At 60.4% G+C, this 86,524-nt stretch carries 94 protein-coding genes and 1 riboswitch; of the genes, 90 read left to right on the top strand and 4 right to left on the bottom strand.

What is annotated here, in order from left to right:
* Positions 1 to 185: 185 nt before the first annotated feature.
* The 30 genes from SDD30_RS01315 (at position 186) to SDD30_RS01170 (ending at position 25,310) form a co-directional block, all read left to right on the top strand.
* Positions 186 to 380: an AbrB/MazE/SpoVT family DNA-binding domain-containing protein gene (locus tag SDD30_RS01315; protein ID WP_434073114.1), complete on the top strand. Its 195-nt coding sequence runs from the start codon at positions 186 to 188 to the stop codon at positions 378 to 380.
* Positions 381 to 554: 174 nt separating this feature from the next.
* Positions 555 to 702, top strand: a riboswitch (cyclic di-GMP riboswitch).
* 163 nt (positions 703 to 865) lie between these two features.
* Positions 866 to 1,258, top strand: a complete 393-nt coding sequence (flgB, locus tag SDD30_RS01310; RefSeq protein ID WP_434073130.1) for a flagellar basal body rod protein FlgB — start codon at positions 866 to 868, stop codon at positions 1,256 to 1,258.
* A 124-nt stretch (positions 1,259 to 1,382) separates the two neighbouring features.
* Entirely contained in the window at positions 1,383 to 1,838 is a 456-nt protein-coding gene (gene flgC, locus SDD30_RS01305) for a flagellar basal body rod protein FlgC (protein WP_434073113.1), read from the top strand.
* Positions 1,839 to 1,879: 41 nt separating this feature from the next.
* Complete coding sequence (fliE, locus tag SDD30_RS01300) at positions 1,880 to 2,191, top strand: flagellar hook-basal body complex protein FliE (protein WP_434073112.1); 312 nt, start codon at positions 1,880 to 1,882, stop codon at positions 2,189 to 2,191.
* A gap of 40 nt (positions 2,192 to 2,231) precedes the next feature.
* A complete protein-coding gene (fliF, locus tag SDD30_RS01295) occupies positions 2,232 to 3,821 on the top strand; it encodes a flagellar basal-body MS-ring/collar protein FliF (protein WP_434073111.1) in 1,590 nt (529 codons plus the stop codon).
* Positions 3,822 to 3,832: 11 nt separating this feature from the next.
* Positions 3,833 to 4,843: a flagellar motor switch protein FliG gene (fliG, locus tag SDD30_RS01290; protein ID WP_434073110.1), complete on the top strand. Its 1,011-nt coding sequence runs from the start codon at positions 3,833 to 3,835 to the stop codon at positions 4,841 to 4,843.
* Positions 4,833 to 5,675, top strand: coding sequence for a FliH/SctL family protein (locus tag SDD30_RS01285; RefSeq protein ID WP_434073109.1), 843 nt, complete (start codon positions 4,833 to 4,835; stop codon positions 5,673 to 5,675). Before fliG ends, SDD30_RS01285 begins: the two co-directional genes overlap by 11 nt.
* Positions 5,672 to 6,982, top strand: coding sequence for a flagellar protein export ATPase FliI (gene fliI / locus SDD30_RS01280; RefSeq protein ID WP_434073108.1), 1,311 nt, complete (start codon positions 5,672 to 5,674; stop codon positions 6,980 to 6,982). The genes SDD30_RS01285 and fliI overlap by 4 nt, the downstream gene beginning before the upstream one ends.
* A 95-nt stretch (positions 6,983 to 7,077) precedes the next feature.
* Positions 7,078 to 7,512, top strand: coding sequence for a flagellar export protein FliJ (fliJ, locus tag SDD30_RS01275; RefSeq protein WP_434073107.1), 435 nt, complete (start codon positions 7,078 to 7,080; stop codon positions 7,510 to 7,512).
* Between the two features lie 35 nt (positions 7,513 to 7,547).
* Positions 7,548 to 9,326: a flagellar hook-length control protein FliK gene (locus SDD30_RS01270; RefSeq protein ID WP_434073106.1), complete on the top strand. Its 1,779-nt coding sequence runs from the start codon at positions 7,548 to 7,550 to the stop codon at positions 9,324 to 9,326.
* Positions 9,327 to 9,372: 46 nt separating this feature from the next.
* Entirely contained in the window at positions 9,373 to 9,807 is a 435-nt protein-coding gene (locus SDD30_RS01265) for a flagellar hook capping FlgD N-terminal domain-containing protein (protein ID WP_434073105.1), read from the top strand.
* Between the two features lie 7 nt (positions 9,808 to 9,814).
* Positions 9,815 to 10,210: a TIGR02530 family flagellar biosynthesis protein gene (locus tag SDD30_RS01260; RefSeq protein WP_434073104.1), complete on the top strand. Its 396-nt coding sequence runs from the start codon at positions 9,815 to 9,817 to the stop codon at positions 10,208 to 10,210.
* A gap of 240 nt (positions 10,211 to 10,450) precedes the next feature.
* Positions 10,451 to 11,239 (top strand): flagellar hook-basal body complex protein, encoded by a 789-nt coding sequence (locus SDD30_RS01255; RefSeq protein WP_434073103.1) that lies wholly within the window; start codon positions 10,451 to 10,453, stop codon positions 11,237 to 11,239.
* Between the two features lie 219 nt (positions 11,240 to 11,458).
* Positions 11,459 to 11,659 carry a flagellar FlbD family protein gene (locus tag SDD30_RS01250; protein WP_434073102.1) on the top strand — a complete coding sequence of 67 codons (201 nt, stop codon included), beginning with the start codon at positions 11,459 to 11,461 and terminating at the stop codon, positions 11,657 to 11,659.
* Positions 11,660 to 11,791: 132 nt separating this feature from the next.
* Positions 11,792 to 12,277, top strand: coding sequence for a flagellar basal body-associated FliL family protein (locus SDD30_RS01245; protein ID WP_434073101.1), 486 nt, complete (start codon positions 11,792 to 11,794; stop codon positions 12,275 to 12,277).
* Positions 12,278 to 12,331: 54 nt separating this feature from the next.
* Positions 12,332 to 12,718 carry a flagellar motor switch protein FliN gene (fliN, locus tag SDD30_RS01240; protein ID WP_434073100.1) on the top strand — a complete coding sequence of 129 codons (387 nt, stop codon included), beginning with the start codon at positions 12,332 to 12,334 and terminating at the stop codon, positions 12,716 to 12,718.
* A complete protein-coding gene (locus SDD30_RS01235) occupies positions 12,708 to 13,115 on the top strand; it encodes a flagellar biosynthetic protein FliO (protein WP_434073099.1) in 408 nt (135 codons plus the stop codon). The genes fliN and SDD30_RS01235 overlap by 11 nt, the downstream gene beginning before the upstream one ends.
* A gap of 226 nt (positions 13,116 to 13,341) precedes the next feature.
* Positions 13,342 to 14,052, top strand: a complete 711-nt coding sequence (gene fliP / locus SDD30_RS01230; RefSeq protein WP_434073129.1) for a flagellar type III secretion system pore protein FliP — start codon at positions 13,342 to 13,344, stop codon at positions 14,050 to 14,052.
* Positions 14,053 to 14,068: 16 nt separating this feature from the next.
* Positions 14,069 to 14,338 (top strand): flagellar biosynthesis protein FliQ, encoded by a 270-nt coding sequence (gene fliQ / locus SDD30_RS01225; protein WP_109206668.1) that lies wholly within the window; start codon positions 14,069 to 14,071, stop codon positions 14,336 to 14,338.
* 93 nt (positions 14,339 to 14,431) lie between these two features.
* Complete coding sequence (gene fliR, locus SDD30_RS01220; protein WP_434073098.1) at positions 14,432 to 15,199, top strand: flagellar biosynthetic protein FliR; 768 nt, start codon at positions 14,432 to 14,434, stop codon at positions 15,197 to 15,199.
* Positions 15,199 to 16,446 (top strand): flagellar biosynthesis protein FlhB, encoded by a 1,248-nt coding sequence (gene flhB, locus SDD30_RS01215; protein WP_434073097.1) that lies wholly within the window; start codon positions 15,199 to 15,201, stop codon positions 16,444 to 16,446. The genes fliR and flhB overlap by 1 nt, the downstream gene beginning before the upstream one ends.
* A 294-nt stretch (positions 16,447 to 16,740) precedes the next feature.
* The gene (gene flhA / locus SDD30_RS01210) at positions 16,741 to 18,810 is read left to right on the top strand and encodes a flagellar biosynthesis protein FlhA (protein ID WP_434073096.1); all 2,070 of its coding nucleotides are present in this window, start codon (positions 16,741 to 16,743) and stop codon (positions 18,808 to 18,810) included.
* Positions 18,807 to 20,018: a flagellar biosynthesis GTPase FlhF gene (gene flhF, locus SDD30_RS01205; protein WP_434073095.1), complete on the top strand. Its 1,212-nt coding sequence runs from the start codon at positions 18,807 to 18,809 to the stop codon at positions 20,016 to 20,018. The genes flhA and flhF overlap by 4 nt, the downstream gene beginning before the upstream one ends.
* On the top strand, positions 19,993 to 20,835 hold the full coding sequence (locus SDD30_RS01200; protein ID WP_434073094.1) for a MinD/ParA family protein: 843 nt from the start codon (positions 19,993 to 19,995) through the stop codon (positions 20,833 to 20,835). The genes flhF and SDD30_RS01200 overlap by 26 nt, the downstream gene beginning before the upstream one ends.
* Positions 20,836 to 20,995: 160 nt before the next feature.
* On the top strand, positions 20,996 to 21,655 hold the full coding sequence (locus SDD30_RS01195) for a flagellar brake protein (RefSeq protein ID WP_434073093.1): 660 nt from the start codon (positions 20,996 to 20,998) through the stop codon (positions 21,653 to 21,655).
* 5 nt (positions 21,656 to 21,660) lie between these two features.
* Positions 21,661 to 22,428, top strand: coding sequence for a FliA/WhiG family RNA polymerase sigma factor (locus tag SDD30_RS01190; protein ID WP_434073092.1), 768 nt, complete (start codon positions 21,661 to 21,663; stop codon positions 22,426 to 22,428).
* Between the two features lie 5 nt (positions 22,429 to 22,433).
* Positions 22,434 to 22,994 (top strand): hypothetical protein, encoded by a 561-nt coding sequence (locus tag SDD30_RS01185; RefSeq protein WP_434073091.1) that lies wholly within the window; start codon positions 22,434 to 22,436, stop codon positions 22,992 to 22,994.
* 32 nt (positions 22,995 to 23,026) lie between these two features.
* Positions 23,027 to 23,566 carry a hypothetical protein gene (locus SDD30_RS01180; protein ID WP_434073090.1) on the top strand — a complete coding sequence of 180 codons (540 nt, stop codon included), beginning with the start codon at positions 23,027 to 23,029 and terminating at the stop codon, positions 23,564 to 23,566.
* Between the two features lie 41 nt (positions 23,567 to 23,607).
* The gene (flgF, locus tag SDD30_RS01175; protein WP_434073089.1) at positions 23,608 to 24,432 is read left to right on the top strand and encodes a flagellar basal-body rod protein FlgF; all 825 of its coding nucleotides are present in this window, start codon (positions 23,608 to 23,610) and stop codon (positions 24,430 to 24,432) included.
* A 38-nt stretch (positions 24,433 to 24,470) separates the two neighbouring features.
* Positions 24,471 to 25,310 (top strand): flagellar hook-basal body protein, encoded by an 840-nt coding sequence (locus SDD30_RS01170; protein WP_434073088.1) that lies wholly within the window; start codon positions 24,471 to 24,473, stop codon positions 25,308 to 25,310.
* Between the two features lie 375 nt (positions 25,311 to 25,685).
* Here the strand turns inward: SDD30_RS01170 and SDD30_RS01165 are convergent, their stop codons facing one another.
* A complete protein-coding gene (locus SDD30_RS01165; protein WP_434073087.1) occupies positions 25,686 to 26,276 on the bottom strand; it encodes a zinc ribbon domain-containing protein in 591 nt (196 codons plus the stop codon).
* A 189-nt stretch (positions 26,277 to 26,465) separates the two neighbouring features.
* On the opposite strand from SDD30_RS01165, the gene SDD30_RS01160 reads away from it, so the two are divergent.
* From SDD30_RS01160 to fliY, 6 genes are all read left to right on the top strand, one after another.
* The gene (locus SDD30_RS01160) at positions 26,466 to 26,969 is read left to right on the top strand and encodes a chemotaxis protein CheD (protein WP_434073086.1); all 504 of its coding nucleotides are present in this window, start codon (positions 26,466 to 26,468) and stop codon (positions 26,967 to 26,969) included.
* 143 nt (positions 26,970 to 27,112) lie between these two features.
* Entirely contained in the window at positions 27,113 to 27,883 is a 771-nt protein-coding gene (locus tag SDD30_RS01155) for a CheR family methyltransferase (RefSeq protein ID WP_434073085.1), read from the top strand.
* Between the two features lie 22 nt (positions 27,884 to 27,905).
* Positions 27,906 to 28,526, top strand: a complete 621-nt coding sequence (locus SDD30_RS01150) for a chemotaxis protein CheC (protein WP_434073084.1) — start codon at positions 27,906 to 27,908, stop codon at positions 28,524 to 28,526.
* Positions 28,527 to 28,548: 22 nt separating this feature from the next.
* On the top strand, positions 28,549 to 28,911 hold the full coding sequence (locus SDD30_RS01145) for a response regulator (protein WP_109206653.1): 363 nt from the start codon (positions 28,549 to 28,551) through the stop codon (positions 28,909 to 28,911).
* Between the two features lie 15 nt (positions 28,912 to 28,926).
* Positions 28,927 to 29,898 carry a flagellar motor switch protein FliM gene (fliM, locus tag SDD30_RS01140; protein WP_434073083.1) on the top strand — a complete coding sequence of 324 codons (972 nt, stop codon included), beginning with the start codon at positions 28,927 to 28,929 and terminating at the stop codon, positions 29,896 to 29,898.
* On the top strand, positions 29,899 to 31,173 hold the full coding sequence (fliY, locus tag SDD30_RS01135) for a flagellar motor switch phosphatase FliY (protein ID WP_434073082.1): 1,275 nt from the start codon (positions 29,899 to 29,901) through the stop codon (positions 31,171 to 31,173).
* Positions 31,174 to 31,355: 182 nt separating this feature from the next.
* On the opposite strand, the gene SDD30_RS01130 is transcribed toward fliY, so the two are convergent.
* A complete protein-coding gene (locus SDD30_RS01130) occupies positions 31,356 to 31,532 on the bottom strand; it encodes a small, acid-soluble spore protein, alpha/beta type (RefSeq protein WP_434073081.1) in 177 nt (58 codons plus the stop codon).
* 212 nt (positions 31,533 to 31,744) lie between these two features.
* Positions 31,745 to 32,239: a hypothetical protein gene (locus tag SDD30_RS01125; RefSeq protein WP_434073080.1), complete on the bottom strand. Its 495-nt coding sequence runs from the start codon at positions 32,237 to 32,239 to the stop codon at positions 31,745 to 31,747.
* A 184-nt stretch (positions 32,240 to 32,423) separates the two neighbouring features.
* On the opposite strand from SDD30_RS01125, the gene SDD30_RS01120 reads away from it, so the two are divergent.
* The 21 genes from SDD30_RS01120 (at position 32,424) to SDD30_RS01020 (ending at position 53,195) form a co-directional block, all read left to right on the top strand.
* On the top strand, positions 32,424 to 33,557 hold the full coding sequence (locus SDD30_RS01120; protein WP_434073079.1) for a geranylgeranyl reductase family protein: 1,134 nt from the start codon (positions 32,424 to 32,426) through the stop codon (positions 33,555 to 33,557).
* 628 nt (positions 33,558 to 34,185) lie between these two features.
* Positions 34,186 to 34,758: a 4Fe-4S dicluster domain-containing protein gene (locus SDD30_RS01115; RefSeq protein ID WP_434073078.1), complete on the top strand. Its 573-nt coding sequence runs from the start codon at positions 34,186 to 34,188 to the stop codon at positions 34,756 to 34,758.
* Positions 34,755 to 35,654: a CoB--CoM heterodisulfide reductase iron-sulfur subunit B family protein gene (locus SDD30_RS01110; protein WP_434073077.1), complete on the top strand. Its 900-nt coding sequence runs from the start codon at positions 34,755 to 34,757 to the stop codon at positions 35,652 to 35,654. Before SDD30_RS01115 ends, SDD30_RS01110 begins: the two co-directional genes overlap by 4 nt.
* Positions 35,651 to 37,633, top strand: coding sequence for a 4Fe-4S dicluster domain-containing protein (locus SDD30_RS01105; RefSeq protein WP_434073076.1), 1,983 nt, complete (start codon positions 35,651 to 35,653; stop codon positions 37,631 to 37,633). The genes SDD30_RS01110 and SDD30_RS01105 overlap by 4 nt, the downstream gene beginning before the upstream one ends.
* Positions 37,624 to 38,058 (top strand): hydrogenase iron-sulfur subunit, encoded by a 435-nt coding sequence (locus tag SDD30_RS01100; protein ID WP_434073075.1) that lies wholly within the window; start codon positions 37,624 to 37,626, stop codon positions 38,056 to 38,058. Before SDD30_RS01105 ends, SDD30_RS01100 begins: the two co-directional genes overlap by 10 nt.
* Positions 38,055 to 38,966, top strand: coding sequence for a 4Fe-4S dicluster domain-containing protein (locus SDD30_RS01095; RefSeq protein ID WP_434073074.1), 912 nt, complete (start codon positions 38,055 to 38,057; stop codon positions 38,964 to 38,966). Before SDD30_RS01100 ends, SDD30_RS01095 begins: the two co-directional genes overlap by 4 nt.
* A gap of 15 nt (positions 38,967 to 38,981) precedes the next feature.
* Entirely contained in the window at positions 38,982 to 39,983 is a 1,002-nt protein-coding gene (locus tag SDD30_RS01090; protein ID WP_434073073.1) for a 4Fe-4S dicluster domain-containing protein, read from the top strand.
* Positions 39,983 to 40,813 (top strand): FAD/NAD(P)-binding protein, encoded by an 831-nt coding sequence (locus SDD30_RS01085; protein WP_434073072.1) that lies wholly within the window; start codon positions 39,983 to 39,985, stop codon positions 40,811 to 40,813. Before SDD30_RS01090 ends, SDD30_RS01085 begins: the two co-directional genes overlap by 1 nt.
* 298 nt (positions 40,814 to 41,111) lie before the next feature.
* Positions 41,112 to 41,867, top strand: a complete 756-nt coding sequence (locus SDD30_RS01080) for a histidinol-phosphatase HisJ family protein (protein WP_434073071.1) — start codon at positions 41,112 to 41,114, stop codon at positions 41,865 to 41,867.
* Between the two features lie 377 nt (positions 41,868 to 42,244).
* Positions 42,245 to 43,249, top strand: a complete 1,005-nt coding sequence (locus SDD30_RS01075; protein WP_434073070.1) for a sodium:calcium antiporter — start codon at positions 42,245 to 42,247, stop codon at positions 43,247 to 43,249.
* A 159-nt stretch (positions 43,250 to 43,408) separates the two neighbouring features.
* Positions 43,409 to 44,695 (top strand): FAD-dependent oxidoreductase, encoded by a 1,287-nt coding sequence (locus SDD30_RS01070; protein ID WP_434073069.1) that lies wholly within the window; start codon positions 43,409 to 43,411, stop codon positions 44,693 to 44,695.
* A gap of 51 nt (positions 44,696 to 44,746) precedes the next feature.
* Positions 44,747 to 45,409 (top strand): LysE family transporter, encoded by a 663-nt coding sequence (locus tag SDD30_RS01065; RefSeq protein WP_434073068.1) that lies wholly within the window; start codon positions 44,747 to 44,749, stop codon positions 45,407 to 45,409.
* Positions 45,410 to 45,429: 20 nt separating this feature from the next.
* A complete protein-coding gene (locus SDD30_RS01060) occupies positions 45,430 to 45,792 on the top strand; it encodes a YlbF/YmcA family competence regulator (RefSeq protein ID WP_434073067.1) in 363 nt (120 codons plus the stop codon).
* Positions 45,793 to 45,847: 55 nt separating this feature from the next.
* Entirely contained in the window at positions 45,848 to 46,252 is a 405-nt protein-coding gene (locus SDD30_RS01055; protein ID WP_434073066.1) for a Fur family transcriptional regulator, read from the top strand.
* Between the two features lie 159 nt (positions 46,253 to 46,411).
* A complete protein-coding gene (locus tag SDD30_RS01050) occupies positions 46,412 to 48,553 on the top strand; it encodes a flagellar assembly protein A (protein WP_434073065.1) in 2,142 nt (713 codons plus the stop codon).
* Between the two features lie 21 nt (positions 48,554 to 48,574).
* The gene (locus SDD30_RS01045) at positions 48,575 to 49,252 is read left to right on the top strand and encodes a Crp/Fnr family transcriptional regulator (protein ID WP_434073064.1); all 678 of its coding nucleotides are present in this window, start codon (positions 48,575 to 48,577) and stop codon (positions 49,250 to 49,252) included.
* Between the two features lie 246 nt (positions 49,253 to 49,498).
* Positions 49,499 to 49,627 carry a hypothetical protein gene (locus tag SDD30_RS01040; RefSeq protein ID WP_434073063.1) on the top strand — a complete coding sequence of 43 codons (129 nt, stop codon included), beginning with the start codon at positions 49,499 to 49,501 and terminating at the stop codon, positions 49,625 to 49,627.
* A 104-nt stretch (positions 49,628 to 49,731) separates the two neighbouring features.
* Positions 49,732 to 50,625, top strand: a complete 894-nt coding sequence (locus SDD30_RS01035; RefSeq protein WP_434073062.1) for an AAA family ATPase — start codon at positions 49,732 to 49,734, stop codon at positions 50,623 to 50,625.
* On the top strand, positions 50,598 to 51,941 hold the full coding sequence (locus tag SDD30_RS01030) for a vWA domain-containing protein (protein ID WP_434073061.1): 1,344 nt from the start codon (positions 50,598 to 50,600) through the stop codon (positions 51,939 to 51,941). The genes SDD30_RS01035 and SDD30_RS01030 overlap by 28 nt, the downstream gene beginning before the upstream one ends.
* Positions 51,942 to 52,046: 105 nt before the next feature.
* Positions 52,047 to 52,244 (top strand): FmdB family zinc ribbon protein, encoded by a 198-nt coding sequence (locus SDD30_RS01025; RefSeq protein ID WP_434073060.1) that lies wholly within the window; start codon positions 52,047 to 52,049, stop codon positions 52,242 to 52,244.
* A 78-nt stretch (positions 52,245 to 52,322) separates the two neighbouring features.
* Positions 52,323 to 53,195: a tetratricopeptide repeat protein gene (locus SDD30_RS01020; RefSeq protein ID WP_434073059.1), complete on the top strand. Its 873-nt coding sequence runs from the start codon at positions 52,323 to 52,325 to the stop codon at positions 53,193 to 53,195.
* Between the two features lie 89 nt (positions 53,196 to 53,284).
* Here the strand turns inward: SDD30_RS01020 and SDD30_RS01015 are convergent, their stop codons facing one another.
* The gene (locus tag SDD30_RS01015; RefSeq protein WP_434073058.1) at positions 53,285 to 54,619 is read right to left on the bottom strand and encodes a B12-binding domain-containing radical SAM protein; all 1,335 of its coding nucleotides are present in this window, start codon (positions 54,617 to 54,619) and stop codon (positions 53,285 to 53,287) included.
* A 117-nt stretch (positions 54,620 to 54,736) separates the two neighbouring features.
* On the opposite strand from SDD30_RS01015, the gene SDD30_RS01010 reads away from it, so the two are divergent.
* From SDD30_RS01010 to SDD30_RS00850, 33 genes are all read left to right on the top strand, one after another.
* The gene (locus SDD30_RS01010) at positions 54,737 to 55,690 is read left to right on the top strand and encodes an ROK family protein (RefSeq protein WP_434073057.1); all 954 of its coding nucleotides are present in this window, start codon (positions 54,737 to 54,739) and stop codon (positions 55,688 to 55,690) included.
* Positions 55,687 to 55,809 carry a hypothetical protein gene (locus SDD30_RS01005; RefSeq protein WP_434073056.1) on the top strand — a complete coding sequence of 41 codons (123 nt, stop codon included), beginning with the start codon at positions 55,687 to 55,689 and terminating at the stop codon, positions 55,807 to 55,809. The genes SDD30_RS01010 and SDD30_RS01005 overlap by 4 nt, the downstream gene beginning before the upstream one ends.
* A gap of 102 nt (positions 55,810 to 55,911) precedes the next feature.
* Positions 55,912 to 57,171 carry a nickel-dependent malate racemase, LarAH5 family gene (larAH5, locus tag SDD30_RS01000; RefSeq protein WP_434073055.1) on the top strand — a complete coding sequence of 420 codons (1,260 nt, stop codon included), beginning with the start codon at positions 55,912 to 55,914 and terminating at the stop codon, positions 57,169 to 57,171.
* A 101-nt stretch (positions 57,172 to 57,272) separates the two neighbouring features.
* Positions 57,273 to 57,473, top strand: coding sequence for a sulfur carrier protein ThiS (gene thiS / locus SDD30_RS00995; protein WP_434073054.1), 201 nt, complete (start codon positions 57,273 to 57,275; stop codon positions 57,471 to 57,473).
* Positions 57,474 to 57,535: 62 nt separating this feature from the next.
* Complete coding sequence (locus SDD30_RS00990) at positions 57,536 to 58,615, top strand: uroporphyrinogen decarboxylase/cobalamine-independent methonine synthase family protein (protein WP_434073053.1); 1,080 nt, start codon at positions 57,536 to 57,538, stop codon at positions 58,613 to 58,615.
* A gap of 309 nt (positions 58,616 to 58,924) precedes the next feature.
* On the top strand, positions 58,925 to 59,356 hold the full coding sequence (gene mraZ, locus SDD30_RS00985) for a division/cell wall cluster transcriptional repressor MraZ (protein ID WP_434073052.1): 432 nt from the start codon (positions 58,925 to 58,927) through the stop codon (positions 59,354 to 59,356).
* Between the two features lie 241 nt (positions 59,357 to 59,597).
* Positions 59,598 to 60,560, top strand: coding sequence for a 16S rRNA (cytosine(1402)-N(4))-methyltransferase RsmH (gene rsmH, locus SDD30_RS00980; protein ID WP_434073051.1), 963 nt, complete (start codon positions 59,598 to 59,600; stop codon positions 60,558 to 60,560).
* Between the two features lie 3 nt (positions 60,561 to 60,563).
* Entirely contained in the window at positions 60,564 to 61,100 is a 537-nt protein-coding gene (locus SDD30_RS00975) for a cell division protein FtsL (protein WP_434073050.1), read from the top strand.
* 48 nt (positions 61,101 to 61,148) lie between these two features.
* Entirely contained in the window at positions 61,149 to 63,287 is a 2,139-nt protein-coding gene (locus tag SDD30_RS00970) for a stage V sporulation protein D (RefSeq protein WP_434073049.1), read from the top strand.
* A 116-nt stretch (positions 63,288 to 63,403) separates the two neighbouring features.
* On the top strand, positions 63,404 to 64,936 hold the full coding sequence (locus SDD30_RS00965) for a UDP-N-acetylmuramoyl-L-alanyl-D-glutamate--2,6-diaminopimelate ligase (protein WP_434073048.1): 1,533 nt from the start codon (positions 63,404 to 63,406) through the stop codon (positions 64,934 to 64,936).
* The gene (locus SDD30_RS00960) at positions 64,930 to 66,375 is read left to right on the top strand and encodes a UDP-N-acetylmuramoyl-tripeptide--D-alanyl-D-alanine ligase (protein WP_434073047.1); all 1,446 of its coding nucleotides are present in this window, start codon (positions 64,930 to 64,932) and stop codon (positions 66,373 to 66,375) included. The genes SDD30_RS00965 and SDD30_RS00960 overlap by 7 nt, the downstream gene beginning before the upstream one ends.
* A complete protein-coding gene (gene mraY, locus SDD30_RS00955; protein ID WP_434073046.1) occupies positions 66,356 to 67,324 on the top strand; it encodes a phospho-N-acetylmuramoyl-pentapeptide-transferase in 969 nt (322 codons plus the stop codon). Before SDD30_RS00960 ends, mraY begins: the two co-directional genes overlap by 20 nt.
* Positions 67,325 to 67,451: 127 nt before the next feature.
* Positions 67,452 to 68,819, top strand: coding sequence for a UDP-N-acetylmuramoyl-L-alanine--D-glutamate ligase (gene murD, locus SDD30_RS00950; protein WP_434073045.1), 1,368 nt, complete (start codon positions 67,452 to 67,454; stop codon positions 68,817 to 68,819).
* A gap of 17 nt (positions 68,820 to 68,836) precedes the next feature.
* The gene (ftsW, locus tag SDD30_RS00945; protein ID WP_434073044.1) at positions 68,837 to 69,931 is read left to right on the top strand and encodes a putative lipid II flippase FtsW; all 1,095 of its coding nucleotides are present in this window, start codon (positions 68,837 to 68,839) and stop codon (positions 69,929 to 69,931) included.
* Positions 69,932 to 69,943: 12 nt separating this feature from the next.
* Positions 69,944 to 71,071: an undecaprenyldiphospho-muramoylpentapeptide beta-N-acetylglucosaminyltransferase gene (gene murG / locus SDD30_RS00940; RefSeq protein ID WP_434073043.1), complete on the top strand. Its 1,128-nt coding sequence runs from the start codon at positions 69,944 to 69,946 to the stop codon at positions 71,069 to 71,071.
* A gap of 116 nt (positions 71,072 to 71,187) precedes the next feature.
* Positions 71,188 to 72,597 carry a UDP-N-acetylmuramate--L-alanine ligase gene (gene murC / locus SDD30_RS00935; RefSeq protein ID WP_434073042.1) on the top strand — a complete coding sequence of 470 codons (1,410 nt, stop codon included), beginning with the start codon at positions 71,188 to 71,190 and terminating at the stop codon, positions 72,595 to 72,597.
* 2 nt (positions 72,598 to 72,599) lie between these two features.
* Positions 72,600 to 73,511 carry a UDP-N-acetylmuramate dehydrogenase gene (murB, locus tag SDD30_RS00930; RefSeq protein ID WP_434073041.1) on the top strand — a complete coding sequence of 304 codons (912 nt, stop codon included), beginning with the start codon at positions 72,600 to 72,602 and terminating at the stop codon, positions 73,509 to 73,511.
* A gap of 17 nt (positions 73,512 to 73,528) precedes the next feature.
* A complete protein-coding gene (gene murA, locus SDD30_RS00925; RefSeq protein ID WP_434073040.1) occupies positions 73,529 to 74,785 on the top strand; it encodes a UDP-N-acetylglucosamine 1-carboxyvinyltransferase in 1,257 nt (418 codons plus the stop codon).
* Between the two features lie 71 nt (positions 74,786 to 74,856).
* Entirely contained in the window at positions 74,857 to 75,648 is a 792-nt protein-coding gene (locus SDD30_RS00920) for a cell division protein FtsQ/DivIB (RefSeq protein WP_434073039.1), read from the top strand.
* Positions 75,648 to 75,977 (top strand): small basic family protein, encoded by a 330-nt coding sequence (locus SDD30_RS00915; RefSeq protein WP_434073038.1) that lies wholly within the window; start codon positions 75,648 to 75,650, stop codon positions 75,975 to 75,977. Before SDD30_RS00920 ends, SDD30_RS00915 begins: the two co-directional genes overlap by 1 nt.
* Positions 75,978 to 76,081: 104 nt before the next feature.
* A complete protein-coding gene (ftsA, locus tag SDD30_RS00910; protein ID WP_434073037.1) occupies positions 76,082 to 77,314 on the top strand; it encodes a cell division protein FtsA in 1,233 nt (410 codons plus the stop codon).
* Between the two features lie 22 nt (positions 77,315 to 77,336).
* Entirely contained in the window at positions 77,337 to 78,401 is a 1,065-nt protein-coding gene (gene ftsZ, locus SDD30_RS00905; protein ID WP_434073036.1) for a cell division protein FtsZ, read from the top strand.
* 160 nt (positions 78,402 to 78,561) lie between these two features.
* The gene (spoIIGA, locus tag SDD30_RS00900; RefSeq protein ID WP_434073035.1) at positions 78,562 to 79,482 is read left to right on the top strand and encodes a sigma-E processing peptidase SpoIIGA; all 921 of its coding nucleotides are present in this window, start codon (positions 78,562 to 78,564) and stop codon (positions 79,480 to 79,482) included.
* Between the two features lie 43 nt (positions 79,483 to 79,525).
* The gene (gene sigE / locus SDD30_RS00895; protein ID WP_434073128.1) at positions 79,526 to 80,227 is read left to right on the top strand and encodes an RNA polymerase sporulation sigma factor SigE; all 702 of its coding nucleotides are present in this window, start codon (positions 79,526 to 79,528) and stop codon (positions 80,225 to 80,227) included.
* A 336-nt stretch (positions 80,228 to 80,563) separates the two neighbouring features.
* On the top strand, positions 80,564 to 81,334 hold the full coding sequence (gene sigG, locus SDD30_RS00890) for an RNA polymerase sporulation sigma factor SigG (RefSeq protein WP_434073034.1): 771 nt from the start codon (positions 80,564 to 80,566) through the stop codon (positions 81,332 to 81,334).
* 20 nt (positions 81,335 to 81,354) lie between these two features.
* Complete coding sequence (gene spoIIR, locus SDD30_RS00885) at positions 81,355 to 82,017, top strand: stage II sporulation protein R (protein WP_434073033.1); 663 nt, start codon at positions 81,355 to 81,357, stop codon at positions 82,015 to 82,017.
* Positions 82,018 to 82,102: 85 nt separating this feature from the next.
* Positions 82,103 to 82,372: a PRC-barrel domain-containing protein gene (locus SDD30_RS00880; RefSeq protein ID WP_434073032.1), complete on the top strand. Its 270-nt coding sequence runs from the start codon at positions 82,103 to 82,105 to the stop codon at positions 82,370 to 82,372.
* Between the two features lie 35 nt (positions 82,373 to 82,407).
* Complete coding sequence (gene pgeF / locus SDD30_RS00875; protein ID WP_434073031.1) at positions 82,408 to 83,238, top strand: peptidoglycan editing factor PgeF; 831 nt, start codon at positions 82,408 to 82,410, stop codon at positions 83,236 to 83,238.
* Between the two features lie 2 nt (positions 83,239 to 83,240).
* Entirely contained in the window at positions 83,241 to 84,209 is a 969-nt protein-coding gene (locus SDD30_RS00870; RefSeq protein WP_434073030.1) for a biotin/lipoyl attachment domain-containing protein, read from the top strand.
* A 65-nt stretch (positions 84,210 to 84,274) separates the two neighbouring features.
* On the top strand, positions 84,275 to 84,985 hold the full coding sequence (locus tag SDD30_RS00865; protein WP_434073029.1) for a YggS family pyridoxal phosphate-dependent enzyme: 711 nt from the start codon (positions 84,275 to 84,277) through the stop codon (positions 84,983 to 84,985).
* A 1-nt stretch (position 84,986) separates the two neighbouring features.
* Positions 84,987 to 85,427, top strand: coding sequence for a cell division protein SepF (locus tag SDD30_RS00860; protein WP_434073028.1), 441 nt, complete (start codon positions 84,987 to 84,989; stop codon positions 85,425 to 85,427).
* A 14-nt stretch (positions 85,428 to 85,441) separates the two neighbouring features.
* Complete coding sequence (proC, locus tag SDD30_RS00855; protein ID WP_434073027.1) at positions 85,442 to 86,236, top strand: pyrroline-5-carboxylate reductase; 795 nt, start codon at positions 85,442 to 85,444, stop codon at positions 86,234 to 86,236.
* 12 nt (positions 86,237 to 86,248) lie between these two features.
* Positions 86,249 to 86,515: a YggT family protein gene (locus tag SDD30_RS00850; RefSeq protein ID WP_434073026.1), complete on the top strand. Its 267-nt coding sequence runs from the start codon at positions 86,249 to 86,251 to the stop codon at positions 86,513 to 86,515.
* The last annotated feature ends 9 nt before the right edge of the window (positions 86,516 to 86,524 follow it).

Below are 86,524 nucleotides of genomic sequence, written 5' to 3'. Positions count from 1 at the left end.
AATGCCATTTTTGATGTCAAAGAGCGATTGCGTACCTGGCATGAGTTAGTTATTTTGGGGTTCTTGCACCAGAATCATAGCATGGAAAACAAGTACGGAAATTATGGTAGATGGGAATCTCCGCAGCCTTTTTGGTGCTGCTGGCGCATTGAACAGAAAACGGGGCGGGGAGAGGAAAATTTTTCATGGGCAGGCAAGTCGAGATTACTAAATTGTCCAGCCGGGGGCAGGTGGTGATCCCCAAGGATATCCGGCGGCAGCTGGGCTGGGAGACCGGCGACCATATGGCCGTGGAGGTGCGGGGGGATACGGTTGTCTTGCGGCGCCTGCTGCTGGAGGAGTATCCGGAGGAACCGGCCAGGGTTAGCCTGGTGAAATAGCGCCCTTTTATTTTACTTTGCTTATGACTCAGTACTTGATTAACTTGTCGGAACCAGGGCCGTCCCTATGAACGGCTCTTTATTTTTTTGGTTAAATTTCTCTCTTCGTGCAGGAATTTGGCAAAATGTGTTGAATAAATACCGCAAGTAGCCAAGGTAAAACTTTCTTACCAGGAGCGTCAAGGGCAAGCTCCCTGAAAGGGGACGCGCGCAAAGCCATGGGTCTAAGGTCCGCAACGCCAGGCAGAGGGCACCTTCGGTTAAACCGGGGGTCCCTGCGGTAGTTGCCGGGCGGGCGGACTAAGATTGCCAGGCTGCCGTTACCGGTTTTATATTGCCCGGGAACGGGCATTTTTTATAGGACCTTAGTCCTAGGAAAATTTGGGCCTTTAGTCTGATACCAAAATTCCCATGGAAATGCTAAAGTGTTAACTGTTGGAGAATCAGCTCGATTTTTCCGGAAAAAGGGGGTAATTTAGGTGTTCATGACGCCGGCCATGTACGTCCTGGAAAAATCTTTGGACGCGGCCACCCTGCGCCAGCGGACCATTGCCCATAATATCGCCAACGTTAATACCCCCGGCTTTAAACGTTATGAGGTGTCCTTTGAGGGACAGCTCCGCCAGGCCCTGGGACTGGAACCGGATTTACCCCTCTACCGGACCAACCCCTATCACCTGCCGGTGGGAGGCGGGGACCTCAATCCTCAAGTTATCCAAGACAACACCACTACCATGCGCGAGGACGGTAATAACGTCGACATCGACCGGGAGATGGTGGATCTGGCTCAGAACAGCCTGAATTTCAACTTTGCCGCCCAGCAGCTCAATACCCGCCTGGCCATGCTGCGTTATGTGATTAACGAGGGCCGCCGTTAGGAAAGGCAAACCTTTAATCAATGGGGATCCCGCAAGGGCGCTAACGTAACCCCTTGCTGTTATGAACAGTTGGGACCGTTAGCCTGTGTCTTCGTTAGGCGATAAACCTCGGGAGGGAGAAAGATTGGAGTTACTGCCTGCCTTAGCCATCAGTTCCTCCGGCCTCACGGCGGAGCGATTGCGCCTGGATCTCATCGCCAACAACCTGGCCAACATTAATACCACCCGCACGCCCCGGGGCGGCCCTTACCGGCGGCAGGTGCCAATTTTCGCCGAGAAGCTGCGGGAAGCTATGGGGTCAGGTCCAGGAACCGGGCCGGTGGCCGGATCGCCGCCCGACCAAGCTCCCGGCCGAGGCGTGGAAGTGGCGGTCATCGCCGAGGATAACTCCCCGCCGCGCCTGGTCTACGACCCGTCCCACCCGGACGCCGATGCCAATGGCTATGTTCATTTGCCCAATATCAACATCGTCAACGAAATGGTGGACATGATCACCGCCAGCCGGGCCTACGAGGCTAACGTGACAGCTTTAAACGCCGCCAAGGCCATGACCTTGAAGGCCCTCGAGATCGGTCGCTAGATTGTCATCCCATCCTACTTTCAGTCGGAGGTAATATTCCTATGCTCGTTAACCCCGTATCCCTATTGATGCCGGCGCCCCTCCAGGAGACCCGGCAGGCGGCGCCATCCCCCGGCGGTACTGAGGCCGTGGCCCGTTCCTTCAGCGATCTCCTGCGGCAGAAGCTGGGCGAACTGAACAGCCTGCAGCAGCAGGCCGACGCCCTGACCCAGGAGTATCTGGCCGGCCAGGTCCAGGACGTCCATCAGGTCATGCTGGCTCTGGAGCAGGCCAATCTCTCCCTGCAACTGGCCATGCAAGTACGTAACAAGGCGGTCGAGGCTTACCAGGAGATCTCCCGTATGCAGGTTTAAACCATAACTAAATACAATATATAACCGCAGGGAGCCCAGCATGAAGATTGCCGACATCCGCGACAAGTTAAAAACCTTCTGGCAGGATCTCACCCCGGCGAAACGTTCGGCCCTGCTGGCGGTGGTGATCGCCGCCCTGGCGGCCGCCGTCTTTTTGGTGCAGTGGCTGGCCAGGCCCCAGTACGCGCCCCTTTTCGCCAACATGCAGCAACAGGACGCCGCGGCCGTCACGGCCAAATTGAAAGAAATGAAGGTGCCCTACCGCCTGACGGGTGACGGTACCACCATTGAGGTGCCCAAAGACCAGCTTTACCAGCTGCGTTTGGATCTGGCCAGCGCCGGGGTCCTGAACAGCGGTCAGGGTTTTGAACTATTTGATCAGAATAAACTGGGGATGACGGACTTTGAGCGCAACCTGGACTACCAGCGGGCGCTACAGGAGGAACTGCGGCGCACTATTATAACCTTGAATGAAGTCGAAGACGCCCGGGTACACCTGGTCATCCCCCAGCCCAGCGTTTTCCTCAAGGAACAGCAGCCCCCCTCAGCGGCCGTCGTCCTGAAGCTGAAGCCCCTGGCCCGGCTGAAGCCGGAGCAAGTGAAGGGTATCATGGAGTTGATCGCCGCCAGCGTGGCCGGCTTGAAACTGGAAAACATCCGCGTCATTGATATGTACGGTAATGTCTTGAGCGACGGCCTCGCCGACAGCCAGACCGCCCCCATCGGCCAGAAGCAGCAGACCCAAATGGAGCTGAAGCGACAGTACGAAAAGGACCTGGAGCAGCGGCTGCAGTCCATGCTTACCCAGATCCTGGGGCCAGGGAAGGCCGTGGCCATGGTGACGGCCGACCTGAACTTCGACCAGCAGGAAATCAACCAGACTACCTGGGGCAAGCAGGGGGCCCTCCGGAGCGAGCAGATTAAAACCAGCCAGGGGACTACCGGCGGTGGCGCCGCCGGCGCTGCGGGGACGCCGGCCAACAACCAGCCCCCCGTCTACCAGGCCGTCAACCCCGCCACCGGCAACTATAACACGAGTGATACCGTCCACAACTACGAGCTGGATAAAACCGACACCCATACCGTCGTCGCCCCCGGGCAGGTGCGGCGCCTATCCACCTCCGTGGCCGTCAACGGCCCGGTGACCCCGGCTGTGAATGCCCAGATCCAGCAGATCGTCAGCGCCGCCGTGGGGTACCAGCCGACCCGGGGTGACCAGATTAACGTTACCAGCTTGCCCTTTGACAACTCCCTGCAGCAGCAGATGGCCGCCGACCAGGCTGCTCTGCAGCAGCGCCAGCAGATGCTGCGCCGGTACCTCCTCTGGGGTACGGTAGGGCTGGTGGCCCTGGCCCTGCTGTTGACCCTTATCGTTCTCTTGGTGCGGCGCCGGCGCCAAGTGGCTGCGGCAGAGCCCCTGTTGGCTACCGAGCCCCTGCCGGCCGGCGTACCGGTAGAACCCCTGGAGGTGGAACCCCTGCAACCTGTGGAGCCGGTATCACCGGAGGACCCGGAAAAGCAGCGCCAGGAAGCCCAGCGCAAGGCCAAACAAGAGCGGCTGCAAGAGATCATTCGCCAGCGGCCGGAGGATGTGGCTTTATTACTCCGGGCCTGGCTGGCCGAGGATTAGAGGTGGCTTGATTGGCGAAGCAAAAGGCCCTGACCGGGCTGGAGAAGGCAGCTATTTTCCTAATTACCGTCGGCCCGGAGCTGTCATCTCTGATCCTAAAACAGATGGGCCAGGAAGACATCGAGCGCATTACCTACCAAATAGCCAACACGACTTCCGTTGACCCGACGACCAAGCAGCAGATAATCGACGAGTTTCTGGAGCTCAACGACGCCCAGCAGTTTATGCTCCAGGGGGGCATCAAGTACGCCCGGGAGGTCTTGGAGAAAGCCGTCGGCCCGGCCCGGGCGGCGGAGATTATCAAAAAGCTCCTGGCCACCTCCAAGATTCGCCCCTTTAATATGATTCGCAAGGCCGACCCCAAGCAGCTGGTCAACTTCATCTATAACGAGCACCCCCAGACCATCGCCCTTATCCTGGCCTATCTGGAACCGGAGCAGGCCTCGGTGGTCCTGGGCGCCCTCCCCGACCAGCTACAGGCCGACGTGGCCAAGCGGATCGCCATTATGGAACGGACCTCGCCGGAGACGGTGCGCGAGCTGGAGGGCATCCTCGAGCAGCGCCTGTCCTCGGTGGTCGACCAAGACTTCGCCGTCGCCGGCGGGGTCAAGAGTTTGGTCGACATTCTGAACCGGGCCGACCGGGGCACAGAGAGAACCATTCTGGAATCCCTGGAGCAGGACGACCCCGAACTGGCCGACGAGATCAGGAAGCGCATGTTTGTCTTTGAGGATATCCTTACCCTGGACGACAACTCCATCCGGCGGGTGCTGCGGGAGGTTGACCTTAAAGACCTGGCCCTGGCCCTCAAGGCGGCCAGCGAAGATGTGGCCAGCCGCATCTACCGCAACCTCTCCAAGCGGGCCGGGGAAATGCTCAAAGAGGACATCGAGTACATGGGCCCGGCGCGCCTGCGGGACGTGGAAGAGGCCCAGCAGCGCATTGTCCAGATTATCCGCCGTTTAGACGAAGCCGGCGAGATTATCATCGCCCGGGGAGGCGAAGACGCCATTGTGGTGTAGGGTGCTGAAAGAAGCCAGGCCTGTCAGGGAGGAAAGGGTTATTCCCTTGCGGGTCCTGAAACTGGTGCCGCCGCCGCAAGCAACCGCACCTGCCGAACTGGGGGAGGCGGCTGCGGAACCCACTTTAGCTGAAGACCAGACGGCCGTGGCCCGGGCGCAGGTGGCCGCCGTCCGGGAAGAGGCTGCTGCCATCTTAGCACGGGCCCGCCAGGAAGCAGAGGAGATTAAGGCCAGAACCCTGGCGGAGCGGGAGGAGGTCCTGGCTGAAGGCCGGGCCGCCGGCCAAGAACAGGGCTACCAGGAGGGCCTGGCCCGGGCGGAAGAGGAGGCCGCCGCCATCCGCCGGGAAGCGGATACCCTGCGGCAGGAGGCCCGCCAGGTCCTGGCGGAAGCGCAGCGGAACTACCAGGAAACCATCACCGCCGTCGAAGGAGCGATCATCGACCTGGCCCAGACCATCGCCGCCCGGATCATCGGCCGGGAGATAGAGCTACGGCCCGACCTGATCCTGGAGATCGCCCGCCCGGCCATCCGCCAGGTGGCCGAAGGCCAGCATTACACGATTTACGCCGCCCCGGACGCCGCTGAGGTCATCCGCGAGCACCGCCAGGAACTCCTGGCCGAGGCGGCCCCCGGTGCCCGGCTCCAGGTGGTGGCCGACCCCGGGTTTAAGGCCGGGGGTTGCCGGATCGAAACGGAAAACGGTTTTATCGATGCCAGTGTCGACACCCAGCTGGCAGAAGTGAAGCAGATCCTGCGGGCGGATCACAAGGCAGCTCAAGAGCTGCCGTCAGCGGAGGAAAGGCTTTACAGGGAAGGTGAACGGCCGTGAGCCTGGCACCAGATTTGACCCCTTACAAAGAGCGCCTGGCCGGAGCCAGCCTCTGGCGCCGGGGTGGCAAGGTCACCCGGGTGACGGGCTTGACCATTGAGTGCCGGGGCCTGAAGGCGGCCGTCGGCGAACTCTGCCAGATTTACAACAACGGCTCGGGTCCCATTGTGGCCGAGGTAGTTGGTTTCCGGGAGGAAGTGACCCTCCTGATGCCCCTGGGGGAATTGGAGGGCATCGGTCCCGGCTGCCGGGTTATAGCCACCGGCCGCGGCCACTACATCCACGTGGGCGCCGGGTTCCTGGGCCGGGTTTTGGACGGCTTGGGCCGCTCCCTGGACGGCACTCTCCTGGTGGGGGGTGATCCCCAGCCGGTCAATAACCGGCCGCCCAACCCCCTCTCCCGGCGGCGGATCAAAGAGGTTCTGGCCACGGGGGTCAAGGCCATCGACGCCCTCCTGACCTGCGGCTGCGGCCAACGGGTAGGCATCTTCGCCGGCAGCGGCGTGGGCAAGAGCACCCTCCTGGGGATGATTGCCCGCCACAGCACCGCCGATATCAACGTCATCGCCCTTATCGGCGAGCGCGGCCGGGAGGTGCGGGACTTTATCGAGGGCGACCTGGGGCCCGATGGCCTGGCGCGGTCAATCGTCGTCGCCGCCACCTCCGACCAGCCGGCCCTAGTGCGGATCAAGGGCGCCTTTACCGCCACAGCCATAGCCGAGTACTTCCGCGACCAGGGGCAGAACGTCCTGCTGATGATGGACTCCCTCACCCGTTTCGCCATCGCCCAGCGGGAGGTGGGCCTGGCCATCGGCGAACCACCTACGACCCGGGGCTATACCCCTTCGGTCTTCGCCTCCCTGCCCAAACTGGTGGAACGGGCCGGCAACAGCGAAGCCGGCTCTATTACCGGACTGTATACAGTCCTGGTGGAAGGCGACGACATGAACGAGCCCGTGGCCGATACCGTCCGCGGCCTCCTGGACGGCCACATCGTCCTGACCCGTAAGCTGGCGGCCCGGAACCACTACCCGGCCATTGACGTCCTCCAGAGCATCAGTCGTCTCATGCCGGAGATTACCTCCGCGGAGCAGTGGGAGCAGGCCGGCCGGCTGCGGGACCTCCTGGCGGCCTATGAAGAAGCGGCTGATTTGATTGAAATCGGTGCCTACCAGGCAGGCTCTAACCCGCGGGTGGACGCGGCCCTGAAACACTACGACGCTATCCAGTCCTTCCTGCGCCAGGGCAAGGATGAATACTCCGACTATAACGCCACCCTGGCGACCATGGCGGGGATTTTTAGCTAGACGCACCCTTGTTACACATTTCCATCCTTTCCATCCTTCTGCTGCTGCCGCCCGGCGGCCTGGGCGGTAAATTTCCAGGTAGAAAGGGGTAACCCATGGCTCGTTTTCAGTTTTCCCTCGAGAAGGTGCGCGCCTACCGGAGCTCCCTGGAAAAACAGCTCAAGCTGCAACTGGCCGAGGCCCGGTGCCGCCAGGAGGAAGCCGAGGCCTGCCTGAACCGTTACCGGGAGATGCGCGCCGGCTGCCCGGTGATCCGGGGTGCCGTGGCCGGGGCGGATCTCCTCCGGGAAGCCACCTATATCGAGGCCCTGGACGGCCGCATCGCCGGCCAGCAGGCAGAGGTGGCCCGGGTGAGCCAGGTTGTCAACAAGCGGCGGGACCAGGTCCAGGAGGCCATGCAGGAGCGCAAGGTCCTGGACCGCCTGCGGGAACGCCAGCTCCAGGCCTACCGGTACGTTGTGACCCATGAAGAGCAGAAGCAGATTGATGAAACGGCCGGTAACCGCTACTTCCGGGGAATGAAGGAGTAGCCGCACCATATTTTTCGGCGAAAGGAGGTGAAATCATGACCGTGGAATCGTTGGTAAGAACTAACAATACCAGCTTCCCCTTGCTGGCAGCTCGCAGCCGGGGCCGATACGGGGAAGGAGCCGGAGACTTCGGTTCCCTCCTGGCAGGTCTCCTGCAGCAGGCCTCTTCATTCATGCCGGCTGGCGGCCTGGCGGCGGCCTATGGGGAACCGTCATACCGGCTGCCCGATTTCCAACTTGGAGGATATGGGCCGGACCGCTCCGCACCTAAACCGGGAGAAGAAGCCTATTCCCGCCCGGAAGCCGGCGCCTGGAGCCGGCTTAATGGCCTGAGCAATCGCTATGACGGCAGTGATGAACAAACCATAGCGGCCGGGTCCCGGGGCCGGGAAGAAGTAGCAGCTACACAGGGTACCCGGGCCGGCGAGGCGCAGCCTGCCTCCGCCGGGGAGAAGGCATCCAGCCAGGCCGGTGATCTCGGGGGAAATGAGGGCCAGAAGCCAGCTGCCGACCAGGTTGGCCAAGCCGGGAAAAATGGTGACGACAAAGGAAAAGCTGCCGGCTCCGATGGCACCAGCGGCGCTGCCCCTGCAGACCAGAAAGCGGCAACTAGTAGCAGCAAATCCCCGGCTACTGTAAGTTCAGCCGGTAAAGCCGGGACACCTGGCACTAAAAGGCACGGCACTACCGGGCAGGTCGACAACAGCGACGATCTGAACGGGACGGCCGGGAAGCAGGCCGACCCCGGAGCCCCAGGGACGCCATCCGCGGCCGGCCGTCAGCCGGAAGCGGCCGGAAAACCCACCCTTGGCAAGGCAGGCCTGGACGGCCAAACCCCAACGTCGGCAGCGGGAGCCGGCCGGCCAGGAGAGCAACAAGCCGTAGCTGGGAATAGGGCTAGAAACGGCCTGAACTCGGCCACCGCCAAAGGAGAGGAAGCCCGCATAGCAGGCGCAGCGGCTAAAGCCGGCGCTAAAGCCGGACAACCAGTGCTGGCAGCCAGGCACGGAGCAAGCACTGTTAATGCTGGCGTTACGCAGGCCGGGAACGAAAGGGCCGGCAGTCCCGGGAATACCACTAATCCCGGCAGTACTGGTAAGGCCGACACCGCCGCAGGTAGTCAAACCTTAATTCCCGGCAGCCAGCTGGCTATGAAGGACGGCCCCTTAGCGGCACCCGGAGTGGCTAACCAGGGCGCAGCAATAGCAGCCGGCCAGGCGGGGACAGCCGGTAGTAGCGCCGGCAACCGGGGTTCCGCCAGCCACCAGGAGCCAGGGGGGATCCTCCACGGCAGCGGCTCCGGGGTTACGGACAACAGCCAGACTACGGCGGGACCGGTGAGTTTCACGGCTGTGCTGGAGGGCAATAACCTGCCGGCTAACGGCCAGACGGCCGGGGTGACCAACCTACCGGAGGTCATCGCCAGCGCTTTAACGGCGGCCCGCCTGGCCCGTACTGGCAGCCAGCGGGAACTAGAGCTCCAGCTGCAGCCGGAGAACCTGGGGAGCCTGAAGTTGCGGGCTTCCCTGGAGGGGGGCCGGATAAACCTCCACCTGCTGGTGGAAAGCGGCGAGGCTGCCCGGGCCCTCCAGGCGGCGGTGCCGGAGATGCGCCAGGCCGTAGCCGGCCAGGGTTTACGGCTGGACCAGGTTCAGGTCCAGGTCGGCGGTGACGGCCAGGCGGGGGAACACCAGAACGGCAGCAATGGAGGCTATCACCAGGACAGCGGCCGGCAGCCCCAGTCACCGCTGTGGCCGGAGGCCGCTATAACCAGGGACACTACCGGCAATTACCACTTGAACTACCTGGCCTGAAATGTTTTGGCAGTGTAGCGAGTACCTTGTGGAAGGGGGTATTTACATGAACGTCAGCAGCGTAATGGCGACGGCCAGCCAGGGAACTACGGGAGCAACGGCCACGGCACCCACCAAGGGCCTGGGCAAAGACGATTTCCTGAAACTCTTGGCAGCCCAGCTGGAAAATCAGGATCCCCTAAGCCCCATGAGCAATACCGACTTCATCGCCCAGATGGCCCAGTTCAGCGCCCTGGAACAAATGAACAACCTGAACGATAGTTTTAACCGGGTCCAGCAGGAACTGCAGGCAGCCATGACCCTGCAGGCGGTATCTTTAATCGGCAAAGAAGTAACTGCCAAAGTAAACGATCAGACCCTGCAGGGCACGGTAGAAAAGGTCAACTTGAACGGGGACGGGGCCATGTTGACAGTCAACGGGCAGCAGGTGCCCTTGAGCGCCGTGACGGAGGTCGGCCCGGCTGCACCTGCAGGTAGGTGATTTTTGGTTGAGCGGCATTAATTGGCGCGGGTTGACGCCCTTGCAGGCGCCGCTGCCCGGGACAGCCCCTAGCAGACGCTCGGGCGAGCGGCCGGCTAAAAGCCTGGAGCCACCCGGAGGTTTCCAGGCCGTCCTTCAGGAGCAGATGGCGGGCCTAAAATTCTCCCGCCACGCCAGCGAGCGCCTAGAGAGCCGGCAGATAACCCTCTCGCCGCAGCAAATGGCCCGCCTGGAGCAGGGCGTCGCCAACGCCGCTGGTAAAGGAGCGCGGGAGTCCCTGGTCCTGCTGGACGACCTGGCCCTGGTGGTCAGCGTTAAAAACCGCACGGTTATCACCGCAGCTAACAGGCAGGATCTGCGGGAGAACGTCTTTACCAACATCGACAGCGCCGTTTTGCTCTAAGCAAGCGTCACTTTTGTCCGCTGTAGCGGCCATGGCAACCGACCATGAGACTCTGAATGGTGAGCCAGCGCTTCCTTAGCCCGCTACCGGCAGCCGGAGGATGGTGGCTGCCAGGCTGCATGGCTGAAGCTAAAGATGGCGTTTTGCGAGTTGCCTTTTTACCAGGGCCGGACCCCTAAGGGGAGGCCTGCCGGCCGCCGATTGACCGAGGCGGCCCACCAGGAAAGGGGGAATTTAACCATGATGCGTTCCCTTTATTCCGGAGTATCCGGATTACGTACCCACCAGACCCGCATGGACGTCATCGGCGACAACATCGCCAATGTCAATACCGTAGGCTTTAAGCGTAGCACCGTAACCTTTAAGGACGTCTTCTACCAGACCCTGCGCGGCGGCTCGGCCGGTGGTGCAGGAACTGGCGGAACCAATCCCCAGCAAATAGGTTTAGGCGTTACCATGGGAAGCATCGATGTGGTCCAAACCCAGGGCGCTGCAGCTTCCACCGGTAACGGTACGGACCTGATGATTCAAGGTGATGGGTTCTTTCAGGTAAAGGATTCAAGTGGAAAGATCTATTACACCCGTGCTGGCAACTTTCATTTTGATAATAGCGGCAACCTTGTTACCCCGGATGGTTTTATTGTTCAAGGAAGTAGTGGGGACATTAATATTGGAACAGACGCTACCAGCTATAGTATTGATAAGTATGGAAATGTATATAAAAACGGTAGTACAACTCCTATAAACCAAATACAATTAGCTAGATTTAGTAATCCTTCTGGATTAGTTAAAGTGGGTAGTAACTTGTATATTGATAGTGCCAGTGCAGGTACGGCCACAAAAGATGTTGCCGGCAGCACGAATTTTCCCAACACCACCATCATCCCCTCGGCCCTGGAGATGTCCAACGTCGACCTGGCCCAGGAGTTTACCGATATGATCATCACCGAGCGCGGCTTCCAGGCCAACGCCCGGACCATCACCACCTCCGACCAGATGCTCCAGGAGCTGGTTAACCTGAAGCGATAGTTATGTAGGCAAAAACCGATTGAATGGAGTTTAACTAGCGAGGGCGGGTTACCGGCACGGGCTTTGCCGGTGACCTGTCCCGCCGGTATTGAGCCGCTACTTGGTAGAACCCGTGGGAGTTATCTCCGGAGGTCGACACACCGGAAGCAGGCGTAGAAGAATGAGTGGTGCTCCCCTTGGTTACCTCTCACTTCATTACATATAGGGGGCGGTAGAGCTATGATCAAGGTCACTACCCTGGATAAGCGGGAAATGGTCCTTAATGCGGAACTCATTGAGCGCATCGAAAGCGTCCCCGAAACGGTTATAACCCTGACCAGCGGCAAAAAGATCCTGGTGACCCAGACGGCGGCGGAGATTGTGGAACTAGTAATCGCTTACCGGCGCCGGATTCTCCAGCCGGTCGAACTCCGGGATTAGGTGAAGTAGAGTTTGCGGCATCGTGACTGGCAGGTAGATGCTGGTCGAACATAGAGCGGAAAACCGGCGCGTAGTATTACTCCTGGGGATGACCAATAACCCAGCAGACCAACGGGAAAGAGGTGTATTAGAGTGCCCCCTAGAGAAACAGCAGAAAAGACCGTAGAAAAGGTGGTGGAGCCCAAGGAAGGCCGCGGCCAGCAGTTGTTGACTATCGTGTTACTGCTGGTGGTCCTGCTTCTAAGCGGCGGTTATGTTTATACCTTTTTCTTCAGCAACAGCAGCCGCGGTAATGCAGCGCCGGCGGCCAGCGCCTCGCAGGTGAGCATGCAGCAGCAGAGCCTGGACAGCATCGTCGTCAACCTGGCCGACCCGGGCCTGCACCGCTACCTGCGGACCAAGATTACCCTGGAATATAGCGACCCCAAGCTGGCGACGGAGCTGGGCGAAAAGCTCTACCGCATCAAGGACACAGTTATCTCCGTCCTGCGGAGCAAAAAGACCGACGACCTGCAGAATGAGGAAGCCTTAAAGCGGGAACTGCTGACGGCTATCAACGCCCAGTTGAGCAGCGGCCAGGTCAAGGCCCTTTATTTCGAGGAGTTCCTGGTCCAGTAGGGTCATCTGAGCTGTTTAACCCGGTGCTGCGATTATGCGGTAAGGAGATTATTTATGGGCTTAACGGACGAGGAGATTCAAAGATTATTGCAGGCTATGGAAGCAGGGGAGGACCAGCCGCGGGTGGAGAAGGCCCGCTTTGCCCCCCTGCAGCCGGGAGCGGTGGCCGGTGGGCCGGCCAGCTTCAAGCGGATAGCTGATGTTCCCTTGCGCTTGAAAGCCGAACTGGGCCGGACCCGCCTCAAGGTCAAGGAGATCCTGGACCTGAAGGAGGGTTCCTTGATTGTCCTGGATAAGCTGGCGGGGGAACCGGTGGAGCTGCTGGTTAACGGCACCCCCCTGGCCAGGGGCGAGGTCGTGGTGATTAATGAGGCCTTCGGCGTCCGGATTAACACCCTAGCCGCCGGCGAGGAAGAAGGTCAAAGTCAGGATGGATCATGATCTCCTCTGGGGCCTGGTGCGGGTAGCCATCTTCCTGCCCCTGGTTGCGCTGCTGGCCTACTTGACGGTACGCCTGGGCTTCGGTCAGGCCACGGGGCTGGCGGCAGGGTCCGGCGAATTGCGGCTGATTGAACGCCTGCAGTTGAGCAACAAGTCCGGGCTGGCCGTCGTCCGCTGTGGGGAGAGGTATTTCCTGCTTGGACTGGGAGAGGGACCGCCGGCCTTGCTGGCGGAATTGCCCGATTACCCAGCGACGGCAGCGGCCGGCGACGTCAAGGTTTTGCCCGTCCAAACCCTGGACACCCGGGGGGGAGAAGACCTTTTGGCTGGCGAAAAAGAACCGGTGCTGCGCTTATTAAAGGGCGGCTGGCAGAGGCTTAAGGGCCATGATAAATAAAGCGAGGGAGCCTGTCTGCTGTGGGGTTATCCGGACAGAGGCGCAGCCAGCAGCCCTTGCAGCCCTTGATAAAGGGGAGAAATCTTCCCTTGGAGCACCAGTTCGTACCCCTAACTTGAAAGGCGATAAAACCGTAAAGCCCAGGGGCGGCTGGAGCTTTTCACCTGATCGCCAAGAGTGGCAGCTAATCCGGGTAAGTGGGGCCTGCCTGCTCTTCCTGGCTTTGATGGTGCTGGGGTTAAAACCGGCCCAGGCCCAGCCGGTGCCCCTGCCCCAGGTGAACCTGAACCTGGGCCAGACCACGGACCCGCGCCAGGTGGTGGACACCGTCAGGCTCCTGGTGCTGCTGACGGTCCTGGCCCTGGCCCCGGCCCTGGTCCTGATGCTGACTTCCTTCACCAGGATCATTGTGGTCCTTTCCTTTGTCCGTAGCGCCCTGGCCACCCAGCAAACACCGCCCAACCAGATCCTGATTGGCCTGGCCCTGTTCCTCACCTTCTTTATCATGGCACCGGTCTACAACCAGGTAAAGACCCAGGCCATCGACCCCTACCTGGCCGGGCAAATCACCCAGGAACAGGCCCTGGCGGCGGGGACCAGGCCGGTGCGGGAGTTCATGTACCGCCAGACGCGGGAGAAAGACCTGGCCTTATTCGTCCATATGTCCGGTATGGCCCAGCCCCGCACCCGGGACGACGTGCCCCTGCATATCCTGATCCCAGCCTTTATCATCAGCGAGCTGAAAACAGCCTTTCAGATGGGCTTTTTGATCTATATCCCGTTTCTGATTATTGACCTGGTGATCGCCAGCACCCTCATGGCCATGGGCATGTTTATGGTACCGCCGGTCATGATCTCCCTGCCCTTCAAGCTCATGCTCTTCGTCCTGGTAGACGGCTGGTACCTGGTGGTCAAGTCCCTGCTGGAGAGTTTTTAAATCGGGGGGGAGAACTATGACCCAGGAGTTTGTCATTCACCTGGCCCGGGAGGCCCTGACCACGGCCCTGCTGCTGGCGGCACCGGCCCTGGGATTAAGCCTCATCGTCGGCGTGGGGATCAGCATCCTCCAGGCGACCACCCAGATTCAGGAGCAGACCCTGACCTTCGTGCCCAAGATTGTGGCCGTCATCCTGGGGATGCTCCTCCTGGGGTCCTGGATGCTCAACACCCTGATCCAGTTTACCGCCAACATCTTCGGCAACCTGGGCGCCCTGGTGAAGTAGGGATGGCGGGGCCTGGAGCCTTTACCCGCTAGCCCGCTATAGGCTTAACCAGCGACAACCATTTTCGGTAGAACCCATCTGCGGAGGTAACTCATGAGCTATTTGACCCAGGCGGAGGTATTTTTCCTGGTCCTGGTCCGGACAACGGCCTTTTTCGTGACGGCGCCCTTTTTCGGCATCCGCGGGGTCCCGGCCCTGGTGAAGGCCGGCCTGGGTTTCCTGGTGGCCATCCTGCTGCTGCCGGTCCTGCCGTCAGGGCAGCCAACCTTCAGTAGCGGCTGGCTCTACGCCCTGGCCGCTTTAAACGAATCCCTGGCCGGCCTGGCCCTGGGTTACCTGGCCAACTTGATCTTCAGCGCCATCCAGATTGCCGGCCAGCTGTTAGATATCCATATGGGCCTGGCCATGGCCAGCCTCTTTGATCCCCAGAATGCCACCACTACTACCATTATGGGCCAATTCTTCGCTATCCTGGGGTTGCTCCTTTTCTTCCAGCTGGACGGTCACCACACCCTGCTCCTGGCCCTCCAGGAGAGCTTCCGCCTGCTGCCCCTGGGCGGGGTCCAGTTCAGTGGCGATGTGGTCTGGGCTGTGGTCAAGCTCTTTACCGGCACCTTTGCCCTGGCCCTGCAGATAGCCGCCCCGGTCATCGCCGTCCTGCTAATTGCCGACTTGGCCCTGAGCCTGGTGGCCCGGACGGTACCCCAGCTCAACGTCTTTATCCTGGGGTTTCCCTTGAAGGTGGGCCTGGGGCTGTTGGTCCTGATCGCCATCCTGCCCCTGCTGGCTACGGTCTTCAGCAATCTCTTCAGCCAGATGGAACACGACCTGGCCCTCATTATCAGGAGCTGGCCGCACTGATGGACAGGCAGAACCAGTTCGCATTTTACTACATCCCGGACGGGGCAGACTCTCATGCCCCGCGTGTGGCACCAGTGGAGGATAAAAATGATTATCAGGCCTACTTTAAATCCGGAACTGGCATAGCCAGTTCCCACGGCGATTCCAACCTCCAACATCTAACTTCTCACTTCTTGTTTGACCTGCAGCTCTTTGCCGAGGAGAAGACCGAAGAGGCCACGCCCCACCGCCTCCAGGAAGTGCGGCAGAAGGGCCAGGTGGCCCGGAGCAATGACTTGAGCGCGGCTTTGGTCCTGCTGGCGAGCACCGTCTTCCTTTACTGGCGGCGGGTGGTCTTTTACCAGACCATGGCGGACTTGATCACCGCCACCTTCCGGGACTGTTGGCACCAGCAGTTGGACAACGGCGCATTCCTGGCTTTAACCGGCCAGCTGGCCTTAAAGGTGGGCCTACTCCTGACGCCCCTCCTGGTACTGGCGGCGGTGGTGGGTCTGGCAGCCAACTTTGCCCAAACAGGTTTTGTTTTCTCCCTGGAACCCCTAACGCCCCGTCTGGATAACCTGGACCCTATCAAGGGGCTGCAACGTTTCTTTTCCCGCCGCGCTTTGATGGAGCTTTTCAAGAGCCTGGCCAAGGTAACTATCGTCAGCCTGGTGGTGTGGCAGATAGTGAAAGGGAGGTTCACCCAGCTCTTGCTGACGGTCGACATGGGGCTGCCGGCCACCTTGGACCTGGTGGGGCAGTTGCTTTACCGGGTGGGGTTGGGGGCCCTGGCCGTCTTCCTGGTCCTGGCGGCGGCCGATTACGTCTTCCAGCGGCGGGAGTTCCAGCGTAACCTGCGCATGACCAAGCAGGAAATAAAGGAAGAAATGAAGCAGATGGAGGGCGACCCCCTGGTGCGTTCCCGGCTGCGGGAGAAGCAGCGCCAGTTCGCCCGGCACCGCATGATGCACGCTGTGCCGCAGGCTACCGTGGTCATTACCAACCCCACCCACGTGGCCGTAGCCCTGCGCTACCGGGAGACGGAAGGGGCGCCCCGGGTAGTGGCCAAGGGCGCCGGGAGCATCGCCGAGCGCATCAAAGCGGTAGCCCGCAGCCATAACGTCCCGGTGGTGGAGAACCCGCCGGTGGCCCGCGCCCTCTACCGCCAGGTAGAACTGGACCAGGAGATCCCGGTGGCCCTCTACCAGGCGGTGGCGGAGATCCTGGCCCGGATCTATAAGTTGCGGGGGAGCTTGGGTGGCTAACGCCTTGGCCTGCGAAGCACGAAAATGTGGGCATTGGAAGGGGGGTGAGGCAGGTTCCCGGAGGGCGCCTTTGCGCCTCAGTTCAAAGAGCGGAGCAGGCCGAGGAAACAGCGCGGCCACCTGTTTGAGGCCCGAAGGGCCGAGTTTGGCCGCGCCCGAGGCCTGCGAAGCTCGGACAAGTATGAGGGAGCAACCAGCGCCCGAAGGGAACCCGCCTCACCCCCAGCAGATTAAGCTCCCGCAATAACCACCTTTTGGAGAGCTAGAACCCTAACTGTGGAGGAAAAACGCTTTATGCCGTCATCCGGTGGCCTGTTAGGGGCCTTGAGACGCCTCACACCCTATAATGACATCCTGGTAGCAGCCCTGGTCCTGGGGATAATTATGCTGATCATTATCCCGATCAGCACCCTGGTCATGGACTTCCTGCTCATCGTCAGCCTGAGCGTCAGCATGGTCATCCTCCTGACCACCATGTTTGTCACCCGGAGCCTGGACTTTTCCGTCTTTCCTTCCTTGCTGCTGGTGGTGACCCTCTTCCGCCTGTCCCTGAATATTTCCTCCGCCAGGCTCATTTTGAGCCAGGCCGACGCCGGGCACGTCATCGAGACCTTTGGCAGTTTTGTCGTCCGGGGCAACTATATTGTTGGCTTCATTATCTTCCTTATTATTACGATCATCCAGTTTATCGTCATTACCAACGGTGCCCAGCGGGTGGCCGAGGTGGCGGCCCGTTTCACCCTGGACGCCATGCCCGGCAAGCAGATGAGCATTGACGCGGACTTGAATGCCGGCCTGCTGACGGAAGAAGCGGCCCGGGCGAAGCGCCGGGAGCTGCAGCGGGAGGCCGATTTTTACGGCGCCATGGACGGCGCCAGCAAATTCGTCCGGGGGGACGCCATTGCCGGCCTGATCATTACCGCCATCAATATCGTCGGCGGCCTGGCCATTGGTGTCTGGCAGCTGAAGATGCCCTTGATGCAGGCCCTGCAGACCTACACCCGTTTGACCATCGGCGACGGTCTGGTTACCCAGCTGCCAGCCTTAATGGTTTCCACCGGGACAGGCATCCTGGTGACCCGCTCCGGGGCCCTGGATAACTTCGGCAAAGAGGTAATCGGCCAGCTGACGGGCTTCCCCCGCATCGCCGGCCTGGTGGCGGCTGTTCTCTTTCTGCTGGGCCTCCTGCCGGGGATGCCCCATATCCCTTTCCTGATCATGGCCGGGGGGGTGGGCTACGCCGCCTATGCCCTGGCCCGGGAGGAAAAGGCCCAGCAGCTGCACCAGCAGGAAATGGCCGCCACCAGGCAGCAGCAGCGCCAGCCGGAGAATGTCCTCAACCTCTTTCAGGTTGATCCCCTGGAGGTGGAGATTGGTTACGGCCTGATCCCCCTGGCCGATGAAAGCCAGGGTGGCGACCTCCTCGACCGCCTGGCTGCCGTCCGGCGCCAGAGCGCTACTGAGATGGGCATTTATGTCCGGCCCATCCGCATCCGGGATAACCTGCAGCTGCCGCCCGAGGGGTACATCTTCAAAATCCATGGGGTTGAGGCGGCCCAGGGCGAGATCCGGCCCGGTCACCTGCTAGCCATGAACCCGGCCGGCAACGAGGGCCCCCCCGGGGGGATTCCCACCCGAGAACCCACCTTTGGCCTGCCGGCCTGGTGGGTGCCGGAGGCCCGGCGGCAGGAGGTGGAGGTGGCCGGCTTTACTGTCGTTGATGCTGCCACCGTCCTGGTGACCCACCTGACGGAATTTATTAAAACCCATGCCGCCGAACTTATCGGTCGCCAGGAGACCCGGGAGCTGCTGGACAAGGTCAAGGAGAATACCCCGGCGGTGGTGGAGGAACTGGTGCCCGATTTGCTGACCGTCGGCGAGGTGCAGAAGGTTCTAGCCGGTCTCCTACAGGAGCAGGTGCCCATCCGCGACCTGGTGACCATCCTGGAGGCCCTGGCTGATGCTGCCCGCAGTAGCCGGGACCTGGATTTTCTGGTGGGCGCCGCCCGCCAGGCCTTGAAGCGCACCATCAGCCGCCAGTATGCCCGGGAGGGGAAATTAGTAGCTCTAACCCTGCACCCCCAGCTAGAGCAGAAGATCAGCGAAGCCATTCAACCGACCTCCCAGGGCAGTTTCCCGGCCCTGGCCCCGGAGGAGGTCCGGGGTCTCCTGGGCCAGCTGGGTCAGGCCGTCGAGAAGGCCACCCTGGGCGGGGGCCAGCCGGTGCTCCTCTGTTCCGCCCGGGTGCGGTTGCCTTTACGGCGGTTACTGCAGCGATCCTTTCCCCACTTGCCCATACTTGCCTATAACGAGCTGGAGCCCGGTTTGGAAGTAGAGGCTGTGGAGGCGGTGAATGTAGCGTGAAGATTAAGCGTTATCTCGCCCGGGATATGCAGGAAGCCTACCTGGCCATCAGGCGGGACCTGGGGCCGGAGGCGGTCATCGTGGCTACCCGCCAGGTGCGCCGGCCGGGGCTGTGGGGCTTTTTCCAGCCCCCCCGCCTGGAGGTGACGGCCGCCCTGGATACGGCAGCCGGTGGCCAGGGCGGGAAGAAGATAAATGGCGCGGTGACCTACCCGGGGGCAGGGGCGGCGACAGCCCCGGCGGGCGCGGCCGGCATGGCGGCAGCTACGGCTACAGCAGCCTCGGCCGGTCTGCCCGGCGGGGCGCCGGCTGTCCCACCTGCAGCGGACTTGGGGCGAGGTGGCTTCCCGGCCTTGGACGGCTTGCGCCGCGAACTGGCGGACATAAAAACAGCCCTGGCGCGCCTGGCCCGGCCGGAGGGTAGCGCCACTTCCCCCTGGCAGCAGGCGCTGCAGGATCAGGAACTCGCGGCGGACCTGGTCGTCGAGCTGACGGCCGGCCTGGAGGCCACGGCCGGTTCGGAGGTGGTCGGTGGAGTAGTCCGCAACCGCCTGGCGGAACGGCTGGCCGGACAGGTAGCGGTGGCATCCCGGCAGCGGGTGCAGGCCTTTATCGGTCCTACCGGGGTAGGCAAAACGACCACCCTGGCCAAGGTGGCCGCCCGCTACAGTATTTACCAGGAGCAGAAGGTCGGCCTCATCACGCTGGACACCTACCGCATCGGCGCGGTGGACCAGCTGCGGACCTACGCGGAGATTATGGGCCTGCCCCTGGAGGTAGCCATGACCCCGCGGGAGTTTCGGGAGGCCTTGGAACGCCTGGGGGACCGGGATATAATCCTGGTGGATACCGCTGGCCGGGCGCCGGAGAATAAGGCCATGCTGGCGGAAACCCGGGGTTTCCTGGAGGCTATGCCCGGGGGTGACGTTTATCTGGTCTTAAGCAGCGCCACCAGGCGCCAGGACCTCCTGCAGGCAGTGGAAAGGTTCCGCCCTTTGCATTATAACCATCTGATCTTCACGAAACTCGATGAAACCAGCTGCCCGGGGGTAGTGGTTACAGTTACGGCGGCGGCGGGGGTGCCCCTGGCCTATATCACTACCGGCCAGGACGTTCCCGACGACCTGGAAGTAGCCGACCCTCACTACCTGGCCGAGCGGATATGGAAAGCGGTGGCCAGGAATGGATCAGGCGGCCAGGTTGCGTAAACTGGTAATTCGCCGGCAGGAAGAACGAGCGCGGGTGATTACTATAGCCAGCGGTAAGGGCGGCGTGGGCAAGACCAACATCACCGTCAACCTGGGGTTGATCCTGGCCCGCCAGGGCCGGCGGACCCTCCTTTTCGACGCCGACCTGGGTCTGGCCAACCTGGACATCCTGCTAGGTTTGCTACCCCACCACACCATTACCGAGGTCATTGCCGGGCAACGGGATCTGGCGGAGGTGGTAGTCCAGGGTCCCCAGGGGCTCCTCCTGGTGCCGGGAGCCACGGGTATCCAGGAGCTGGCCGACCTCGATGCCGCCGCCAGGGACCGCCTGATCGCCGACCTGGACGCCCTGGCCCAGGAAGTGGATGTGCTCCTGGTAGACTCCGGGGCAGGCATTTCCCGGACAGTTCTGGCCTTTGCGGCTGCGGCCGGCGAGACCATCGTCGTGGCTACGCCGGAGCCGACCTCGATTACCGACGCTTATGGTTTGCTCAAAGCCCTGCACCGCTTGGGAGTCAAGCCCCGCCTGCTGGTGAACCGGGCCGCCACACCCGGCGAGGGTCAGCAGGCCGCCGGGCGCTTGCAGGAGACCTGCCGCCGCTTTTTACAGCTGGAACTGCCCCTCCTGGGGATTATCCCCGAAGATCGCCATGTCGGCGAGGCGGTACGTAGCCAGCAGCCCTTTAGTGAGCTCTACCCCCGGTGCCCGGCTACCCGGGCCCTGGAGGCGGCTGCCGCCGGTATGACCGGAGCAGGGGAGCCGCCGGCCAGCATGGGGGGGTTCTGGCAACGCCTGGGCCGGCTCCTGGGACGATAGAGGAAAAACTCATTCCGGCGCAGGGGAAAAGGCAGGGTAAAAAGGGGCTGGAGGTTACAGACCCAAAGCGACCTGGTGCGAGACGTAAGATAATTGCACGAAGCTGCAGCGAGGTGGCGTGAACCGTGAACACTGTTTCCAGCCGGGGAGGGATGGCAGCATGGCGGGGACGCAGTTTATCAATAATAACACACCCATTATCATCAGCAGCGGGGCGAAAAAAGGCCTCCGCACCCTGATTCAGGATACAGGTACGGACAGCTTCGCCATCCTGGCTCCGGGCAGCGAAGAGATTATCCTGGGGCGGGGGGAGTTGGTCGAGGCAGTTTATAACCGGGAAGACGCCCGCTATGAATTTACTACCCGGGTACTGGGCTATGACCCCGGGCCGCCACCCCTTTATCGCCTGGCTTACCCGGAAGAATACCAGCGCATCCAGGTGCGAACCCACGTCCGCACCCGGGCGGCCCTGGAGTTCCGTTACGCCCCCTGGCCGGAGACGGACTGGCCCCGGCGACCGCCCCGCCCCCATAAGCGGGGGATAACCCTGGATCTCAGCGGCGGCGGTGCCGGGGTGATCCTCAGGGATGAAGTGCGGGTAGGGGATTTGCTTTACATAGAACTGCATTTACCTGGTCGCCGCCGTCACCTGCCCCTGCACCTGGCGGCGCGGGTAAAACGGGTAGCCCCCAGGGATATTGACGGCTTACGCCGTTATGAAGTGGGGGTGGCCTTTGAGGGCCTGAGTGAAAGGACGGAAGACGAGATTGTGGCCTTTGTCTTCCAGCGGCTGCTGGAGGAAAGGCGCCAAAGGAGTTAAAGCCCATGGCTGTCAAGGATAGCGCCCTGTGGAATTCCTACCTGGCCGGCCGGGATAGCCCCCGGCGTCAAGAGATGGTTTTGAAGTACCTGCCCCTGGTGAAGTACCATGTCAACCGGCTGGCCGTCAAGCCGCCCCGGCACTTGGACCAGGAAGACCTGGTGGGCTACGGCATCGTCGGCTTGCTGGAGGCCATTGACCGTTACGACCCTTCCCGAGGCGTAAACTTTGAAACCTTCGCCTCCCAACGCATCCGCGGGGCCATCATTGACGCCCTGCGCCGCGCCCACTGGGCACCCCGGACCCTGGTGGAGAAACTGCGCCAGGCGAGCAAGGTATATCGTCGGCTGGAGCAGGAGCAAGGGGGCGAGGTTGCCGACGGGGCGGTGGCCGCGGCCCTGGGGATCCCGGAAGAGGAGTTGCGGGAACTCATGGAGCGGGGCTCCCAGATGGCCCTCCTCTCCCTGGAAGACTTTCTCCTGGATCAGGAAGGGGAAGAGGGAACCACCCGCGGGGAACTCCTGGCCGACCCCGACAGTCCCGATCCGGTGGGGATCTACGAGCAGGGAGAACTGCATCGAGCTCTGACGGTGGCCCTGGAAAATTTGAAAGAAAAGGACCGGCTGGTCCTGACTCTCTATTATTATGAAGGTTTAACCCTGAAGGAGATCGGTAAAATCCTGGGCATATCCGAGTCCCGGGTCTGCCAGCTCCACGGCCGGGCGGTTTTAAACCTGCGCCGGCAACTGGCTGATTTTGTCATTGACGGGTGATGGCCGTGGCTTATCTCTTTTTGATCTTGGGTGCTTTGTTAATCCTCGTTTTTATTCGGCCGGCCCTGCACCAGCTGCGGCTAGATATGGAGATACAGGCAGACGCGTCCCTGCCCGCTGTCCCGCCGGCAGAACCGGATAGGGAGGGGGTCCGGGAATTAGAGGAACGCCTGGCGGAACTCCAGGAGACGGTGGCCGCCCTGACGGCCCGCCTGGCCGGCGCAGATGAAGAGCCGGCGCCTTTTCCGGCTCTGCCGGAAGCAGCGTCGCGCCAAGAATCAGGGGTAGATGCAGGGCCGGTGGGAAAGACCTTCCGGGCCTACCTGAATGCCGCCCTGGTCAGTAATCCGGAGAGGCAGGCGCCAGGGGTGAAAGTGGCGGCTTCTGCCGGCGAGCCGCCGGGAGACAAGGTAGGAAAGGATGAACCTAGCGCAGCTCAAGAATTACCCGGCATCATGGCGGCCATCCGCCAGGCCCACGCCCGGGGCGAGAGCATTGAGAGCCTGGCCCGGCGTTTCGGCCGGGGAAAGGGTGAGATCGCATTAATCCTCAATTTGCACCGCTGAAGCTCAGGAACGGCCCCCTGGCCCTCCTGGGTGTGGGCCTGGGGGTAGGGTTTTTCCTGGCAGGACTGGTATTCCTGGCCTGGCATCCCGGTCCTACCAGGGAGGAGATTATCGCCCGGGCCCGGGAATACGGCATGGTCTTCCGGGAGGAAGTCGTCCCCCTGGTACAGCCACCCGGGAAGGAAGGAGGCCAATCCCAGGCAGGAACGCCTGGGACTGCACCGGCCGGACCGCCGCAGCAACCAGGAGCCAATCCCGGCCAGGGCAACACGCCTCCGGACCAGGGGGCGACTGCGGCTACAGCTGCGGCCACACCGGCGCATACAGGATCAGCAGCGGGTAGTTCCGCCGCCAAAGCGGCCACCGGGCCGGCAGGGGAAATCCTCGTTACTATCCCCGCGGGGGTCGGCCTGGAGGATATCGCCGCCGCCCTGGAGGCTAAAGGGGTCATCAGCGCGGCGACCTTTGAGGCCGAGGTCCACCGGGAGGGCCTGGGAGGCAAAATAAAGGCCGGCTCCTATTACCTCCCCCCCGGGGACGTTCAGGAGATAATCAAGCGTTTGACCAGCTAACTCGGCAGAATTAATTTTCGGAGGAAAAGGATGGTGTTTGCATGCTCAGGGGTTTATACCTGGCATCCACAGGCATGTTGGTCCAGGAGATGCGCCAGGACGTCATCAGCAACAACCTGGCCAACGCTACTACCCCCGGTTTCAAGGGCGAGACAGCTACAATCCGGTCCTTTCCCGAAATGCTCCTGCAACGGATGGCTGCTAATCAAGCCGCGCCCATTGGCCCCTTCAGCCCCGGCGTGATGCTGGACAAAATCCACACCAACTTTACCCCCGGTGCCCTGACGGAAACCGGCGCGGCCACCGACCTGGCCCTGGTGCAGCCCGGGGTTGGGGTAACACCGGCCTTTTTCACCGTGCGGACCCCGGCCGGCCTGGCCTATACCCGTAGCGGTAACTTCCACCTCGACGCCAACGGCGTGCTGGTCACCGCCGAGGGCTACCCCGTCCAGGGCCAAAATGGCGACATCACTTTCCGGGACCAATATACCAATGAGTTAATGCTTGATCCCCATTTTAAGGTTGATAGCAACGGCCAGATAATTATGCACCTGCCCAACCAGCAGGGAAGGCAACAGGAATACCCGTTGGATTCCCTGCAGATTACCACCTTCGCCAACGCCGCTCTGCCCCTCCTCCAGCGCCAGGGGGACAACCTCTTCACCGCCCCGGCGGGGGTTCAGCCCCTGCCGGCCGCCAATGTCCAGGTTAAGCAAGGCTGGCTGGAGCAGGCCAATATTGATCCCGCCCGGGAAATAGTCGATATGCTCTCCGTCCTGAGGAGTTACGAGGCCAATCAGAAGGTCATCCAGACCGAGGACCAGACCCTAGGCAAGAGTGTCAACGAGGTAGGCAGCCTGCGGTAACCATTTTTAGCAGAAGTCCATTTTCGGGGGGATGTAAAGTGCTTACTGCTCTCTGGCGGGGGGCCGGCGGTATGCGGGCCCAGCAGGTCCAGGTAGACAGCCTGGCCAACGACATCGCCAACGTCAATACCAACGGCTACAAACAGGCCCGGGTTAATTTCGCCGACCTGGTTTACCGGCCCGTTGCCGAAAGGGGTATGCCGGTGGACCACCCCCAGGCCCCGGCACAACCGCCGGCCCTGGGGGCAGGGGTGAGGGTAGCCGGTATTGTTAAGGATTTCAGCCAGGGGACCCTGGCGCAGACCGGCGATCCGTTAAACCTGGCGATCCAGGGGGAGGGTTTTTTCACTGTGATCGACCAGGCAGGAAATAGATATCTTACTCGGGATGGTAATTTTCACCGCGATGCTTCCGGCAACATGGTTAATGCCAGCGGCTACTACCTTCGCGGCAGTGATGGCAATCCCTTAAACCTGCCGCCGGAGGCGGAAAAAATCGCCATTACCCCGGACGGCACCATCACCGGCGTAATTAATGGCGCGAGCCAGGACCTTGGCAATATCTACCTCTGCACTGTCGCCAACCCGAACGGCCTGGAAGCCGTGGGCGACAACCTTTTTCGGGAGACGGCCGCCAGTGGCCAGGTGTTTTATGGAATGCCTGGCGCGCCGGGGGTCCCTATTCCAGGTGCCCCTGTAGCCGCTGGCACTACCGGACCCCTAGGAACCCTGTGTTCCGGCTACCTGGAAGCCGCCAACGTCGACCTGGCGGTGACCATGACGAAAATGATCGTCGCCCAGCGGGCCTACGAGTTAAACTCCCGCACTGTCCGGGTGGCCGACGAGATGTGGGGCCTGGCTAATAACCTGCGGCGTTAAGGGATGATGGTCTACAATATAGCCATTTAGCCATACCCTGACCATGCTCGTCAAGCTAGACGCCCATTCCGCCGCGGCGACACCAGCAGAAGGATGAAAATTGTAATATTGGGTGAGGGTGAGGGGTGGGGCAGGTTCCCGGAGGGCGCATTTGCAGCCTTAGTTCAAAGAGCGGAGCAGGCCGAGGAAACAGCGCGGCCACCTGTCCGAGGCCCGAAGGGCCGAGTTTGGCCGCGCCCGAGGCCTGCGGAGCTCGTTCAAGTATAAGGGCGCAACCAGCGCCTGGAGGGGACCTGCCCCACCCCCAGTACAGTAGCATACTGCTTCGCAAGAACGCTATTTTCAGGATAGGCGCTAAAGGAGGTTGATGGCCGGCTATAACAGCCGCTTTCCGGTTTTAGGAAGGGAAACCTTATCAATGAGGGCCAGGCCGCGGCGGGCGCCGGGCTGGACAGGGTCGCGCTCAAGGACGTAGGTATACTCCCGCCGGGCCGCCTCCGCCAGGCCCAACAGCAGATAAGTTGTGCCCAGGTTGATGCGGGCCGGCAGATAATCGGGTTTGAGGCGGCGCACCCGGGCCAGGTGGTAGCGGGCGGCGCTGAGGTTGCGGTTATAGAGAAAATAGGTACCCAGGTTGAAGTGGGCCAGGTAATTCTCCGGGTTGGCCTGCAGGCTGGTTTCCCACCAGGAGAGGGCTTTATCCACCCGGCCCTCCTGCCAGGCCTGGCAGCCCAGGTTGAAGCGGGCTTCCCAGTTGTCCGGGTCGGCGGCCAGGGCCGTCCTGTAGAAGAGGCTGGCCAGCTGGAGCCGCTGGCGTTCCCGGGAAAAGTTGCCCAGGAAAAGCCAAAAGGCAGCCTCCCGCCGCGGCCGGGCCTTAAAAGCAGGGTCGGTATAATCGAGATTGCAGTAAGGGCAGAAGCGCCATCCGGCCGGCAGGGGTTGGCCGCACCGGGAACAGTAAATCATTACCCCACCTCCTGTCATGGCGGTCCTACTACACCGCCTGTAAGACACCAAAATACTGAAGGCGATTGCCTTCCAGGAAATCCAGCGAGAATTATGAGCCGGTCAGGAACTATATTGTATTATGACCCGAAGGGTGTTAAAATATGACAGGTTGAGGCAAAACTTAGCAAGCGCGAGAGAGGAAAGGCCTTGGAGGCTTTAATCAAACCACAAGAGGTTAAAGTAGGTATAGCCGAATGGCAAGTCCTGGGGGCTCCGGGGCGCCTGGTCACCCTGGGCCTGGGCTCCTGCGTAGGCATCGCCCTCTATGATTCTCGGAACCGCCTGGGGGGGCTGGCCCACATTATGCTGCCGGACAGCAGCCAGTTCCAGGACCGCAGCAACCGGGCCAAGTTTGCCGACCTGGCCATCCCCGACCTGGTGGCGTCCCTGGGGCGGCAGGGCGCCCGGCCGGGCAGGTTGGTGGCCAAGATTGCCGGCGGCGCCCAGATGTTTACTTCCGGGGACCGGCACCTTTCCCTGCTCAATATCGGCCAGCGTAACGCCGCCATGGTGCGTAAAACTCTGGCCGATCTGGCCATCCCCCTGGTGGCCGAAGACACCGGCGGCAACTACGGCCGCACCATGATCTTTGACCTGGATAAAGGCGACGTCCTCATCCGCACCATCGGCCGTCCCATTAAAGTAATATAACCACCGGATCCTGAGCCTGCATCCTTCAACACCGCAGGAGACATGAGAGTGCAGGCCGGCTTTAATCAGGAACCGGCGTAGCCGGTTCCACCAGCCTCTCACTTCTCACCTCCCACCTCGCACATCTATTTGCGGAGGAAAAGATGGATTTTGCTGAGTTTAAACAGGCGGTGCACCGGCGCTTCGGCTTGTACCTGGACGGCTATAAAGAGCCCCAACTGAAGCGGCGCATTGACAGCCTGATGGCTGTGCTGCAGGTGCCCGATTACGCTGCTTACCTGAACCTGCTGGCCGGGGATAGCCAGCAATGGCAGCGCTTCATTGATAAAATCACCATCAACGTTTCCGAGTTTTTTCGTAATCCGGAGATTTTTGCCCGGCTGGAGAAGGAGATCCTGCCGCCCCTCCTGGCGGCTTTCCAGAACCTGAAGGTCTGGAGCGCCGGCTGCGCCGACGGGCCCGAACCCTACTCGGTGGCCATCCTGCTGGCGGAACTGGCCCCCGGGGGCCGGCACCAGATCCTAGCCACGGATATTGACCCCGGCGCCCTGGCGGCGGCGCGCCGGGCTGTTTATAGCGAGCGCTCCGTCCAGGCCGTCACGCCCGAACGCGTGGCCCGCTATTTCCAGCGGGAAGGAGAGGGCCTGCGTCTCCGGGAGCAGGTCCGGAATATGGTCAATTTCCGCCAGCTGGATCTCTTAAAAGACCCCTACGGCAGCGACTACCATTTGCTTATTTGCCGCAACGTGGTCATCTACTTTACCGCTGCCACCCAGAACGAGCTCTACCGGCGTTTTTACCAGGCCCTGGCGCCGGGAGGCGTGCTCTTCATCGGCGCTACGGAAAGCCTGTTCCAATACCGGGAACTGGGGTTCGAAAAGATCGCCCCCTGGTTCTACCGCCGCCCCATATAGATGGTTCTGGGAGGAAGGAGTAATGGATACCTGGGATAAGCTCAACGCCCTGCACCTGGACGCTCTGAGGGAGATCGGCAATATCGGCGCCGGTAATGCCGCTACTTCCCTGGCCGGGCTCCTGAACAACCGCATCCAGATGACTGTGCCCCGGGCCGGGGTTCTACCCTTGAAGGATATAGCCGGCCTGGTGGGCAACGAGGAAGACCCGGTGGCCTGTGTGGAGTTTACCGTTACCGGCCCGGCTCCGAGCAAGATCCTTTTCCTCCTCAGTAAAGCCAGCGCTTACCTGCTGGTGGACCTGCTCCTGGGCCAGCCCCGGGGAGCGACGACGGCCCTGGATGAAATGGGGAGTTCCGTCCTGACGGAGGTCAGCAACATCCTGACCGGTTCCTTTTTAAACGCCTTTGCCGATTTCACCCATCTCAATTTTAAGCCGACAGTCCCGGCCTTTGCCTTTGATATGCTGGGCGCAGTCCTGAGTTCCGCCTTCCTGGAAGGAGGCTACTTCTCCGACCGGGCCCTGGTGATCGAGACCAGATTTTACGGCGAGGAGATCACCATTGACGGGCACTTTTTCCTGATTCCCGAAGACCGGGCCCTGGGTCAAATCCTGCAATCCCTGGGGCTCCAGTTAGATTGAAAATGGGGGGACGCCAAGATTTATGGGCAAGCGCGTATTAGTTGTCGACGATGCGGCCTTCATGCGGATGATGATCAAGGACATCCTGCTGAAAAACGGTTATGAAATAGCCGGCGAAGCGGAAAACGGGCAGAAGGCCGTGGCCCTGTACCAGGAACTCCGGCCGGACGTGGTAACCATGGATATCACCATGCCGGAGATGGACGGCATTGCCGCCGTCAAGGCCATCAAGCAAATCGACCCCCAGGCGCGGATAATCATGTGCAGCGCCATGGGCCAGCAGTTGATGGTCATGGAAGCTATCCAGGCCGGCGCCCGGGATTTTATTGTCAAGCCCTTCCAGCAGGACCGGGTTCTCCAGTCCCTGGAAAAGGCCCTGGCCTAGGACGGGGGAACTGTTATGGCCGACGTCCTGTCCCAGGCGGAAATTGACGCCCTGCTCCAGGCCATGACCAGCGGCGAGGTCCAGACCGAGACTATCAAGGATGAGGCCTCTCCCAAGGCCAAGAAGTACGATTTCCGCCGGCCCAACAAGTTTTCCAAGGAACACCTGCGGACCCTGTACATGATCCACGAGAATTACGGGCGCCTGGTGGCTAACTTCCTGTCGGCCTACTTACGGGCCAATATCCAGGTGAAGATCGTCTCGGTAGAGCAGATGACCTATGAGGATTTTATCCTCTCCCTGCCGACACCGACCTTGATGAATATCTTTACTATCGAGCCCCTGAAGGGTTCGGCCGTCCTGGAGACCAACATGAGTTTCATTTTCCCCATTATTGACCTGCTCTTCGGCGGCCGGGGGGAGATGGTGTCCCAAAACCGGGAACTGACGGAGATCGAGCTCCACGTCCTGCGGCGGTTGAACAGCCGCATCCTGGAGCAGCTGTCCTATTCCTGGTCGGATATCCAGGGTATTACGCCCAAACTGGAGAATATGGAGACCAACCCCCAGTTTACCCAGGCTATCTCCCCCAATGAAACTGTGGCTGTGATTACCCTGGGTACAACGGTGGGACAGTACGAGGGTCTCTTGAACCTCTGCCTGCCTTATATGCTCCTGGAGCCTGTTATCTCTCGCCTGTCGGCCAGCCACTGGTTCGCCGCCGGCGTCGAGGGGGAGGCCCGGCCCGATTACCGGGCGGTGGTGGAGCAGATCCTGGCCGGGGTGCCGGTGGAACTCATCGCTTACATCGGCCGGGCCCGCCTGCCGGTGCGGGATTTTATCCAGCTCCAGGTGGGGGACGTTATTACCCTGGAAAAGACAGTAGGCGAGGATCTGGAGCTCTATGTCGACGGGCATCATAAGTTCCAGGTGCAGCCGGGGACTGTGAATAAAAAAATTGCCGTCCAGGTAACGGAGGTGGTATAAGTGGCGGATTTTTTATCCCAGGAAGAGATAGACGCCCTGTTGAATGGTAAGGGGGGAAAAGGCGGGGCCGCCGCGGCGGAGCCTGCTGCTGGGGCCGGCCTGGTGCCTACCCTGAGCGACCTGGAAAAGGACACCTTGGGGGAAATCGGCAATATCTCCATGGGCAGCGCGGCTACAGCCCTCTCCCAGATTCTCAATAAACGGGTGTTGATCACCACCCCGACCATCAAGACCATGACCCCGGCGGAGCTGTTCGCCACCTTCCAGATTCCCTACATCCTGGTGGAGGTGAACTTCACCGACGGTCTCCAGGGTTCCAACCTCCTGATCATTAAGGTCAGCGATGCGGCTGTTATCGCCGACCTGATGATGGGCGGCACTGGCCAGGATGTAACTCCGGAACTGGATGAAATCAAAAGCAGCGCCGTGGCCGAGGCCATGAATCAAATGGTCGGCAGCGCCGCCACCTCCATGGCCACCATTTTTCAGCGCAGCGTGAAAATTACCCCGCCGCACCTGACGGCGGTTAATTTTCAAAACGAGACCTATACCTCACCCTGGGCCGCGGAAGAGGCCATTGCCGTGGTCTACTTTAGAATGGAAATCGAGGATCTAATTGATAGTCAAATCATGCAGGTAATGCCGGTCGAGGTGGCCCGGGCTGAAGTCGATATGCTCATGAACGGCGAGGCCGCGGCGCCGGCTGCAGCCGAGGAAGCCGCGGCGATCGGGGCGGTGGCCCCGGCCCAGGCGGTGGGCGGTACAGCCGCTGGAACAACCCCGGCGGGCGGGATTGGGCCTGGTTTCCAGGGAGCCCCGGGCGGTGCTGCATATGCCGCCGGCCAGGTGCCACCGGCGGGTGCCCCGGCCAGTCCGGTCCCACCGGTTAGCGGCCACCAGACGCCGGCGTCGCCAGCCGGCCTGACGGCACCTTCCGGAGGCAGCCTTGGTTCCGATAAAAACGGGAGCGCGGTCGGCGGAGCCCGCCAGGGGCAGGTCTACGGCGTTGCGCCCCGTAATATTGATCTGATCCTGGATGTACCCCTGGACATTGAAGTTATCCTGGGTACTGCCCTGAAGCGCATTCAGGATATCTTGAGCCTGGCCCCGGGGGCCATTGTCGAGCTGGACCGCCTGGTGGAAGAACCGGTACAGATCACCATCAACGGTACCCCTATTGCCCAGGGAGAAGTAGTCATTGTCAACGAAAATTTTGGCGTGCGTATCACCCATATTATGGAGCCCCAGGAGCGCATCCATCACCTGCGCCAATAAGCAGCCGCCGGTGAGACTGGCATCATCTTCTGCCGATCCGGTGGGCCGGTTTAGCCCTCCAGTAGATTGGCGGCCTGCAGGTCGGAGAGAGGAGCTACCCGGATATGGTGAGCCGTTACGGCGATTATTCGCGGTAGTAGATCAAAAACCGGAGCCTGGGGGCTCCGGCGAGGGCAGTTCAACTAGTGGTTATTCACCAGTGATTGTTCAGCTTTTTCAATGGCTAGTCGGACCAGGTTGCCGCACTGGCGGGACGGCACGCCGCCCCACCCTTCAGTGGCCACGGTGTCGGCGACGCCTAACTCCTTGGCCAGCTCCCATTTGAGAGCCTCGGACATGATCCCGCGCCTTCTGGCCATGAGCAAGCCTCCTTTTGCTACTGCCCTCCGCTAATTAGCTTCGACCGGCTTCGCCATTCTCATACAGCCCATTGCTGGAAAAACGTGCGGCAGGTTAAAAGCAACAGGCCGGGTTAAAAATCAACCCGGCCTGTTTGCTGATGCGGAAGCTGGCGGACCCGGGCAGGCATAATTGGCCTGGATCCGGGTCCGGGCTACTAAAATGGCGGCAACTAGTGGATCCGGACCTGGTCGGCGCCGTGGTCCTTGAGGATTTTGTTGGCCTGATCGGCCCGCTGCTCGTCGCAGCGGACGGAGACCAGCATCTTGCCCTGGCGGATGTCGTTCTCATACTCCCGGCTCTCGTTTTCGGGGATGCCCCAGTCAATGAGCCCGCCGGCAACACCGCCGGTAGCCGCGCCCGAGAGGAGGCCGGCAATGGGCCCGGCAGCAATGAGGGGGCCGATACCGGGGATTACCAGGGCGCCGGCCCCGGCCGCCAGGCCGGCCAGGCCGCCGAGGACGCCGCCGGTGGTCATGCCGTCGCTGATGCCGCCGGCATCAGTTCCAGCACCCATATTCAGGCCGCCTTCCCGGTTATCGCCCTCCCGGCCCTGATCCCGGGCCAAGATAGAAATCTCGCGATCAAAACCGGCCCGCCGCAGGTCTTCAACAGCCTCTTTAGCCACCTGCTCGTTACTGAAGACGGCAATCACAGTCTTTGCCATAGCAAATTTCCTCCTTTGGCTAATCCAATTTATTTTTATTATGGCCTTTTACCCGGCTGCTATGCGGATATAATTAATAATTAATAGGAGACTAAAGGCTGGGATGGGTAAGAGCAAGTCCCTGTACGCCGCCCGCTTTTTATCTTCGACCTCTTTAATCTTAATTTAAGACGAGGTGGCTGTTTTGCAGTACGACGTATTAATTTGCGGCGCCGGCCCGGCTGGGAGCACCTGCGGCCGCTTACTGGCCGGACAAGGCTTTAAAGTGGCCATTTTTGACCAGGCGTCTTTTCCCCGTTATAAACCTTGCGGCGGCGGCCTGACGGGTAAGGCCCAGGGCGAACTGGCACCCGGATGGGAAGATCTAGTAGAAGACAGCGCCGGCGAAGTTATTTTTTACCACCGGCAAAAGGATCCCTTGCCGGTGAACAGCGACGGGGCAGTAATCAAGATGGTCAGCCGGGAGCGGCTGGATGCCTGGCTCCTGGAGGGAGCGGCCCGGGCGGGGGCCGCTGTCCGGGACGGCTACCCAATAGCGGCAGTCAGGGAAACGGAATCCGGGGTAGCAGTCCAGGGAGCGGATGGCCGGGTGTGGGAGGGCAGTTTCCTGGTAGGGGCCGACGGCGCCCGCAGCCTGGTACGGCGCAGCCTGCCTTTTCAAACCGAGGCGACGGACGGGATAACCCTGGAGTGCGAAGTACCGGCTGCAGATGGGGTCCTGGAGGGTTACCGGGGTCAGGTCCTGCTGAGCTATGGCGGCATCCCCGCTGGTTACGGCTGGGTCTTTCCCAAGGGGGATCACCTCTCTGTGGGGATTGGTTCCTTTACCCGCCAGGTTAAGGGCCTGCGGCGCTACTTCGATACCTTCTGCCGGGGGTTAGGGCTACCCATACCGTTGCAACTGCGTTGCCGCGGGGCGGTTATTCCGGCGGCCGGCGGTCAAGGGGGCGTTTTTCACACCCGCCGCGCCCTTTTAGTCGGCGATGCCGCCGGCCTGGTGGACCCCTTTTCCGGGGAAGGCATTTACTACGCCCTCCGCAGCGGCCGCCTGGCAGCGGAGGCTATCCAGACCGTTGCTGGCGGCGGTGGTGGCCTGGAGGCTTACTCTCGCCAGTTGAACGATGAGTTATTGCAACCCCTGCACTACGCCTGGCAAATCGCCCGGGTAGTCTATGCCCTGACCCCGGTAGTCCACCGCCTGGTGACGGCCAATCCCGAGGTGGCCCGACGCCTGGTGGAGGTCCTCTTTGGGAGCGCTACTTACGAAGACCTGTGGCACTATCTGCGGGAACGCTATGCTATTTTTCGTTTAGTATGATAACAGGCCTGACGCATGTCCTATAGATTGGTACCATATGTAGGATGAGTCGGGCTTTTTGGCACGGCAAAGGCCTCAAGCCTGGCATGATAAAAAAAGTAGTGGCCAAAAAGTGTCGGAACATGCTAAAATAAGGTAGGATACGCATAACAAAGCTAACCTCACCGACCGGGGACTCGGTTCCTGGGGGAGGTGAGGCGGGATGATCCATATATCAAATGCTATACAGGCTGTAATAGCTGTTATACTCCTGATATCCCTGGTTATCTCCATCGTGAACCTGAGGAAATAAGTTGACCCTTAATCTGTTGACCGCAGATTAAGGGTCGATAGAAAGCCTCGGTCAGGTGAGGCATCCCAGACAGCTTTAGTTTTGCGTATCCTCGACTGTATTATACCCTGTAATGGGAAAGATCGCAAGCTGCGTTCAATAATTTACCCGGGTAACGAAAAAAATCGCAAACACTTATGATAATTTTGCCAGCAACCCTGGAATAACCGGGGGTATTTTTTTAGGCCCGCCTTTTTTTCTAACGAAAAGAGGATTTTTAGCGGCCAGCAAGAATATAAAAGAGGAGTATTTTTTTGGTCGTTTAAGTTCCGGCAGGATCAAGAGAGGGTGAGAAATATGGAACGGGTGGAATTAGCCGGCGCCTTGCGCCAGCATAAAGCCCTGCAGGAACAGTTCGAAGCCGCTAGCGGCGTCACTTTAAGCGACTGCTACCAGTGCGGCAAGTGTTCGGCCGGTTGTCCGGTGGCCTTTGCCATGGACTATACGCCGCGCCAGGTGATCCGCCTGCTGCAGCTCGGCTTGGCCGATGAGGCTTTGCAGAGCCGCACCCCCTGGCTTTGCGCCAGCTGCCAGGCCTGCTATACCCGCTGCCCCCGGGAAGTCAACCTGCCGCGCCTTATGGAAGCCGTCCGCCAGGAGGCCAGGCGCCGGGGCTTGATTAATGACAAAAAGGTGGACATCTTTGACCGCGCCTTCCTGGGCACCGTCGAGCGTTACGGCCGCGCCCACGAGATGGGCCTGATGGTCCAGTATAACCTGCAGTCGGGCCAGCCCTTTAAAGACGCCTTGCTGGCGCCACCCCTGCTTTTGAAGGGCAAGATCAGCCCCTTTCCCATGAAGATCAAGGACTTAGCGTCGGTAAAACAGATCTTTGCCCGGGCCCGGGCTCAAGGAGGTGGCCAGCATTGAAATACGCCTATTACCCCGGCTGCTCCCTGGAGGCCACGGCCAAAGAGTACAACCAGTCAGCGAAACTGGTGGCCCGGCACCTGGGGGTGGACCTGTGGGAGATCCCCGACTGGAGCTGCTGCGGCGCCACGGCCGCCCATAACAACAACCATCTCCTCTCCCTGGCTCTACCGGCCCGGAACCTGGCCATTGCCGAGGCTGAAGGCCTGGATGTGGCCGTGCCCTGCGCCGCCTGCTTCAACCGCCTGCGGGCCGCTGAGGCGGCCGTGCGGGAAGCGGACGGCATGCGGGCGACCATCAGTGAAATCATTGGACGGGAGTACCGGGGCACGAATCACACCCGGGCCTTCCTGGACATTATGGTCAATGAGGTCGGCCTGGAGAAGATTAAGGAGCAGGTAGTCAAGCCCCTGGCGGGCTTAAAATTGGCGGCCTACTACGGCTGCCTGCTGGTGCGGCCGCCGAAGCTGACGGCCTTTGACGACCCGGAAGACCCCATGACTATGGACCGGTTGATTGGGGCCCTGGGGGGCGAGGCCGTTACCTGGTCCTATAAAACGGAGTGTTGCGGCGGGAGTCTGGCCACAGCCCGGGGGGACATCGGCGTGCGCATGATCTACCAGATTCTACGCCACGCCGGGGATGCCGGGGCTGAGGGTGTCGTCACCGCCTGCCCCTTGTGCTTCTTGAACCTGGACATGCGGGAAGGCCAGGCGGCGGCAGCCCACGGCGACCAGCTGCAACTCCCCATCTTCTATTTTACGGAACTCATGGGCCTGGCCCTAGGTTACGCGCCCAAGGACCTGGGGCTTACCACCCACTTTGTCAACCCGCTGCCCTTGCTGGAGGCTAAAGAAATCCTGCGGCACCCGGCCACAAGGAGGGAGTCAGCATGAAGCGCATCGGTGTTTTTATCTGCCACTGCGGCACCAATATCGCCTCGGTGGTGGATGTCAAAAAGGTGGCGACAACGGCGCAAACCTTTCCCGGGGTGGCCTACGCCACCGATTACCAGTATATGTGTTCCGACCCCGGCCAGGAGCTGATCCGCAAGGCCATCAAAGAACAGCGCCTGGACCGGGTGGTGGTGGCCTCCTGCTCACCCCGTCTCCACGAGCCGACCTTCAGGAAGACCGTGGAAAGCGCCGGCATTAATCCTTATCTTTTTGAAATGGCCAATATCCGCGAGCAGTGCGCCTGGGTCCACTCCCGGGATAAAGAGCAGGCAACCGCCAAGGCCATCGATCTGGTCCGGGCGGCCGTGGCCAAGGTGGGCCGGGACGGCCCCCTACACCCGGACGCCATCCCCATTACCAAGCGCGCCCTGGTCATCGGCGCCGGTATTGCCGGCATGCAGGCGGCCCTGGATATCGCCGATACCGGCTACGAAGTGGTGTTGCTGGACCGGGAACCGACCATCGGCGGCAACATGGTCAAGCTGGACAAGACCTTCCCGACCCTGGACTGCTCTGCTTGAATAAGCACGCCGAAAATGGTTGCTGCGGCGCAGCATCCTCACATCAAACTCATGACCTATGCTGAAGTGGAGAATATCGCCGGCTATGTCGGCAATTTTGAAGTGACCATCCGTCAGAAGGCGCGCTCGGTAGACCCGGTGAAGTGTACCGGCTGCGGGACCTGCTGGGAGAAGTGCCCTACCAAGGTCGACAGCGAGTTTGACCTGGGCCTGGGTAAACGCAAGGCCATCTACCTGCCCTTCCCCCAGGCGGTGCCGGCGGTGCCGGTCATCGACCGCGAACACTGCCGCCAGTTCACCAAAGGTAAATGCGGCGTCTGCCAGAAGGTCTGCCCGGCGAAGGCCGTCGACTATGAGCAGCAGGACCAGGTTTTTACCGAGAACTTCGGCGCCATTGTCGTGGCTACCGGTTACGACCTTTTTAAATGGGAAGAGGTTTACGGTGAGTATGGCTACGGCAAGTACCCGGACGTTATCACCGGTATGCACTTCGAGCGCCTGAACAACGCCGCCGGCCCCACCGGCGGCAAGATCCTGCGGCCCTCCGACGGTAATGAACCCCGGACGGTGGTCTTCATCAAGTGCGTGGGTTCCCGGGACGAGGCCAAGGGTAAGAGCTACTGCTCCCGGGCCTGCTGCATGTACACGGCCAAGCACGCCCACCAGGTGCTGGAGAAGATCCCCGATTCCCAGGCCATCGTCTTCTATATGGACATCCGCACCCCGGGCAAGGCCTATGAGGAGTTCCAGCAGCGCTCCGTCCACGAGGGAGCAGTCTACGTCCGCGGCCGGGTGAGCCGGGTCTTCCAGGAGGGCGACAAGCTCATCGTCCGCGGTGAGGATACCCTCCTCGGCCGCCAGGTGGAGGTCGCCGCCGATATGGTGGTCCTGGCCACGGCCATGGTCCCCAGCGCGGGCTGGGAGGATGTAGCCAAGATGCTGGGCCTGCAGGCCGATAAAGACGGTTTCTTCCAGGAGGCCCATCCCAAGCTGCGGCCGGTGGAGACCTTTACTGCCGGCGTCTTCCTGGCCGGGGCCTGCCAGGGGCCCAAGGATATCCCCGACACCGTCGCCCAGGCCAGCGCGGCGGCCGTCAAGGTCTGCCAACTCTTTGCCAAGGATGAGATGGCCACTGACCCCATGATCGCCGCCGTGGATGAAAGCATCTGCTCCGGCTGCGCCATGTGCGAGAAGCTCTGTCCTTACAAGGCCATTTCCCTTAAGACCATTACGGAACGGGTATCCGGCAAGCAGGTCAGCCGTCGGGTGGCGGTGGTGAACAGCGGCCTGTGCCAGGGCTGCGGCACCTGCTCGGTGGCCTGCCCGTCCAGTGCCATGAATCTCCGTGGCTTTACCAACGAGCAAATACTGGCGGAGGTGGATGCGGTATGTCTGTAGCCCAAGCGCCGGGCTGGGAGCCCAAAATCGTGGCCTTTTGCTGCAACTGGTGCGCCTATGCCGGGGCCGACCTGGCGGGCCTCAACCGCTTGCAGTACCCGGCCAACGTGCGGGTGATCCGGGTGCCCTGCTCGGGCCGGGTCAACCCCCAGTTCGTCCTGCGGGCCTTCCAGCGCGGGGCCGACGGGGTCCTGGTCTCCGGCTGACACCCGGGTGACTGCCACTATGCTAGTGGCAATTACTTCACTCGCCGCCGTTTTCTCTTAATGCAGCGGGTCCTGCAGTTCATGGGCCTGGAGCCGGAACGCCTCCAGGCGCGCTGGGTGTCGGGCTCGGAGGGCCCCCGTTTTGCCCAGGTCATCTCCCAGATCACCGAGGAAATCCGGGCCCTGGGGCCCAACAGGAAGTTGAGGGATGACGCATGAGCAGCATTCAGGAACAAATGCGTGCCCGGGCCCGGGAGCTATTGAGTAAAAATGAGGTCCAGATGGTCATCGGCTGGGAGAAGGGGACCTTCTGGTACCTGTCGCCGCCGGTCTTTATCACCGACCCGGAGGATTGCGACCGCCTGGTATGGGACGAGTTTTGCACCAACAACCTGGCCAAGTACCTCCTGGACTACAAGCATACGGAGGATAAAATCGCCCTCTTCGTCAAGGGTTGCGACGCCCGGGGCATTAACCGCCTCCTTCAGGATAACCAGATCCAGCGGGAGCGAGTTTACCTCCTCGGCATCAACTGCCCCGGAATTAAGGACGGCCGCCAGGCGGCCGCCTTGGGAGAGGGGCGGCGGGCTGAGGTGCCCCTGGCGGAAAAGTGCCGCTACTGCACCCACCCCGAGCCGGTAATATATGACGAGCTGCTTCAAGATGACGGCAGCGCCGTAGTGCGGGAAGGGGTGCCCGCGGACGGGGGCCGTTTTGCCGCCGTGGAGAAGCTGGAAGCCTTGACCCCTGACGAGCGCTACGCCTTCTGGACGAGCCAGTACGACCGCTGCCTGCGCTGTTATGCCTGCCGCAACGTCTGCCCGGCCTGCAACTGCCGCGAGTGCATCTTCGACCGCAGCCAGTCCGGCTGGTGCGGCAAGCAAATGAGCCGCAGCGAGAACCAGTTTTTCGCCATTACCCGGGCCCTGCATGTGGCCGGCCGCTGCATCGAGTGCGGCGAGTGCGAGCGGGTCTGCCCGGAGGGCATACCCATTATGAGCCTGAATAAGAAGATCATCAAAGACCTGAACGAACTCTTCGGCGAGTACGAAGCCGGTCTGGACCTGGAGACCCGGCCGCCCCTGGGCCAATACAACCTCCAGGATCCGGATGAGTTCAGTAAATAGGGGGGAGGTGGCGTCATGTTGAAGATTAACCGGACCAAACTGCCGGAACTGCTCGCTGTCTGGGCCAGGGGGGCCAGGGTCTTCGTTCCCCAGGAGCGGGAAGGGACCAGTGTTTTCACCCCCTGGGAGGGGGAGGGCCAGCTGACCCTGGGCCGGGGCAATACCCTGGAACCGCCCAAAGACCTCTTCTTCCCCCGGACGGAGACCATGTACCGCTACCAGGTAGACGGCGCGGCCGCCACCCTGGCCACGCTGCCCCCCCTGGAAGAGCAACGGGTGTTGGTGGGCATCCGCTCCTGTGACGCCCGGAGCCTCTTGATTATGGATGACGCCTTTCTGACGAAGGGCTATGTCGATGAGTTTTACCGCCAGCGGCGGGAGAACACCCGCATCGTCGCCCTGGCCTGCACCACGGCCCAGCCCACCTGTTTTTGCACGGCCTTCGGCATCGACCCTGGCCGCGCCGAAGGGGCCGATGTCCAGATGTGGCCGCTGGATGATGGTTACCTCCTGGAGGCGCTTACTGACGCCGGTCAGAAGCTGCTCCAGCAGGCCGGCGACCTCCTGGCAGAGGCCGGCGACACCCCCCTTCCGGCGGCGGCAGCGCCCAAGCTCAAGGTGGATGTCGGCGGCATCACGGAGAAACTGCAGCAAATGTTTGAGCACCCTTACTGGACGGCGGTCAGCCGCAAGTGCCTGGGATGCGGCGCCTGCACCTACCTCTGTCCCACCTGCTATTGCTTTGACATCCAGGGCGAAAACCGGGGCGACAGCGGCTACAAATTCCGCTGCTGGGACTCCTGCATGTTCTCCGAGTACACCCGCATGGCCGGCGGCCACAACCCGCGGCCCTCAAAAAAGGAGCGCCTGCGTAACCGCTTCCTGCATAAGCTCCAGTACTTTCCGGAGCGTTACGGTAAATTCGCCTGCGTTGGTTGCGGCCGTTGCCTGGATCGCTGCCCGGTTAATGTGGATATTACCAGGGTGATCCGTGAGGTCAAGGAGGTGACCCTGTAATGGCGGCAGCAGCGCGGGCCAACCCCCTGGTACCCCAGGTGGGCCGGATTACAAAGATTATCGAGGAAACCACGGATGTGAAGACTTTTCACGTCACCACCGACACCGGCAAACCCTTTACCCCCCTGCCGGGGCAATTGGCCATGCTTTCCCTGCTGGATGTGGGGGAGGCCATGTTTTCCATCACCTCCCAGGGGCCGGAGCACTTGGAGCTGGCCATTAAGAAAGTCGGGATGCTGACGGAGGCCCTCCACGAGGCCGAGCCGGGGCAGGCGGTGGGCATCCGCGGCCCTTACGGCAATGGGTTTCCCCTGGAGATGATGCGGGGTAAGGATTTGCTTTTTATCGGCGGCGGCATTGGCCTGGCGCCGGTGCGTTCCTTGATTAATTACTGCATTGAGCACCGCGGGAACTACGGCCACTTATGGATTATTTACGGCGCCCGTTCCCCGGACGACCTGTGTTTTAAGGAGGATCTTTTTAACAACTGGCCCAAGGTGGAGAACTGCCGGGTAGACGTGACTGTTGACCGGGGCGACGGGACCTGGCAGGGGCATGAGGGCTTTGTGCCGGCCTTTGTCGAGGAACTGGGACCTAAACCGGAGGGCAAAGTGGCCATCACCTGCGGGCCGCCCATTATGATCAAGTTCGTCCTCCAGTCCATGGAGAAGCTGGGCTTTAAGGACGAGCAGATTGTCACCACCCTGGAGATGCGCATGAAGTGCGGCATCGGCAAGTGCGGCCGTTGTAACCTGGGCAGCTGCTACGTCTGCCTGGACGGCCCCGTCTTCACCCTGGCCCAGTTGAAGAAGCTGCCGGCTGAGTATTAATCGGCCGGCATAAGCCCAGGGCTGACGGGTACAGGCTCCGGGCTCCAGTGGTTCTCGGCTAGCAAACTTGGCGCTCAGCCTTGCTCAGCGGCGGGGGTGGCTTGGCTTATCCCTTTGAACAATCGTTATAGGGCGTGCTTTTTCTTGTTCTTGAAGGCACGTTACGATCCCCATCCCGTTCACCGCCGCCTCGCCGCGGCCTCGCTGAGTTTGCTAACGCCTCGAACCAAGTCGCCCTCCGCCTGTACCCGCCAGCCCTTGCTCGGCCAGCTAAAAAAACTGCAAGGAGTTCCACAATATGCCGGCTGATTATCATATCCACGGCCTGGCCCACCAGGGGCCGCCCCATACCGTCGCCCGCCTGCTGCCCTACGTCCAAACAGCCCAGGCGGCCGGTCTTACCGTGATGGGCTTTGCCGAACACGATCGTTACCTGGAAGACCTGGATTTCAGCGTCTTCACCGAACTGAAAAGGCTAACCGGCCTGCCCGTCCGGGCCGGCCTGGAGGTGGACTTCCGGCCGGAGAAGGACCACCAGGAGCAGCTGGCCGGTCGGCCCTGGGATTACCTGATTGGCTCCGTCCACGCCGTGGGTGATTGGGAGTTTGACCGGCCCGGGCAGGAAGCCGGCTTTGAGGCCTGGGATATCGACGAACTTTATGCCGCCTATTTTGACCTGGTAGCCCGGGCGGCAGCCACCGGCCTTTTCCAGATCATCGGCCACCTGGACCTGATCAAGATTTACGGCCACCGGCCCCGCCGGCCGGTGCTGGAGCTGGCCGAACCGGCCCTCCGGGCCGTGGCCCGAAGCGGCGCCGCCCTGGAGCTCAATACCGCCGGTTTATTTAAACCGGTAGGGGAGATCTACCCCTCCCAGGAGATCCTGGCCCGGGCCTTTGAACTAAACATCCCGGTTATTATCAGTTCCGATGCCCACGCTCCCGGGGAGGTGGCCAGGGAACGGGAACAGGCGCGGGAGCTTTTACGCCAGATCGGTTACACCTGCCTGGCAACCTTCTCCGGCCGGGAGATGGCTACGGAACCGCTATTTTAAATTAGCCCCTAAGGAAGGTTAAATAGGGCTTAATTGTGAAAACAGGCACAAAAGCGGAGTTGAAGCGGAGATGGTCCAGGGAATATCCGGGGGAAGGCTGTTAAGTAATATTTAACCCATTGCCGCCCCCCGGCCTTCCCGAAATTTGACTTGACAGCCTGCAAACCTTACTTTATGATGAAATTATGAAAATTGCGGTTTAGGGGAGTAGCCCCGGATTCTTCCGGTACCAGGTTCGTCAAGACGGCCAGCCGGCCCGGACCTGGCAGGTAACGCGCAAGACCTTCACCGCTCCGCAAAGGGGGCGATGGAGGTTTTTTTGATCTTAAATAAGGAACGGCAGGTTACGGAAAAATAACAGGGAAGGGGGAGAAGTAATGAGCGATATTGTTTTGCTTTTAATCAGCCTGGGAATCATTCTTCTAGGGGCGGAGGGCTTTACCAACGGTGTGGAGTGGTTGGGGAAAAAGCTGCACTTAACTGAAGGGGCGGTGGGCAGTATCCTGGCGGCAGTAGGTACGGCCCTGCCGGAGACCATGATCCCCATTATTGCCATTATCTTCGGCGGCGGTCACGCCGGCGAGGAGATCGGCATCGGCGCTATCCTGGGGGCACCCTTTATGCTCAGCACCCTGGCCTTCTTTATCACTGGCGTGGCGGTCATCGCCTACCGCCACCGCCGGCCGGATTACCCGCGGATGAATCTGGATACCGCGACCATGGGGAGGGATCTGGGGTTCTTCCTTTGCGTTTATTCAGTAGCCGTCCTGGCCTCCTTCCTGGGAGCCCATATCTGGAAACAACTAGTTGCAGTTGGGCTGGTGATTGCCTACGCTACTTATGCCTATCTAACAGTCACCCGGGGTAGTACCCTGGAAGAGGGGGAGAAGTTGAATCCCCTTTACCTGGCCCGCCGGGCGGCTGAACCTGCCGCGGCCCTGGTCGCCCTGCAGATCATCGTGGCCCTGGGTATGATTATCGGCGGCGCCCGCCTCTTTGTAGCTGGGGTGGAGGACCTGGCGCGGATTATCGGCATTCCACCTTTTGTTCTGGCCTTGATTATTGCTCCCATAGCCACGGAACTGCCGGAGAAGTTTAACAGCGTTATCTGGGTCGGCCGGGGCAAAGATACCCTGGCCCTGGGTAATATCACCGGGGCCATGGTTTTCCAGAGTTCGATGATCCCGGCCTTGGGCATCGCCATGACCAGCTGGGAATTGACCACGGGGGCTTTAATCAGCGCTATCCTGGCCATTTTTTCCGCCGGTCTGGTCTTTTTCCGGATCAGCCGGCATCGCTATCTAACCCCCTATACCCTGGTGAGCGGTGGCGCCTTTTACGGCATCTTCGTTATTCTTATTTTTAGCGGTTTTATCAGGTAACCCTCCAGATCGTGACGGTCTCGCCAGGCGGGACCGTCCTTTTTTATCCCTGCGTACCGGAAATGAGTACATAAACCGGCGGTGGATTAGAATAAGGGTTAAGCGCATCGTTAGTATAATAGGAATATACTGGAGTAAACAGGAAGGATGGTGGGCATAGTGCCCCGGGTAGTAGTCGTAGGGGGCGGTTGGGCGGGTTGCGCTGCCGCCCTGGCTGCCCGCCGGGCCGGGGCGGCAGTAGCCCTTCTGGAGCGAACTGACATGCTCCTGGGGACCGGCCTGGTGGGGGGCATCATGCGTAATAACGGCCGTTTTACGGCGGCTGAGGAAATGCTGGCCCTGGGCGGCGGGGAGCTATTCCGGGTTACCGATGCTGCCGCCAGACACCGGAATATCGATTTTGCCGGTCACCACCATGCCTGGCTTTACGATGTGACCAGGATCGAGCCCCTGGTGCGCCGGCTCTTAGAGGAGGCCGGGGTGGAAGTTCACGCCTTGAGCCGGGTCACGGCTGTTCAGCGTGAAAAAGACAGTATCACCGCCGTCCTCACGGAGGCGGGTCAGATCTATGCCGGGGAAGCCTTTGTCGATGCTACTGGTACGGCCGGGCCGCCGGCCAATTGCCGCCGCTATGGCAACGGCTGCGCTATGTGCATCTATCGCTGCCCGGCCTTTGGCGGCCGGGTAGGCCTGGCGGCCCTGGCTGGGGTGCAGGAGTACGCCGCCCTCCGGCGGGGCGGTGGCCGCGGCGCCCTGAGCGGTTCCTGCAAGCTCCATAAGGGTTCCCTGGCACCGTGGTTGGTGAGCCGCCTGGAGGCTGAAGGGGTAGCCCTGCTCCCTCTACCTGGGGATCTGCCGCCCAAAGGGGATTTGCTCCAGCGTAAGGCCTGCCAGCAGTACGCCTTGCCGGAATACGCGGCTAACGTCATCCTCCTGGATACCGGCCCGGCCAAACTGATGGCGCCTTTTTTTCCCCTGGAGGTTTTGCGGCGGATCGGGGGTCTGGAAAAGGCCCGCTTTGAGGACCCCTACGCCGGCAGCCTGGGCAACTCGGTACGCTTCCTGGCCATGGTGCCCCGGGACGATACCCTCAGGGTTGCGGGCCTGAGCAACCTCTTTTGTGCCGGCGAAAGGGCAGGGCCCTTCGTCGGTCACACCGAGGCCATAGTTACTGGAACCCTGGCTGGCCACAATGCCGCCCGCCTCCTGGCAGGGGTAGAGCCCCTGGTTCTGCCGGCTAACCTGGCTGTAGGCGATATCATCGCTTACACCCGCCGCCAGGTGGCCAGCGGCGACGGCCTCTACCAGCGTTTTACCTTTTCCGGCGCCGGCTATTTTGCCAGGATGCAGAAGCTGGGGCTATATACTACTGATCTGGAGGTTATCAAGCAGCGGGTTGGTGACCTGGCCGGGGTATTTTCCCGCCCCCTCCTGGGCAGGAAATAGCCGGCAAGCGCCGAATAATAAAAAGGATGTTATTTTCGGAGGAACAAGCCTGTGGAACTGCTGGCCCTCTTTAGCACCGCCTTTCTAGTGGGTCTCTCCGGCGCCCTGATGCCGGGACCCTTGCTGACGGTAACGATAGAAGAGAGTACCCGCCGGGGAGCTGGGGCCGGACCCCTGCTGGTCCTGGGTCATGGCTTACTGGAACTCCTTCTAGTGGGGCTCCTTCTTTTCGGCCTGGGCGGCTTTCTTGCCCGGCCGTTAGTGGGCCGCCTGGTGGCCGCCCTGGGGGGCCTGGTCCTCCTCTGGATGGGATGGCAGATGCTCAGGGGAGCCACTACCGGGGCGGTGCAGCTACAGCTGGCCGGGGAGGAGACGGCCGCCCTTTCCCCGGCCCGGCCGGTTTGGCAGGCGGTGGTCACCGGCAGCGTCATCAGCCTGGCCAACCCCTACTGGCTACTCTGGTGGGCGAGCATTGGCGCCGCCTTCCTGGCTCAAGCAGCACGGTTGGGCGCCGGCGGCGTGACCTCCTTTTTTAGCGGCCACATCCTCGCCGACCTGGGTTGGTATTCCCTGATTGCCATCGGGGTGGCCGCCGGCAGGCGTTTTATCAGCCAGCGCCTCTACCAGTACCTGATTATGGGCTGTGGTATTTTCTTGTTAATCCTGGGGGCCCTTTTTATCCTGGCTGGTTACCGCGGCCCCCTCAATGTATAACCTGCAAGGAGTGATTGATCGTGGAAGTCTATGACTGCGCCCATCAGTTAGCGCGGGAACTGGCCCGGAGTGCCGAGTATAACGACTTGCGCCTCGCCCGGGCCAAACTGGAGAGCAACCCGGCCAATATGGACATGCTCCGGGACTTTCGCCGCCGCCAGCTGGCCCTGGAGGTGGCCGCTTTAAACGGTAAGGAGCCCGATGAGGGTGAGAAGCGGGCCTGGGAGGAGAGCTACCGGATTATCAGCCTGAACCCGGCCATCACCGCCTACCTGGAGGCGGAGCAAAGGCTGGCGCGGCTGCTGGCCGATATCCAAAAAATACTTATCGATGCTTTACCGGAATGGGGCCAGGATTTAAAGAACGAGATTGACAAAAAATAAGCTTGGGCATATAATGTTACTAGTAATAATCGTTACCAACAAGTGGTGAGAACTAATGGAGCCCATAGTAGGCAAGCGCATGACCAAACAAAAGAAGATTATCCTGGATATTCTCCGCCATACGGATACCCATCCTACAGCCGACTGGGTTTACGCCCAGGCGCGCAAGGTTTTACCCGACATCAGCCTGGGGACCGTTTACCGGAACCTGGGAGTTTTAAAAGATGCCGGCGAGATAATGGAGCTCAACTATGGCAGCACCTACAGCCGCTACGACGGCAACCCGGAGAATCACTACCACTGCGTCTGCCTGAATTGCGGTCGCATCATCGACCTGCCCATGCCGGTACACCGTGAATTGGAGAAGGAAGCGGCCGCCAACGGCTGCAGTAAGATCCTTTATCACCGGTTGGAGTTCTACGGCATCTGCAGCGAATGCCAGGAGAAAAAAGAACACTAGGCCAGGCAGCAAACCTGGCTTTTTGTTTATGGTGCGATGCCGTGGGAATGAAAAGGGAACCGCCTGCAGGCGGCAAAAATATGGGGTGCATTTAAAGGATTACTGGTTTTAACCGAGAATCAAAATTAAAGAGAAATCAGCTTCCGGGGGTGATGGAGAATGGCGGCTGAAGAGGTAAGAGTCGAGGGCAGGACAGTGGCCGAAGCAATCCGGCAGGCGGCGGCCATCCTGGAGGCGTTGCCAGAGGACCTGGAGGTGGAAGTGGTTCAGCATGAAAGCAACGGCTTTCTAGGGATTGGCCGCCGGCCGGCTGTGATTATCGCCCGGATGGCCGGAGAACCAGTAGCCGGCGGGGAAGGAGCGTCTCTATCCCCGGAAGAGGATGCTGCCAGCTACGGAGTAATGCCTGGGACCAGTGGTGAGGAAACGCCTGCTCTCTTGTCGGCCGGGGTGGAAAGGATGCCGGGCACGGTGCCTATTAGCACCATCGCGGCGGACGCCAGTGCCGGTTTGGCCTCGGAAGCAGCAGGAGAGGATGACGATCGGCCCGGATATGCCTGGGTGGAGGGCGGCCGGGTGCAGGTAGGAGGCGGCAAGCCTCCGGCCACGATTATTGCCGGTGATCATTTTGACCTGTATGTCAACGGGCGGCAGGTAGCCGGCGAGGCTGCGGTCCGCTCCGGGGATCAGGTGGAAGTCCGGCCCCGGGGGGAGATGGAAAAGGGCCAGTGGAAATTAACCATCAGCGGCGACGGCCTGGCGGCCCGGCTGGTTCTGAAGCCCGGCTGCCAAAAAACCTGGCGGTTAAAGGACCAGTTCCCGGCGGCGCGCCTGCAGCTGGAAGGGGAAGGGGTGGCCAGAGCCCTCCCGGCCTTGACCAGGGAAGAACTCCTCGCCGAACTGCAGCGCCAGCAAGTTGTCTTTGGTATTGATGAGGAGGCCGTCCGTCAGGCCGTCACTGCTACCGAGGGCGGGGAGATAATTGTCGCCCGGGGTCAGCCAGCCCAGCCCGGCGAGGACGGCCGGGTGGAGTGCCTTTTCCCTACTGCCGGTGCCAACCGTGTGGAAGTAGGCGAAGAAGAACGGGTGGATTACCGGGAGCTGGTGGTCCGGGCCTCGGCCGCAAGGGGGGATCTCCTGGCAGTCAAGGTGCCGCCCCGGCCGGGTAAGCCCGGCCATACAGTGACGGGCAAGGTAATCACCCCGCCGGAGCCCCGGGATGTAGAACTGGTGGCCGGTAAGGGTACTGAAGTGATTGACGGCCAACGTTGTGTGGCCCGGGAGGAAGGGCAACCCCAGTTACACCAGCGGCGCGGCCAGGTGGTGGTTGATATTATCCCCGTCCTGCTCCACCGGGGGGATGTGGACCTGGCTTCAGGCAACCTTAAATTCAAGGGCGGCATCAATATTACCGGTAACGTTACCGAGACTATGCAGGTAGCGGCCAGCCGGGACGTGGAGATTAGCGGTGATGTTACCCAGGCTACGGTCAAGGCCGGCGGTTCCATTATAATTCGCCGTAACTGCATCGGCTCGACCCTGATAGCCGGGGGGGTGCATGGCGTCTACCAGAGTGTAGAACCCCTCCTGGCCGACTTGGCCCAGCAGTTGCCCCTCCTTCAGGCAGCCCTCCAGCAATTGGAGCGGGAGGCCAACCAGCAGCGCCAGCCGGGTCGCCAGTTCAATACCGGCTACTTGCTAAACATCTTGGTGGAAAATAAATTTAAGAAAGCACCGGCCCAGGCCTACAAACTGGAGCAACTAACAAAGGGTGTCCAGGGTGGCCCCCAGGAACAAAGACTGGTGCAGCTGGCCCAGGAACTGGCCCGCGCCTTTCGCAATCCGGCAGCCATGCAGGGCCTGGGCTCGGCTTACCTGGAACGGTTGATAGCCGGTGTGCAAGAAATGGCGGCCTACTGCCGGGAAATCCCCCAGGACGGCGGCCATATTACCCTGAATTATGCCCTGAACAGCAAACTGCAGGCCGGCGGCCAGGTTAAGGTCACCGGCCGGGGCTGTTTTAATACCGAGATTATCGCCGGTGGTAAGGTGGAGATCCAGGGGGTCTTCCGGGGCGGTAGCATCTATGCCAGTGATGACGTCTTTGCCCAGGAAGTAGGTTCCAGTGGCGGCGCCAGGACCCTGATCCGGGTGACCGAGGGTAAAACTATTAAAGCCGGCAAAATCTGGACAAACTGCATCCTGCAGGTAGGCAAGCGCATCCGCCAGATTGACAATGAGGAGAGCCGCCTGATGGCTTATTTAAATCACGAGGGGGACCTGGTGCTGGGTACTTTTTAAGATAGGAGATGGTGCTGGCTAATGGCCGACAGCTGGGAGTTTCTCAGGCAGGTACCGGTCTTTGCCGGCTTAAACCCGGAGGAGCTGCAGCATATTGCCTCCCTGGCCCTCCGGCGGCATTACCGCAAGAATATGTATCTCTTTATGGAAGGCGAGCCCGGGGACGCCATCTATTTTGTCACTAGGGGCGCCATCAAGCTTTTCCAGGTCCTGGAGGACGGCCGGGAGAAAATCCTCCACTTCGTCCGGGAAGGGGAGATCTTTGCCGAGGTGCTGCTGTTTGAGGGCGGCCCCTATCCGGCTACGGCCCAGACCCTGGAGGATACGGAGGTAGGTATTATCCGTAATGCCGACATGGAAGCCCTCCTAAGCCGGCACGGTGAAATGGCGGTCAAGATTATCAAGGTCATGAGCCGCCGCCTGCGCCAGGCCCAGAACCACATCCGCGACCTGGCCCTGAAGGGGGCATACGGCCGCTTGGCCAGCAGCCTGTTGCAGCTAGCCCAGCAGTACGGTAAACCTCGGGAAGACGGGGTAACTATTGATCTCAACCTGAGCCAGCAGGAACTAGCCAGCCTGATCGGCACCTCCCGGGAGACAGTGGCCCGGATTTTAAGCGACTTCAAGCGCCTGGGCACGGTGGAGGTAGAACGCCAGCGGATTACCATTCTGGAGCCGGAAAAACTGCGCGAATGGTAGGTATCGAGGGGTTGCCGGAAATTTTGACGTTCTTTCCGGGCCCTGGCTACGGTTTGCACCAGCCGGTGGCAAGGTAAAAGACATGGGTCGGGTAGCGAGCACCGCCGGATAAGCTTTTCACACCTTCCACCGGGCCCAAACAGCTATTCAGCCTCCAGCCCTTGCGAAAAAGTAAACAGGTATTATAATAAGTAGCAGAACCTGATAGCAGTGCGAATGGTAATTATGGCTAAAGGGGGCTAAGAGATGCTCGATAAACGCCCGGCACCCAGTATTAAACCAGAGGCGGGTGAGGAGTGGCTGGAACGCCTGCAGTGGCTGGGCATCAGGGTGGAGGAGCCCGGAGAAAAAGCCGAAGATCAAGCCGCCATGTGATGGAGATAATAGAAAACCCTGCGGTGACCCTATATAATAGGGTCAGAATAAGCCGCAGGGTTTTCTTTTTTGGTATCATCTCATTTTTTAAAGGAGTGGTCCCATTGCCATCGGAAGTTACACTATCCTGGCTGGGTGAGGCCTTCGCCCGGGACGGCTACATCTGCGGGGAGGAGGTCCTGGTCCCGGTTTACCTCGCTTTAAAGTTGGAAAAGCCCCTGCTCATTACCGGCGCCCCGGGGGTGGGCAAGACCGAGATCGCTAAGGTCTTGAGCCGGGTCCAGTCTACCGATCTCATCCGCCTGCAGTGCTACGAGGGCCTGGATGAGAATAAGGCCCTGTACGAGTGGAATTACCAGAAACAGCTATTGATGATCGAATTGCTGCGCCGGGATTGCTCCCTGGAAGAGGTCCGGTCGGATCTCTTTGCCGAGGAATACCTGCTCGAACGACCCTTGCTGAAGGCCCTGCGCCATCCCTGGCGTCCGGTGCTCTTGATCGACGAGATTGACAAAAGCGACCAGGAGTTTGAAGCCTTCCTGCTGGAGGTGCTCTCCGACTTCCAGGTTTCCATACCGGAAATGGGTACCATCAAGGCCCGCCAGGTGCCCGTGGTCGTTTTAACTAGTAACGGCGAACGGGAGCTCTCCGATGGTTTAAAGCGGCGCTGCCTCTTCCTGTATATCGATTACCCGGATGTAGAGAAGGAAACCCGAATAATTCGCACTAAAGTGCCGGAGGCCGGCGAGGTTCTGGCCCGCCAGGTGGCAGCGGCGGTGCACCGGATCCGTACGGAGCTGGACCTGCGCAAAAAACCGGCCATCGCCGAGACCATTGACTGGGCCCGGGCCCTGGTCCTAATGGAAGCCCGGGTCCTGGAGCCCAACCTGGTGCGCCGGACCCTGAACCTGCTTTTAAAAGATCAGGAGGACCTGGCAACTCTGAACCAGGAAGTGGGGGTGGAGGAACTGTGCCGACAGGTTACCAGCCGGGGCTGACCTTGGCAGCCAACCTGGTGCACTTTATCCACCTCCTACGCCGGCTGGGCCTGCGGGTCAGCACGGCAGAAACCCTGACGGCCCTGGCAGCCCTGCAGGACCTCCCCTTGGACCGGGAAGAAGTGGTCCGGGCAGCCCTCCAGGCGGCCCTGATTAAGGATGGGGACCGGGTAGCCCTCTTTCGTCAGGCCTGGTCCTACTTTTTTCACCCGGGCGGGGAAGGGAACCCTAACCTGCCGACGGATGCAGCCGGCCCGGAAGAACCCGCAGAACCCGCGGCCGGTCCCGACCCGGAGCAGGACCTTTTTTTCCGCGGCCGCCCCCTGGAGCTGCCAGCTGCGGATCGGGAGGTCTACCAGCAGCTGGCGCCGGAGATCCGGCAGCGCCTGCGGCAGTTTGTCCAGGCCAGCGATGCCGGCGCTCCCGATGACGAACGCTTCCGTCTTTTGCTGGTCGCCCTGGTCAGCGGCCAGTTGAACTACTTGCGGTGCCAGCTGGCTGAGGCAAGGACTTTAATGGCCCCCCGGGAAGGAGCGGTGCTGGAGGCCGGGCTGGCCGCGATAGTTGCGGCGGCAGACCAGGATACAGGGATTCTCTGGGCTGACCTCAAAGAATTGGCTACAGCCGACCCGGCCAGGGTGACCCGGGTCATTCGCCGCCTGATCCGGCGCCTGGCTACGGTCCTGGCGCGGCGCTACCGCCCGGCACGGAAGAAGGGGGCTATCAACTGGCGGCAGAGCATCCGCCGCAACCTTCAGTACGGCGGCCTGCCACTGCGCCTGGCCTACCGGGCCCGCCGGGTGAAAAAGCCCCGCCTCCTGCTGCTAGCCGATGTCTCCGGCTCCATGGCCCGCTACGCCACCTTTGTCATAGGTTTTATTTACGGTTTGGGTCAGGTAGTCGGCGGGGTGGAAGCCTTTGTCTTTGCGGAGAACTTTCGCCGGGTAACGTCCCTCCTAGATAAACGACTGGCGCCGGCGGACCTCCAGGCTAAACTTATGGCGGCGACTCCCACCTGGGGCGAGGGCACGCGCCTGGACCTGGCCCTGACAGGAATCTTAAAGGAGTACCCGGCCCTGTTCCAGAAGAATACCGTGGTGCTGCTGATCAGCGACACCAAAACCTTGCAGCTGCCGGCCGCGGCTGCGGCCCTGAAAAAGTGGCGGGGTAGGGTAAAGGACATCCTGTGGTTGAATACCCTGCCCCGGGAGGAGTGGCCCCGCTGGCAGTCTGTTACCGCTTTACGGCCTTACTGCCGTATGTTACCCTGCCGCTCCCTGGGCCAGCTGGAGCTGATCCTGCGGGAGCATTTGTAGGGGCCTAACGCCGGCGCTAGCGAACCGTTATCTGCCTGGACATATTGACAGCGAAAAACGTTAATAGTAGAATATTAACGGTTAAAACGGTAGGGGGTGAAAGTGATGCCGACTTATGATTTCCGCTGCCAGGAGTGCGGTGAGCGTTTTACAGTCAAGATGTCCTGGAAGGATAAAGATAAAGCTACCTGTCCCGCCTGCGGCAGCCAGAAACTGCAGCAGCTCTTTACGGGGATTACCATCCTCGGCGGCGGCAGCAGCGGTGGCGGTTGCGTAGCTCCGGCCGGGAGCAGCTTCAGTTGAGGTGGTTAAATAAAGGGGCCGGCGGCCCCTTAAAATTTTAATTACAGCCCTTTAAATTACCCCCGCAGGGTCGTTGTAATGTTCCGGGTGGAAATATACAACTATTTACTACGTGTTGACACCCGCCAGCCCTTACGTTATGATGGGGCAGAGAGGGGTGGAGCAATGGGTATGATGTCTTCCCTGCGCCGGCTAAGTAAAAGGAAGCCGGTTCTGGGGATTTTATTTGTAGTCGTCTTAAGTATCGGCCTGGTGGGTAGTTATGCCATCTTTTCAGCTCCCAAAACGCCGCCAGTTCCCCCGGCGAGCCAGGCCCAGACCCCGGATACCAGCCAGCAACAGGCAGAGGCCATGCAAAAGGCGGCCCAGGAGCAAATTGGCAAACTGGAAACTGATATCGGCAACCTGCAGAAGGAACTGCAGGCCAAACCCAACGACGCGGCCATGGCCCTGAAACTAGGGGACAGCCAGTATAACCTGGGGACTCTTTACCTGTTCGTTAACAACGACCAGGAAAAGGCTGCCGCGACCTTTAAAGGAGCAGTAGCCAGTTACCAGCAAGTGTTGAAGCTGAACCCCAAGGAAAAGGGCGTCAATTTGCGCCTGGCTGGGGCGGCCCTCTACGCCGGCGATAGCAAACTGGCGGAAGATAACTTCCAGGCGGCCATTAAAGCCGACCCCAACGACAATAACGCCCGTATGACCTACGGTATGTACCTGGCCTCAATGAAGGGCGATTATCAGGGGGCTATTGACCAGTGGCAGGAGGTTTTAAAGCATAACCCGGATAAGGATACGGCCAGCCAAGTCCAGGAAATGATCAAGCAGGCCGAGGCAGCTAAACAGAACGCCAATAAACCTACCCCTGAACAGCCCCAGGCCAACCAGCCGCCGGCAAGCGGGGGGCAAGCCCCAGGGAACGGGGGACAATCCCCAGCGACCGGGGGATAACCTCCCCCCAGTAGCGGATAGGGCAGTGGTTAGTGAATAGTAAGAGGTAAAAAGTGACCCCGGGCACCAAGAGCGGTACCCGGGGTTTTTTACTGCCTGGCCAGGGACGGTTGGGGCATAATAAGGCTATCCGCGTGTAGCTTTTCGACGAAATGGTTAAAGCGTTTACGAATGTTCAGGTTCAGGGCCCAGAGGATGGCTGCGTGCCGCTTGGTCAGTCCCAGGCGCCGGGAGATGGAACCCAGGGAATAGAATTCTTGCCAGGCCCAGTTAAAGCCTTCCTGCAGGGTTTTCGCGCTCATGTTCTTGGGCTCAAAGACGACCTTGCTGATGGTGTACTCGCCCCAGTCGTTGTTGGTGATGCGACCCTCACGCTCCAGGGTTTCCCGCAAGGGCGTTCCCGGGAAGGGGGTCAGGATACCAAATTGGGCGGCTTCCAGACGGTTATCCTGGGCAAATTTGACGGTGCGTTCAAAGACGCTGTCGTCGTCTTCGTCCAGGCCGAAGACAAAGGCTCCTTCGATGGCGATGCCGTGATCATGGAGTTTTTTAATGGCCTGCTGGTAATCCGCCACCAGGTTGACCTTTTTACCGATGGCCTGGAGGTTGGCCGGGGACAGGGATTCAAAGCCAATAAAGAGCCCGATGCAGCCGCTCGCGGCCGCCAGCTGCAGCAGTTCCTCATCCTTGGCGATGTTCAGGGAACCCTGGCTGAACCACTTAATTTTTTTCGGTAGCCGGGCAAGCTCGGTGAAGAGGCGGCGGGCGTAACCGGGATTACCAACAATATTATCGTCGATGAAGGCGACAACCTCGCCCTCCAGGTTCTGGACTTCCCGGACCACTTCTTCCACCGGCCGGAAGCGAAACTCATGGCCGAAGAACTGGCTGACGGTGCAGAAGGAACAGGCGAAGGGGCAACCGCGGGTGGTCTGAACAGTATCAGGGATCAGGTAGCGGCTCCGTTGTAAGAGATCCCGGCGCGGGGTAGCCATGTGCTCCAGGGCCGGTCGCTCTTCCTGGCGGTAGAAGGTGCGCAGCTGGCCGTTTTCCAGGTCGTTCAAGAGCCGTTGCCAGGAACCCTCGGCTTCGCCGATAACTACGGCGTCGGCGTGAGCGGCGGCCTCCTCCGGCAGGGCCGAGGGATGCATGCCGCCCAGGACTACCCTGGTCCCTTTTTCCCGGAAGCCGTCGGCAATTTCATAGGCCCGGGGCGCCAGGGCCGTCATGGCCGAAATACCGACGAGATCGTACTTCTCATTAAAGTCAAGATGGGTTAAACTTTCATCCAGGATAGTCACCTCATGCTGGGGTGGCGTTAGGGCCGCCAGGGTGATGAGGTTCAGGGGCGGGAAGATAGATTTTTCTTTTTCAGTCTCCCAGAGGGGGTCGTGCCAGGCCGGGGCAATCAAGGCGATCTTCATTTTCTATACCTCCAGCAAAAGGTTTTAGCCATAATATGACCGTTACGTCCAGAAATCATGTATAGTGTTCTCGCTGGCTGTACAGAATCCTGCAATTTTCGAAAGGAGTGGCTGAAGTTGTGCCTTTTGGGTATCGATCTCGGCGGGACGTCGATTAAGGCCGGGCTGGTGGATAAAAAGGGGCAGATTCTCATCAAAGGCCAGGTGCCGACCGGGGCCAGGGAAGGGGCGACAGCAGTCCTAGGCCGCATTCGGGACCTGGCCCAGAACCTGGCCGGAGAACGGGGATTAGCCTTGGCCGATCTTACCGGGGCCGGGATCGGCATCCCCGGTTCTGTTGACGTGGCCAAAGGGGAGGTCCGCCTGGCCCCCAACCTCTTCTGGCGTGATTTTCCCCTCCGGGAGGAACTGGCGGCTTTATTAGATTTGCCGGTGGCCGTGGAGAATGACGCCCACGCAGCGGCCCTGGGGGAGATGTGGCGGGGCGCCGGCCGGGGATTTAATTCTCTAATTATGATAACCATCGGCACCGGCATTGGTTCGGCTCTGATTAGCGCCGGCCGGGTCCACCACGGGGTCTTCGGCTATGGCGCCGAGATGGGCCACCTGAAGATGGTCCGTGACGGCCGGCAGTGCCACTGCGGCGGTCACGGCTGCCTGGAGACCCTGGCTTCGGCTACGGCCATGGTTCGCTCCTTCCGGGAGTACCTGGCCGCCGGTCACCCTTCCCGGTTGCCAGATAGCCCCGGCCTGGGGGCCAGGGAGATCCTGGCGGCCGCCGCCGGGGGTGACGAACTGGCAAGCCGGGTTATCGACGAGGCTGCTTATTACCTGGGAACGGCCCTGGCCAATGCCATCCTGCTGGCCGGACCGGAAGGGATTGTTATCGGCGGCGGGCCGGCCCAGGCCGGGGAGGTAATCCTGGCACCTATTCGTAAATATATGGCCGCAGCCCTGGGGGCCTGGCAGCTAAAACCGGTGCCGGTCCTGGGGGCGGAACTGGGCAATGACGCCGGTATTATCGGCGCCGCCAGGTTGCAGGCGCGAGTTGAGCCAGCTGAAGACGAATGAAAGGTTCGCCACTGATTTTCTTTACCAGGCCCCTGGCGGCCGTCTTTATGGTCGCCTGGGGGCTATGGCTGCAGTTTAGCGGCCGGGGCAAGGAATTGGCGGCCGACGATAGCGATTAATTAAGAGAAGCTATTTACGGGTAACATATATAAGGTTATAATAATGTGGAAGCCGCGCCGGGGGCTTCCATAATTTTTACTACTGAAAGGGTTGAGATAAAAGTGGCCCTCATTAAGATACCCTATGGTCAAGGATACCTGACCGGCGAACTGCCGGGGAAGATAAAGGTCCAGGAGGTAGCTCCCCGGGAGGTAGCCGGGGTGCCCGACGCGGCGGCCGAAGTGCGCCGGGCCCTGGAGCAACCTATTGGCAACCGCGGGGTAGAGGAACTGCGGGGGGCCCGGCAGGTGGTAATCGTCGTCAGCGACCTGACCCGGCCGGTGCCTAACGAAATTATCTTGCCTGTCTTACTGGAGAAACTAAACGCCATCGGCATTAACGACGAACAGATCACCATCCTGGTGGGTGCCGGCCTGCACCGGCCGGCGCCGCCGGAGGAATTCCCGCAAATAGTCGGCCCGGCAATAGCGGCCAGGGTAAAGGTCATCAGCCATGATGCCTACGCCCCGGGTATCCTCCAGCAGGTGGGGGTTTCCTCCCGGGGGACGCCCATTTGGATCAACCGCAACTACCTGGAGGCCGACGGCCGCATCCTCATCGGCATGATTGACCCGCACCAGATAGTCGGTTACAGCGCTGGGGCCAAAGCCCTGGTTATCGGCTGCGGCGGTGAGGCCACCATCCGTGCCAACCACGCCCACCTGGTGGAACCGGAGGCCACCCTGGGACGGGTGGAGGGTAACCCGGCCAGGGAGGATATCGATGAAATCGGCGGCCTGGTGGGTATCAACCTGATTATCAACGTCGTCCTAAACAGCCATAAAGAGATTGTCAGGGCCGTGGCCGGCCATTACCTGGCGGCCCATAGGGCGGGAGTGGCCGTAGCCCGCCAGGTCTGCGAGGTATCGGTGCCGGAGATGGCCGACCTGGTCATTGCTTCCCCGGGCGGTTTCCCCAAGGACATCAACCTCTATCAAGCCCAGAAGGGGTTAGCCCACGCTGCCCGGGTGGTGAAGGAGGGAGGAGTGATTATCCTTGGCGCCGAATGCCGCGAAGGAGCCGGGGAGGATCGTTTCCTGGCTGGTATGCAGGCCGGCAGCACCCCGGAGGAGGTAATCACAGCCTTTCATGAGAATGAATTTCAAATGGGCCAGCACAAGGCCTTTCTCTGGTGCCGTTCCCTGGTCCGGGCGCGGGTAATCCTGGTAAGTAACGGGGTGGACGATAAACTGGCCCGGGTGGTGATGGTCCGGAAGGCCCCGGACCTGCAGGCAGCCATAGATATGGCCCTGCAGGAATTGCCGGGGGCTAAGGTGGCAACTATCATGCCCAAAGCCAACTCAACCATCCCGGAGCTTTAATTCCTTTTCCTTAAGACGAAGATGACGCTAGCGGTTCAACTCCTAACTCCGCACCTTCATTTGAGGTAAGTCGCTGGGGATTATCACAAGGGGGGTAACCCATGATCCGGGTCTGGTTAAACGATAAACAGCTACAAGTGGCTGCAGGCACTACAGTGGCCAATTTACTAGCCGGGGAAGGCCTGCTGACCCCCATTGCCACGGTGGCGGTCAATGACAGGCTTTTACCACGGCGGGAATGGGGTGACTCCCTCCAGGACGGGGATCGGGTGGAGGTTATCATCATGATGGCTGGGGGCTAAAAGAGGAAAATCTCCGGCCTGTGGCGAATAGGAAGCAGGAACCTATTTTAGGAGGAAGCAAAATGCTTTTACCCGGTGATTTCCAGGCGTTAGGCATCGGCAGCCTACCCTATCATGAGCCCGGCCCCGCCCTGGATCTGATCATGAAAACCACTCCCACCATTCCCCACTGGCCCCAGCTGCCCAAACGGGGCCACCAGGAGCACTTCGTTTACCAGAGCCTGGCCCCCCTGGTCCACCTGGGCTTGATTAGAGAGACACCGGGGGAGATGCCGGTGTTTACCGATGCTGATTCCGGCTGGGCCGACAGACTAACGGATTTCTACAGCCTTTACCTGGAGGCTGAAGCCGGTGTTGAGGAGGCCCTGGCAAACTTTGCCATCCCCAGGGAGGCCGGAGTTGGTTTTTATGCTTTGTTGGCATACTTGGAACAGAAGGGCACCGGGCCGGCCTGCTATCTCAAGGGGCAAGTAGCCGGCCCTATTACCGCTGGCTTATATTTAACTGCCAGTTCCGGCCGTAGTGCTTTTTATGATCCCCAGCTGCGGGACCTGATAGTGAAAACGACGGCTATGCAGGCCTGCTGGCAGGCCCGGGAGCTGGGCCGCTTCAACCTCCCGGTCCTGGTTTTTGTCGATGACCCGGCCCTGGCGGCCTATGGCACTTCCACCCATGTGGCCTTGCAACGGGAAGACCTGGTGACCGCCCTGGCGGGGATTGTGGCGGGCATTGAGGCCGGCGGGGGCCTGGCAGGGGCTCATTCCTGCAGCGGGGTGGAGTGGCTTATATTTTTCGAGGCCGGTTACCGGGTCTTAAGTTTTGATGCCTATAACTACTTTACCTCCCTCCAGGTTTTTGCCGCCGACGTGGCCAACTTTATGGCAGAGGGCGGTGTCCTAGCCTGGGGGATCGTACCTACCTATGAACAGGCCTGGCAGGAAACACCGGCTGCCCTGGCAGCCAGATTGCAGGAACAAATAGGGGAACTGGCTCGGCGGGGAGTGGATGGGGAACGCCTTTACCGCCAGGCTCTGGTAACCCCCTCCTGCGGCACCGGGGTTCTGGAGGTAGACCTGGCAGAACATATCTATGGGTTGGCTGCTGCTGTTGCCGCCATAATGGCTGGTAGGGCTTGCAGCTAGCAACTAATAAGTTGCCCCCTATCTGTTAACGGCAGATTAGGGGTTAGCTGAAAGCCCCGGTTGGCGAGGCACCACACGCAGCCTTAGTTTGGCGTATCCTTAAAAAGCAAACATATTCATGGCAATATTTATCAAGGTTGTGGCGGCGGAAGGGCCGCTATTTTTCTTGTATCAGCGATAGCAACTCTCCCTCATCCAGGGAGAGTTTATTTTTATACCAGGCAGGAATTTTTATCCTAACGGCGAATATATAGTGGTGTAAAGTGGTGCAAAGTGGCTTAAAGTGGTATAAAAGTGGGAGCAAAGCCCATGTTCATGGGGGAGTACCAGCATACCATTGATGATAAGGGGCGTTTGATTATCCCGGCCCGTTTCCGGGAGGAATTGGGGATGAAGTTCGTGATCACCAAGGGCCTGGATAACTGCCTCTTTGCCTACCCCATGGCGGGATGGGCGGAAATGGAGCAGAAACTGCGGAGCCTGCCCTTTACCCGTGCCGACGCGCGGGCCTTTGTCCGTTTCTTCTTTTCCGGCGCCACCGAATGTGAATTAGATCGCCAGGGCAGAATACTGCTGCCAGGAAATTTACGGGAATACGCCCATCTGGAGAAAGAAGTCGTAGTGGTGGGCGTCTCTACCCGGGTTGAGATCTGGAGCCGGTCCCTGTGGGAGCAATATTGCCAGGCAACGGCCGGCCAGTACGAGGACCTGGCGGAAAAGATCGTCGACTTTAATATATAGCAGGAGGGTAAGGCAGGTTCCCTCCTGGCGCTGGTGGCGCCATTATACTTGTATCGAACTCGGACGGCTGCGGGCGCGGCCTTAACTCGGCCTCCGGCCTCAAACAAGCGGCCGCGCTGATCCTCAGCCGGCCTCGTTCTTCTGAACTAAGCGCCAAGGCGCCCTCCGGGAAACTACCTTACCCCTGAGAAGCCGACATTAATACCCATACTTGCCAAAAACTATTTCCGGAGGAGTCCCCGTGGCGAGCCATTTTGCCCACCAACCAGTACTGCTGGCGGAGGTTTTGCAACTTTTAGATCCCCAACCGGGGGAGTTTTTTGTCGATGCTACGGTGGGTGGCGGCGGCCATAGCGTTGCCATCCTACCCCGGCTGCTCCCTGGCGGGCATCTCCTTGGTCTCGATCGCGATGCCGCGGCTGTGGCCGCTGCCAGGAAACGCTTGGCCCTCTACGGTGCCGGGGTGGAGATCGTCCAGGCCAATTTCCGGGACCTGAAATCAGTTCTGGCGGCCAGGGGCATCCAGGGGGTGGACGGTCTCCTTTTTGACCTGGGGGTATCCTCCTATCAACTGGATAACCCGGAACGCGGTTTCAGTTACCAGGTCGATGCCCCCCTGGACATGCGTATGGGGCAGGATCAGGATTTGACGGCCGCCGAGGTGGTTAATAATTGGCCTGTCGACAAACTGGCAGCCGTAATCTGGCAATATGGCGAAGAGCGCTGGGCGACGCGGATTGCCGACTTTATCGGCGCCGCCCGGCGGGAGAGGCCTATCACTACCACCGGGCAACTGGTGACGATTATCAAAGCAGCAATTCCGGCCGGGGCCAGAAGGTCCGGACATCATCCCGCCAAGCGGACCTTCCAGGCCCTCCGGATTGCCATAAATGGGGAACTGGACGCCCTGAAAGAGGCCCTGGCCGACCTGGAGATGGTATTAAAGCCCGGCGGCCGGGTAGGGGTTATCTCCTTCCATTCCCTGGAGGACAGGATTGTTAAAGAAGTCTTTCGTAATTTGAGCGGCCGGTGTACCTGCCCGCCGGGCCTCCCGGTTTGTACCTGCGGCCGGCGCCGGGTCCTGGTGCCAATTACCCTTAAACCCATAATTCCCGCGGCAGTAGAAATTGCCGGTAATCCCCGGGCCCGGAGCGCCAGGTTGCGGGTGGCCCGTCGGGTTCTAAAGGAAAAGGATGGTGAATAAGCTATGATAGCAGCGCCCAGGGAAGCGGCCTATCTGCCAGGCCCGGCAACAGGGAGCAATTATTCCTTACGGACCAGCGCTGCTGGCCGGCACCGGAAGACCAGAGTCAGGCCAGGAGCCAGGCAAAAGTTAATCCTTCTAGGTTTGGTGTTGCTGGCCATTATAATCGGGCTAAGTTTGACTTTTCTATCTATGCAGCTGGTAATAAAAGGATATAAAATTGAAAGCATAAAACAGGAACTAGGTACTTTGCAAAGGGAGAATGAACAGCTACAATTAGAGGTGGCCCGCTTGAAGGCACCGGAACGAGTCGCCCGGGTTGCTACTGCCAGGTTGGGGATGGTGGAACCCCAAACCGAGCAGATTTACTATGTGCCGGACAAAGCCGGGACGGGGAAAGATGTCCGGGTGGCGACAACGGCACCGGCCGGTACGGCGGTAACCAACCAGGCAACAGGGGGACAGTCGTGGTGGGTGGCTCTGACGGAAGCCCTGCACCAGTGGCTGGGACCAGGGCGCCAGGCCCGGGCCGGGGCTTAGGCAGTCCTTCACCGCCGAACAGCGGGGCGCCGGCAAGGGGCGACGTTAGTGCAAACAGCGAATGTCAATGTCCGTAAACGCCTGGTCCTTATTTTTTTAATCTTAGCAGGTTGCCTGGTAACGATTTTACTACGGTTAGCCTGGCTGCAATTCGTCCGCGGTGGCGAGTTGCAGCAAAAAGCCCTCAATAACCGGCTTAATGTCCTGCCGGTGGCGGCCCAGCGGGGGGTCATCTATGACCGCAACCGCCATGAGCTGGCCGTAAGCGTCGCGACTGACTATATTGGCGCCTTCCCGCCGGAAGTCAGGGATTCGGGCCGGGCCCAGGAGATAGCCGCCAAGCTGGGCGCCATTCTCGGCCTGCCCCCGGACAAGGTCTTGGAGAAGATAACCCGCAATACGGGCTTCGAATTTGTCGAGCGCCAGGTGGAATATGCTAAAGCCCAGCAAATAAAGGAGCTGGTCAAGAATAAGGAGTTGCCGGGAATTGAAGTGGTGCCGGAGAGCCGGCGCTATTATCCCAATGGTCCCCTGGCCGCCCAGGTACTAGGCTTCTGTGGTATTGATAACCAGGGCCTGGAAGGCATTGAGGCTATGTATGATAAGGAACTGGCCGGGGAACGCGGTAAAATCGTGATGGAATTCGACGCCCTGGGGCATGAGATACCCCGGGCCACCCACCGCTATATTGCACCCCAAAACGGCCACAGCCTGGTGCTGACCATCGACCAGACGATCCAGTATATTGCCGAAAGAGAACTGGATAAGATCATGGCCAGCCCCACCAACCCCAAAAAAGCCAATATCATTATCATGGATCCCAAAACCGGCGAGATCCTGGCCATGGCCAGCCGGCCGGCCTTTGATCCGAATAACTTTAATAAGTACCCCAACAGCGTCTGGGGTAACCCCCTGGTGCGGGACGCTTATGAGCCGGGTTCAGCTTTTAAGATCATTACAGCGGCAGCAGCCCTGGAAGAGGGTGTGGTTAAGCCGACGGACAGGTTTTATGATCCCGGCTACATTAAGGTGGGCCCGGACACTATTAACTGCTGGTTGCCCGGGGGTCACGGCAGCGAAACCTTTGTCGAAGGGGTGAAAAACTCCTGCAACCCGGTCTTTGTCCAGACGGCGTTGCGGCTGGAAGAAAAGAAAGCGGGGCTATTTTACAATTATATCAAGGCTTTTGGTTTCGGCCAACCCACCGGGATCGATTTAACCGGTGAGGGCAGCGGTTTGCTTATTCCCGAGCAGGAGCTGAAACCCATCAATATCGCCACCATTGGTATCGGCCAAGGTATTGCCGTCACACCGTTGCAACTGGTAACTGCCGTTGCAGCAGTCGCCAATGGCGGCCAGCTCATACGGCCCCACCTGGTGAAGGAGATCCTGGACGACCAGGGTAAAGTGGTGCAAGAGATTACCCCGGAGGTAGAACGGCGGGTAATATCCCCGGAAACGGCCAAACAGCTGCGGGAGATGTTAGAAGCCGTTGTCAGCGAGGGTACCGGACGCAACGCCTACATTCCCGGCTACCGGGTCGGCGGCAAAACAGGTACGGCCCAGAAGGCCGGACCCGGCGGCTATATGGAAGGAAAGTATGTGGCTTCTTTTATCGGTATGGCCCCGGTGAACGACCCGCGCCTGGTGGCCTTGGTAACCATTGACGAACCCAAGGGATATCCTTATTATGGTGGTACCCTGGCGGCGCCCATTTTCCAGCGGGTGGTGGCCGATGCCCTCCATTATCTGAAGGTACCGCCCCAGTATGACAGCAAGCAAGCTGAAAAGGAAAAACCGGCGGCTCCGGTCATTGTACCCAATGTTACCGGTCTTGATCTGGCGGCAGCCCGGGCGGAGCTGGAAAAGGCCGGCCTGGCGTTCCGGGTCGAGGGCGACAGCGGTAAGGTAATAGCCCAAATGCCCCGGGCCGGCGCCGTGGTGCCCTCAGGTACCAAGGTGATTCTCTACCTGCAGGGTGATCCCAACCGGCCCCGGGTTCCGGATGTTAACGGCTTGCGGGTAACCGAGGCGGCGGAGGTCCTGGCAGCCTATGGCCTGCAGCTAGTACCCACGGGAACAGGCCAGGCCGGTGAACAAAATCCCATTCCCGGCACCCTGGTCACCCCAGGAACGGGTATTTACGTCAAGTTCCATGAACCGGCCCAGGAGGTTCTGGGGCCTTAACCCCCCGGCCCGGCGCCAGCAGGGCGCCGGGCTTCTAACCGTTAAGGGCTTAATTTGCCATTAGCTGGTAAGAATAGAATAGATAGAAGCCTATTTTCGAGGAGGCCTGTTGAGCAGTGACGCTGGCGGAACTGGTAGCGCCATTAGCGATTATCGCCCGGGGGGGCGACCAGCAGGTGCCCCTGGCCGGCATCCATTATGACTCCCGCCGGATCCAGCCCGGGTTTCTCTTTGTAGCCATCAAGGGCTTTAAAACCGATGGCCACGCTTACATTGATCAAGCCCGGGGACGGGGGGCGGTCGCCGTCGTCCTGGCTGAAGAGCGTCCCCTGCCGCCCGATGTGGCCTGGGTGCGGGTGGTTGATACCCGCCAGGCCCTGGGCTTGCTGGCAGCGCGTTTTTACGCTTATCCCAGCCGGCGGCTGCGCTTAATCGGGGTTACCGGTACCAACGGCAAGACCACCACTACCCACCTGATCCAGGCTATTTTAGAGGCCGGCGGGCAGAAGGCCGGGTTGCTGGGTACCGTTGGCAACCGTCTGGGGGACCGGATTTTACCGGCCGAACATACAACCCCGGAATCCCTGGACCTACAGCGACTCCTACAGCAGATGGTGGCCCTGGGAGCCCGGGCTGTGGTGATGGAAGTCTCCTCCCATGCCCTGGCCCTGCACCGGGTGGCCGGAGCTGAGTTCGATGGCGCCGTTTTTACCAACCTGACCCAGGACCATCTGGATTTCCATCGCGATATGGAGGATTACTTTAACTGCAAAGCGCAGCTCTTCCGGGACCTGGACCGGGGGGTGAAGGAGGGGCCAAAGTACGCTGTTATCAACGGTGACGACCCCTACGGCAGCCGCCTGGCGGCCCTGACCCCGGTGCCGGTAGTTACCTACGGCTGCAGTTCCGGCTGCCAGGTCCGGGCGCGGGATATCCACCTGGAAGCCTCTGGCTCCAGCGCCCTAGTTAACTGGCCCGGGGGCGAGGCGCGCCTGAAGCTCCGGCTTACCGGGCAGTACAATATTTATAATGCCCTGGCTGCCTTTACGGTAGCCCTGCAGGAAGGCTTCGATCCCCAGGTCGCCCTGGCCACCCTGGCCCGTGTCCCCGGGGTACCCGGGCGCCTGGAGTTAATCGACCAGGGCCAGCCCTTTTCCGTGGTGGTTGATTATGCCCATACCCCGGACGGCCTGGAGAACGTCCTCCGCGCGGCCCGCCAGGTCACCCGGGGCCGGTTGCTGGTTGTTTTTGGTTGCGGCGGCGACCGGGACCGGGGTAAGCGGCCGTTAATGGGCCGGGCTGCTGCCAGGTTGAGCGATTACTGTATTATTACCTCCGACAACCCCCGCAGTGAAGAGCCGGAGGCCATTATTGCCGATATCCTACCCGGGGTGCAGGAGGTGGCCGGAGCCAGTTACCAGGTGCTGGTTGACCGGCGCCGGGCCATAGCCGCGGCCCTGGGCCTAGCCCGGCCGGGGGATATGGTGGTTATTGCCGGTAAGGGTCATGAAACCTACCAGATAGTTAAGGATAAAACCCTGCCCTTTGACGACCGCCAGGTGGCCAGGGAGGAGCTGGCCACCCTGGGTTATGGTGGGCATACAAGGGGCGCGCCGGCGACACCGGCGGGGGAGGGTCCATCGTGTTAACAGCGACAGCGGCGGAAATTACTGCCGTCACCGGTGGCCGTCTGGTAGCCGGGGCGGCGGACACCAGGGTCAAGGGCCTCAGTACCGACAGCCGGGCGATCCAGCCGGGGATGGTTTTTGTCGCCCTTAAAGGGGAACGCTTTGACGGCCATGACTTTATTGGCGCGGCCCTGGCTGCGGGCGCGGCAGCAGTCCTGGGCAGCCGTTTCCCGGCGGCACAGGCAGCCGGGCGCCGTCCCGGCCAGGCTTTAATCCAGGTGGAGGATCCCCTCCCGGCCCTCCAGCGGTTGGCTTCCTTTCACCGCAACCGAGTTTTAACGGGTCCCCTGATTGGCGTCACCGGCTCCAGCGGTAAAACAACGACCAAGAATCTTATTGCTTCCGTTTTACAACCGGCCCTGCGGGTCCTGAAAACTCCGGGGAATTTTAACAATGAGATCGGCCTGCCCCTGACCCTGCTGCATCTGACCCCCGGGGACCAGGCGGCAGTGGTGGAGATGGCCATGCGGGGTAAGGGTGAGATCGCCGCCCTGGCAGCCATAGCCCGGCCGACCATGGGCGTTATTACCAACATCGGTACCACCCACCTGGAACTCCTGGGTTCAGTCGCCAACATCGCCGCTGCCAAGGGCGAGTTGCTGGCCGCCCTGCCCCGGGGAGGGGTGGCAATCTTAAACGGCGATAATGAGTGGTGCCGCCGCTTGGCGGCTACCTGCCCCTGCCGGGTAATCTTCTTCAGCGCCGGGGACCAGGGGGAGGTTACCGCCCGGAATATAGAGGACCGGGGCCTGGCGGGAACGACTTTTACGGCCGTTTTCCCCGGCCAGGAGGTGCCGGTGCAGATACCCGTACCGGGGCGGCATAACGTTGAAGATACCCTGGCCGCCCTGGCGGTGGGTTATGCCCTGGGTTTGGAACCGGCAGCCATGGCCCGGAGCCTGGCTAACTGGCCGGCCGAGCACCTGCGCCAGGAATTGCGGCCGGGCCCCGGGGGGTGCTTGATATTTAATGATGCCTATAACGCCAACCCGGAGTCCATGCGGGCCGCCTTACAAACCCTAGCCAGCCTGCCGGGCCGGCGCAGCGCCGTCCTGGGGGCCATGCTGGAGCTGGGGCCGGCGGCAGCTGCTTTACACCGGCAGGTAGGAGAATTAGCGGCTGCCCGGGGCCTTTACCGCTTGGTCACCGTCGGCGAGCTGGCGGGGGAGATTGCCGCCGGGGCCCGGGATGCCGGCCTGCCACCGGAACAAATCTTTACCTGCACCAGTTACCAGGAGGCAGCCCGGTGCCTGCAGGACCTGGGCAGCGGGGATGTGGTCCTGTTTAAGGGCTCCCGCCTAGCGGGCATGGAAAAGGTCCTGCAGGAATGGGAGACGGCCTCCCCGGCAGGCGCTAATTTACAGGAGAAAGTGAAAACTGATGGGAACGGCAATAACTGAGGTGCTGCCGGCCCTGGTCCTGGCGGCAGCAGTGACCGTTATCCTGGGGCCACCGGTTCTCGCCCTGCTCCGGCGTCTGAAGGCCGGGCAGGCTATCCGGAGCGACGGCCCTCGCAGCCACCTGGCCAAAAGCGGCACCCCGACCATGGGCGGCGTCCTGTTTCTAATTGGCCTGACGGCAGCCACCTTGATCCTGGCGCCGTTTTCACCCCTGACCCTGTCGGCTCTGATCCTTACCTGGGGGTACGCCCTCATCGGCCTGGTTGACGATGGTTTAAAGGTAGTCCTCCACCGCCCCCTGGGCCTGCTGGCCCGGCAAAAATTGGGCGGCCAGGTTTTCCTGGGGCTGGCGGCAGGGGTGGCGGCCATGCTCTGGCTGGGCCGGGGGAGCATCGTTCAAGTGCCGGTAACCGGCTGGCGTTGGGACCTGGGCTGGTATTATCCCCTCCTGGCTGCTCTGCTCCTGGTGGCGGCTTCCAATGCCGTCAACCTGACGGACGGCTTGGACGGCCTGGCAGCGGGCATTACCTTCTGGGTGGCCCTGGCCTACGGATTTCTGGCTTTAACCCTGGGCCAGCGGGAAATGGTTATATTTGCCATGGCCCTAGCAGGAGGATGTTTGGGATTTTTAGTGTATAATTTTCATCCGGCGAGGGTTTTTATGGGGGATACCGGCTCCCTGGCCCTGGGGGCGGCCATCGGGTTCCTGGCCATGATGACCAGGACGGAGTTGGTCCTGCCTATCCTGGGGGGTGTCTATGTCCTGGAGGTCCTGTCGGTCATCCTCCAGGTAGCTTCCTTTCGCCTCACAGGCCGGCGTCTTTTCCGCATGAGCCCCCTGCACCATCATTTTGAGCTGGGGGGCTGGTCGGAAAACAGGGTCGTCTTTTGCTTCTGGGGGCTGGCTATAGTCCTGGCCCTGGCTGGTATCTATATCATGACTATCTAGGGTCCGACCCTGACAACAGCAATCTGACGTTGGTACTTGCGGCGGCATCTGGTGAAGAAAGAATAGCAGGGTCACATTTTTAGGAAAATGGAAGACGGTGGAAGGCGTTGGAAGAAGGCAGAATGAGATGTCCTGGCAAGGAAAAAGTATTCTCGTAGTCGGCTTGGGCCATAGCGGCCGGGCGGCGGCAGCGGAACTGGCCCGCCTGGGGGCCAGGGTGACCGCCTGTGATCACCAGACCCTGGAGGGGGAAGAACTGGCGGCTTTGGCTAAGGCTGGGGTAAAGCTAATCCTGGGGGGCTATCCGGAAATAGGGGAATGGCGCCCGGAGCTGGTGATTACCAGTCCGGGGGTACCCACCGGGGAACCACCCCTAGCGGCAGCCCGGGAACTAGGTATACCTATCTGGAGTGAACTCGAACTGGCCTACCGGTTATTGCCGCCGGGGGTCAAGGTCATAGCTATTACCGGCACCAACGGCAAGACCACAACTACCTCCCTGTGCGGCCGGATCCTGCAGGAAGCCGGCCTGCCGGCGGTGGTAGGGGGGAATATTGGCATTCCCCTGGTTAAGGAACTGCGGGATATAAAACCGGGAAGCTATGTGGTCTGCGAGGTGAGCAGTTTTCAACTGGAGGCCATAACCTCCTTTCACCCCCGGGTGGCGGCCGTTTTGAATATCACTCCGGACCACCTGGACCGCCACGGCAGCCTGGCGAATTATATCGCTGCCAAAGAGCGGATTATGGCCTACCAGGAGGCCGGCGATTTTATTGTTTTAAACTATGATGACCCCGTCACCCGGGCCATGGCCGCCCGGGCCCGGGGGCAGGTTTTGTACTTCAGCCGTCAGGAACGGCCCCCCCAGGGGTCCTGGCTGGAGGAAGGGGTTATCTACTACGACCTGGGTACTGGTAAGCCGGCGTGCCTGTGCCACCGGGAGGAGCTTTCCCTGAAGGGCAGCCACAACCTGGAGAATTCTCTGGCTGCTGTCCTGGTAGCCCTGTCCCTGGGGGTAGAACCGGAACAGTTACGCCAGACCCTGCGGACCTTCCCCGCCGTCCCTCATCGCCTGGAACCAGTGGCGGAAATCAACGGGGTACATTATATCAATGATTCCAAGGGTACCAATCCTGAGGCTACTATGAAGGCCCTGGAAGCCTACCCCAATCCCCTAATCCTCATTGCCGGGGGCCGGAATAAGGGTAGCGATTTCACCCTGCTGACCCAGCAGATGGCGGGCCGGGTAAAGCACCTGGTGCTGGTGGGAGAAGCAGCGCCGGAACTGGAGGCGGCCGCCCGGAAGGCGGGGCTCACCTCCATTTACCGGGCCCGGGACTTTGCCGCCGCCGTCCAGGAAGCCTGCAGGGCCGCCGTACCCGGGGATATCGTCCTGCTTTCTCCGGCCTGCGCCAGTTGGGATATGTTCAAGAACTACGAAGAACGGGGCGATGTTTTTAAGGCTCTAGTTCTGAAGATGAGGGATGCAGGTTAAAGGGAGGAGGAATCGCGATGCGCCGGCGGGCGGGCCCCTTCGATTTCTGGTTGTTCCTGGCTGTCATGCTGCTCCTGGGCATGGGAGTAATCATGATTTTCAGTGCCAGCGCCCTCACCTCGTCCTATAATTATGGCGATGCCCTTTACTTTCTGAAACGCCAGTTGGTATGGGCTCTGCTGGGGCTGACGGGCCTCTTCCTGGCCCTCCAGTTCGACTACACCCGGTTAAAATCCCTAGCGGCACCCTTCCTGGGCCTGGCCATGGTTCTCTTACTCCTGGTGCTGGCTGTAGGGATCGCCTCCCGGGGTTCAGCTCGTTGGCTGGGAGTAGGTTCCCTGGCCTTCCAGCCCTCGGAGACCATCAAACTGGCCATGGTTATCTTCCTGGCCGCCAGCCTGACCGATAATCGTCGTTACCTGACTGACCTGGTACGGGGCCTGGGGCCTTACCTGGCCTTGCTAGCTGTTGTCTGCCTCTTGATCCTGGCCCAGCCCGACCTGGGAACAGCGGTGGCCGTTGCTGGTACTACTTTTCTGATGCTGGCGGCGGCCGGGGCTGACAAACGACACCTGGCCTTCCTGGCGGCCCTGGGGGTGGGGGCGGTGGCCTTGGCCATTATCATTGCACCCTACCGGATGGCCCGGTTTACCGCCTTTATCGATCCCTGGGCCGATGCCCAGGGCAATGGTTACCAGACCATCCAATCCCTGCTGGCCATCGGTTCCGGCGGGCTCTTCGGTACCGGCCTGGGCCAGGGTCACCAGAAGCTCTATTACGTCCCGGAGAATCACACGGACTTTATCTTCGCCATCCTAAGCGAAGAACTGGGCTTTATTGGCGCTGCCCTGGTGATTATCCTTTTTTTGCTGCTGGTGTGGCGGGGCTTTCAGACGGCCTTCAAGGCACCGGATATCTTTGGCAGCCTCCTGGCAGCCGGGATCACCACCATGCTGGCCCTCCAGGGCATTATCAATATGGGGGTAGTCACCGGCCTGCTGCCGGTTACCGGAATTACTTTGCCCCTAGTCAGTTACGGCGGCTCCTCTCTAGTCTTTTCTTTACTGGGGATCGGTATTTTACTCAATATATCCCGTTATGCCGGCAGTTAGGAGGAATTCTTGGTGCGGGTTATTATTACCGGCGGTGGCACCGGCGGCCACGTTTACCCGGCCCTGGCCATTGCCCGGGGTTTGCAAGCGGCCCGGCCGGATGTTGAGTTGCTTTATATGGGCACCACCAGAGGGCTGGAAGCCGACGTGGTACCCAGGGCCGGCCTGCCCTTGGTCACTATTACCGTGCGGGGCCTGGACCGGCGCCGGCTGTGGCGCAATATTCCTGCCCTGGCAAAAACGGGCCAGGGCCTGGCGGAGGCCTGGCGGCAGGTGCGGCGTTTTCGGCCCGATGCCGTCGTCGGTACCGGGGGTTATGTCAGTGGCCCCGTCTGCCTAGCAGCCGCCCTCCAGGGGATCCCAGTAATTCTCCATGAGCAGAATGCCTTTCCGGGCGTTACCAACCGTCTGCTGGCGGTTCTGGCTCGTACCGTTTGCCTGACCTTTCCCGAGGCGGCCTCCCGTTTTCCCCGGCGGGCCAGGCTGGTCACCACCGGGTTGCCAGTGCGGCCGGAAATCCTCCAGGCGGACCGGGAGACCTGCCGGCGGGAACTGGGCTTGCAGCCAGGGCAGCTGTTAATCCTGGCTACCGGCGGCAGCCAGGGCTCCCGGAGCCTGAACCAGGCTCTATTACCCCTCCTTAAAGATCTGGCCGGCCGCCCGGATGTCAGCCTGCTGCAGGTCACTGGCCGCCGGAATTATGAAGGTTATCGGCAGCAGGTTCAGGCCCGGGGAATAGATCTGGATAAAAGCGGAAATATTACCATTAAACCCTATATCTATAATATGGAGCAGGCCCTGGCTGCGGCTGACCTGGTTATTGGCCGGGCCGGGGCTTCCTTTTTAGCCGAAGTTCTGGCCCGCGGTTTACCCTCAATTTTAGTTCCTTATCCCTATGCTACGGCCAACCACCAGGAGTATAACGCCCGGGCCCTGGCCCGGCAGGGGGCAGCACGGGTAGTCCTGGACCGGGAACTCAAGGAAGGGCGGTTGTACCGGGCGGTGCTGGAACTCCTGGGCGCTAGGGAAAAACTCCAGGCCATGGCGGTTGCCGCCGCTTCCCTGAGCCGGCCCGATGCCCTGGAGGCCATTGTCCAGGTAATTCTCGCTGCAGCGGAAAACCGAAGCAGCCCTTCATAGGGGGCAGAAGTCAATTTTCGCGGGGTGGACAGGCCCCTGTCACCAGGAACGTTACGCCTGCATATGATGCAGGTGTAACGGGTCCGGGGGGCGGGGCTTGCTCCACCAGGAAGGAGTTGGCAGACTTGGGAGCAGGGGGTTGGACCCATTTTGTCGGCATCGGTGGAGTCGGTATGAGCGGCCTGGCCCGGATCCTGATGACCAGGGGTTACCGGGTTTCGGGTTCGGACCTGAAGGAGAACCAGTTCACCCGGAGCCTGGCAGCAGCCGGGGCTACCATCTACCACCAGCATGATGCCGCCAATCTGGCCCCTGAGGTACAGGAAGTAGTGATTTCTTCGGCGGTACCGCCGACCAATCCCGAAGTGATGGTCGCCCGACAGCGGTCTTTACCGGTAATCAAGCGGGGGGAGCTGCTGGCCCGGCTCTTTAACGACCACCGGGGGGTGGCCATAGCCGGTGCCCATGGCAAAACGACCACCTCGGCCCTGGTGGCCCTGGCATTACAAGCCGGCGGCTTGGACCCGGTAGCCGTTATCGGCGGCTATGTCCGGGAGTTTGGCAGCAATGTTTACCCCGGGCAGGGCGCCTTCCTGGTGGCCGAGGCGGACGAAAGCGACGGCTCTTTTCTATGGTTGCGGCCGGAGATCGCCTTGATAACCAATATTGAAGCCGATCACCTGGATCACTACGGCAGCCTGGAGCGGATCGTCGCAGCTTTTACCAGCTTCATCAAGCAGGTCCGGCCCGGCGGCAAGGCTGTGCTGTGTGCTGATGACCCCCGGGTGGCCGCCCTGGCCGAACATAGCACCCAGCAGGTTTTAACCTATGGGTTCAAGGGCCAACCAGATTACTGGGTTTCCGGGGTCCAGCTGGCCGGTATGGAGGGGCGGGCCGCCATTTACTACCGGGACCAGTACCTGGGACAACTGACCCTGGGAGTTCCGGGTCGACATAACATTCTTAATGCCCTGGGGGCCATTGCCGTGGGCCACCAGCTGGGGGTACCCTTTGCCGCTATGGCCAGGACCCTGGCGGAGTTCCGGGGGGTAGGGCGGCGTTTTGAGATCCTCTGGGACGACGGGAGTATCCGGGTGGTTGACGACTATGCCCATCACCCGACGGAGGTTCAGGCGACCCTGGCGGCTGCCAGCCAGGTAGGGGCGCGCCGGGTGTTGGCTGTTTTTCAACCCCATCGCTATACCCGGACCCACCACCTTTACCGGGAGTTCGGGCAGGTCTTCCAGCAGGCCGACGTGGTCATCGTCAATGATATCTATCCGGCCGGGGAGGCCCCCCTGCCCGGTGTTAGTGCCCAGCTCATAACCAGGGAGATTAGGGGTAACGGTCACCAGCAGGTCTACTACCTGCCCACCCTGGAGGAAACCCTGGCCTTTTTAAAGGAATCCTGTGCCCCGGGCGATCTGGTATTAACCCTGGGGGCCGGGGACGTCTGGCGAGTTGGCCGGGATCTGGCCCAATTTTTGGCGGAGAAGCAAACCCTGTCCGGAGTGGTGGGAGCCTGAGCATGCCAAAACTATCAGCCCTGGCGCGGGAAATGCAGCCCGGCCTGCAGGAGCAGGTTTTAACCTACGAGCCTTTGAGCCGCCATACTACCTGGCGCCTGGGCGGCCCGGCCGATCTCCTGGCCCGGCCCCGGTCCCGGGAGGAATTGGATTATTGCCTGGCCTTTGCCCGGCTGAAAGGTTTGCCCCTGCATATTATGGGCAATGGTTCCAATATCCTGGTGCGTGACGGCGGCGTCCGGGGGCTGGTAGTCCAAACCCGAGAATGGCGCCAGATAACTGTCCAGGATAGGGTGCTCCAGGCAGCCGCCGGTACCATGTTGCCCCGGCTGTTGCAGGTCGCCAGTGAACATGGCCTGGGAGGGCTGGAGTTTGCCGCCGGTATCCCGGCGACTATCGGTGGAGCGGTAGTTATGAATGCCGGGACCCCGGCCGGCTACCTGGGGGAACGGGTTGCAGGGGTGGAGATCCTGGATCCCGATGGTAACAGGAAAATCCTGGCCCGCCAGGAGGTCACTTTTAGCTACCGCCATAGCTCCCTGCGTCAGGCGGGTATAGTGGTGGCCGTCAGCCTGGAACTGGAACCTGGTGACCCCGCGTCTATCCGGGAGAGGGTCGCGGCCCAGCTAAGTTGCCGGCGGGACCGCCAGCCCCTGGAATGGCCCAATGCCGGCAGTGTCTTTAAAAATCCCCCGGGCTATTACGCCGGCCAGCTCATCGAGGCAGTGGGCGCTAAGGGCTGGCGGGTGGGTGGGGCCGAGGTGGCTCTAAAGCATGCCAACTTTATTATCAACCGGGGGGAGGCTACGGCTGCTGACGTCCTGGCCCTCATCGCCAGGGTCCAGGAGGCGGTGGCCAGCCAGCTGGGGGTTAATCTGGAACTGGAGATTGAGGTTTGGGGTGAAGGCCTATAGTCGGGGAGGGATAGGCCTTGGAGGAATTAGTTATCACTGGTGGCCGGCGCCTGGAAGGGACGGTAACCGTGCAGGGGGCCAAGAATGCCGCCTTACCCATTATGTCTGCCATGCTCCTGGCTACCGGGGAGTGCCGCCTGCGGCGAGTGCCCCACCTGCAGGACGTGAGCGTCATGGCAGCAGTAATCCGTTCCTTGGGGGTGCGAGTGGAACGCAGCGGCCAAGACCTGCTGGTTACCCCTGAAGCCCGGCTGACCCCGGAAGTGCCGGCGGAATTAATGCGGCAACTACGGGCCTCCAATCTGGTGATGGGGCCCTTGCTGGGTCGGGCGCGTTATTTCCGGGTACCCTACCCCGGCGGCTGCGCTATCGGCTCCCGACCTATGGACCTGCATATCAAGGGTTTAATGGCCATGGGGGCTGAAGTGACAGAGAAACAGGGCTACATTGAAGCCCGCACTACCGGGCTCCGGGGAACGAACATCTACCTGGACTTTCCCAGCGTCGGGGCGACGGAAAACCTGATGATGGCTGCGGCCCTAGCCGATGGGGTGACTAACCTGCATAATGCGGCCCGGGAGCCGGAAATTGTCGACCTGCAGAACTTTCTCAATGCCATGGGGGCCAGGATTCATGGCGCCGGGCGAGATACGATCCGCATCGAAGGGGTCAAGGAGTTGCGGGGATGTAATTATAAGATAATCCCCGACCGGATTGAAGCCGGCACCTTCCTGGCTGCGGCTGCAGCCACCAGGGGCGACGTCCTGGTCCAGGATTGTCAACCCGGGCACCTGCTGGCCGTCCTGGCCAAACTGCGGGAGATGGGGGCCAGGGTGATCATCAAAAAGGATGCTATCCGCATCCAGGGAACCGGACGGCTGCAGGCCACCGACTGCAAGACCCTGCCCTATCCTGGTTTTCCCACGGATATGCAGCCCCAGTTTATGACCCTCATGGCTGTAGCCGAGGGTACGAGCGTTATGGTGGAAAGCATCTTTGAAAACCGTTATAAACAGGCGGCTGAATTACGGCGCCTGGGTGCCGATATAAGAATCGAGGGGCGGGTGGCAGTGATTAACGGGGTCCCGGCTTTAAGCGGCAGCGTGGTAGAGGCTTCTGACCTCCGGGCCGGGGCGGCCCTGGTCATTGCCGGGTTGGTAGCGGAAGGCCAGACCAGCATTGAAGGCATCCATCACCTGGATCGGGGTTATGAACAATTGGAAAGCCGCCTGCGTAATCTAGGTGCCGACATCCAGCGCCGGAGTGAGAAGTGATCTAACTTCTCACTTCTTCCAGTGGACAGGCTTGTTCTTTCTGGTATAATGGCATTAAACGAGGTGGGAAGATGGCTGTCCCGGCTCACTCGCCCCGGGTTTACCGGCGGCGCCGGCAGAGAATTCGTCGCCTCCTGTTTTTCTTCCTGGCGATTACGGCCTTATTTTATTTTATCCATTCCGGCATTTTCTCCCTGGAAAACATCGTTATCACCGGTAACGATCATATAGCCACCGCTGAGCTGGAGGGTTTGCTGGGGGTGACCAGGGGTACCAACCTCTGGCAGCTGGATACCGCTACCCTGGCCCGGCGGCTGGCGACCCACCCCCTGGTAGCCGGGGCCCAGGTTTCCCGCCGCTGGCCCCATACCCTGCTAGTCAAGATCCGGGAAAGAGTACCGGTGGCCCTGTTGGTTGCTGACGGCAGTTTCCTCCTGGTGGATGCCACCGGGGTGGTCATGGAGCGGGTATTCCAGGTTGGCTCCCTGAATCTACCCCTCATTTCCGGTATTGATAAGCTGGAAAACCTTGGCCCCGGTTCCCGGATTGAAAATCCGGCCCTCGCAGCCGCCCTGGCGGTTTTACAACGGGTCCCGGCCGCTGATTTAAAGCAGCTGCGGGAGATAGTCGCCCCTGCGCCCGGCAACCTGCAGCTCATCTGGGCCGGCCAGATCCGGGTCCGGTTTGGTGACAGCCAGCAGGTAGCCGCTAAACTGGACCGGTTGCACGAGGCTTTGCAGGGCCTACCCGCTAATAGCGCCATAGACTATATTGATGTCAGTTTTGCCGGGCCGCCGGTAATTAAGTTCACCCAGGCCGGTAACCCGGCCCAGGGCCAGGCCAAAAAAGGAGTGAAACAGTGATGTGGGTACCGTTAATCGGCCTTCTGGCCGGTGTTATAGCCGGCCTTCTCCTACCGGTCAAAATCCCGGTTATTTATAGCAAGTATATGTCAGTAGCTGTACTAGCAGCCCTGGATTCGGTTTTCGGCGGCCTGCGGGCGAGCATGGAGGATAACTTCGATAACGCCATTTTCCTGACTGGTTTTTTCTCCAACACCTTGCTGGCAGCCTTTCTGGCCTATATCGGCGACCAGCTGGGGGTGGAACTTTACCTGGCGGCGGTGCTGGTTTTTGGGGTCCGCCTTTTCCAAAACCTGGCTATAATTCGGCGGCACCTTTTAAAAAGATAAGAAAAAGCGCCTGTAAAAAAAGGGAAAGCGGAATTAATGTTGAATTTCTCTTCATAACAGCATAACAGCCTGAAGAACCTGGGGAAACCTGGAGGTGCCGGAGTTTGCCCAAAGACAATATAGTTGCCGGTCTCGATATTGGCACCACCAAGGTGGTCGCGATCGTGGCGGAAGTTACGCTGGAGGGCCGTCTGAATATTATTGGCCTGGGTGAAACTCCGTCCGGTGGCCTGCGTAAAGGGATTATTGTTGATATTGAAAATACAGCCCGGGCGATAGCCGGGGCGGTCCAGCAGGCCGAGCGGATGAGTGGCTGCCAGGTCCACTCCGCCTATGTCGGCCTGACGGGACCCCATATCAGTTCGATTAACAACCGGGGGGTTGTCGCCGTCGCCGGTGAGGACGGGGAGATCAGCGTGGCAGACGTGGACAGGGTCCTTCAGGCGGCCCGGGTGATACCCCTGCCGGCGGAACGGCGCATCATTCATGTTCTGCCCCGCCAGTACATAGTCGACGGCTATGATGGCGTTATGGACCCCATTGGCATGTACGGCTCCCGCCTGGAGGTGGAGACCCAGATTGTCACCGCTGCCGGGGCCGCCGTCCAGAATATCATGAAGAGCGTCCAGCGGGCCGGCCTGGGGGTGGACGAGCTGGTTTTAAGCCCCCTGGCTTCGGCCGGGGCCGTCCTCCAGCAGGCTGAGAAGGAGCTGGGGGCGGTGGTGGTGGATATCGGCGGCGGGACCACGGAAATCGCCATCATCGCCCAGGGCGGTTTATGGTTTGCCTCGGTCCTGCCCATTGGCAGCGAGCATATCACCAGCGACCTGGCCGTTGGCCTGCGGACGCCCATTGTCCAGGCGGAAATTATTAAGAAAGAGCATGGCTGTGTCCTGGCGGATAACATCCCTGATAACCAGGTTATTGAAGTACCCCCCGTCGGCGGCAAGGAGAAGCGCCGGATTACCAGGAAAATGCTGGCTTCCATTATTGAACCCCGGGTGGAAGAGATCTTTACCCTGGTGCGCCGGGAAATAAATGCCGCTCAGTTCCAGGGATTATTGCCGGGTGGGGTGGTCCTGACGGGCGGTGGCGCCCTCCTGGAGGGGATTACCCGCATGGGGGCTGAAATCCTGGCCATGCCGGTGCGCCTGGGCTGGCCGGAAGGCAGCGGCGGCCTGGCGGATATGGTTGCTGCGCCGGCCTATGCCACCGCCGCCGGTTTGGTGAACTACGGCGCCCGTCGCCTGGCCCACCCCCAGGCGGCCGCTGCCAGAGAAACAGGGTGGGAGAATTTCTGGTCACGGCTAAAAAGCTGGTGGCATGAACTTTTCTAAGCATAAAAAGGAGGAGTACCGGGTGCTGGAATTCGAGGACGGCGATCTCAACCAGTTTGCCGCCATTAAGGTGGTGGGAGTAGGTGGCGGCGGTAATAACGCCGTTAACCGCATGATTGCTGCCGGCTTACGCGGGGTGGAGTTTATCAGCGTCAATACCGATGCTCAGGCCCTGCGCCTTTGCCAGGCCGAGCAGAAGATCCAGATCGGTGCCAAGCTGACCAAGGGCCTGGGTGCCGGGGCCAACCCGGAGATCGGTAAGAAAGCGGCCGAAGAGAGCCGGGAGGAACTCGCCCAGCGGTTGCAGGGTGCGGATATGGTCTTTGTCACCGCCGGTATGGGTGGCGGTACGGGAACCGGCGCCGCCCCCGTGGTCGCCCAGATTGCCAAGGAGGCTGGTGCCCTGACGGTGGGGGTTGTCACCCGCCCCTTCAGCTTTGAGGGTCGCAAGCGGGCCAGCCAGGCGGAAGCTGGGGTCACCGAGTTAAAGACCAAGGTCGATACCCTGATCATCATTCCTAACGACCGCCTGCTCCAGGTAGCCGATAAACAGACCTCCATTATTGAAGCCTTCCGGATTGCCGATGACGTCCTGCGCCAGGGTGTCCAGGGAATTTCCGATCTCATTGCCGTGCCGGGGTTGATTAACCTGGACTTCGCCGACGTCAAGACTATTATGACGGATACCGGCTCGGCCCTGATGGGTATTGGCCGGGCCACCGGAGAAAAGCGGGCGGTGGAAGCAGCCAGGATGGCCATCTCCAGCCCCCTGCTGGAGACCTCCATTGAAGGCGCCCGCGGTGTCCTCTTAAACATTACCGGCGGCAGCAACCTGGGCCTGCTGGAAGTGAATGAAGCAGCGGAGATTGTGGCCGCGGCGGCTGACCCGGAAGCCAATATTATCTTCGGTGCCGTTATTGATGAGAGCCTGAAGGATGAGATCCGGGTGACGGTCATCGCCACCGGTTTTGAGGTGAAGGCGGCTGGGGCCGCCGACCAGGCGGCAGCCACCCGGGAACCGGAACTGGACGTTAAGACCTTTAACATTGACGACCTGGATATACCGGCCTTCCTCCGCCGGCGTTAAATAATTGCCATTTAACCTGTTACTTTAAGTAACAGGTTTTTTTCACCCCACTATCTGACAAATTTTTCCTGGAGAAAGTAATATAATAACTGTAGTTATGAAACTGGCATAAAGCTCATATCATGGTAATAATTAGGCCTGCCAAGCCGGGGTGATGCCTGTGCCGGTGGTTTATATTGATGTGGTTCTGGTGGTCAACCTGGTCATGGACTTTTTGATCCTCTGGGCGACGGCCAGGCTGGGGCAATTGCCGGCTTCGCCCTGGCGCTTGCTGGCCGGCGCCGGCATCGGCGCCCTTTATTCCCTGGCGCTTCTTTTTCCCGCCGGGGCATCCCTGCTACTTCTGGGGATCAAGGTCCTTTTTTCCCTGTTGATGGTGCTGGCAACCTTTTATCCCCTCACCTGGCGGCGTCTCATCCAGGTCCTGGTTTATTTTTACCTGGTGGCCTTTGCCATGGGCGGGGCTATGCTGGGGGGTATCTACCTAACCGGCAGTGGCGGTAGTTTACAGGTTATGGGCGGGGCCCTGGTAGTTGGGCCCGGGCTGCACTACACCTGGCTCCTGGCCGCTATGGCGGCCGCCGGGGTATTGGTTCGCTGGGGGACGGGCTGGCTGAAGAAAAATATCTGGCAGCAAATGCTGCACCTGCCGGTGGTCATCTCCTTCGGCGGCCGGCCCCTGGCCGTCAAGGCCCTGGTAGATACCGGCAACAGCCTGCGGGATCCCCTTTCCCAGCGGCCGGTAATTATCGTCGAGTACAGCGCCTTGCAGGGGATCCTGCCGCCGGAGATTGTTAAAGCCTATAACGGCCAGGGAGAACTGGATCTTGAAAACCTGGCGGCTTCCCTGGCGGCCTCGCCCTGGGCCGCCCGCTTGCGCTTGATTCCCTTTCACTCCCTGGGACAGGACCGGGGGATGCTCCTGGGTTTACGCCCTGATGAAGTGGTCGTTGTGACCAGCGAGCGGATGATTAAGATTAAGGAAGTTTTGATCGGTCTCTACCGGGAACGGTTATCGCCGGAGGGCAGTTACCGGGCCTTGCTGCACCCGGATTTGCTGGAATGGAGTATGAGCTACTGAGGGGGAGAAGCTGGTGGTCCAGCGCTTGTTAAACATGGCTAAAATGAAGCTGCAATTACTGTACTACAGCCTGACCCTCAAGTTCAGGTGGCTGGCGGAGATTTTTTATGTGGGCAGCAGTGAGGCTCTGCCGCCGCCCCTTTCCAGTGATGAGGAATCGGATCTCCTCCTGCGCCTGGAAGACGGCGATGCCGCCGTGAAAAAGGTCCTCATTGAACGCAACCTGCGCCTGGTGGTTTATATTGCCCGCAAGTTTGAAAACACCGGCGTGGGCATTGAGGACCTGGTTTCCATTGGTACTATCGGCTTGATCAAGGCCGTCAACACCTTCGACCCCAAAAAAAGGATCAAGCTGGCTACCTATGCCTCCCGCTGTATCGAAAATGAGATCCTCATGTACCTGCGCCGCAATAATAAGACCCGGGCCGAGGTTTCCTTTGACGAACCCTTAAACATCGACTGGGACGGCAACGAACTCCTCCTCTCCGATGTCCTGGGTACGGATAATGATATTATTTATAAATCTATTGAGGAAGAAGTAGATCACAAGCTGTTGCAGATAGCTATGCGCAAGCTTTCTTCCCGGGAACGGAAGATCATGGAATTTCGTTTTGGCCTCCTGGATGGGGTGGAGAAGACCCAGAAGGAGGTCGCCGATATCCTGGGTATCTCCCAGTCCTACATTTCTCGCCTGGAAAAACGCATTATCAAACGCCTGCGCAAAGAGATCGCCCGTATGGAGTAATTAATGACACAAACGGGTAAGGGGGCTGGTGGGTACAACTCCAGGCTCCGATGGTTCTCGGCGAGCAAACTTGGTGCTCAGCCTTGCTCCCCCATCCCGTTCACCGCTACCTCGCTGCGGCTTCGCTGAGTTTGCTTACGCCTCGAACCAAGTCGCCTTCCGCCTGTACCCACCAGCCCGTAGAACGCATTACAGCAGTAACTATTTTTGTAAAAAACTAATTTTCGGAGAGTCCGGCAGGGCTCTTTTATTATGCCCCTTTTGCCAGGCGGTATAAAAACAGGTAGCCAGGGCAATAATTATCCCAGAACCAAGACGGGAGGTATCGCGCAATCCTTGCTTAACAAAGTAGAAATCTGCGGTGTGAATACCTCCAAGTTACCCCTGCTGAAGAGCGACGAAATCCGCCAGCTCTTTCAGCGGCTGCAGGCTGGAGAAGCCGAAGCCCGGGAGAAACTCATTACCGGCAATTTGCGCCTGGTCCTGAGTGTTATCCAGCGTTTCACCAACCGGGGTGAACATGTGGATGACCTCTTTCAGGTTGGTTGTATCGGCCTGATGAAGGCCATCGATAACTTTGATCTCAGCCAAAATGTTAAGTTTTCCACCTACGCTGTCCCGATGATCATCGGCGAGATCCGGCGCTACCTGCGGGATAATAACCCCATCCGGGTCAGCCGCTCCCTGCGGGATGTGGCCTATAAGGCCCTGCAGATCAGGGATACCCTGGTCAACCAGCTGGCCCGGGAACCATCCCTGGCCGAGGTGGCCCAGCACCTGAAGGTACCCCAGGAGGAAGTAATCTTCGCCCTGGACGCCATCCAGGAACCGGTATCCCTTTTCGAACCGATCTACCATGACGGCGGCGACCCTATCTTCGTCATGGACCAGATTGGGGATGAGAAGAACCAGGACATCAACTGGCTGGAGAATATCGCCATCAAAGAAGCCATGAACAAGCTCAATGCGCGGGAGCGCCTGATTCTTTCCTTAAGGTTTTTCGAAGGTAAGACCCAGATGGAAGTCGCCGACGAGATCGGTATTTCCCAGGCCCAGGTTTCCCGGCTGGAAAAAGCAGCCTTGCAACATATGCGGAAGTATATTTAAAAGGTGAGGAGTGTCAAGGAGTGTCGACGCTAAGAAGGTCCCTGCTGGTGCTGGTAATGGCCGGGGTAGTGATCCTGACAGGAGGCTCAACGTGGCAACAACGGGAGGCCATACCGGCATATAATTCGCATAATTTAATCAGGTTGCATGTAATTGCCAACAGCGATACACCAGGCGACCAGGAACTAAAACGTCACGTCCGGGATGCCGTCCTGGCCAGGGTCGGTGAGAACCTGGCCCGGGCCGGTGATATAACTACCGCCCGGCAGCTGGTGAGCACCAACCTGGCGGCCATAACTGCGGCCGCTGAAGACCAGATCCAGCGGGAGGGCCGGAGTTATCCCGTGCAGGCGGAATTTGGGGATTTTGACTTTCCGACCCGGGCCTATGGTAATACCGTCCTGCCGGCCGGAGAATACGAGGCTGTCCGCGTGGTTATCGGTTCCGGTCAGGGACAGAACTGGTGGTGCGTCCTTTTCCCACCCCTGTGCCTGGTCGATATCGCCGGTAGGGTTGAGCCTGCTCCTACGGCTCCTGCCCCGGCGGCCCCGGCCCATCCGGTTTTAATGCTCAATCCGGCCCCAGTGGAGCAGCAGGCGCCAGAACAAACTTTAATCGTGCGCTGGAAGATAGCAGACATATTTAAAATCTCGCGCCAGTACCTGGCCAGCCTGTGGCCCTAAAGCCGGCACTGCTGGTTTTTTTCTTTTTTTGAGACCGCCCATCATATACTGGAATTAACAGGAGCCTTTCCCGGAGGTGGTTGCGGTGATCCGGGTAGCTGAATTGCGCCAGCGGGAAGTAATCAATGTTATTGACGGGCGGCGATTGGGTATAATTAAGGATATTGACCTGGACCTGGAGGAGGGGCGGGTTAAGGCGTTAATTGTTCCCGGGTCGGGAGGCAAATTTTTTTTCTTTTTTGGCCGGGATGAAGATCTGATAATTCCCTGGGAGAATGTGATTAAAATAGGTGTGGACGTAATCCTGGTCGAAAGCTACAGCAGTACGTCACCGGTGCACCGGGACAGGGCTTAAGATCCCCGGCCTTTATGTTATAATAAGGTGCAGGGGTGGTTTTTCTGGCAGGCTTCACCTGGGAAGATCAAGGGGGCCTGGCTTACCTGCGGGTCACGTTTTTAGAGACCCGGGCCCCGGTCAGGGCTGTCTTTACCAGCCGCCGGGGTGGGGTGAGCAAAGCTCCTTATAACGCTTTAAACCTGGGCTTACACGTTGGCGATGACCCCCAGGCTGTTCTGACCAACAGGGGGTTGCTGGCCGGGGCTCTGCGTCAGCCCCTGGCTAGTTGGGTCATTGGCGCCCAGGTCCACGGGAATGAAGTTGCCCGGGTGGGCCGGGAGGAAACCGGGAGGGGGGTCAGGGAACTGGCCACCGCCCTGGCGGGTATTGATGCCCTGGTCACCGCCACCCCGGCGGTGACCCTGGTGGCCTTTTATGCCGACTGCGTCCCCCTCTACCTGGTGGACCCGGTAAACCGGGCCCTTGGTTTAGCCCATGCCGGCTGGCAGGGGACGGTCCTTAAGGTGGGGGCCCGGACGGTGGCCAGGATGACAACTGAATTCGGCAGCCGGCCGGCCGACCTCCTGGCAGCCATTGGACCGGCAGTTGGTCCCTGTTGTTACCAGGTGGACGACCGGGTAGCCGCTGCAGTTCAGGAAGAACTGGCCTCTACTGAGGAGTTTCTGGTACCCGATGGCCCCCATCACTGGCGCCTGGATCTGCCCCGGGCCAACTACCTGAGCCTCCTGGAAGCCGGCCTCCGGCCCGACCACATAGTCACAGCGGGTATCTGTACTTGTTGCCATCCGGAAAACTTTTTTTCCTACCGCGCCTCTGGCGGCCGCACCGGGCGCCAGGCAGCCTTACTGGCCTTGAGGTCATAGCTATGAAGACGGCTTACAATCCTTTACCGCCCCCGGCCCGTTCCCGGCCGCGACGCCGGCGGCTGGGGCCATGGCTCCTGCGGGGGGCGGCCCTGGCAATACTTATCCTGGTGGCCTGGTCTGGTATCAGGGCGGCGACCAGGGCTGTTGCCTGGTATTTTTTACTTATCCAGCCGGTGGACAAGGGCACCCTGGAGGACAACCTCCCCCTGGAGGTCTATATCGCCCGGGAGGAGCAAGTCCTGACAGCGCCGGTAACCGGTACCCTGACCCCCGTGGTACCAGAAGGAGAACGGGTGCCAGTGGGAGCCACCATTGCCCGTCTCCTTCCAGTGGCGGCCGGTGCCCAGCCGGTGGACCTGAAAGCCCCTTGCCCAGGCCAGGTTTCCTATGAGACGGACGGCCTGGAAGGGAGCCTGCAGCCGGCCAAACTGGGTAATATCAGCTACCAGGATTTAAAGCGCCTGGTAAACCTGGCCCGGCCGGTGACGGCCCGCGGCCAGGTTCAGGAAGGGGCTGCTGTAGTCCGCCTGGTTAACAACCTGGCTCCCTTGCGCCTGTATGCCCCCCTGAAGGAGCGGCCGGCGGGCTGGCAGGAGGGCCGGGAGGTAACCCTGAAGGTGCCTGGCAGTGATGGTGATGTCGAGGCGCGCCTGCTGCGCCTCCAGGATGAAGGTAACCAGCAGGCGGCTATTCTCGAGGTTACTACCTGGGATAACAACTGGCTGTTGCCCCGCCGGCTGCAGGTGGCAGCTGTTTTGCACCGCTACCGGGGGATCATCATCCCGGCGTCAGCCCTGGCCACCGGACCGGAAGGGAAGCAGGGGGTTTACCTCCTGGGAGCCAGGGACTTGCAATGGCAAACAGTATCAGTAGTGGGTCAGGTGGGGGACCAGGTAGCCGTCCGGGGCCTGGATGCTGGGGCCGAGGTGGTCCTGCGTCCCCAGGTGGCCAGATGGTTAATGAATTAGAACGTCGGTAAGCAGGATTTCCAATAAATATGTAGAAAGTATAAAGAATTACGTGGGGGAAAAGCATGGTTAACATGAGGGAAAATATTACCCGGGTGCAGGAGAGGATTGCGGCTGCCTCCCGGCGCAGCGGGCGCCGGCCAGAGGATATTACCCTGGTGGCGGTCACAAAAATGGTCCCGGTGGAACGTATTCAGGAGGCTGTAGATTGCGGCCTCCAGGACCTGGGCGAGAATCGGGTCCAGGAACTCCTGGCTAAACAACCCTACATCAATGGGGTCAAGTGGCACCTAATCGGTCACCTGCAACGGAACAAGGTGCGCCAGGTGTGGGATCGGGTAGCCCTGATCCACTCGGTGGACACCCTGGAGCTGGCCCGGGAGATCGACAAACGGGCGAGTGCTGCCGGGCGTAAGGTAGACATCCTTCTGGAGGTCAATGTAGCCGGGGAAGAGAGTAAATTCGGCCTTATGCCTGAAGCCGTTATCCCCCTGGTGCGGGAAGTTACCGGCCTGCCGGGGGTACATATCTGCGGCCTGATGACAGTGGCACCCCTGGTAGCAGATCCGGAAGAGGTACGGCCGGTCTTCCAGCGTTTGGCGGCTTTGCGCCGGGAGGTTGACGGCCTGCACCTGCCCGGGGTGGACATGGCTTACCTGTCCATGGGCATGACCAATGATTTCGAGGTGGCTATTGCAGCCGGCGCTAACATGGTGCGGATCGGCGCGGCAATCTTTGGCGCCCGGGATTACAGTAAGAAGGCGGAGGTGCATTAAGGTGGCATTCTGGCACGGTTTAATCAACTGGCTGGGCTACGGCCACGAGGAAGAGGAGCCGGTGGTGGAGAAAACCCTACCCGAACTGGAGACGGCTCCGGTGACCCCGGCGAAGGGCAAGCTGGTGGGCCTGCCGACGGCGCGCAATGCAGTAAGGTTGGTTATCGCCCGGCCCCAGTCCTTTGAGCAGGCTGCCGGGCTGGCCGAGAACCTGAAGAACTACCGGCCCCTGATTTGTAACGTCGAGAGCATACCTCTGGAAGAGGCGCGACGAATTATCGATTTCTTGAGCGGCGCTGTTTACGCCCTTGGGGGGCGGGTGCGCAAGGTGACCGGCGGTATCTTTTTGTTTACCACCAGCAACGTCGACTTGAGCGGCGATTTGGAAGAACAAATACCGGCCAACCTTAACTGGTTGGAAGCAGCCGGCCGGGGTAAATAGCAGGGGGCTAAAGAGTGGACGCAAATATCGGTTTCCTGGGTGCCGGCGCCATGGGCGAAGCCCTGATCCGGGGTATTCTCCAGGCCGGCCTGGTCCGGCCCGGGCAGATCAAGGTCTATGACATCCGGGCGTCACGATTAAAAGAACTCGAGTTGCGCTACGGCCTGGAAACGGTGCCTGGCCGGGAAAAGTTAGTATCGACGGCGGATATAATAATCCTGGCCATTAAACCCCAGAATCTGGCTGAGGCTTTAACCGGTCTGGAGGTTTCGCCGGACAAGCTGATCATTTCCATTGTAGCGGGAGTCAGACTTTCCCGCCTGGCAGAATACCTGGGGGAGGTGCCCCTGGTCAGGGTGGTGCCCAATACACCGGCCCTGGTCGGGGAAGGGGTTTCCGCCCTAGCGGCCAATTCCCGGGTAGATGGGGAGATCCTGGAGCAAGCCCTGGCTATCTTTCGGTCCGTTGGCGCGGCCATGGTCCTGCCGGAAGAACAACTGAACGCCGTCACCGGACTGAGCGGCAGCGGGCCGGCTTACGTTTATATGATTATTGAAGCCCTGGCCGACGGCGGCGTACGCCAGGGATTGACCAGGCCGGTAGCCCTGGAACTGGCAGCCCGGACCCTCCTGGGTAGCGCGCGGATGGTCCTGGCCACCGGTGAGCACCCCGGGATCCTGAAGGACAGGGTAACTTCCCCGGCGGGGACCACCATCGCCGGCCTGGCTATACTGGAAGACCGGGGCGTACGGGGAGCCCTCATCCGGGCCGTCGAGGCTGCTACCCTGCGGGCCGGTGAACTTGAATAAGGAGTAGATGGCATGCAGACCCTGGCAGTCCTGGTCCGGGTGGCCTTTGAGGTCTTAAACTGGCTGATTATCGCCCGGATCCTCATCTCATGGTTTCCCCATGATCCCGACAACGTGATAATGCGGTTTATCTATGAGATTACGGAGCCGGTGCTGGCTCCCTTTCGCCGCCTGATGCCGCGTACAACTATACCCATTGATTTTTCGCCCATTATCGCCGTCCTGGTTTTGCAACTGGTGGAGCGCCTGCTGATCACTTTTATTCTGCATATGGGTTAGGAGGCCGCC

Source organism: Moorella naiadis (nom. illeg.) (assembly GCF_051020825.1).
Lineage (GTDB): Bacteria > Bacillota > DSM-521 > Neomoorellales > Neomoorellaceae > Neomoorella > Neomoorella naiadis.
This window is presented reverse-complemented; position numbering and strand designations above follow the sequence as displayed.

What these genes read in the sequence shown, in the direction of transcription:
- SDD30_RS01315 (WP_434073114.1), top strand. Translation starts at nt 186, where the DNA reads ATGGGCAGGCAAGTCGAGATTACTAAATTGTCCAGCCGGGGGCAGGTG.
- flgB (WP_434073130.1), top strand. Translation starts at nt 866, where the DNA reads ATGACGCCGGCCATGTACGTCCTGGAAAAATCTTTGGACGCGGCCACC.
- fliE (WP_434073112.1), top strand. Translation starts at nt 1,880, where the DNA reads ATGCTCGTTAACCCCGTATCCCTATTGATGCCGGCGCCCCTCCAGGAG.
- fliF (WP_434073111.1), top strand. Translation starts at nt 2,232, where the DNA reads ATGAAGATTGCCGACATCCGCGACAAGTTAAAAACCTTCTGGCAGGAT.
- fliJ (WP_434073107.1), top strand. Translation starts at nt 7,078, where the DNA reads ATGGCTCGTTTTCAGTTTTCCCTCGAGAAGGTGCGCGCCTACCGGAGC.
- SDD30_RS01270 (WP_434073106.1), top strand. Translation starts at nt 7,548, where the DNA reads ATGACCGTGGAATCGTTGGTAAGAACTAACAATACCAGCTTCCCCTTG.
- SDD30_RS01265 (WP_434073105.1), top strand. Translation starts at nt 9,373, where the DNA reads ATGAACGTCAGCAGCGTAATGGCGACGGCCAGCCAGGGAACTACGGGA.
- SDD30_RS01255 (WP_434073103.1), top strand. Translation starts at nt 10,451, where the DNA reads ATGATGCGTTCCCTTTATTCCGGAGTATCCGGATTACGTACCCACCAG.
- SDD30_RS01250 (WP_434073102.1), top strand. Translation starts at nt 11,459, where the DNA reads ATGATCAAGGTCACTACCCTGGATAAGCGGGAAATGGTCCTTAATGCG.
- fliN (WP_434073100.1), top strand. Translation starts at nt 12,332, where the DNA reads ATGGGCTTAACGGACGAGGAGATTCAAAGATTATTGCAGGCTATGGAA.
- SDD30_RS01235 (WP_434073099.1), top strand. Translation starts at nt 12,708, where the DNA reads ATGGATCATGATCTCCTCTGGGGCCTGGTGCGGGTAGCCATCTTCCTG.
- fliP (WP_434073129.1), top strand. Translation starts at nt 13,342, where the DNA reads ATGGTGCTGGGGTTAAAACCGGCCCAGGCCCAGCCGGTGCCCCTGCCC.
- fliQ (WP_109206668.1), top strand. Translation starts at nt 14,069, where the DNA reads ATGACCCAGGAGTTTGTCATTCACCTGGCCCGGGAGGCCCTGACCACG.
- fliR (WP_434073098.1), top strand. Translation starts at nt 14,432, where the DNA reads ATGAGCTATTTGACCCAGGCGGAGGTATTTTTCCTGGTCCTGGTCCGG.
- flhB (WP_434073097.1), top strand. Translation starts at nt 15,199, where the DNA reads ATGGACAGGCAGAACCAGTTCGCATTTTACTACATCCCGGACGGGGCA.
- flhA (WP_434073096.1), top strand. Translation starts at nt 16,741, where the DNA reads ATGCCGTCATCCGGTGGCCTGTTAGGGGCCTTGAGACGCCTCACACCC.
- SDD30_RS01200 (WP_434073094.1), top strand. Translation starts at nt 19,993, where the DNA reads ATGGATCAGGCGGCCAGGTTGCGTAAACTGGTAATTCGCCGGCAGGAA.
- SDD30_RS01195 (WP_434073093.1), top strand. Translation starts at nt 20,996, where the DNA reads ATGGCGGGGACGCAGTTTATCAATAATAACACACCCATTATCATCAGC.
- SDD30_RS01190 (WP_434073092.1), top strand. Translation starts at nt 21,661, where the DNA reads ATGGCTGTCAAGGATAGCGCCCTGTGGAATTCCTACCTGGCCGGCCGG.
- flgF (WP_434073089.1), top strand. Translation starts at nt 23,608, where the DNA reads ATGCTCAGGGGTTTATACCTGGCATCCACAGGCATGTTGGTCCAGGAG.
- SDD30_RS01165 (WP_434073087.1), bottom strand. Translation starts at nt 26,276, where the DNA reads ATGATTTACTGTTCCCGGTGCGGCCAACCCCTGCCGGCCGGATGGCGC.
- SDD30_RS01155 (WP_434073085.1), top strand. Translation starts at nt 27,113, where the DNA reads ATGGATTTTGCTGAGTTTAAACAGGCGGTGCACCGGCGCTTCGGCTTG.
- SDD30_RS01150 (WP_434073084.1), top strand. Translation starts at nt 27,906, where the DNA reads ATGGATACCTGGGATAAGCTCAACGCCCTGCACCTGGACGCTCTGAGG.
- SDD30_RS01145 (WP_109206653.1), top strand. Translation starts at nt 28,549, where the DNA reads ATGGGCAAGCGCGTATTAGTTGTCGACGATGCGGCCTTCATGCGGATG.
- fliM (WP_434073083.1), top strand. Translation starts at nt 28,927, where the DNA reads ATGGCCGACGTCCTGTCCCAGGCGGAAATTGACGCCCTGCTCCAGGCC.
- SDD30_RS01130 (WP_434073081.1), bottom strand. Translation starts at nt 31,532, where the DNA reads ATGGCCAGAAGGCGCGGGATCATGTCCGAGGCTCTCAAATGGGAGCTG.
- SDD30_RS01125 (WP_434073080.1), bottom strand. Translation starts at nt 32,239, where the DNA reads ATGGCAAAGACTGTGATTGCCGTCTTCAGTAACGAGCAGGTGGCTAAA.
- SDD30_RS01115 (WP_434073078.1), top strand. Translation starts at nt 34,186, where the DNA reads ATGGAACGGGTGGAATTAGCCGGCGCCTTGCGCCAGCATAAAGCCCTG.
- SDD30_RS01095 (WP_434073074.1), top strand. Translation starts at nt 38,055, where the DNA reads ATGAGCAGCATTCAGGAACAAATGCGTGCCCGGGCCCGGGAGCTATTG.
- SDD30_RS01090 (WP_434073073.1), top strand. Translation starts at nt 38,982, where the DNA reads ATGTTGAAGATTAACCGGACCAAACTGCCGGAACTGCTCGCTGTCTGG.
- SDD30_RS01085 (WP_434073072.1), top strand. Translation starts at nt 39,983, where the DNA reads ATGGCGGCAGCAGCGCGGGCCAACCCCCTGGTACCCCAGGTGGGCCGG.
- SDD30_RS01080 (WP_434073071.1), top strand. Translation starts at nt 41,112, where the DNA reads ATGCCGGCTGATTATCATATCCACGGCCTGGCCCACCAGGGGCCGCCC.
- SDD30_RS01075 (WP_434073070.1), top strand. Translation starts at nt 42,245, where the DNA reads ATGAGCGATATTGTTTTGCTTTTAATCAGCCTGGGAATCATTCTTCTA.
- SDD30_RS01055 (WP_434073066.1), top strand. Translation starts at nt 45,848, where the DNA reads ATGGAGCCCATAGTAGGCAAGCGCATGACCAAACAAAAGAAGATTATC.
- SDD30_RS01050 (WP_434073065.1), top strand. Translation starts at nt 46,412, where the DNA reads ATGGCGGCTGAAGAGGTAAGAGTCGAGGGCAGGACAGTGGCCGAAGCA.
- SDD30_RS01045 (WP_434073064.1), top strand. Translation starts at nt 48,575, where the DNA reads ATGGCCGACAGCTGGGAGTTTCTCAGGCAGGTACCGGTCTTTGCCGGC.
- SDD30_RS01040 (WP_434073063.1), top strand. Translation starts at nt 49,499, where the DNA reads ATGCTCGATAAACGCCCGGCACCCAGTATTAAACCAGAGGCGGGTGAG.
- SDD30_RS01025 (WP_434073060.1), top strand. Translation starts at nt 52,047, where the DNA reads ATGCCGACTTATGATTTCCGCTGCCAGGAGTGCGGTGAGCGTTTTACA.
- SDD30_RS01020 (WP_434073059.1), top strand. Translation starts at nt 52,323, where the DNA reads ATGTTCCGGGTGGAAATATACAACTATTTACTACGTGTTGACACCCGC.
- SDD30_RS01015 (WP_434073058.1), bottom strand. Translation starts at nt 54,619, where the DNA reads ATGAAGATCGCCTTGATTGCCCCGGCCTGGCACGACCCCCTCTGGGAG.
- SDD30_RS01005 (WP_434073056.1), top strand. Translation starts at nt 55,687, where the DNA reads ATGAAAGGTTCGCCACTGATTTTCTTTACCAGGCCCCTGGCGGCCGTC.
- thiS (WP_434073054.1), top strand. Translation starts at nt 57,273, where the DNA reads ATGATCCGGGTCTGGTTAAACGATAAACAGCTACAAGTGGCTGCAGGC.
- SDD30_RS00990 (WP_434073053.1), top strand. Translation starts at nt 57,536, where the DNA reads ATGCTTTTACCCGGTGATTTCCAGGCGTTAGGCATCGGCAGCCTACCC.
- mraZ (WP_434073052.1), top strand. Translation starts at nt 58,925, where the DNA reads ATGTTCATGGGGGAGTACCAGCATACCATTGATGATAAGGGGCGTTTG.
- SDD30_RS00975 (WP_434073050.1), top strand. Translation starts at nt 60,564, where the DNA reads ATGATAGCAGCGCCCAGGGAAGCGGCCTATCTGCCAGGCCCGGCAACA.
- mraY (WP_434073046.1), top strand. Translation starts at nt 66,356, where the DNA reads ATGGGAACGGCAATAACTGAGGTGCTGCCGGCCCTGGTCCTGGCGGCA.
- murD (WP_434073045.1), top strand. Translation starts at nt 67,452, where the DNA reads ATGTCCTGGCAAGGAAAAAGTATTCTCGTAGTCGGCTTGGGCCATAGC.
- ftsW (WP_434073044.1), top strand. Translation starts at nt 68,837, where the DNA reads ATGCGCCGGCGGGCGGGCCCCTTCGATTTCTGGTTGTTCCTGGCTGTC.
- murB (WP_434073041.1), top strand. Translation starts at nt 72,600, where the DNA reads ATGCCAAAACTATCAGCCCTGGCGCGGGAAATGCAGCCCGGCCTGCAG.
- SDD30_RS00920 (WP_434073039.1), top strand. Translation starts at nt 74,857, where the DNA reads ATGGCTGTCCCGGCTCACTCGCCCCGGGTTTACCGGCGGCGCCGGCAG.
- SDD30_RS00915 (WP_434073038.1), top strand. Translation starts at nt 75,648, where the DNA reads ATGTGGGTACCGTTAATCGGCCTTCTGGCCGGTGTTATAGCCGGCCTT.
- sigE (WP_434073128.1), top strand. Translation starts at nt 79,526, where the DNA reads ATGAAGCTGCAATTACTGTACTACAGCCTGACCCTCAAGTTCAGGTGG.
- SDD30_RS00870 (WP_434073030.1), top strand. Translation starts at nt 83,241, where the DNA reads ATGAAGACGGCTTACAATCCTTTACCGCCCCCGGCCCGTTCCCGGCCG.
- SDD30_RS00865 (WP_434073029.1), top strand. Translation starts at nt 84,275, where the DNA reads ATGGTTAACATGAGGGAAAATATTACCCGGGTGCAGGAGAGGATTGCG.
- SDD30_RS00850 (WP_434073026.1), top strand. Translation starts at nt 86,249, where the DNA reads ATGCAGACCCTGGCAGTCCTGGTCCGGGTGGCCTTTGAGGTCTTAAAC.